Consider the following 115,343-nt stretch of genomic DNA (forward strand, 5'->3'; position numbering starts at 1 on the left):
TCTTCGATCAGAATATGCCCTTCATAACCGGTGATCGTATCATTCGGCACCTGCAAGCCAGCGGATCAATCAACGCTCATACCCCTGTCATCCGCCTCAGCGCCGATACAACGCAAACAAAAGATGCGTCCGCAGGTAGCTCCAGGAATATTCATCTTTCCAAACCCCTTCGGCAAAATGAACTAATCGATACGATCAAATTGCTTTTAACGAACATTTAATTACCGCGAGCGACCGATCTGCAAATCTCCCCTGGGTTGTTTTAGTCACATCATTCAGCAATGTCTGGAAGAATCGCTCAGGGGCTGGACTGTTCGGGGGACTGCCGCTCTATATTCGATCTAAAACAAGCGCCGAACAGCGAAAAATGGTGAGATCAAATGCGGCAAGAGACAAAAGTGGTAGCCAGCGAAGCGACACAAACGGGCCAAACTGGAGAGCCGGAGAGCTCGATCCTCACCCAAGCATTAACAACGCTCGCAGCTTTGGCGGATCATGAAATCCGCTCAGGTCTTGAAACTGTTCTGAGCCTGCTGAAGCGTGAAGTCGGCGCTGATTCCATTTGCCTCTTTTCCGTATCGCCCCGCGAAGAGCTTGAGTTGGTCCAGCATCTGGGCAACGAAGCCCCCCATGGGGCCGCGCTAAAAGACCACCGTTTGACCGCCAAATTATCGTTGCAAAGCAGTCCCGATTCCTGTGACGCGTGCGACGAAACCGCCGCAGTTCAAAGCTTGGCAGCGAAAGATGTGGCGGGAAATGTTTGCGTGGTTCTGACCTTTGATACGGGCGAACGCGTTGCTCGACGCGACGCCATCCGTAACGACGAAATCGTCAAGGTTCTTCTTGCAATCAGCAGTGTCTTGCGGCGCGCCCCGCTGGGTGGAGTTTCTTTGCGAAGCGACCTCGTCGAAGCTGCCGATATGGTTGAAATGGGCATCGCCTTCTTCGATGCGAGCGGGCAGATCAGCTTTCGCAATGGCCCCTTCAGGCGTTTCTTCAAGGAATATGAGGGGTCTTTGAAGACCTTGGATGCCTTAAAGAAGACAATCGAAAAACTCAGGTTGGAACTGGTCTTTCCGGGTGGAGGGGCGCCCGAACCCAGTAACGCTAACGACAAGAGGGTCATGATTTCGGATGGACGCATCCTTGACCTCAAGATCAGATTGCTGCCCAGCGGGACGACACTCATTCAATGCGCAGATATCGGTGGTTGTCCGATCGAAAAGGCGCGCATGCAGGCTGCGATCGACGGCGCGGGGCTTGGCACTTGGGAATGGACAATGTCCACGGGCCAGCACAAGATCAACGCGCGTTGGGCGGAGATGTTGGGCTATACAATTGATGAGCTCGGCTCGATGACTTTCGATCGGTTTCAAAGTCTCGTGCATCCGGATTCTCTCAAAGAACTAAAGAAAATGTCGGAAAAGGTTCTGCTGGGCGAGACCGATTCATTCGAAGCCGAAATACAAATGTTCCACAAAAGCGGCCGTCTGGTGTGGGTGAAATCCCAGGGGCGCGTGGCCGCTTTTGACTCGAACGGAGCCCCTGCGGTCATGTCGGGGGTTCTTCTGGAAATTTCAGACCTCAAGCTGGCCGAAGGTCGTTTGTTGGAACTTCTCGAGGGGGCGCATATCGGGACATGGGACTGGGACCTGATTGCCGACACTCAAACAGGAAACCAGCAATGGGTTCAAATGCTTGGATATTCATCTGACGAAATTGGTCCGATCACATACAATTCCTGGCGCGCTCTTGTGCATCCAGATGATATCGACGCTGTCGAAGAGGAGGCGAAGCGTAGCCTCGAGGGAGAAACGGATTCTCTCCTCGCAGAATACCGGATGCGCCATCTGGATGGGAATTGGGTCTGGTTGCTCGATCGGGCGAGGGTCGTATCACGGGACCGCGACGGGCGCGCGGCGTACATCGCAGGGATCCAGATAGATATCAGCGAACAGAAGGCCCGCGAAGAAGCGCTTCAGGCCGCCAAATCCGAGCTGGAACGCGCCTTCAATGATCGGAACACGGCTGAAAAACGCCTGGCAGATATCGCGGCGGTCAGTGACGATTTGTTTTGGGAACAGGACAGCGAGATGCGCTTTCAATTCCTGTCGCACCGCAAGTTTCGTGAAATGTCAGGCGAGAACAAGACCGAGCTGCTGGGCAGCACCTTGACGGAATGGCTTGCGGATCGTCCAGGCTTGCGTGCAAGCGCAGATTGGGATGGCTTGCTGGCGAAGATGGAAGACCACAAACCATTTCGCGATTTCGTTTCCGGATTCTACTCCGAGGCACATGGAGAACCGCGTTGGCTGCGGTTTAACGGCGCGCCTGTCTTCAATGCTGACGGAGAGTTTCAGGGCTACAGGGGCGTCGGGTCGGATGTAACGCAGCTCTATCGTGCCAAATTGAAGGCCGAAGAAGCCAGCAAATCCAAGACCCTTTTCCTGGCGAATATGAGCCATGAAATCAGGACGCCGTTGAACGGCGTGCTTGGGATGGCCGAGGTTCTGGACAATACGCTGACGGACCCCACCAAGAAAAAGATGATCCGAACCATTCGGAATTCCGGGGAATCTCTGCTCAACATTCTCAACGACATTCTGGACATGTCCAAGATCGAGGCGCGTAAACTTGAGTTGGAGCTCCTCTCGTTCGATCCCACGGAACTTGCGACACGTGTCGAAGAACTGCATCAATTGCGCGCCGACGAAAAAGGCCTCGATTTCGAAGTCAGCATTGCCATGGGAGCGCAGAAACCCCGCATCGGGGATTGCCATCGCATTCGACAGATCATGAACAACCTGATCAGCAATGCGATCAAATTCACCGACAAGGGAGAAGTGAGCGTCAGCCTGAAAGGGAGACCGGGCCGTCCATTTGTCATCGAAGTTTCCGATACCGGCATCGGGATGAACGAGAAACATATCTCCGAGATCCACGACGATTTCACACAGGCGGATCCCTCGATCACGCGCCGCTTTGGCGGCACGGGTCTGGGTATGTCGATTACCAAGAGCTTGGTGGAAATGATGCACGGGACAATCACCGTCCAGTCCGAAGTCGGGGCTGGAACGAAGATCACGGTGGCGCTGCCGCTCCCGGTTGATGATGCCCTGCCCGTACCGCCGAAGCAGGTTGAAACGTCTGATCTGTGTCTCAAGGGGCGCCATATTCTCATCGCGGATGACAACCCGACCAACTGCACCGTTCTGGAGCATCTCGTTCACCAGCTGGGCGCAACCAGTGTCGTGACGGTGAACGGGTTGGAGGCGGTTCAGGCGTGGGAACAGGAGGATTTCGATCTTCTGCTTCTGGATATCGCCATGCCGGTCATGGATGGGAAAACGGCGCTTCAGACGATCCGCGAGGCCGAAGCCAGCAGCGGCCGGCCCTACACGAATGCAATCGCAGTGACGGCGAATGTCATGCCCTACCAGATCAGCGAATATATCGAAGCCGGGTTCGACGTGACCATCGCCAAACCTATTTCAGCAAAACAGGTTTGTCGTGCCGCGGCGGCACTGCTGGATGAGGCCTGAAAGAGCGCCTCAGCTCAGCTTTCGGATTGATCCAGCAGCGCTTCCATCTCGTCGAGCAGATCCTCGACGGCGCCTTCGGCAATGAGCCATGTCTGTGACGCGGCCTGTCCGCTGGAGCGCGCCGACCCGATGAGATCGTCGAGCCGCATCGACAACTTGCCAAGCCGTTGAAGCCCCAAGGTCGCGGCGACACCGGCCATCTTATGGGCCATCTCCCCAATCGCGGAGATCGCGCGCTCTGGCTGTTGAGACGACGCCACCTCTGCCTTGAGGGATTCCAGCATGAGACTGCGCTCTATGAGCCTCGCGATGAAGTCCTTACGGATACGCGCAATCACCAAATCGATGCCGGTGTTTTCGGAGGAATCGTCTGCTTGCGAGATAGCCATCATGTCTCCTCTCCCGTCACAGGCTGCCAATGAGCCGGCGCTTCAGCCGGTCTTTCAACGGCGAATGGGATTCGGCAGGATAGATCTGCATCTTGGCCAATTGCAACAGACGCGTCGGCCGCCCGATGGCCAGCGACGGCATGCGCGCGAGGGTGCCAAATCGGATGACAGGCAGGGACATGTTTGCATCGCTATAGATCGGTTCGAAATCGCTCATGCTGAAATTCGCAGTCGCTGTCATTAATTCCGCGTCATAGCCGTTCTCCCCCCGCAAGACGCAAGCGAATATGCCACCGCCCGTGTAGGATATCATGGCATCTTCGGTCTTCAGGCAGTCCTGAACGATTGTGGCAACATCGCCAATCATGTCCACGAAATTGCCAGGAGTTTTCGTCATAAATATCTGATCGGCGTTTTCGATAGCCACGGCACAGGCGCGCAGGCCATGCATACGCCCCAGGCCCAGCGTCAACAGGTAGTTCTCCAAAGCGGTCGGGCTTAGAAGGCGATCGACATTGGGCAGGGTAATTGGATCGTCGAAGGCAAAGGGCGGAGCGATCGCATAGGACGACAGCGACGCACTCGCGGCGGCAGCGGCCTTTTCCTGCATCCGCAAGCGCGCGACCATTCCAAGGCGCGCCTTGAGTTCGACCCGGTCAAGCGGCTTGGTGATATAATCCAGCGCGCCGGCAGCAAAGGCATCGTCGATAAAGGATTTATCCGACATCGCCGTAACCATGACGATCGGCGTCTCGCGATAAGCTGGAAGGGTTCGAATATGGCGGCACAATGTAACGCCATCCATTTCGGGCATCCGAATATCCAGCATGATCAAATCGTAGCGCGCGCGTGGCGACTTAAGACGTGCAAGCGCCTCACGTCCGGAGCCTGCCGTATTGACGTCACAATAGCCAAGATCTTTTAGTTGCGCACTAAGCAGCCGCAGGAAGAGTGGCTCGTCGTCTACAACCAGGATCTGCATGCCTGAACCTTTCGCTCAGCTTTGACCCGATCAATACAAGGGTGGATCAAAGATGTCCTCTAAAACCTTGAGGTGTTTTTGCTCCACGAATGTGGTCAATTCGTGGCGCATTTGTAGAATTGTGTCGACCAGCGCATAAATCCGGTGGCACAGCCTCATCGCCGTGCTGTGCTTTGCCGAAAATGGCAACACATGCGAAAAAATAGCTCCGCACGCAAGAGTTGCAAGCCTTTTGCCCAATTTCGAACACATTTCGGCCCTACCAAAATCTTGTGGGCAGGGCTGAAAACAAGAATGGCGCAAGTGAAAGTGCCGCGTTCTGCACCGCAGCGAGAGACTAGAGGCAGTGAAGTCGATGGTAGGAGCAGGAAATTGATTTTGGGCTATATTATTGCTGGCGTTGCTGCGGGGCTCATTGCTTTCTTCGTAGCATTGGCGCGTGGATATTCTTTCCTGTCGGCCATTGGCATCTACATGTTGATCGGTTCATCCGCTGTGCTCAGCGCAGCGCTGCTATTCTTCGTGACTGATAGCGTGATGCGCCGATTCGGTCTGGGCAGAAACGCGAAACAGGCGGCGTCGGAAGCCACCGAGATCACCGGGACCGACCCGATGAACGGGCTTGGTACCAATGACGCGATTCGCATTCTGGCCGTCGACGACGACCCCTTCATTCTCGATTTCGTGCCCGTCATCGCAGGCAAGGCTGGCTTTGCGGATATCACCGTAGCTTCGAGCGCCGAAGAGGCGCTTGATCTGATCGCCGCAAGCCCGGCCCCCTTCGACTGCCTGCTGCTCGATATCCGGATGCCGGGCATGGACGGCATCGAACTGTGCGCGCGTGTTCGTAGGAATTCCGCCTATAGCGACGCCCCGATCATCATGCTGACCGGCATGCGCGACATCGAGAGCCTCGGTCGCGCCTACAAAGCGGGCGCAACCGATTTCCTGACCAAACCCTTCGAGATCGCGGCCTTCGAAGACCGGCTCAAATCTGCACATAAACACTGCACTTTGCGTCGCAACGACCAGTTGGCCGCGCAAGCCCACGGCATTTCCCGCCAGGGCAGCAAGGGCAAAGCTGGCCTTTATGACACGCTTGTTCATGGCGCCCTGCCGAACCTTATCGACCACCAGTCCCTGCAAAACCACCTGCGGCAAATGTCGGTCTCGGCCACCACGCAAGCGCGCGTGACGGCCTTCAAGATCGACCAACTCGATCTGATCTATCAGAAATCATCCTCGGCGCAGTTCATGTCGCTTCTCTCCGAAACCGCCGAAGTTTTTGCCTCGAACGGTTTCATCATGGCATATTCCGGCAATGGGACGTTCGTAACGGTCACCAGCCAGACCCGAGACATCGCTTCGCTCGATTTCGAGCAAGAGACCGGCCGCATGCTGAACCACAAGCTCTCAAAGCTCGGGGCGGATCTTGGGATCGCGTTCGATGTTTCGGTGGGTGCGTCGGTTCACCCTCAAGCCCGCGCTATCGATCGTGCCGAGATGGCAATCAAGCAGGCAATTGGCAATGTCGAGGCGCGGTTCGCCTCCAAATGCGCGGACCGGACGCCCCCGGCGCTTCGCTTGCTGGGATAGGCGTGTTCTCCATGTTCGCAACGCCGTTTTCTATCGCGATCTGGAGGGACCTCATGAGGAGTGCGGCGTCACTGGGTGATCCTCCCGTTTTAAACGGGACTTGGTCTTAGAGCTTACCCGGCAGGTTATTTCAAAGCAAAAGCCCGAGAGGGCATCGCACCGCACTTCAAACGCCATTTGTAAAACGACCCAGTACTCATGCCTGTTCGCGGCACAACTCAGCCACCGGCACGGCGCCTTCCGCCTGACGCAGGATCGCAAGGATCTGGGGTTCGTTAAATCTCGTCATCTTCATCAGAATCTCCGCAGGTATCTTGCTGACAAAATTCAGCATCCGCATGCCCTTAGGTTTGGGGAGGATTACTATTTGGCCCTCCGTCCCGCAACCTATGGGCGATTTCCCCACGAGAACAAGATAGTGGCCTAACTGACACAAAACGAGATACGTGAGAAAGCACAAACCTACTTCTAGGCGCAACTGGACCGATCTCTTGGCTGACTGGATCGGCACGGCCTGTCGAAGAACACTTTGGCGGACGAACGCGAAGAAATTATAGGCCAAAAAGGCCTCATGAGCATTGAGAGCGCCATTCAATCTGGCTCGCCATTGAACGCTTCAAGAGCAAGATGAACATCGCTGATGCGGTTTGGCGACGACCCGCACCACCCATCTCCGCCATTCCAGGAAATCCCGCCTCTCAGCGGCAAAAAGCAACCCTTGGTTGTATCTTGCTAGCGTCACCGACGATCTGACGCTATACGATCAGAAATTTCGGACAATGGCCTAGAACTATATTGGAGACGGTTATGCAAATGATTGTTGAGGAGCTTGCGACGAGCCTGAAGGTGTGGGCGGAAGGATGCCAAGCTATCCAAGCGCGTGAGGCTATTCCGATTAGCATGCCGGATCGTAGCAACTCCAACGAGCAGATTGATGATATCTTCTTTGCTCGCGGGCTAGACCTGACCAGCCTTAGTGGCAAAGACACTCTTACAATGGCCGGTTATCAAGAGCTGCAAACAGGCACGCTGAGAAACTCGTTCTACACCTCTATATTTGCGCGCCACACCGATGTGCGCGACGTGCAGTTTCGCATTGTGACTCGGGGTGATTTTGAAGTCACCCTCTTCAGCAGCGCGACAAATTCTGGCGTTAAGAACCTGAAAAAGCTGACGATTAAAAGCAGTGAAGACGGCGAGCCAGTGACAACGACAGCCCGCGTGCGGCTGGAAGGGGAAGCAGGAAAGAACGCGCGTCTGTTCTGGTCGGGTGTGGCGCTGCATGACAACGCCCAAATCCTTGACGCATCGTGGGATGCGATAGCGCCAAGCACGGTTGATGGCAAAATGTTGGTCGTGCTGCGCACCTTTGGGCGCACCTTAGACATTCTCGACTTGCTGGCGAGCTTTGAAGAGCAGTCGCAAGGCAACCCCGCGTATCAGCGCGCGCTGCGCAACATCAAGTTCGTAGTGCTCGACACCTCAGCTGGTCTGACGCCCGAATCATATAGCCTTTGCTCGTCTTTCGAGCATGTTGATAGCTTTGCGTTTGAAGGCCCGAACATGGGCGGTGGCGGCAATATGAGCCAGATTTTGCTGGTGATCGAAGACGCCGTTGAGCGGTCGGGTGTCAGCATCGACGAAATGCTGTTGCTTGATGACGACCTGTCGATTTCGATGGAAACGCTCTACCGTCATTGGGCCAGCGTGCTGTTTCGGACCGACAACACGCTGTTCACCTTGCCAGTGTTCACCAAGTCAGAGCCACGCCGCATGTGGGAAGACGGCGCATTCTGGGGCCGCTTTCTGGACGCGGATTGCCAGCCCGACCGAAAGTCTATCGCGCCGCGCCTGATCCGCCACAACTACCAGTTTGAAGGCTACAAGCACCTTGATGAGCTGGCCGTGCCAAACTACCCGGAATATTGCACGTTCATCTTTTTGAGCCTGCCCTATACGCAGTTCAAAAAGCTCGGCTTCCCGCTCGCGTTTTTCTTGCGCGGTGACGACATCGAATACAGCCTCCGGCACAACCGCTCGGGCGGCAAGATCATGTCAAACCCGAACCTAACTGCTTGGCATGAGCCCGCGCATTCCTACGGGCAAGAGTATATGTCGATCTCGCACGGCATCATCATCAACATGGCCTACGGGCAGGATAAAGCTGATGACTTCGTGTCGTTCTTCCAAAAGCGAGCGCTTGCGCACACAAGCGTCTCCGATGCGCGCGGGATCGAGCTTTACACGGAAGTCCTGCGTGATCTGAACAGCCGCGATGTGTTCCTCGAGCATAACTTCAAAGACCACTACGTGCAAAAGCTTGGCTTCTTCAAAAAGTTTGATGCCGAGTATGAGCACCTGCCTGCGGAAGTGCAGCGCGACGTTATTGCGAAGGCCGAGAAGCGTGGGCAACCAATCGTTCGGAGTGGCTTTCTCTATATGCCCGTCGCAGCCCAGTCCGAAATTGCTCAGGTTATGCTAGAAAATCCGCATACAGAGACAGTGAGACTCTATCGCACGAAAGACAAAGAGAACCTCACCGCCCTCACCAAAGCCCTGAGCGCCTTCTATGCGGCCCTAGCCCAATTTGACGCCGAGTATGACGCGATCAAGGCGCATTACGGTGAGCGGGTCGAACGCTCCACAGGGCGCACATTCTGGCTGGACGAGATGGAGTTGTCGAAAGGCGATCTTCGGATCTTGGCCAGATCTGAGTTCCTCGCAGCTGCGGAATAGGATGCGAGCAGAATGGAAACAGCACGCAAATTATTTCCCAAACGGCACCTTTTGAAGATCAAAGGCGATGATCTATCCAAGCACGAGCCGGTTTTGTTGATAAATGCTCAGTCAGAGCAAGCGATCGATGCAAATTGCAGCGAGCGCACGTTCTCGCTGGTGACGCGTGAGCAGGCCGCAGAAGACTGGCGGACCGGTGTTTACTGGTATCTTGACCCACAGCAAGACGGCTCATGGCGCATCTACAACCAAGGACAGGCCGCACATTTGCTCGGCGGCGCACGCGGGGCCGTTCACCTGTTTGGCGAAACCGCGACCAAGAAAGACAAGGGCGCTAGCTGGGGGCTTTATGAGCACAAAGACAGCGGCACCTATGCGTTGCGCCCGCAAGAGGAAGCCTGGCTTACACTCGTAGACGGCGAACTGTCGCTCGAAACCTTTTCAGCAGAGATCCCCAAGACAAGCCTCTGGAAGATTGAACGCCCCGTAGGCGCCAAGCCTATGGTTGAGAGAGAGACAGCGCCGCCATCACTTCCCGGACGCGTCCGCCGCCTGCTTGGACGGATCAAAAGGAAAGTGATGTAATGCAAATTTCCGATCACATGAAAGATGCCGTTGAGAAAGGCTATGCGCTCGCCGCCTTTAACGCGCCAAGTTTTGACGCGATGTCCGCAATCGCAAAGGCGGCCAAGGTGCAAGACAAACCGGTTATCATCCAGACATCCGCCCGCTTGGTGAAACAGCACACAGCTGATGCTGTCGGGCAATGGTTTCAAACCGCGAAGAAAATCTGGGGCGCACAGTGCTACCTTCATCTTGATCACTGCGTGGACCTCGCCTTGATTTCGGACTGCATTGATGCGGGTTGGGACATGGTTATGTTTGACGGTTCTCACTTTGAGATCGGCAAGAACATTGACCTCAGCCAGCAAGTCAGCGCGATGGCGCACCGCAAGGGCGTTGCCGTTGAGGGTGAGATTGGCTGTATCGGCGGAGAAGAAGACGGGCTGTCAGCTGACGCCAACTACGCCAACCCCGACGAAACCGCACGTTTGGTGGCAGAAGGCGGGCTTGATTGCATCGCTGTTGGGTTTGGGAATGTTCACGGCGACTACGAAACCAAAGCCAACCTGCGCTGGGATATTTACGAAGCAGCCTATGACGTGACGGGTTTGCCCTTGGTGCTGCACGGCGGCTCGGGCCTGACAGACGCGGAGTTCGCCCGCGCTATTCGTGCCAAATCAGCCAAGGTGAATATCTCGACTGATTTGAAGAAAGCATATGTTCAGGCGCTCGAGTCTGCGGAGATGAAGGGAAAAATTCTAAGCGCGCCATCAGCCGTGCATGACGCCATTTTCGAGTCCTGCTTCGACGTCGCTGGAACTTACATCAATAAATTCAATCCTACCGAAGGAACACTCTGATGATTATCGTTTTAAACCTTGGTCTAAAGAGCGTTCGGTCCATTATCTACAACGAACAAGGTATGCGAATTGCGAATGCGGGCCGCAGAGTGAACTCGCGTTTGAACGGGGAACTTGTTGAGCAGGATGCGCACGAATGGCGCACCAAGCTGATGGAAGTTCTGCGTGAATCGATCGACGTTTCGGGCCTTGGCGGGAAGATCAAGTATGTCACCGTTGCATGCTCGGCGAGCTGCCTTGTCCCTGTCGACAGAAGCCTAGTGCCAAAATGCCGGGTTATCATGGTGTCAGACAAGCGCGCACGCGACCAAGCTGCGCGCATCTCGCAATCGGAAAACATGGTGAAACTGGCGCAGAAATACGGCTATAAAGCTTCTGAATACAGCCAGATTTCCCGCATGTTGTGGCTCAAGGAAAACGACCCAGCCGCTTACGAAGGCACTTGGAAGTTCCTAGCGCCAAACGACTACCTGACCGCAGTCTTGACGGGCGGGCAGGCCGTAACGGACCAGCTGAACGCCGAGAAGAACTTCTTTGATACCGAAGCGGGCAGCTACCCGGACGCGCTCTATGACGAGTTTGGCCTCGACACTGGCAAGCTTCCCGAGCGTGTCGACATCGGCACCAATGTTGGCAAGCTCGACAAAACCTTGCTCGCGGAAGCGGGGATCACCAGCGACCCGGACATGATCGTCGGCACCTATGACGCTATCTGCTCTGTCTTTGGCACTGGCGTCAGCGCACCGGGCCAGGTTTGCGACGTGTCGGGCACCGTGACGTCCGTGCGGATGTATTCCGACAAGCCCTTCCACGATGACAAGGGTCGGATCATGTGCCAACATTTTCCACCTAGCAACGGCTACCTTTTTGGCGGGTCTAACAACCTTGGCGGCGGGCTTATCGAGTGGGCAAAGACATGCCTCTACACCGGCGACGAGAACCCCTACGAGAAGATGCAAATTGAAACCGAAGGCGACGGGTCATTTGGTTCCAACCGCACCGGGCTTGTGTTCCTGCCGCATTTGCTCGGCGCACGCGCTCCAAGCTGGAACTCGGATGCCAGAGGGATCTTCTTCGGGCTTGAACGCCATCACACACGCGGCGACTTGATGCGCTCAATCTTTGAAAGCGTCGCATTCTCGATCCGCGATTTTCTGGAAATCTTCCACGAAAGTGAAACATCTCCCGAGATGATCACTGCCAGCGGCGGCCTTGCAACAATCAGGATCGCAAACGAGATCAAAGCTTCGATCACGGGCTTGCCCTATCACTTCATGGCTGAGTTTGAATCCACCAGCCTTGGTGCCGCAATCATTGTGATGTGTTCGCAGGGCCGGTTTGAAAGCTACCAGCAGGCCTGTGAGCAGATCGTTGCGACCAAGCAGATATTCCTGCCGCGCGCCCAAGACAAACAATACTATGACGACATGTATGGCCTCTATACAGAACTCAGCATTCAAGCGGATCCGCTGTTCCAGAAGCGCAAGGTGATCATGGAAAAGCACCGCATCAGTGTCGGTGAGTTTGTGGAGAACCTTTGATGGCCAGTTTTGACATTGCGACACGCACCAAAGCCATTTTTGGCGAAGGCAGGCGCGCCGAACTTGGCGGATTGATTGGCGAGACGGCGGACTCAACAACGCTGGTTGTTGCCTCTGCAAGCGCCCTCAAACGGGACATGACGCAAAGCATCGTGGCAACGCTTCAGGCGCAGGGGCCGGTTGTGATCTGGGACAAGGTGCAGCCGAACCCGCGTGTTTCTGACATCGACGCCTGCTTGGAAGCGCATAAAGACAGCGGTATTTCTCATATTGTCGGCATCGGCGGTGGCAGCGCGCTTGATCAGGCGAAAGCCACCGCGATGGCGCTCGACACGGGGCTGACCATCGCAGAGCTTTTGAAGTTGAAGCCGGGCCTGCCCGTGCGCCGCAACACACTAATCTTGATGCCCACGACCAGCGGCACGGGCGCCGAGCTAAGCTATGGTGCTATTCTCACCGACACCGTGAGCGGAGAAAAGCTGGGCCTGCGCGGGGCCAACCAAGCGGCCGACTACGCGATCGTCGACCCAGAGCTGACATATTCCTTGCCGCGTTCAGAAGCCATGGTCACCGGCTTTGATGTGCTCACGCACGCGCTTGAAACCTTCATTTCAACAGCGGCCACGCCTTACACGACTGATCTCTCCAGAGGCGCGGTTGAACGTGTCTTCAAGCACCTGCCAGTGCTGTTTGACGATGGCAACAACAACGAAGCCCGCGCAGAACTTTCGTATGCCAGCATGATGATGGGCATCAACCTTGCCCTCTCGACGACATGCATGCCGCACCGCCTGCAATACCCGATTGGCGCAGAAACCGACACGGCGCACGCAGCTGGCCTCGCGGCGATTTACCCCGCTTGGTTGAAGCATCTCCTCCCGCATGCGGAAGAGAAGCTTGCGCAATGTGCCGACTGGATCGGCGTCGGCGGCAGAAGCCAAGCTGAAAGCGCGCACAACTTTGCACGGGCCACGGTTGAGCTTTTGGAGCGGATCGAGCTTACGCCGACGTTGCAAGAGCTGGGCGTAACCGAAGAAGCGGTTGGCCGTTTTGCATCGGAAGTAAGTGGCAAACTCGAAACCGACCCCAGCTTTAAAGCACGCGATGATCTCGCCAAAATATATCAAGACGCTTGGTCTGGCGCGGGTCTGTAACCCATTAGGAGAAGTCTATGAAAGCCGTCATTCTTGCCGCGGGAAAAGGCAGCCGTATTGCAGATGTTGCGGTCGAAACACCCAAAAGCTTGCTTCCGCTTGGCGACACGACATTGCTGGGCCAATCCCTTGGCCACTTCAAAGCACATGGTGTCACCGAGCTTGTTATCGTTACAGGCTACAAGCGTGACATGATCGCTGACTATACGCGCCAACACTGGGACGGCGCACTTGAGGTGGTCTATAACCCTCACTTCGACCGCACAAATGTGCTCTATTCTTTCTGGCTGGCGATGCCCTATTTGGGCGACGACGACTTTCTGTTTCTGCACGCAGACACTGTCTTCTCTGACGAAGTCATCGCTCGCGTTGTTGCACATCCAAGCTCCGCTCAGATGGTCTTCGCCGTTGACGATCACCCGTGCGAAGAAGAAGAGATGAAGGTTCTAACCAAGAGTAACTTGGTGACAGATGTGAACAAGCAAATGGAGCCAAGCACCTGCAATGGTGAGTTCCTCGGGCTTGCGCGCGTGTCTGGCGAGCAGACAAAAGGTTTGCGCCGCCATGCAGAGCGCCTGTTTGAAGAAGGCGCAATGCAGTCCTTTTTTGAAATGGCCGTGCAACGCATGATCGACGAAGACGGGCTTCAGGTCGAAGTTTGTGACGTCACAGGGTTGCCTTGGCGCGAGGTCGACTTCCCGGAAGATTACGAAGCCGCCCGCGGTTTCTTCGGATGATCAAACGTCCCTATCATGCACGTTAATTGCACCCCCCTTCCCGAAGCACGAGGTTTGGGAAATACAGCCGATTTTCGCCGCAATCGCATCTGCTTGCGTTGCGTATCGTTATTGTTTTTGCACACAGAACCGCTGCGAGATAGCTTTGACGAGCATGACTTATTATGGTGGCGTTGAAATGGCTTCAGATCCTGAATTTACAGAAGAAGAGCTTGTTCAAAAGGCCCATGACGCCTCGGCGCGCCAAGCGAATGATGAAGTCTTGGCTGTGTGTGAAACGCTACGTTCAGCCTATCCGAAATCTGCACATGGCTATGGGCTTGCCGCAGTGGCCTTGCGCAGACTCGGCCAAGTAGACGCATCCAACGCAATGGTTTGGAAATCGGTCAAAGCCATTGGTCTGCGCCCATGGCACCTTATAACGATGGCCGACACGGCAATGGACTTCAAGGATTGGGACGAGGCCTTACGCCGTTGGAAAGACCTTCGCATGGCCTTTCCCGCACACCAGAAAGGCTATTTCCGCGCAGCCGTTGCACATCGCGAGATGGGGCAGCTCGAGGACTGTGACAGGCTGCTGGAAGAAAAGATGTCGCGGATGAAGCCTGAGGCGCCCGACTTTAACCTATGGGCAGACTCTGCCATCGACCGTGGCGAGTGGGAGCTTGCCGCCGACCGGTTGGAGCAAATGCAAAAGGCGTTCCCGAAAGAGCCCAGCGCCCATGTAGCCGGTGCGCGTGTGATGAGCGCGTTTAAGCACGAAAAGAACGCAGCGCACGACAGCCAATACGCCGAAAAGCCGCGCTCTTTGATGCAAGAATTTGACGCTCTGTACCGCGAAATGCGCGACAAAAGCTTTGGCCTGCAAGACATGATAGACGCTGCTGGCTGGATCGTGCGCTGCCGCGCTGTCTCGCCGCAAACCAGAGGCGCGCAACGCCTCTTCCAGCTTGCGGAAACGGATAAAAACCTCGCCAAGGTTCTTGCGGGCGAAACAATTGCGCCGCCCACCTACAGTGCTGATCGTCCGATCAAGCCATTGTTCTTTTTTCCGATAATCACGCAGACAGACAACCTGACACCGCTGCTGGAGAAAATGGCGCAAGACCCGCGCTTTGAGCCGATCATTTTGTGTTCACGCAACCGGGCCAACGACTACGACGACAGCTACGCGTTTTTCTCAAAGACCTATGCACATAACCCGCGCATCACGGTCATCGATGGCGGCGCGCATGTTAACGAAAACATCAGCCCCTATGAGCTAGGCGCTGACGTTGTATTCTTTCACACGCCGTATTCGCACGGGCCGAGCTATCCGTTCTTTTTGTGGGCCGGATTTGTGGCCCGTCACACCCGCGTTGCCCACGTAAACTATGGCTACTTCCTGCTTACGCTCGAAGGCACGGAAAAGCACATTTATGACAACCCGCAAATTCAAGTCGCTGACATGGTGTTCAGTGAAAGTGATGTGAGCGACAGGGTTTTTCGCGCCAGCTTCGGTGATGAGCGGGTGCACAAAACCGGCTACCCTAAATTCGACAGATTCCGCGCCTGCCTCGAGACCGTGCCGTTTGAAGAGCGCGTAAAAGGCAAAGACAAGCTGGATGTCATTTGGACGCCGCACTGGCAGATGGCGGAAGACCCGACAGGTGGCACGCATACCTCAAACTTCACGCGCTATGTTGACACCATGCTCAAGCTTTCAGAGCGCGATGATGTGGTTTTGCACGTCCGTCCGCACCCGCTTTTGCGGCCGCGGCTCAAAGTTCTCGGCATGTATGACTTCGATGAATTTGACGCGATCATGGATACGTTTGAAAAAAACGGTGCTGTTGTCTATCCGGCCAATGAAGGTGTTTCATATGTTGAAGCGCTCATGTCGGCTGATGTGCTGATTTCTGACTTCAGCTCTCTCGTGCCCGAGTTTTTCATTACAGAACGCCCGATCATTTTCTGCCGGACAGACGATGTCTGGAACAACGGCAAATGGATCGGCTCGTTTGGCAAGACGCTCATCAATGAGGGCTGCTATACTGTCGACTCTGAAAATGAGTTGCTGGCGATGCTCTCAACAATCGTCGCTGAGCGAAAGCACCCGAAAATGCAAAACATGCAGCGGCTCATTTCCGAGAACAACCTGTTCCCGGAAGGCTCATCATGCGAGCGGATCGCGGATGTTGTGGCGCAGCGCATCACTGGCGGCTGACAGCGCGATCAGGCGGCACCCCGCCCGACGTCGTGTACAGCGTCGCGACGGCGTGACCCTGATGCGCTTTTCAGCCCGTCAGGAATAGCCGGTTGAATTCGTGATAGTTCGACACCCGGTAGCTGCAATATGCCTCAAAGTCAGGTTTCAGGCATTCTGCGCCGATCCCTATCGTCATCAACCCCGCCCCATGCGCCGACCTCACGCCCGGAAGCGCATCTTCGACCGCAAAGGTGTCGCGCGATTCAAGCGCTAGCTGTCGCAGCGCGTCTTGATAGGGCAAAGGATCAGGTTTTCCCTTGGCCAGTTCGGCCCCAGACACGACGACCGAAACGCAACGACTCAGCCCTAATTGTTCGAGCGCCTCATGGATATGGCGCCGGGGGGAGGATGAACAAACCGCGACCTGCAAGCCGGCATCTGCAAGGCGCTGCACGGCCTGTGATGCACCGGGCAGAGGCTGACGCATCAGCGGCAAAAGGATGTCTGCCTCGGCGCCGATCTGATGGGCCAACGCGCCAAGGCGAGCCGCACTCAGATCGGGGCCAAGGACATGGTTTAGAAACCCACGCAGGCCGCGCCCCACGAAAGCGTCGTAAACCGATTGCGCTACCTCGATGCCCAAGGACGCAACAACGCGGCGTTTCGCCAATTCCCATGCGGGTTCTGACACCACCAGCGTGCCGTCCAGATCGAAAATCGCGGCGCGAAACTGCAAAAGGCTTCGAGTTGTCATTTCTTGTCCCAAGCCTTGGATGGTAGGGTCTGTTCAGTAAAGCATTCAAAGGGAAATGCCATGCCGTCCCAAGACCTTGAAACCCGCTATATTGCCGCCCGTGCGATCGCCCAGGAGGTCGGGGAAATGGCGCTGGACTACTTTCGCAGTTGGGCAGACCTGACAGTTGAGATCAAGGGACATCAGGATTTCGTATCCGAAGCCGACAGGAACGTCGAACTTGCGGTGCGGGCGAAATTGGCAAGGGCCTTTCCCGATGATGGCATCGTTGGCGAAGAAGGCGCGGCTGTTCTTGGAACGAGCGGCTACACTTGGGTGATTGATCCCGTGGATGGCACCACGAATTTTATCAACGGGATTGCGCAATGGTGCGTCATCCTGGCCTGCGTCTTTCAAGGTCAGGTGGTGATCGGGGTCGTGCATGACCCGGTGCATAACGAACTGCACCACGCGGTTTTGGGGGGTGGCGCCTTTTGCAACGACCGCGCGATCCGATGTTCGCCCAAAACCAGCCTGCAAGAGGGGTCGTTGGGCGTGGGCTTTTCCGGTCGCACGCATGGCGACGGCATTCAGCGGCTTGCGGCACTGTGCGGTGCGGCGGGCACTATGTTTTGGCGCAATGGCTCGGGCGGGCTGTCGCTGGCTTATGTCGCCTCCGGGCGTATTCTTGGCTATGTAGAAGAGCATATGAACGCGTGGGATTTCATGGCCGGGCATCTGCTTGTTTCAGAAGCCGCGGGAATTATAGAGCCGGTCGACATCGAGCATGCGCTTGTACATGGAGGCCGGGTAGTGGTGGCCAGTGCGGGCGTCTATGACGCCACAAAAGCATTGGCCGAGGCGGCTTTTTCTTAATCGTTCGAGATCAGAACCGGGCCTGAAACTGCGAATGAAATGGTGACCTCCTCGCCGACTGAGAAGGGGGTGCCCACATCCTCTGCGGTGGCAAATGCCGTGCCGAAAGCCGCCGTGACCGTATATTCCATCCGAGTCCCGATATAGGTCGCCTTGTCGATCAGCAGGTGCAGCGGGCCGTTGGTACCACGATGGGGATATTCACCGCCAAGGTCTTCTGGTGGCGGCTGAACGTATTGAAGTCGGGCACCACCCCGTCGAGGCCGACCAGCCGTAGCAGGCTCTCGACAAACCCGGTCGTCTGCCAAAGCGCCATGCCGAACAGCATTTTCATCGAAAGACAGGTCTAGATCGCCCCGGCGCTGGAGCGTTTCATTGTAGGTCGGCCAGTTCAGGGTCTTGTAGGTCGGGGGGTGTCGGCCTGTTCATGCGACCCAGCTATCATGCTGGATTCACAAGATGAATCCCCTCACATGATTTGTGCAGCCGAGCCGCTGGGTTGGCATGCATCTGGTGTGCCTTAGCGCAAGATTTCCCGTCTGCGCACGATCCCAGAGGCAAGTGTCAGCGCAATCGATGCCAGCACGCACCAACCCGACATCCAGAGCATCTGCGTCGCAAGCCCGATACCCATATCGATCAGAAGACCGCTTAACCCCGGCCCAATCGCGGTCGAAAGAACCATTGCGGCCACCACGATCGCTCGAATGCCACCCAGATTTGCGACGCCATAAACCTCGGGCCAAAGCGCTCCCAGCAGCGTCGAGGTAAACCCATTGCTGATCCCGAGCAGCAGCATGAAGACATAGACCCCCCAAACAGGCGTCACCAGCGCAACCGCCGCAGCGGCCACGGCCAGCGGTGCCAGAAAGAACGGCAACAGTTTCAGCGCCCCGATACGGTCCACCAGAAACCCGCATAAAATACCCGAGAAGACGGTCATGATCGACGTAATCGGAAACGCTATCGCAAAAACGCTGGGGCTATAGCCACGCAGCTCTATCAGATAGCCTTGCTGGAAAAATATCACGGTCGCGATGTACGCGGGGGCAAGCGTTCCGGCGAGAAGCAGATAGAGGACGGGATCAAAGATCACCTCTTTGCGGGTCCAGTCCCGGGCGGTCCGATGCTGCGCCCTTTGTATGTCATCGGATTGGGGCGTTCGCTCGACCCGCATCAACAGATAGATCATCGGGAAGCCCACGATCAGAACAAGTATGGCGCACGCAAACCAAGGCATCCGCCAATTCCCGGTCGCGGCCGTCATAAAAATCACCAGCGCCGGGAGAAGCGTTGATCCCAATTGCTGCCCCGGGGTAATGAGCGCGATGGCGCGACCGCGATTGGCAGAAAACCAGCGCCCGATTTCCGTAAATGCCGTTTCGGTCATCATGCCCTGCCCGAAAAGGCGCAGCAAAAACAACGCGAAGCCAAGGATAATGACATTCGGAGCGAGCGCCATCAAAAGGCAGGCCAATGCCAAGGCAGGCATGGTGAAGCGTATCACCTTCCAGCCAGGCATCACATCAAGGCTGCGCCCAAGCCACAAAAGGGTGACAGCGCTTGATATGGTCGCGATCATATACAGACCGCCAAAAGCCCCGCCCGACAGGTTGAAGGTCGCGCGGATATCGTTGCCGAAAAGTCCGATGAAGAATGTCTGACCGAAGGACGAATAAAACGTCAGGAGAAACCCGCCCCCCAGCCACCGGGCGTTGTGCATCACAAAGCGGGCAATCTCGCGCAGGGATGAGAGCATGTTCAACGCCTTATTCCATAGTCGTGTTATGCAGAAAGGAACCTTGCAGGATGGCAACCCAACGGCCCACACCATCACCCCGCGCGATCAAACACCATCCAAGGCGCGGCATCAATCCGTGGCAGGGCCAGCGTTCAATCTGAATTGCTAATGCTCTGATATGCTGAGGAGAACGGCCCCAAGCTGAGGCCTCATTGGCAACACCCGGCCACGACACGCGCGGCCGGGTGTTGCGTATCAATGTCCGGTGATGCCGGGGAAGGCGACCAGCAGCCCAACGGCAAACACCTGAATCGCGATGAACGGCAACAGCGAGCGGAAAATCTCGCCAAGGCTGACATCCTTGGGCGCGACCGACTTGAGGTAGAAGGCGGCGGGCCCGAAGGGTGGCGACAGAAAGCTGACCTGCATATTCATCGCAAACAGCACGCCAAACCACACCGGGTCATAGCCCAGATCTTTCACGATCGGCACGAAGATCGGCATCGTCAGCAGTGCGATCCCGACCCAGTCCAAAAACATACCCAGGAAGAACAGGATCGCCATCATCGTCAGGATCACCACGATCGGCACATCCGACACGCCCTTGAGCAGCGCCGAGACGAAATCAATCCCGCCCATCAGGTTGAACACCCCCACCAGCGCAGAGGCCCCGATCCCGATCCACACAATCATCCCGCACGTGCCCAGCGTTTGCAGTGCCGCCCCTTTGAGCATCGCGAACGTCAACTCGCGCCGGATCAGCGTCGAAAGCATCACCCCCGCCACGCCCAGCGCCGAGGCTTCGGTGACGCTGGCGATCCCGCCATAGATCGAGCCCAGAACAAAGCCGATCACCAGAACCGGCAAGACCAGCCCTTTGAGCAGCTTGAGCTTTTCCGACCACGGGCGGTCATCGGGTTCGGGCATCGGCGCAAGCTCGGGGTTAAGTTTGACGCGGACAATCACGAACAGCACATAGAATGCCGCCAGCATGAAGCCCGGAATAAAGGCCGAGCTGAACAGATCGCCAATCGAGACATTCGCGGTCAGCCCGTAGATGATCAGCACGATCGAGGGCGGCACCATCGTGCCCAGCGACCCGCCCGCACAGATCACGCCAATCGCGAGCTTGCGGTCATAGCCCTGCCGGATCATCTGCGGCAGCGCCAGCAGACCCAGCAGCACGATTTCGCCGCCGATAATGCCCGACATCGCCGCGAGGATCACTGAGACGAAAATGGTCTGGATCGCCACCGCGCCCCGCATCCGCCCGCCGACTAGTTTCATCGCCTCGAACAGATCGCGCGCGATGCCGGATCGGTCCAGCAGCGCCGCCATCATCACGAACATCGGCACCGAGACGAAGACAAAGCTTGAGACGAACGAATAGACCCGGCTGGTAATCAGCGGGACCGCCATCGGCCCGAACCAGCCCAGCGCGAAGATCAGCGCGACCAGCAGCGTCACGAACGCCAGCGGGATGCCCGTCAGCAACAGCGCAATCAGCAGCACGAACAGCAACACCGTGCCATAGCCAATCCCAAGCGCCGACAGATCGAAATGTAAAAGATGGTCGATCATTTGGCGGCCCCTTTGCTGGGGGTGCCGCGCAGATAACGCACCGCCATGATCAAGAATTGCACCACCATCAGGCACAAAACGACAAACAAGAAAATCTTGAGCAAAGCCGGGAAGATCGGGTCCCAGGCACTGCCCGAGGTTTCAAAATGAATGCCTCCTCCGGGTCGAATGACTGCCTTGGTGACCATCCCGAAAGCGGCCCAGGCAAAGAAGCCGGCAGCGAACAGGCAGACCAGCGAGATCACCGCATCAAGGATGCGTTTCGCGCGTCCGGTCACCAGATCGTAGATCAGCACGACACGGATATGGCTGTTGCGCACCACGCAATACAAACCGCCATAAACAAAGGCCATCGCGCAGAGAAAAATCGTGGTTTCATGCGCCCAGATCGTCGGGCTGTCGAAACCATAGCGCAGCACCACCTCGTTGAGCAGGATCAGCGCGGAGGCGATGATACCGATCGCAAAGACGATCCCGAACGCGTCAATCGCGCGGCCCAAAAAGCCTGTTTCGGGGATCGCACCGTGTTCGGCGTCAACTTGTGTGGGTTCGGGCGCGTGTGGCGCGCCCTCGTTCGGGTCGGGCTTGGACATGGGGGAACCGCTGATGTCGGGAAAAATGGAGGTGGGCAGGGCCGCCACAGGCAGCCCCGCCCGCGTTCAGATCAAAGCAGGTTGTTCTGCTTGAGATACGCGGTCAGCACGTCATAGACATGCTGGGCCTTGTCCGATTTCTTCGCGACCTTCTCCCACTGGGTGATCGCGATGCGGCGGAATTTGGCGCGCTCTTCGTCCGACCAGTTGTGGATATGGATCTTGCCGCCAGCTTCGGCTGCAGCCACCGCCTTTTTGTCGGCAGCGGCCAGATCGTTCACCTCAGTCGTCGCGAATGTCTTGACCGAATCCTCAAAGGCTTTTTGCAACTCGGGCGACAGGCTGTCCCATTCTTTCTTGTTCATCGCGACGCCCACCAGCGGCATCGAGTGGAACCCCGGATAGACCGGATTGGGCGCGATGTCGTTCAGGCCCTGCGCCTGATTGGTCGAGAACACGGTATAGTCGGCCGCGTCGATCACGCCCTTGTCGAGCGCGGTATAAACCTCAGATCCGGGCAGGTTCACCGGGGCGGCACCCGCGGCTGCAAACACGTCTTGCACCAGACCTTCGGGGGCGCGCATCTTGAGGCCCTTGAGATCGGCCACGCCATCCAGCGGCACCTTCGAGACCAGCGATTCAAGCCCCGTCGTGGTTGAACCGACATAGTGCACCCCATAGGGTTCGAACAGATCATTGGCGAGCTGCTGACCGCCGCCATTGTTCATGAAATCAAGCAATTGATCGGTGCTCGACCATGCGCCAACCGGGTTGCCAAGCAACGAAAATGCCGGGTCCTTGCCTGCGAAATACGAGATGTCGGTGACGATACCGTCGATGATGCCCGCGCCCGTCGCGTCGAGCGTCTCGTTATGCTCGACGACCGAGCCCACCGGCATCATCTCGATCTGGATCTGGTCGTCGGTCAGCTTGGCGAGGTTTTTCGTCCAATTTTGCTGCAAGATGAAGTTCGGATTGCCCGCGGGGTCCGAGCTTTGGAACTTGTATTTGTGCACCTCGGCTTGCGCGGTGCTCGCCAGTGCCAGCGATGCTACGGTGGCCAGCGCGATATTGCGGATGGTGTTCGTCATGGTGTCCTCCCTTAAACGACGAAGTCAACTTTGCGGGGCATTGCCCCATTCGCTTAGTATCTGCGCACACAGCACCTCTGGCGGGTGGGTAATGTCGCAGATCAACGGGGCTTCCTCGGGCCCCGGTGGCTCCAGATCGGCAAGCTGGCTGTCCAGCAGCGCGATCGGCATGTAGTGGTTTTCGCGTGCCGCCATACGCTGAGCGATCAGTGCGCGCGGCCCGGTGAGATGCGCGATATGCATCGTGCCAAGGCCTTTGCGCAGCCGCTCGCGATAGCTGAGTTTGAGCGCCGAGCAGGCGAAAACGACGAGCGACGCCTCGTGTTGCGCGGCTTTGACCACCTCGGTCACCCGGTCTAGCCACCCCCATCGCATCGCATCATTCAGCGGCAACCCTGCCGCCATATGAGCCACGTTTTCGGCGGGGTGATAATCATCGGCATCAAGATAAATGCCCCCGGCAACCTTGGCGATCCGCATAGCCAGCGTCGTCTTACCGGTGCCGCAAACTCCCATCACAAGAATGGGTGGCCGCGTGAGGCTGGGTGCGTTTGTCATCTTGCCATCTTCGGTCTTGCCGTGTTTCCTAAGGCCAGAGAGTTAATGTAAGCGGTTACATTCGTCAATCCAACTTCAAGTTGTCTGGTGCCGCGCATCGAGGGCTGAATGAAAAAATCAATAGAAAACAAATCAGTAAAGATGCGCGACGTCGCCGATCATGTGGGTGTAAGCGTTGCCACAGTTTCGCGCGCCCTGCGCAACCCCGAGGTCGTGTCCGAGGCGTTACGCACTAAAATTGCCGCCGCCATCGAATCACTGGGATATCTGCCCGATCCGGCGGCGCGCGCCTTGGCCTCGACCCGGTCGGACGTGATCGGGGTGATTTTGCCCTCGGTCACCAACAACGTCTTTTCAGCGGTGATGGACGGGATTTATTCGGCGGCGGAAGGTACGCGCTATTCGGTGCAGCTGGGCTATTCGCGCTACGCGCCGCTTTCAGAAGAGAACCTGATCCGGCTGTTTTTGCGTCAGCGCCCGACCGGCTTGATCGTGACCGGAATCGATCAGACCGACGCCGCAAAAGCGCTGTTGCAAGAGGCCGATTGCCCGGTCGTTCAGATCATGGAAACCGGACCCGCGCCGCATGACCGCATGATCGGGTTTTCGCACTATCAGGCCGCGCGAGCCGCCACCGCGCATCTCATCGCGCAGGGCTATTCTCAGCCCGGCTTCCTCGGCGCGCGCATGGACCCGCGCACGCAACGCCGCCTGCAAGGTTTTCGCGACGAATTGCGCGCGCACGGGATTGACGAGGGACGGCGCGTTCACAGCACGACCTACCCCTCATCGGTCACATTGGGCGGGCATCTGCTGGCGCAGCTGATGGATGCGGCTCCCGAAACGGACGCGATTTTCTGCATCAATGATGACCTTGCGCTGGGCGCGATGTTCGAGGCGCAGCGGCGCAATCTGCGTATCCCGCAAGATCTTGGGATCTGCGGCTTCAATGATATGGAAATGATGGGCGCGGCCGAGCCCTCCCTCACCTCGGTGCGCACGTTTCGGCGCGAGATGGGCGCGGGCGCGGTCCAGCTTATTCTCGACGCATTATCGGACGGGGCGCGTTCAGATGGCAATATCGTCGATCTTGGATTCGAGATCATGCCGCGGCATTCAACCCGGCGGAACAGCTAGGACCTATCTGCCCGATCCCTGTCGGCAAACCCTTGCCTGCGCGCCGCACTCGATAGAAGATCAGACACAGGGAGACGGTTTGGGGGGAAGCATGCTATCGCGTTTCGTCATGGTGGTTGGGCTGGGGCTTTTGGCGGCGCCGGTGTTCGCGTGGGACTTGCCCGCGCCGATCACGAATGACGACTACGCCCCGGTCGACCCCGCCGAGGCAGCCCTTGGGCGCGATCTGTTTTACGACCCGATCTTGTCGGGCAATCGCAATATTGCCTGTGCGTCGTGCCACCATCCGCGCTTTGCCACCTCGGACGGGCTGAGCCTTGGTTTGGGCGAGGGCGCGGTCGGGTTGGGCCCGCAGCGCCATATAACCGACACCAATATTCCCGAGCAGCGCGTGCCGCGCAATTCGCCAGCGCTGTTTAATCTGGGCGCGCATGCCTTCACCCGGCTGTTCGATGACGGCCGGATCGAGGCCGATCCAACGCGCCCGTCGGGCCTGCGCACGCCGATGGAAGACGAGATGGTGAGCGGCTTTGCCTCGGTCCTGTCGGCGCAGACGATGTTTCCGGTTCTGTCGCCTGATGAGATGGCAGGGCATTATTCCGAAAACGAGATCTCCAAGGCGGTGCGCTCGGGTCGCATCACCGGGCCGGGTGGGGCGTGGGACAAGATTGCCGCGCGGGTTGCAGGCGTGCCCGATTATGCCACCCGATTTGGGCTGGTCTATCCCGAGATCGCCGCCGGTCGGGCGCTGGATTTCACCGATATTTCCAACGCGATTGCGGCCTTTGTCGCCTATGAATGGCGCTCGGATCAAAGCCCGTTCGATGCCGCCTTGCGCCATGAGACCTCGCTTACAGGGCAGGCCGCCGTGGGCGCGCAGATGTTTTATGGGGATTTAGGCTGTGCGCGTTGTCACTCCGGCCCCTTCCTGAGCGATCAGGCGTTTCACGCGATGGGAGCGCCGCAGATCGGGCCGGGCAAGGCCGAACGCTTTGAAAGCCATTCGCGCGATGAGGGACGGATGCGGGTCACCGGACGCCGCGAAGACCGCTTTGCCTTTCGCACGCCAAGCCTGCGCAACGTTTTGCAGACCGGGCCTTGGGGGCATGCGGGCGCGCATGACGATCTACGCGTCTTTTTGGCCGATCATGCCGCCAGAGGGGCGGCACTTGCGGGGTATCAGCGGGCAGTGATCTTGCCGGTTCTGCCCAACACCAAACCCGACTGGGCGGTGATGGAGGACCCCACGCAGGTGGCGGACATCGCGGCCGCTGCGGGCAAAGGCATCACGCTGACGCCGCCGCAGATTGAGGCACTGATGGCGTTTCTCGCGACCCTCAGCGATCCGGTGGCATTGCAGGGGCGCATGGGCATTCCCGCCACGGTGCCAAGCGGGTTGCCCGTCGATCGCTAATCGGCGCGGCTGATCTGCGTACAGCGATCCGGGGCAATCGACCGCCAGCTATCGACGCGACCATCGGGCCAGATCACGCGCGCCTCGGCTTGGGTCATGGCCCCCAATCCGAAATGCAAGGGCCCCGCCTGGCCACCGGCATGGCCGCCGCCTACGGTCACTTCTTGCGATTGCACCCGGCCATCGCTGCGGATCTCGACCCAAGCGCCGACCGCGTTACGGTTGGGTCCGGGCTGACTTAGCGCAACGCCCGCCCAATGGCCCGTGTCTGCGGTCACGTTGCGCCACAGCTCCATCGGTGCGCGGCGGTTCATCACGACCAGATCAAGCCGCCCATCCGCGTTCAGATCAACCAGTGCCGCGCCACGCGAGCGATCCGTCGTGGCAATGCCCGCGACATCGGCTTTCTCGACGAATGTGCCATCCGCGCGCTGCATCAGCAGGTTGTTGGGGTCGTGGATCGCGTTCGAGGGCATCTGATCGACATTGCCCTTGGCGATGAACAGATCGGCGCGCCCATCATTATCCACATCGCCGAATTCCGCGTGCCAGCCGGTCGAGGGACGGCCGTCATCGCCGAGAAACGGACGCTGCGAATAGGTGCCGATGGCGAATGGCGCGTTTTCAAACCCGGTGCCGCGATTAAATTGCAGCAGTTGATCGCCCATCGAGGTCATCATCACCTCGGGCAGGCCATCGCCGGTGATGTCGCGGCTGGCGATGCCCATCCCCCAAAGCGAAACATGTTTCCAATCGGGGCGCTCGTGCAGAGGGGACAGCTCGAACATCTGCTCATAGCCGCCGTGCACATAATAGTGACGATCGTTCGACAGGCGCAGTTGCGGATCCCCGTTGCGCTGCCAATCCGAGATCAGCGCCGACAGCGTGCAATAGCCCGGATCGATCTGCTCGACCCGGCCATACCCCTCACCGTCCGGGCGGATAAGCTGCGATCGGTCGCAGGCCTCAAACGGACCATCGGGGTTGGCGCGATCCACGTAATTGCCAAAGAACAGGGTGGGGCGGGCTTGGCCTGCCTCCCATGTGGCCGTGAAGGCGGTGGTCCAGGCGTCATTGCTGGGCAGCCCCCAAGTGGCAGTCGCATCCTCAAACTGGCAATTGCCCAAACCGCGCAGCAACTGGTTCGCCCCGACCCGCAGAACGGCCAAATCCATGACCCCGTCGCCGTTGATATCCAGCGGATAGGCACCGGTGGTTTCAAGGATTTCGGGCGCGTGGCCGTCAGCGAATTGCAGCGCCCCGCCGGGCTCAGAGCGGTTGACGAACAGGGCTGCCGGGCCGCTTCCGCCTGCCGCGAAAAGATCGGGCTTGGCATCGCCATTGCAGTCAAACACCGCGACGCCGCCACCGACGAAATGCTCCCATCCACCGGAATAGACATGCGCGAAGGGCAGCCCACCTGCGTCATTTTCAAACGCGGGATCGGCGCATGCGGGGGCCGCGATCATCGCAGACAGAGCGATCAGGCAAAGGGCGCGACGCGGTGTCATTGGGCGGCCATCTCCCGTGCTTGTCCCAGCATCTGCTCAGTCACCTCATGCAGCGCCAGCGCCGCAGCTCCATGCGCCCAAAGCAGATCGCCCCAGGCGTGAATTTCCACCGGCGGCGGCGTGCGCCCGGTATCAAGCATCATCTCGGACATCTCCGACAAGGTGTCGCGCGCATAAAGATAATCATAGCGCATCCGCTCTCCCGACAAGATCAGCAATTGCGGATCAAACAGGTTCACGACATTGGACAGGCCCAGCGCAAGATAGCGCCCGGCACGGCGAAAGATCGCGCGGGCGGCCCCGTTCCCGGCCTTGGCGTGATCGAACAGGCTTTCCAGCATGACCCCGACCGAGCGCGTCTCAAGCGTCGAGATATTGAGCGCCGTGCGGGCCTCGCGCACCAGCGCATAATCGGCCAAATAAGCCTCAAGGCAGCCGCGCTGACCGCAGCGACACAGCGCCCCGTCCAGTTGAACCTTGGTATGGCCAAGCTCCATCCCCATGCCGCGTGCACCGCGATACAGCTGATGATTGATGACATAGCCCATCCCGACACCATGCTCGATTGTGACCACGGCAAAATCGGACAATGCACGCCCTGCCCCGAACCACAGCTCGGCCAGCGTCACAAGATTGGCGTCATTGTCGATATGCGTCGGGATGCCAAGCCGGTCCTGCACGGCGCTGCGCAGCGGGAAGTGCCGTGTATCGAGGATCGGCGACCAGTGCACGATACCGCTTGTCCCGTCGACAAAGCCGGGAACACCCAGACCCAAGGCGCGGAAGTCTGTCACCGCAAGGCCGCTGCGGCTGCACAGCGTCGCGACAAGATCGGCGGCCGCTTCGACAACCGCTTGCGGGTCCAGCGCACCGGGGGCCTGCTCAATCGCGGCAGAGGCCACGACATTGCCCGCGAAATCCACGATGACCCCGGTATGTTCGCGATCCGACAGCTTGATGCCCACGACATGATGCGTGCCTCGGCGCACCCGCAACGACACCGCCGGACGCCCGCGCGCGCTTTCGGTGTCGCGCGGCGCGGTGCTTTCTTCGAGCAGCCCCCCCTCGATCAATTCCGAAGTGATGGTGGTCACGGAGGCCGGGCTGACCCCAAGATCTTTGGCCAATTGCACCCGCGCAATCTCGCCCGAAGCGCGCACGCGTTCAAAGATTTGCTGGCGCAAAGGGCGGGTCGGGTTGGCGAGGGGCAGAATCAGCGGGCCGCAGCCAATGGCGGTATTCTCTGTGCTGCGCTGCGAGATCATCCGCTATTTCCTTTGGTCAGTTAAGTAAATTAGCACCATTCGCGCCCAGTTCGCCCAAGATTGCGCCGCAACGCAGCGAAAACAAGCTCTGGAATAACACCTCTCTAGTGTTTCGCTGAATTTTTATTTTGACAACTAAAATTAATCGCGGCACCTTCTTTCACGTTCCGGTGAGTCCATCGGGAGGCCTTTGGGCCATCTAGGGAGGAAAAAATGCATAAATCCATTCTGGCCGCCGTCGTACTGACGGTCGGTCTTTCGACCTCGGCCTTTGCGGAGATGACGGTCGGGGTATCCTGGTCGAATTTCCAAGAAGAACGCTGGAAAACCGACGAGGCCGCTATCAAAGCCGCGCTCGAAGCGGGCGGCAATAAGTATATTTCTGCCGATGCGCAGAACTCGGCTGCCAAACAGTTGACCGACGTCGAGGCGCTGATTGCGCAGGGAGCCGACGCTTTGATCATTCTGTCAGTCGATAAAGACGCGATCAGTCCGGCGATCGACAAGGCCGCGAATGAGGGGATTTCCGTGGTCGGCTATGACCGCCTGATCGAAGACCCGCGCGCCTTTTACCTGACCTTTGACAACAAGGGCGTGGGCACGATCATCGCGCAAGAAGTCTCGAAGGTGCAGCCCGAGGGCAACTACGCCATCGTCAAGGGCGACAAGGGCGACCCGAATGCGGCGTTCCTTTTGTCGGGTATGATGGAGGTGCTTCAGCCCGCCATCGACAGCGGCAAGATCAAGATCGTTGGCGAGAGCTTTACCGATGGTTGGAAGCCCGACAACGCGCAGAAAAACATGGAGCAGATCCTGACTGCCAACAACAACAATGTTGACGCAGTGCTGGCCGAAAATGACGGCATGGCGGGCGGTGCGATTGCTGCGCTTCAGGCGCAGGGTCTCAATGTTCCGATCGGCGGTCAGGACGGCGATCTTGCCGCGCTGAATCGTGTGGCGCGAGGCACCCAGACCGTTTCGGTGTGGAAGGACTCGCGTCAACTGGGCAAGGCAGCGGCCGATATCGCGGTTGCGCTGGCCGGTGGCACCGCAATGGATGCCGTTGACGGCGTGCAGAAGTGGTCCGGCGGTGAAAAAGGCGTCGAGATGGACGCGATCTTCCTCTCACCGACCCCGATCACCAAAGACAACCTCAATGTCGTGATCGACGCGGGCCATATCTCGAAAGAGCAGGCTTGCGAAGGCGCGATGGCAGGCGTGATGGGCTGCGAATAAGCCCCGGTCTTGGGTCCGGCGCTGCCAATGCGCCGGACCCGTTTCCCTGACAAGGGGCGCCCTGCGGCGCCTGCATCAATTTTCCGGATCAGATCATGACCCAGACCAATTCCGCCCCGCGGCAAGACGGCGCATCGCCGCGCCCGGGCGTGTTTGGCCGCTTTCTGCGCGCCACCGAAATCGACACAAGATTGCTTGGCATGATCGGCGCACTCGCGTTGATCTGGATCGGCTTTCATCTTTATGGCGCGCTGTTCAAAGGCTTTGGCGCCTTCCTGACCCCGCGCAACCTGTGGAACCTCAGCGTTCAGACCGCCTCGATCGGGATCATGGCGACAGGGATGGTGCTGGTGATCATCACCCGTCATATCGACCTGTCGGTGGGCTCGATCCTTGGGGTTTGCGCGGTCGTGATGGGGGTGGTGCAGGTTCATGTGCTTCCCGGTTTGATCGGTTTTGGCAGCCCGCTGATCTGGATCATCGCTGCGATCATCGGCATGGCGACGGGGGCGCTGATTGGCGCGTTCCACGGGGCGATCATCGCCTTTGGCAAGGTGCCCGCCTTTATCGTGACGCTGGGCGGGCTCTTGGTCTGGCGCGGCGCGGCCTATTTGATCACCCGTGGCGAAACGATCTCTCCGCTCGATGAGACCTTCAAGCTGCTCGGCGGCGGGCCTTATGGCGCGATTGGCGAGATGGGCAGCTGGATCGTCGGCATCCTGTTTTGCATCGGTATCGTGTGGCTGTTGTGGCAGGGCCGCCAACGCCGCCGATCCTATGAATTCCCGCTGCGCCCGCTTTGGGCCGAGGGCGTGCTTGGCATGATAGGCTGCGGTGTTGTCATCGGCGCGGTCCTTGTGGTGAATGCCTATCCTTGGCCCAAAGGGATCGTGCGCCAATATGCCAAGGCCAATAATCTTGAGATCCCCGATGGCGGTTTGTTCATCTCGCATGGCTTTGCGATCCCGGTGCTGATCCTAGTGGGCGTGGGCATCGCGATGACGATCTTGCTGAACCGGACGCGCTTTGGCCGCTATGTTCTGGCCATTGGCGGCAACCCGGATGCGGCGGAACTGGCGGGCATCAACACCAAGATGATGACGGTCAAGATATTCGCGTTGATGGGGTTCCTGACGGGTCTGTCGGCGGTCGTCGCCTCGGCCCGGCTTGGCTCTGCGACGAACTCGCTGGGTACGCTGGATGAGTTGTATGTCATCGCCGCTGCCGTGATTGGTGGCACCTCGCTTGCAGGTGGGGTGGGCACGATTTACGGCGCAATTCTGGGCGCTTTTGTGATGCAATCGCTGCAAACCGGCATGGTCTTGATCGGCTTTGATTCAGCGGTGCAGCAGATTGTCGTGGGCTCGGTTCTGGTGCTCGCGGTGTTCATCGACACGATCTATCGGCGCAACATCAAATGAGCGGGGCCAGCATGAGCATGACGCAAACCTCTACACTCGATCGCACCGGCACACCGCTTGTCGAACTGCGCAACATCTCGATTGCCTTTGGCGGGGTCAAGGCGGTCGATCACGTCACGATCGACCTGTTCCCCGGCGAGGTCGTGGGGCTTTTGGGCCATAACGGCGCGGGCAAATCGACGCTGATCAAATGCCTCTCGGGTGCTTACCAGATGGATTCGGGTGAGATTTTCATCAATGGCGAGAAGGCCGAGATCCGCAATCCGCGCGATGCGCGCGACTGCAACATCGAGACGATCTATCAGACCTTGGCGCTGGCAGATAACCTTGATGCGGCGTCGAATCTGTTTCTGGGGCGCGAGATCACCGGCCCCGGCGGCTTTGTCGATGACGACCGGATGGAGGCCGAGACGCGCAAGATCATGGGCCGTCTCAACCCCAATTTCCGTAAGTTCAAAGACCCGGTAAAGGCGCTTTCGGGCGGTCAGCGGCAATCGGTGGCCATCGCGCGTGCGGTCTATTTCAACGCCCGCATCCTGATCATGGATGAACCCACCGCCGCCCTTGGCCCGCACGAGACGCAGATGGTGGCCGAGTTGATCGAAGAGCTAAAAGCGCAGGGGCTTGGGATTTTCCTGATTGAACATGACATCCACAACGTGATGCGCCTGTGTGACCGCGCAAGCGTGATGAAAAACGGCCAACTTGTCGGAACTGTGAATGTCGATGAGGTCACCGATGAGGATATCCTTGGCATGATCATCTTGGGTAAGAAACCGGAGGCATAATGTTTCTTGGATTGGATCTTGGCACATCCGGGCTGAAAGGCATTCTGATGGATGACGCTCAGCATGTGCTGGCCGAAGCCACACATCCGCTGAGCGTTTCACGCCCGCAAGAAGGCTGGTCAGAACAATCTCCCGCCGACTGGCTGCGCGCGACCGAAGCGGTGCTGGGGGCCTTGGCCGCACATGATCTCTCGAAGGTGCGTGGGATCGGGTTGTCGGGGCAGATGCACGGCGCGACCTTGCTGGACGCGTCGGGCGATGTGTTGCGGCCCTGCATCTTATGGAACGACACCCGCGCCCATCGCGAGGCTGCCGAGCTGGATGGCGACCCGCAGTTTCGCCAGATCACCGGGAATATCGTGTTTCCGGGCTTTACCGCGCCGAAACTTGTCTGGATCGCCCGGCATGAGCCCGAGACATTCGCCAAGGTGTCGAAGGTGCTTTTGCCCAAAGACTACCTGCGTTTCTGGCTGACTGGCGAACACGTGGCCGAGATGTCGGACGCCGCGGGCACAAGCTGGTTTGATACCGGCGCGCGCGATTGGTCGGATGCGCTTTTATCCGCCACCGACATGCGCCGCGAGCAGATGCCGCGTCTTGTCGAGGGCTCGGAGGTTTCGGGCGTGGTGCGCTCCGAATTGGCGGCGCGATTTGGCCTTGGGCGCGACGTGGTCGTAGCGGGCGGGGGCGGCGACAATGCCGCCTCGGGGATCGGTGTTGGCGTGGTCAAGGCGGGGCAGGCCTTTGTCTCGCTGGGCACCTCGGGGGTGCTGTTCGCCGCCAATGACGGCTATCAGCCCGACCCAGCCAGTGCCGTGCACAGTTTTTGCCATGCCCTTCCTGATACCTGGCACCAGATGGGCGTGATCTTGGCCGCAACCGACGCGCTGAATTGGTATGGGCGGCTGCTGAATACGGATGTGGCCGATCTGACCGATGCGCTGGGCGATCTGGCGGCTCCGGGCAAAACCCGCTTCCTTCCTTATCTCGGCGGAGAGCGCACGCCGCTCAACGATGCCGCGATCCGTGGCGCGTTCATCGGGTTGGAGCATGCGACCGACCGGGCGGCGGCCACGCGCGCCGTTCTGGAAGGGGTGACCTTTGCGATCCGCGATTGCCGCGATGCGCTGGCCGCGACCGGCACCCGGATCGAAAGCCTTCTGGCGGTCGGTGGCGGGTCGCGCTCGCGCTATTGGTGTCAGGCGATTGCCACCGCGCTGGGCACGCCCGTCTCGCTGCCAGTAGCAGGGGACTTCGGCGGAGCGTTCGGCGCGGCGCGGCTGGGCATGATGGCCGCCACCGGGGCCGGTGCCGAGATCGCCACCCCTCCCACAATCTCGGCCGTGATCGAACCCGTCGCGGCCCTTTCTGACGCATTCGACGCAGGTCACGCGCGCTACCGCGCCGCAGCTTTAGCCATCAAGGGACTGACATGACGGACTTTTTCAACGGCATTACTCCGATCAAATACGAAGGCCTCGACGCCAGCAGCGATCTGGCCTTTCGCCATTACAATCCAGACGAGATCGTCATGGGCAAGCGGATGGCCGATCATCTGCGTTTCGCCGTCGCCTATTGGCACAGTTTCGCATGGCCCGGCGGCGACCCGTTTGGCGGCCAGACCTTTGAGCGCCCTTGGTTTGGCGACACGATAGATTTGGCCAAGCTGAAAGCTGATGTGGCCTTTGAGATGTTCGATATTCTCGGCGCGCCTTTCTTTTGTTTTCACGATGCCGATGTGCGCCCTGAAGGCGCGGATTTCGCCGAAAATACGCGCAATCTCGAAGAGATCGTCGATTACTTCGCACAGAAGATGGAAAGCTCAAAGACGCGCCTTCTTTGGGGCACGGCGAACCTGTTTTCGCATCGCCGCTTTATGTCTGGCGCTGCGACCAACCCCGATCCCGAGGTGTTCGCCTGGTCCGCCGCGACGGTGAAAACTTGCATGGATGCGACCCACAAGCTGGGTGGCGAGAACTACGTGCTTTGGGGCGGGCGAGAGGGTTATGAGACGCTGCTCAACACCGACCTGACCCGCGAGGCCGAGCAGGCCGGGGCGTTCCTGTCGATGGTGGTCGATTACAAGCACAAGATCGGTTTCAAAGGCGCGATCCTGATCGAACCCAAGCCGCAAGAACCCTCCAAGCATCAATATGATTACGATGTCGCCACGGTTTACGGGTTCCTCAAACGCTTTGGGCTTGAGAACGAAGTGAAGGTGAATATCGAGCAGGGCCACGCGATTTTGGCTGGGCACAGCTTTGAACATGAGCTGGCGCTGGCGGCCTCGCTGGGGATTTTCGGCTCGATCGACATGAACCGCAACGACTATCAATCGGGCTGGGATACCGATCAATTCCCAGACAACGTCCCCGAGATGGCGCGCGCCTATTACGAGGTGCTCAAGGCGGGTGGCTTTACCACGGGCGGGACGAATTTCGACGCCAAACTGCGCCGTCAATCGCTGGATCCCGAGGATTTGATCGCAGCCCATGTCGGCGCGATGGATGTTTGCGCGCGCGCGCTCAAGGCGGCTGCGGCGCTGCTGGAAGATGGCGCGTTGGAAGAGGCCCGCAAGGCCCGTTATGCGGGTTGGGACGCGCCCGAGAACCGAGCGATGCTGACCTCTGATCTTGCGACAATCGAGGCGCGGGTGCGCAGTCAAGGGATCAACCCCGCCCCGCGATCTGGCCGACAAGAGCGGCTAGAGAACCTTTGGAACCGCTTTGTCTAAGGACCGGGGCTTGGTGATCGCACAAGATGACCAAGCCCCGCTTTGGCGGGGCTCGTCGCGCCCCAGCGCAAAACCATCTGTGGGGCTTCAACGCCCTTACTCGCCTCCGGACCTTGGTCGAGTTATGGGGCCGTGGCTTGCGATTCCGGGCGCAACGATCTCAATTTCGCTCTGCACGCTTTGATCGCGCAGCCGCGCTGTCAGACGCACGGTGCCCTGATCGCCACTCAGTCGCAGCCAACAGCCCGTTGCGCCCCCCGCCAGCACCGGACAAGCCGGGCCGATCAACCGAGCAGGGCCCTCGACGCTTAGAAACACCGGCTCATTGAGGAAGTGCAGCTTGTTGCCCGCCTGATCGCGCGCGCGGATCATGACGCGAATTTCGTCATCGGGCGCGGCCTCGGCGCGGGTCACGTCTGGGGAAGCCTCAAGCGCCGTAAACAGCGCATCGGCGGGGAAAATCCGCTCGGTGACCGGTTTTCCGTTTACGAACCCGGTGACCTTGCCGCCATGCCAGCTTTCGCCCCACTGACCCAGCTCGGCCTCGGTGAAATGGCGATGATCGATGATGATCGGTGGATGGGGTAGATGCGGGAAGCGGTCGCGGTCGGGACCGACGCGCTTGACGACATCGGCATAAGATAGCTCAACCTCATCGCAGTTGCTCAGCACGATCAGGGGCAGCACGCCGCCGATATTGCGCTCGCCGCGCGCCCAGACGGTGACCGGCTCCATCACGATCTTATCCTCGGGCGGCATCTGACTGGCATAGGCATAGGCAGCGAATTTCGGTTCGCGGAAAATGCTCATCACGCCGTGATGGCAAATCCGGTCGCCTGCGCCGAAATCTTTATGCGTGTTATAGTCAAACATGCACCAACCAATGCAGCCCGCGATCCCGGCATCCGGGTCATGCGCGGCGTTTAGCACCTCAAGATGGCGCAGCACATGTTCGTGCTGGCGATGTTCGGGATCGCCCGCCTTGGTGGGATACATATGGCCGTTATATTCGGTCACCAGATAGGGCACGCGGTTGGGCAGCCCGGTCACCTCTTGCTGATCGCGCAAGCCCATGCGCGGGCGGTTCGTGCCGGGCCTTTCGAACTCGCCCAGAACGAAATCATTCATCGTATAGACGTCTTCGAGCAGATGGCTGTCGGGAATGCAGCGCACGCCGCCAGTGGGGCGGGTTGGGTCAAGGTCATGGGCGAGCGCGTTGGTGCGGTAGTAGAAGTCATCCGCATCGCGGCTTTCATTGATGCGCACGCCCCAGATGATGATCGAGGGGTGGTTCCAGTCGCGCCGGATCATCCGCCCGACATTTTCAACCGATTCATCTTGCCAGCCGGCGCCGCCAATATGTTGCCAGCCGGGGATCTCCTCAAAGACCATCAGGCCGATCTCGTCACAGCGATCCAGAAAATACGGGCTTTGCGGATAATGCGAGGTGCGCACGATATTGCAGCCCAGATCAAAGCGCAAAATCTCGGCGTCGCGTTCTTGGCTGCGCTGGCCCTGTGCATAGCCAGAATAGGGAAAGCTTTGGTGGCGGTTCAACCCGCGCAGCACGACCCGTTCGCCGTTGAGTAAAAACCCGTCGGGGGTGAAAATTGCGTCGCGAAAACCGAAGCGCTGAACGAGACGATCACCGCTATCGGGCAGCGTGGTTTCTAGCGTGTAAAGCGCCGGAGTCTCGGGGGACCAGAGCGTTATTTTCGATAAATCAGAAAATTCAATATTATCAGAAACAACCGTTTCACGTCGCGCAATTTCCACGCCCTCGGGATCGCGCAGCACCAGGTCCACGGCGCCGGGTTGTGACGTTTCGAGCTTCACCACCACGCGCTTCTGGCTTGCCAGCACATCAGGCGTCTCGATCTTGAGGCTTTGGATATGGCGCGCAGGAAGCACTTCCAGCCAGACATCGCGATAAATCCCGGCATAGGTCAGATAGTCGATCCGTCCGCCAAAAGGCGGGATCTCGGGGTTTTCACTGCCGTCGATGCGCACCGTCACGCGGATTATTCCCGACCCAAGCGGATTTTCCAGTGGCACGGTAAACGGCGTGTACCCGTCGCGGTGGCGCGTCACCTCGACCCCGTTCACCCAGACCACGGCATCCACCATCGCCGCGTCAAAGCGCAACTGCACGACTTTGCCCGTCCAATCGGGCTGCCAGTCAATCTCGCGCTGATAGGTGAAGACGCGCTGAAACGCGCGCTCGTCGAAATAGCTCATCTCGAGGTCGACGGCGTTATGAGGCAGCGTCACGCGCGCGCCTTGCATCGCTGCCTGCGTCCAGTCCGGCTCGAACCCTTCAGTAAAGTGCCAGTCGGTGTTCAGTTTGGTGATCTTGCGCATCTTACCACTCCGCAAAGCTGCCATCGGCATGACGCCAGATGGGGTTGCGCCAGCGATGCCCTTCGGCGGCGGCCTGGCGCACCTTGTCCTCGTTGACCTCAATGCCAAGCCCCGGCCCCTGCGGGATCGCGACAAAGCCGTCTTGATAGGCGAACACCTTGGGATCGATCAGGTAATCCAGCAAATCCGAGCCCTGATTGTAGTGAATGCCCAGCGATTGTTCCTGAATGAAGGCGTTGTAGCAGACCGCATCCAGTTGCAGGTTCGCCGCCAGCGCGATCGGCCCCAGAGGGCAGTGCAGCGCCAGCGCAACATCATGGGCCTCGGCCATCGCGGCGATCTTGAAGGTCTCGGTGATGCCGCCGGAATGGCTGGGATCGGGCTGGATGATATCGACGAAGCCGCCTGCCAGAACCTCCTTGAAATCCCAGCGCGAATAGAGCCGCTCGCCCAATGCAATCGGCGTTGCGCAATGATTGGCGATCTCGCGCAGCACCTCGGCATGTTCGCTCAGAACCGGCTCTTCGATGAACATCAAGTTGAATGGTTCCAGCTCTTTGGCAAGCTGTTTGGCCATCGGGCGATGCACCCGACCGTGAAAGTCGATCCCGATCCCGAAATCGGGGCCCATCGCCTCGCGGATCGCCTGCACGCGCGCCAGAACGGCGTCGATTTTGGCGTGGCTGTCGATGAATTGCAGCTCTTCGGTGGCGTTCATCTTAACCGCCGTGAAGCCGCGCTCACCGCATTCGCGCGCCATGTTCGCGGTGTCGCCGGGACGATCGCCGCCGATCCAGCTATAGACCCGAATGCGATCACGCTGCTGGCCACCCAAAAGCGCATGCACCGGCACGCCTAGCGCGCGGCCCTTGATGTCCCACAGTGCCTGATCAATGCCCGCAATGGCCGACATATGAATGCCGCCGCCGCGATAAAATCCGCCGCGATACATCACCGTCCAATGGTCCTGAATATGGCCGGGATCCTTGCCGATCAGATAGTCCGAGAGTTCCTCGACACAGGCTGCAACGGTCGCCGCGCGCCCCTCAAGGACCGGTTCGCCCCAGCCGCTGATCCCCTCATCGGTCGAGATTTTCACAAAGCACCAGCGCGGCGGGACGATGAATGTTTCGATGGCGGTGATTTTCATTTTGACCTCGTGGTGAATGCCAGCCGGGTTTGATGGAAATAGCTTTCGCCGGGTTCCAGGATGGCATTGGGAGAATCGGGGCGATTGGGCGCGTCTGGCCAGGCTTGCGGTTCAAGGCACAGCGCGTGATTCACGGGCACGCCGACTGCGGGGCTATTGACCGTGTATAGCTGCAAGCCCGGCTGGTTCGTCACAATCTGCATGACCCGACCCGAGACAGGGTCATACAGCGTCGCGGCCTCATGCATCTCTTCGCCGACCTCCAGACAAAAGCAATGATCAATGCCCGGATCACCTTGCCGCAAGACCGGGCGCAGCGCGCGATAATCAAACATCGTATCAGCCACTGGCCGGGGCGCGCCCAGCGGGATCAAGGCGGCATCAACGGGCAAATAGCGCTGCGCGTTGATACAAAGCAGATGATCGCGCACCGGCCCTCCCCCGGCGAGGTTGAAATAGCCATGCGAAGTAATCGAAACCGGACAGGCGCGCGAGACGCGGGCGCGATAGGTCAGGGTCAGCGTGCCCGGCTCGGACAGGGCAAACTCGGCCTCGACCTCCAGATCACCGGGAAAGCCCTGATCGCCATCAGGACTGAAAAGCCCCAAAGTCACCCTGTCGGCGCGGTGATCAAGCACCTGCCAATCGCGCCGATCAAACCCATCAATACCGCCATGCAAACAGGTCGGGCCCTCATTCGCGCTTAGATCGCATGTCTCGTCGTTGAGCGTAAAGCGCGCAGAGCCGATGCGATTGGCAAACCGCCCCACCGTTGCGCCATGAAATCCGCGCGCGTGGCGATGATCGCGCGGGTCTTTCGGACCCATCAGCACCTCGCCTAGAACTCCATCCCGATCCGGCACTTGCAGCGAATGCAGCACCGCGCCAAAGGGTAGAATGACGGCCTGCACGCCCGAGGGCAGCGCGATTTTGCACATTGGCTCAGCCATGGGGCACCTCTTGAAACGGTTCAACTTGCTGCGTGCGACCACACAGAAACGCATCCGCGACCAACCGCAGCGGCGTGACATCGACATCCCTTTCGCCCCGCGCAACCAGATCGCGGAACCGGGCATAAAGCGTAGCATATTCTGAACGGTCCGGAGCCGGCTGCACCCGCCCGTCAATCGCGAAGCGCGCCCCGCCCTGATCAAGCGTTGCGCGACCTTCGTCGGTGTCGAACTGGATGCGCCATAGCTCAGCGCCAGTTTCACGCCAGTCGAAATTGGCCCCGATTGGCACCGCGCCCGCGCGCATCTCAAGGCTGGCCGCGATAGGGGTTTCACGCCCCTCTGGCACCGAAAGGTCTGCCGAGATCAAACGCACCGGATCGGCCAGAACCGCAGTCAGAATTGAAAGCGCATTGATACCGGGATCGAACACGCCGAGGCCACCCGCCTGCCAAATCCACTGCTGGCCCGGATGCCATTTGCGCACGTCTTCACGCCAGTCGATCTGCACCGCGCGCAGGCGTTGTCCGGCCAACCACGCACGCGCCAAATCAACCGCCACTGCCGCGCGCGAATGCCAACTTGCAAACAGCGTCAGCCCACGGCGCGCCGCTTCCTCGCGCAGGGCCTCGACTTCGGAGACGGTGGCGCCGGGGGGCTTTTCCAGCATCAGATGACGCCCCGCGCGCAGCACCGACATCGCCTGATCGAAGCGGCCTTGCGGCGGGGTGCAAAGCGAAATCGCACCGATATCAGGCTGAGCTGCGAGCAGCGCGTCGATATCGGGGTAGCAGGGCAGATCGGGCAGCGTCGCGTTGCGGCTGGCCAGAGCGGCCAGATGCACACCGTCAACCTGTTCAAGCGCAGGCAGGTGCTGCGCGCGCGCAATCGCGCCCAAGCCGACAAGACCGATCGCAAGGCTCATGGGCGCACGCGCGCGCCAGTATCGGCGCGAAACACATAGACATCTTCCGGGTCAAAGCGCAGCCCGACTGTGCCGCCGCCTGCGGTCGAAAGCCGCTGATCGGTCTCCACGATCACGCGTTCCCCGCTTGGCGCGCGCAGATGGGCATAGCTGACGCCGCCAAGGTTTTCCGCCATATCGACAGCAAAAGCACCCGCATCCGCGACGATCTTGAGCGCATTTGGCCGCAAACCGACCTCGACTTCGGTGCCCTCGGGCGGCAGGGCCAGCGCCACATTGATCGCGCTTTCCAGTCCCGGAACTTCGATTGCGCCACCTTTGATCCTCCCGGCGAGGAAATTCATCGAGGGCGAGCCGATGAAGCCCGCCACGAAACGATTGTCGGGGTCGTCATACAGGTCCATCGGCGCGCCGACCTGTTCGATATTGCCCGCGCGCAGCACCACGATCTTGTCGGCCATCGTCATCGCTTCGACCTGATCATGGGTGACGTAGATCATCGTTGCGCCGATCTCGCGATGCAGCCGGGCGATCTCGGCGCGCATCTCGACACGCAGTTCCGCATCGAGGTTGGAGAGCGGCTCGTCAAACAAAAATACCTGCGGCCCGCGCGTGATGGCCCGCCCGATGGCGACGCGCTGGCGCTGACCGCCGGACAAGGCGGCGGGCTTGCGATCCAGCAGCGGCTCCAGCTTGAGGATATCGGCCGCCTCGCGCACTTTCGCGGCGATTTCGGCCTTGGGGTGGCCGTTCATCTTGAGGCCAAACCCCATATTTTCGGCTACCGTCATATGCGGATAGAGCGCGTAGGTCTGAAATACCATCGCAATGCCGCGCTCGGCAGGTTCGGCATGGGTGACGTCGTGATCGCCAATTCGGATCGCGCCACCGCTGGTGTTTTCGAGCCCCGCGATCATACGCAGCAATGTCGATTTCCCACAGCCAGACGGGCCAACAAAAACGCAAAACTCCCCCGGCTCGACCATCAGATCGACACCGTGGATTACCTCAGCCTCGCCAAACCGTTTGACGATTTTTTGCAATGCAACTCCGCTCACTGTCCGTCCTCCCTGTTTTGCTCTGGAAAGCGCCATGCAGCGGCGGCTTTTGCGATTTGCTGCGCTGCCTCAAGCAAAAGCGGCGCGTATGATTCCAGCGCGTCATGACCCTCGCGTTGGCCTGCCGTGATCGACAAGGCCCCCAGAACGCGCCCGCTTTGCGACAAGATGGGGGCGGCGATGCAGCGAATGCCGGGTTCGTGCTCCTCGGCATCCCAGGCGAACCCACGAACGCGGATGGCCTCCAATTCTTTGCGCAGCGACTGCGCATCGACCAAAGTATGCTCGGTGAAGCGATGAAAGCTTTGGCGCGCGATGGCGGCCTCTAATGGCTCTGGGGCCAGATGGGCCAGCATCGCCTTGCCCACGCCCGTGCAGTACGCCGGCCCAACCTTGCCCGATTGCGAGAACATCTCGACCGGGCGCGCGGCGTTGCGCTTGTCGACATAGAGCACCATGCCCTGATCAAGCTGCGCCAGATGCAGCGTCTGCCCGGTCTTGGCCGACAGCGCATCCAGATAGGGCGCGGCGACCGGCGCGAGCGAGCTTTGCGCCCAAGCCGCATGTGCAAGACGCACCAAACGCAGCCCCGGCGCGTAGCTTTGGCGTTCGTCATCATAGGCCAGCATGCCCTGATTGGTCAGCGTTTGCAGAAAGCGATACAGCGTGGCCTTGGGCAGCCCCGAGACCGGCAGCAACTCTGCAAACCGGACTGGGCGCGCAAAGCCTGCAACAAGGTCCAGTACGCCAAGCGTTCGCCCGACAGTGCCGTCTTCATGCGCAGGTTGGGGTTCGTGTTTGCTCATAGGCCTCCTCCACAGGACTGTTGACAGGATGCGCGATTCACGGCAGCATTTCAATATGTAAAACAAGGTTTCAACATATGGAACTAAATTAGGAGCCTTGCTTGCAGAAACCGGGAGGAGAACCGATGAAACTTTTGAAAACCGCAGCCATTGCGGCGCTTGTGGCCGGTATGGCCCTGCCTGCATTGGCCCAGCAGCGCACGCTGACACTGAATACCGACGCGTCCGACCCCGCGCCCAAAGCCGCTTTCGATCAACTGATCAAAGGCTTTGAGGCGGAAAATCCAGACGTTCATGTCGTCGTGAACATCTTCGATCACGAGGGTTACAAGACGGCGATTCGTAACTTTTTGACCGCTGACAGCCCGGATCTGGCGAATTGGTATGCGGGCAACCGGATGGCCCCCTTCGTCAAATCGGGGCAGTTCATGGATGTGTCAGATGTCTGGCAAGAGAACGGGCTGAAGGACAGTCTTGCGCCCGCGCTGTCGTCGATGACGATTGATGGCAAGCAATGGGGTGTGCCCTATACCTACTACCAGTGGGGCATTTATTATAACAAAGACGTCTATAAAAAAGTCGGTGCCGAGGTGCCAAAGACTTGGGACGAGTTCATCAGCAATTGCAAAAAATTCAAGGCGGCGGGCATCGATTGCCTGACCACCGGCACCAAGGCGCTTTGGCCCGCAGCGGGGATATTCGACTATCTCGATTTGCGCACCAACGGCTATGATTTCCACATGAAGCTGACCAATGGCGAAATTCCGTGGACGGATGATCGCGTGCGCAAGGTCTTTGCCGAATGGGCCAAGGTACTGCCCTATACGACGCCCAATGTCTCGGCGATCGACTGGCAGGATGCGGTGTCCAACATCGTTCAGGGTAAGGCTGCGAACTATGTGATGGGCAATTTCGCCGTCGCCACCTTCAAGGATGGCGGGATGACGAATGACACGCTGGGATTCATGGACTTCCCAGAGATTACGCCGGGCATTCCGCGCGCCGAAGAAGCCCCGACGGATACGATTCACATCCCCGCCGGGGCTAAGAACGTCGCGGATGCGAAGAAATTCCTCGCCTATGTGGCGCGTGCCGATGTGCAGACCAAGATGAATGAGACGTTGGGCCAGCTTCCCATCAACGTGCAGAGCACGGTGGGCGACGACCCCTATCTGCAGGCGGGCTTCAAAATCCTTTCGACGGCAGATGGCGGTATCGCGCAGTTCTTTGACCGTGATGCGCCCGCCGCGATGGCCAAGGCTGGGATGGAGGGCTTTCAGGAATTCATGGCCTATCCCGACCATCTGGATGCGATCCTTGAGCGGCTCGAGAAGATGCGCAAACGCGTCTACAAGAACTGATCTTCGCGATCTTAGGACGGCGCCCTGTCACGGGGCGTCGTTACGTCTGACCCAATTTGCAGATCGAGGAGCGTGACGATGACCGCCGCACCCGCCATTCCCGGTTCAGCTTCCGGCCTTCCCGGCCCGCGCAAACGCCGCCGCCTGAGTCGCAAACTCGCGCCGTGGCTGTTTTTGGCCCCCGGAATGTTGATGTTCCTGATCTACGTGATCATTCCGATCCTGCAATCGATGTGGATTTCATTCTACCAATGGGACGGGCTTAGCCCGAAGCATTGGATCGGGATGGAAAACTACGTCGAACTGCTTGACGATGACGCCTTTTATACGAGCCTGAAGAACAACGTGATCTGGCTGGTTTTGTATATGCTGGCGATCCCGGCCGGGCTGTTCATCGCCCTGTTCCTGAACCAGAAGCTGCGCGGGATACGGCTTTACAAATCGCTGTTTTTCTTTCCGTTCGTGATCTCTCAGGTCGTGGTCGGACTAATCTTTTCGTGGTTCTACGCGCCGGGCTTTGGTTTGTTCTTTGCGCTGACGAAATGGCTCGACGGGACGGGAATCGCGATTCTCGCCAATCCTCATCTGGTGACTTACGGCATCATCGCAGCCGGGCTTTGGCCCCAGATCGCCTATTGCATGATCCTCTATCTGACGGGGCTGAACTCTGTCGCGCCCGACCAGATCGAGGCCGCCCGCCTTGACGGCGCAAAGGGGCTCAAGATGCTGTGGTATGTCGTGCTGCCACAACTGCGCCCGGCGACGTTTATCGCGCTGGTGGTCACCATCATCGGAGCTTTGCGCAGCTTTGATCTGGTCTCGATCATGACCTCGGGGGGGCCATTCGGCTCATCGCGGGTGCTGTCCTATTACATGTATGAACAAGCTCTGTCGGAATATGGCTATCGCATGGGCTATGGCGCGGCGATCGCGGTGGTGCTGTTTGCAATCATGATGATCTTCATCTCGGGCTTCATCTGGAAGATGTGGCGCGACGAAAGGGGGCTATAAGATGTTTCCGCGTCCGATCCAAACCATGAGCCCCGCTGCGCGCACCGCCTATAAGATCGCGCTACCGGTGATGCTGATCTTGTGGCTGCTGCCGCTGCTGGGAGTTGCGATGACCTCGCTGCGCCCCTCTAGCGATCTTGCGCAGGGCAACTATTTCGGGATGCCCTCCTATCTGGCGTTTTCGAATTATCTCGACGTGTTTCGCAACTCGCCCTTCGCCAGTTACATGCTGAACTCGTTTCGGGTCACGATCCCGACGATGATCGGCGCGGTGGCGCTGTCATGCCTGACGGGCTACGCGCTTGCAGTATACAAGTTCAAAGGCAATCTGCTGATCTTTTTCATCTTCGTGGCGGGCAATTTCGTGCCCTTCCAGATCCTCATGGTGCCGGTGCGCGACCTGACGGTGAAGATGGGGCTTTATGACACGATCACTGGGTTGGCGCTGTTCCACATCGCGTTTCAAACCGGGTTTTGCACCCTGTTCATGCGCAATTTCATCAAGGCCCTGCCGCGCGAGTTGATCGAGGCGGCCCGGGTCGAGGGTGTGGGCGAGTGGCAAATCTTCTGGCATATCGTGCTGCCGCTGGTGCGCCCGGCGATTGCCGCGCTGTCGGTGCTGATCTTTACCTTCATCTGGAACGATTATTTCTGGGCGACGGTGCTGACCACGGGTGCAGATACGCAGCCTATCACCGCCGGGTTGCAATCGCTGAACGGGCAATGGGTGGCAGCGTGGCAACTGGTGTCGGCGGGCTCGATTCTGGCGGCGTTGCCTCCGGTCGCGATGTTCTTCCTGATGCAGAAACACTTTATTGCAGGGTTGACCCTCGGGGCGGTGAAATGATCCGAACTTGGCATCTGAAAGACGCACGCCAAAGCCTTGTTCTGGCCAGCCGCGACGACCGCCTGCCCGCGATCATTTACTGGGGCGCATTCCTGCCCGAGGGCGAGGATCTGGCGCAACTGGCCGCCAGCACCGAGGGCGATGTGACGGGCGGAATGCTCGATCAAAACCCCGATCTGTCGATCTGCCCCGAAGCCTCGCAAGCCTTCCCCGGAGAGCCGGGTTTGATCGCGCACGATGCGCAGGGTCGCGTGCTGCGCCCGGCCTTTCGTTTCGCGTCACAAGAGGTTCGCACGGATCGGCTTGTGCTGGTCTATCGCGATGCGGCGTTGGGTGTGAGCTATCGGGCCGATTTCGCGCTCGACGCCGCCACCGGAATGATCACCGCGCGTGCCACACTGGATAGTGAGACGCCGATCACATTGCATTGGCTCGCAGCCCCGGTCTTTCCCGCGCCACAGCTTTGCGACGAGATGCTCGAATTTTCCGGCCGCTGGTGTGGTGAGTTTCAAATCACCGCCACGCCTTGGGCCCCCGGTCAGCGTGTGCGCGATAATCACACGGGGCGCACCGGGCATGAACATTTTCCTGGCCTCATTTTGCCCACGCGCGGCGCGACCAAAACCAGCGGCGAAACCCGCGCCTTTCATTACGGCTGGTCGGGCGGGCATCGAATGGTGGCCGAGGAACTGCCCGGTGGGCGGCGTCAGGTCCAGTTCGGCCATGCTTCGGGCAGCGAGCTGACACCGGGAACGCAGTTTGAAACCGCGACCCTTTATGCGGCCTATTCCGCGGCGGGCTCGAATGGATGCGCGGTCGCGTTTCAGCGCCATCTGCGCGACCGGATCGTGCAAATCCCAGCCAAAGCTCTGCCGCGCCCGGTGCATTACAATTGCTGGGAGGCGATCTATTTCAAACACGATCTGGCCGAGCTGTGCGAGATCGCGGATCGTGCCGCCGGACTGGGGGCGGAACGCTTCGTGCTGGATGATGGCTGGTTCGGGCGGCGCGATGATGACACGACCAGCCTTGGCGATTGGCAGGTCGACCCGCGCAAATATCCCGACGGATTGGGACCGCTGATTGCGCATGTAAACGCGCTTGGCATGGGGTTTGGTCTGTGGTTCGAGCCCGAGATGGTCAATCGCGACAGCAATCTGGCGCGCGCCCATCCCGATTGGCTGCTTGGGCCCACCGATCAGATCGAGGGCCGCCAGCAACGCGTGCTGGATATCGCGCGCAAGGACGTGCGCGACCACCTGTTCAGCGCAATCAGCGCGCTGCTGTCACAACATCCGATCGAATACGTAAAATGGGATCACAACCGCGTCCTCCCCTATGCGGACGCCGCCCAGACTCGCGGGATCTATGCGCTGCTGGATCGGTTGCGCATAGCCCATCCGCAGGTGGAGTTCGAAAGCTGTGCCTCGGGGGGCGGGCGGATCGACTTCGGCATTCTCGAACGCACGACGCGGGTCTGGCTGTCTGACAGCAATGACGCGATTGAACGGCTGCGCATTCAGCATGACGCGGCGCTGTTCCTGCCGATGGTCGTGACGGGCAGCCATGTCGGGCCACGGCGCTGTCATACTTCGGGGCGGGTAATCGACATGGAAATGCGGGCATGGGTTGCCGCCCAGCGCCATATGGGATTTGAGATGGATCCGCGTGAGCTGACCGAAGACGAGGCCGAGGTCCTGCGCGATGTAACGGCCTGGTGGAAAGCCAATCGCGACTGGCGCGCGCGTGCGGATATCCTCCGTCTTGAGGCTGCGGACCCCGCCGTGATCGCCGAAATGCAACGGGCCGAAGATGGCGCGCGTTTCGTGGTCTTTGTCGGTCAGGGCGAGACCTCGGCGCAGATTCTGCCGCGCCCGCTGCAACTGAGCGGGCTAGACCCGCAGGCGCGCTATCGGCTGGTGTTGCGCAACCGCGCGCAAGCTGCGGGCTTGTCACGCGGCGCGCCAGCGTTGAAAACGGGCGCGCTGGAATTAAGCGGGCAGGCCTTGATGGCTCAGGGCATCACCCTGCCATGCGGATTGGCGCAAACCATGTGGGTGATCGAAGGGGAAAGACTATGAGTGCCGCAGATATCAGCGCCACCCCAGAGTGGATCGCCGCGGATTGGGGCACCACGCATCTGCGTCTTTGGGCGATGCGCGGGCAGAACGTGCTGTCCAAGCGCAGTTGCGATCAAGGAATGGGGCGGCTGAGCCCTGCACAATTCGGCCCCGTGCTTGAGGCAGAGATCGCCCAGTGGGGCGCTGATTGGGCGGGTATTCCCGTTGTCGCCTGCGGCATGGTCGGCTCGCGTCAGGGCTGGAGCGAAGCGCCCTATCACCCGACCCCGACCGATCCGCGCGCGCATCTGATCCGGGTTCCCGATCACGCCCCCCGCCCGGTCTATATCGCCTGCGGCATTCGCCAAGATGACCCGCCCGATGTGATGCGCGGCGAAGAGACCCAGATCGCGGGCCTGCTGGCCCAGACCCCCGAATTTGACGGCGTGGTCTGTCTGCCCGGCACGCATACGAAATGGGTGCGCCTGCGGGCGGGCCGGATCGAGCGGTTTCAAAGCTGCATGACGGGCGAGCTGTTTGAACTGATTTCGCAGCAATCGGTGCTGCGTCACACGCTTGATCTGCAAGGCTCGGATCTATCGGCCTTTGATGCCGCCTGCGCCGAAGCTTTGGGCGATCCTGCGCGCGCCTATGGCGGGCTGTTTGCCCTGCGCGCGGCGGCTTTGCTCAACGGGCTTGATCCGATCAGCGCCGCCTCGCGCCTGTCGGGTTTGCTAATTGGCTGGGAACTGGCGGCAACGCGCGATCTTTGGTCAGGTCAAACAGCCGCCCTGATCGGCACTGCGAAACTGGCCGCACTTTACGCCCGCGCCCTTGGCGCGAATGGCGTGCAGACGCAAGACTACCCAGCCGAACCTACCACCCTCGCCGGGCTGCACGCCGCCTGGAAAACCATCGGAGCCTGCCCATGAGCCGCCCCCTGATCGCCATCCTGCGCGGGATCACCCCGCCCGAGGCGCTGCCTGTCACCCAAGCCCTGATCGACGCCGGGATCACTCGCATCGAGGTGCCGCTCAACTCGCCCGAGCCGCTTGTCAGCATCAAGGCGATGGTTGACCGTTTCGGCGCGCAGGCTGATATCGGCGCGGGCACCGTGCTGAGCACGCAGCAGGTGCACGACGTTGCGGCGACGGGTGCGCGCCTGATCGTATCGCCAAATTGCGACCCTGCGGTGATCGCTGAAACCAAGGCGGCAGGGCTGCAAAGCTATCCCGGCGTGATGACCCCGACCGAAGCGTTTGCCGCGATTGCTGCGGGGGCGGATGCGCTCAAACTGTTTCCCGGCGATCTGATCGGGCCAGTGGGCTTGCGCGCGATGTCTGCCGTTTTGCCGCGTGAGATGCCGCTTTATGCCGTGGGCGGAGTTTCGGTTGAGAATATGGCTGACTGGCAACGCGCCGGGGCGGCGGGTTTTGGCATTGGCAGTGCAATCTATCGCCCCGGCGATGATGCCAAGATCGTATCACAGAATGCGCGCGCGCTCGTCGCCCGCTTTGACGAGGTTTTTACGCAATGAACGCCACGATCTACGACGCCCGCCCTTGTTTCCTCGGCGAAGGGGCATTCTGGCACCCCGAGCGCGGCCAGCTCTTCTGGTTCGACATCCTGCGCGGACGCTTGCTGAGCCGCGCGGGCGATCAGCCGCTGGAATGGCAGATCGGCGAGATGGCCTCGGCGGCGGGTTGGATTGACCGCGACACTTTGCTGATCTCGACCGAGACCGGACTGCGCCGGTTCGACATTTTGACCGGCGGGCATGAACCCATCGCCGCGATCGAGGCCACGCGCGACGACACCCGCTGCAATGATGGGCGGGCCGATCCGATGGGTGGGTTTTGGGCCTCCACCATGGGCAAACCCGCCGCGCCAAAGGCGGGCGCGATTTATCGCTACTATAACGGCACGGTGGAACCGCTGTTGCGCGATCTCACGATCCCGAACGCGATCTGTTTTGCCCCCGACGGGCGGCGCGCCTATTTTGCCGACACGCCAACGGGCAAAATCATGACGCTGGCGCTAGATGCGCAGGGCTGGCCCGAGGGCGCGCCCGAGGTTTTTGTCGATCTCACCTCTGAGGGGCTCAAGCCCGATGGCGCGGTGACGGATGCGCAAGGTGCGGTGTGGAATGCGCAATGGGGTGCGGGGCGCGTGGCGCGCTATTTGCCCGATGGCAGCTTTGATCGCGCGGTTTCGGTGGCTGGGCGCAATAGTACATGTCCGGCCTTTGGCGGCCCTGATTTTCGCCAGCTTTTCGTGACCACCGCGCAAGAGGGCATGACCAACCCCGACGCCGCGCAAGGCTGCGTCTTTGCGCTAGATACCCCCATTGCCGGGCGCGCAGAGCCGCGTGTCGCGCTGTAGCCAAGCCGGTCTCTGACGCACCGTCACGCCACTAATCTTTGCACAGCATCTTAGAAGAGTCTTCCCAAGCGTCGCTAGGACGATCACTCTGGGCGTGGGAACGCAATCGGCTTGCTGCCGAGCGGGAGGATACAATGAATTCAATGATGCATATGCCACTTTTAATCAGTGCGCTGGCCACGCATGCCGAGCGCTATCACGCCGATGCCGAGGTGATCTCGGTCGATATAGCAGGCGAGATCAGGCGCTCGAACTGGGGAACGGTGATGGGCCATGCGCGCCAGTTGGCCTCGGCGCTGGAACGGCGCGGGCTGACGCTGGGGGATCGCTGTGCGACCTTGGCATGGAATAACCGCCGCCATCTGGAGATTTACTTTGGCGTGTCGGGCGCGGGGCTGGTGTGTCACACGCTCAACCCGCGGCTGTCGCCCCAGCAAATGACCTATATCATCAATGATGCCAAGGATCGCGTGCTGTTCGTTGATCGCACCTTCCTGCCCCTCGTCGTGGCGCTGCGCGATCAGCTGACATTGTTGAAGTCCATCGTTCTGATGGGGCCGCATGACGCAGAAGCAGCCAGCCAGATCGACGGCCTGCTATTTTATGACGACCTGATCGCAGAGGGCGATGCCGATTATATCTGGCCCGAGTTCGATGAAACCACGCCTTCGTCGCTGTGCTACACTTCGGGAACGACCGGCAACCCAAAAGGCGTTCTTTATACCCATCGTTCGACCGTGCTGCACAGCTTGGGTGGCAACCAACCCGATACGCTTGGTATCAGCGCCAGTGACACGGTGATGCCCGTGGTGCCGATGTTTCACGTCAACGCATGGGGCGTTCCCTATGTCGCGGCGATGACGGGGTGCAAACTGGTGCTGCCGGGGCCAAAGCTTGATGGCGAGAGCCTCGCGCGCCTGATCGACGCCGAAGAGGTCAGCCTTGCGCTTGGCGTGCCCACGATCTGGATGGGGCTACTGACCGGGCTGGAGGCGACGGGATCAAAGGCCAAAAGCCTTAAGCGCACGGTGGTCGGCGGCGCGGCGCTACCCCCCTCTATGATCAGCGCGTTCCGCGACCTTTACGGGGTCGAACTGATCCACGCTTGGGGCATGACCGAAACCAGCCCGCTTGGGTCAGTCAATCAACTGCTGCGCAAACATAGCCAGCTGGATGAGCACGCGCGCGAGGAAATCCGCTTTGGCCAAGGCCGCCCGCCCTTCGGGGTTGAGTTGCGCCTTGTTGACGAACAAGGCCATGTGCTGCCCAACGATGGCAAAACCCAAGGCGAGCTGCAGATCCGCGGCCATTGGATCGTCGAGCAGTATTTCGGCCAAGATGAAAGCGCGCTGACGGTCGATGGCTGGTTTGACACCGGCGACATCGCCACGCTTGACCCCAATGGCTATGTGGGGATCCGTGATCGCTCCAAAGATATCATCAAATCGGGCGGCGAGTGGATTTCAACGGTCGAGTTAGAGAACATCGCAATCGCCCATCCCGGCGTGGCCAATGCTGCCGCGATCGCTGCGCGTCATGAAAAATGGACCGAGCGCCCAGTGCTGATCGTGCAGCGCGCGATCCGATCTCAGGTATCCGAGGCGGAGATTCTGGCGATCTATGCGGGCAAGATTCCCAGCTGGCAGGTGCCCGACAAGGTGATTTTCATCGAAACCCTGCCCCTTGGCAGCACGGGCAAGGTGCTCAAGACCAAATTGCGCGAAGAATTTGGCGATGTGTTGATGGGGCAGCCTTCGTAAATGCGCGCCCCATTGCGCGTCAGATCACGCCCGCAAGCTGACCTTGCGGGCGTGATCTGACATCATGATGAGCGCGTTCTTGGTAGCCTCGGCGCCGGTGCTAGTGGTGGTTGGGATCGCCACGAATGCCAGCGATCGTCACCCAAGGGACGCCCGTCTTATCAAATCGCGGCAATGGTGGCTTTGACCGCCTTTTGCCAGCGCGCATAACGGGCTTCGCGCACGTGTTCTGGCATTTGCGGGGTGAAGGTGCGCTCAAGGGCCCAGGACTTGGCGAAAGCCTCTTGATCGGGGTAGATCCCGGCTTTGTGGCCCGCAAGCCAAGCCGCCCCAAGCGCGGTGGTTTCCAACACTTCGGGGCGATCTACGGGCGCGCCCAGAATGTCGGCGAGAAACTGCATCGCCCAATCCGACGCCGTCATGCCGCCATCGACGCGCAGCGTCGGTGGCGCGTCATCGGCCCAATCTGCCTGCATAGCGGCCAACAGATCGCGGGTCTGAAACCCGACCGATTCCAGCGCGGCGCGGGCAAATTCGGCAGGCCCGGAATTGCGCGTCAGGCCGAAAACTGCACCACGCGACTCTGCCTCCCAATAGGGTGCGCCAAGGCCGGTGAAGGCGGGCACGATGATCAGTTCTTGATTGGGGTCCGCGCTTTCGGCGAGCGTCTGGGTCTGACTGGCCGCCTCGATGATATGCAAACCATCGCGCAGCCATTGCACCACCGCACCGGCCACAAAAATCGAGCCCTCCAGCGCATAGGTCACCTTGCCGTCCAGCTGATAGGCAATTGTGCTAAGCAAGCGATGCTCAGAGCGCACCATCTGATCGCCCGTATTCAGAAGCGCGAAACACCCCGTGCCATAGGTCGATTTCAACATGCCCGGCTTGAAACACGCCTGACCGACGCAAGCTGCCTGCTGATCGCCCGCCACACCGAGGATCGCAATCTCAGCGCCCAGCAGATCGCTTTGCGCCATCCCGAAATCGGCGGCGCAATCGCGCACTTCGGGCAGCATATCCATGGGCACGTCAAGGCGGTCGCAAATCGTGCGTGACCAACGCCCCTTGGCAATATCATACAGCATCGTACGCGCCGCATTGGTCGCATCGGTCAGATGCGCCTTGCCACCCGTCAGCTTCCAGATCAACCAACTGTCGATCGTGCCAAAAGCCAGCTTGCCCGCCTGCGCACGCGCGCGAGCCCCGTCGACGTTCTCCAAAATCCAGCGCAGTTTCGTGGCCGAGAAATACGGATCTATCAGCAACCCTGTGCGCGAGGTGATCGTTTCTTCAAACCCTGCCTCGCGCAGCTCACGGCAATAGTCAGCGGTGCGCCGGTCCTGCCAAACAATCGCATTGTGCACCGGCTCCCCGGTATCGCGGTCCCATACAACGGTCGTTTCGCGCTGATTGGTGATGCCGATGCCCGCGATATCAGAGGGCGCGATGCCAGCGCGGTCAATCGCTTCACGCGCGGTCGCAAGAACAGAGTCCAAGATTTCATTGGCATCATGTTCGACCCAACCCGAGCGGGGGAAATGCTGCGCAAACTCTTGTTGCGCAGAGGTGACCGGGCGCAGATCACCGTCAAACAGGATCGCGCGCGTCGAAGTGGTTCCCTGATCGATCGCTAAAATATGGGTCATGGTTCGGGGTCCGCAGTTTGGGGAATAGGGATGGGGCGAGTATGGATTGCCAGTGCCACATCGCAAGGCGCAAAAGGGGCCGAGGCACTCCCCGGCCCGCTATCTTATCGGGCGGAATTACGCATCCAGCTTTTGACCAGCGCGTCATGGCTCACCGTCACCGTGACATTCTGCAAGACCATATCCAGCGGATGAATTTGCCTGCGCCCATCAACCGAATTGGACACCGATTTGAGTTCTAGCGTCATAGTTCCTCCCTTTGATCGCGCCCTCTCCTAAGCGGCGACCAATGTGCTGACATGGTGCAGCACGAATTCCTCCAATGTCGCGACCTGCTCTGGGCTCAGACGCAATCCGAGTTTGGTACGCCGCCAGATCACATCCTCAGCCGAACGCGCCCATTCCTTTTCGATCAGCCAGATCACCTCAGCTTCGCTAAGCGTCGCACCGAAATCGCGCCCCAAATCGGCGGCGGATTTCGCCGTCCCCAAAATCTCGCGCGATTCCAGCCCGTAATGGCGCATCATCCGCTGTGCCCAGGCCTCGCCCAGAAACGGATAATCGCGCGCCAGATCGGCGGTGATCTGTGCGGTGTCTTGCGGCTTGAACGCGCCTCCGGGCAGCGATACGCCAGCCGTCCAAGCCCCTTTGAGACCGGGGAAGAAGGGGGCGATCTTTTCCAGCGCATGTTCGGACAACCGCCGATAGGTCGTGATCTTGCCGCCAAACACATTGAGCACCGGCGCACCGCCCGCATCATTGAGCGAGAGCACATAATCACGCGTTGCCGCCGTGGCCGAGCTGGCCCCGTCATCATAAAGCGGACGCACGCCGGAATAGGTCCACACGATATCGTCGCGCGTCACCGGCTTGGCGAAATAGTTCGAGGCGAAGGCACACAGATAGTCTTGCTCTTCGGGCGTGCATTGCGCCTTAGAGGGGGCGCCCTCATGTTCCTTGTCGGTAGTGCCGATCAGGGTGAAATCCTGCTCATAGGGGATCGCGAAGATGATCCGCCCGTCCTCGCCCTGAAAGAAATAGCACTTGTCGTGATCATACAGCTTTCGCGTCACGATATGGCTGCCGCGCACCAACCGGATGCCCTCGGTCGAGTCGATCCCGATCGTGCCGCGCAGCACCTGATCGACCCAAGGCCCACCGGCATTGACCAGCACTTTGGCGTAGTGATCGGCGCGCCCCTTGGGCCCCTCGGTCACGATGTGCCACAGCCCGTCTTCGCGGCTTGCCGAGATCACCTTGGTGCGCACCATGATCTGTGCGCCGCGCGCCTCGGCGTCGCGCGCATTCAAAACGACCAGCCGCGCATCCTGCACCCAGCCATCGGAATATTCATAGGCCTTGTGAAATTTCGGGTTCAGCGGCTTGCCCGCCGGGTCTTGCGTCAAATCCAGCGTCGCAGTGCCGGGCAGCAATTTGCGCTTGCCCAGATGGTCATACATGAACAACCCCAGCCGGATCAGCCATGCCGGGCGGCGGCCTTTCATCCATGGCATCACGAAGGACAAAAGCTTTGAGGTCGGCGTCTCGGTCTCAAAGCGCATGTCGCGGTGATAGGGCAGCACAAAGCGCATCGGCCACGAGATATGGGGCATTGCCGACAGCAGCACCTCGCGTTCCTTCAGCGCCTCACGCACCAGACGGAATTCGAAATACTCCAGATAGCGCAACCCACCGTGAAACAGCTTGGTCGAAGCGGAAGACGTCGCTTGCGCCAGATCGCCCTGCTCGGCCAGCGCGACCGACAGGCCACGCCCAGCTGCATCGCGCGCGATTCCGCACCCGTTTACCCCACCGCCGATCACGAATAGATCTTTCGGCACATGGTGTTGATCGTCTAAAGGCACCGACGCCCCTCCCTCACAAGTTGCGACCAAGGAAGAACATATCATGAGCATAAGTCAACTTTATATTTTCGTTTTTATTCGAAATTGATATAAACGAACAAAAGCGCGCCAAATCCGAAAGCTCCAATATGTGGAGAAAGCTGTTTCGTGACAAGATTCTAGCGCTGTGGCACCTGTAACGGAGGGGGACTTATGGCACTTAATGTTCGACAGAAACAAATTCTAGAGATCGCGCGCAATGCTGGCAGCGTGGCGGTCGAAGACCTTGCCGATCAGTTCACGGTGTCCCTGCAGACGATTCGACGCGACCTGTCGGACCTTGCCGAAGCGGGCCATATGGACCGGGTGCATGGCGGCGCGGTTTTGCGCACAGGGGTCAGCAACTTTGCCTATGACGAGCGGCGGCGAATGAATGAGGGGGCGAAGTCTGCGATCGCCAAAGCCTGCGCGCGCGCAATCCCGGACAATTGCTCGATCATCCTCAATCTTGGGACCACAACCGAAGCCGTGGCGCGCGAATTGCTGGGGCATCGCAACATCACGGTGGTCACGAACAACATCAACGTGGCCAATATCCTGCTGGCCAATGACAGTTGTGACATCATGGTGGCCGGTGGCAGCTTGCGTCGCCTTGATGGTGGTCTGGTGGGCGATCTGACGGCGGATTTCATCAACCAGTTCAAGGTGGATTACGCAGTGATCGGCACATCGGCCTTGGATGAAGATGGTGATCTGCTGGATTACGACCTTGCCGAGGTGCGGGTGAGTCGGATGATCCTGCGCCGTGCACGCAAGGTGTTTCTGGTGACCGATGCATCGAAACTCGCGCGCTCTGCCCCGGTGCGGCTGGCTTCGCTCAGCGATATCGACACGCTTTTTATCGACGCGCCCCTGCCCGAAGCGTTGCGCCAACGCTGCGCCGACTGGGAGACCAACGTCCAAATCGTGTGACGCGGGCGGTCTTGGTGCGACGGCGCGCGGAAAGGGATTGCAGCCACAGGGGGCGTCGCGCTATGGGCAGATTATGCCCAGATACGCGTTTCAAATTGAATATGATGGCGGCCCATTTGCCGGCTGGCAACGTCAGGTCAACCAGTCTTCAGTGCAAGGCTCGGTGGAGGCAGCGTTGGCGCGCCTCGAACCGGGTCCGCATTCGGTTATAGCTGCCGGGCGCACGGATGCGGGCGTTCATGCCAGCGCGCAGGTCGCCCATGTTGATCTTGCAAAAGACTGGGATGCGTTTCGCCTGTCGGAGGCGCTCAACTACCATCTGCGTCCTCACCCGATTTCAATTCTCGCCTGCGAACGCGTCAGCGAGGATTTCCACGCCCGCTTTTCCGCGATTGAGCGGCGCTATGCGTTTCGGCTGGCCTACCGCCGCGCCCCACTGACCTATGAGCGCGGGCAGGTCTGGCGCATTCGCAAGCCGCTTGATCTTGAAGCGATGCGCGCGGGCGCGGCCTATCTGATCGGGTGGCACGACTTTACCACGTTCCGCTCAACTTACTGCCAAGCGAAATCGCCCGAGAAAACCCTCGACGAGATCACTATCGAGGCGCATGAAATCGCCAGAGGGATGGAATATCGCTTTCATCTGCGGGCGCGCTCGTTCTTGCACAATCAGGTGCGCTCGATCGTGGGCACGCTGGAACGCGTTGGGGCGGGATCTTGGGCGCCAGAGCGGGTGAAAGAGGCGCTTGATGCGCGCGACCGGGCAGCCTGCGGACCGGTCTGCCCGCCGCATGGGCTCTATCTGGCAGGTGTTGGCTACCGCGACGATCCCTTCGCCTAGGCCCGCCTTATTCGCCGGGGCGATTGGCCGGGCGGTTCACAGCGCTGCGTTCTTGGACGACGCTCATCTGAAGGCTTTCTGCGGCGTGGCTTTGCGGCATATATTCGGGGATCGCGCGCGCCAGCGTGGCCAGCATCTCGGCGGGGTCATTGCGCTCGATCGCATCGCGCAAATCGCGCAGCATCGCGGCGGTTTGCAACTCTGACAACCGATCCTCGCGCACGCGGATAATCTTGGGATGCGAGGTGCTGCCCGCACCTTTGCGCACCATCAATTCCTCATACAGCTTTTCACCCGGGCGCAGTCCCGTCGTGACGATTTCAATATCGCCATCAGGATTGGCCCGATCACGCACCTGAAAGCCGCGCCCCTCGATCATCCGCCGCGCCAGATCGCGGATCAGCATGGGCTTGCCCATGTCCAACACATAGACCTCGCCACCATCCGCGAAGCTTCCCGCCAGCAAGACCAGTCGCGCCGCCTCTTGGATGGTCATGAAATAACGCGTCACCCGCAGATCGGTCAGCGTCACTGGCCCGCCCCGGAGAATCTGCTCTTCGAACAAGGGCACCACAGAGCCCGAAGACCCCAAGACATTGCCAAAGCGCACGATGGAAAAGATCGTTCCCTCGGGCCGGTCTGCCAGATCCTGCACAACCAGTTCGGAGAGGCGCTTTGAGGCGCCCATCACCGAGCCCGGTCGCACCGCCTTATCCGAAGAGACCAGTACGAAACGCGCCACACCCGCCTCGCGGGCAGCGCGCGCCAGAACCTGCGTTGAGAAGACGTTATTCTGAAGCCCCGCGCGCATATTTTCCTCGACCAAGGGAACATGCTTATAGGCTGCGGCATGCATCACCACATCGACACCATTCTGCGCGAATAGGCTTGCCACCAGAACCGGATCAGCCGCCGAACCAAGCACGGGCACGATCCGCGTACCAAACGGCTCGGCAAGCAGGCGCAATTCTTGATTTGCGGCGTAAAGTGCAAGTTCAGACAGTTCGAGCAAGATCAGTTGCGCCGGACGACAGGCAATGACCTGACGGCACAATTCCAGACCGATCGAGCCACCCGCACCCGACACCAGCACCGTGCTGCCTGCGTAGGCAATGTAGCTAGAACTGAGCGTTTCAAACAGATCATCACGCCCCAGAAGCTGGCCTGATTTAACCGGCTCAAGGCGCGAAGCAAGCGTGCTGTCATCAATCAGCTGTGCAAAGGCGGGCAGCGTTTCCGTTGTGATCCCAAGCGCCTCAAACTGACGTGGCAGTGCCGTCTTGCGATCCGCGGGCAGGTCTGGATCTGCAAGAATGACACGGTTGATATTGTAAAGCACACGCAGTTCTTCCGCCTTGAAAACGGGATAAACCGTCAAGCCGTTCACATGCGAGCCGCGCAGCGCCGGGCTGTCATCAATAAAGCCATAGACCATCACGTCAGGACGATCCATCATCTCGCGAGACAGTTTGATCCCGGAAAATCCCGCACCATAAATGATGACGCGCGTCACAATCCGCGAGCGGCGATACAGCATCGTCAAAAGCTGCAGCATGCCCCGGCGCAGCACGATATAGCTGAGAAAATACAGCATCCCAAATAAGGTCGGCGCTATGGGCCTGAGACGTTGAGACGAAACCACCTCCAACAGCCCCGACACCAGCGTCAGACCGATGGACATGATCAAGGCGCGTGTTATTGCCTCAGCATCGAAATGTTTGAGCTGCACGCGATGCAAACCAAGCATCATCGACAGACCACCTGCTACGATCATTAAGATAGGCAGATATCTGGGACCCAACTCAAAGATCGTGCGGTTATACTCAAGAAGCAAAAGCGCGGACATCAAGCCGACAATTGGCACCAACGCCACATCAACCGCCAAAAGGAAGAGATCCTTTTGTTTGCGCGTGAGACCCATGAACCGTTTAAGCAACATCTATGAAAATTCCCGCCATAGTTGTAACGCGCATCAGCGATGCACGCTATTGGCAAGCTCATAGCTATATCTACATCATTAACAGGTTCTTAATTTTGGAAGTTATGCACTGCGGCAAGTTTCAGCCGAAGACGCTTTTGAAGGTCCGCCAGATGAGCACGAGATCGAAACAAACCGACATATGCTTTTGATAGATCAGGTCCAGCTTGGCCTTGGCGGGAACACACCGTCGCGCATAGGCCGCATCGACCTCAGCTGCACTGGTGCACTGTCCGAGAATCCACGTTTCATGTTCATTAAAACAAAGTGATGCGAGCCCGGTGACCCCTGGCGGCGTCTTGAGTACCTCTGCATAGATATCGGGGAAACGTTCGACATATTCGCGCAAGGGTGGGCGGGGTCCGACAAAGCTGATGTCACCGCGATAGATGTTCCAGAACTGCGGCAATTCATCTGCCCGCAGCTTGCGCATGATCCCGCCCATCCGGGTAATTCGTTGCTGCTTATGCCCGCCAGACACCCCCGAATCACCCGCAACGACCTCCATCGTGCGAAATTTCAGCAGGCGAAAACTTTGAGTCGGGGTCTTCATCCGCTCGGCGGCGTAAAAATAGGGCCGCTTTTCGAATAGGATCACCGTGATCAGCGTGAACAGGAACAATCCCGCGACCAATGGCGTCAGCGCCACTGCCAGCGCCAGATCAAAGAGGCGTTTTGCCAGACGCTGCGTGCGTGTCATGCCATCTCCTGCCGTATGCGTTTCATATCTTCGACCAGATCGGCAGCGTCACCATCTGCGCGCCCCACAAGACCCAAACGCACCGCCTGCGTCACGTCCAGTTCGACGCGCGCTATTGCGGCCTCGGGTGCTGGGATCGGCTGCCATCGCTCCCCGGCCGCAGTCAGCAAATCATCCATCCCAACCACACCGGGGAGCGCTAGATTGAGCCGCTTCGGGAGGCGCGCGCGATCGGCAACGGCCAAGCGAACCAGCCGCGCTACCGCAGCCGCCAGCGCACCGGGCCCGATATAGCTGCGCTGCGGCGCGCGGCCATCGGCAAAAACATGCAGGCGGCGGCCCTCAGCGGGCGCAGCGGCGCCGAGCAGCGCATCCGCCCCCGCCACATTCCCAATGCGCAGCGCACAGCCATGCGCCATCCCGGCCAGCACCGCCTCCATATCGCATTTCGAGCGGCCATAGGCATTGAGAGGCGCGCAAGGCGTGTCTTCGGTCAGTGGCCCGGCCCCGCGCCCATAGACCGCAGCGGACGATGCCGCGATCAACGGCACCCCCGCCATTTGCGCCGCGTCGCGCGCAGCCTTGGCCAATGCAGCATTGACGGCCAAAGCCTCGGGGGGGCCGTTGATCACCCCGGCCAGCAGCAAAACCGCATCGGCCTGAGCGCAGGCGCGCGCCAACGACTCGGGCGCGTCGAGAATGTCAAACACCGGCCCGTCCAGACCTGCCGCGCGTCGCGCCTGCCATATCGGCACAATGCCCGCTGCATCAGGCGTTGCGCGCCAAGCCGCGCGCAGCATCGCTCCCAATCGCCCGGTGCCGCCCAAAATCAGCAACTGCGGCAGATCGGCGCGCGGAGCTTTGGCATCAACGGGCATAGGGAAAATCCATACTGATATTCATTTCAAACCAGTATCATCTTGCTGTTACGTTAAGATCAAGCACTCTCACCGCCCATGCGCCACGCTATTTCACTGACGCAAAGGTGAGCGCATTTTCCCTCTCGTTTGGCACCGATACAATCGCATCTCTGGACAGCGTCGGCGCGGGGTGGTTTTCTCCGCCGACTTCAGGAGGGTCCCATGGCATTCGGCACGAATATTCGCACTTGGTTCGAAGGTAGCTGGCACGAGGGCGATATCCCCGTCATGCGCGCCGCCGATCACGGACTTTGGCAAGGCAGTTCGATCTTTGACGGCGCACGACTGTTTGACGGGCTGGTGCCCGACCTTGATCTGCATTGCGCGCGCGCCAACCGCTCGGCCGAGGCGCTGATGGTCACGCCAACGATTGACCCCACCGAGATGGTCGAGATCGCCCGCGAAGGTCTGCGCAAATACGCCAAGGGGGCCGCCGTTTATGTGCGCCCGATGTACTGGGCGATTGCGGGGTCGGATCTGGGCGTTGCGCCGAAACTGGGGGAAACCCGCTTTGCGCTATGTCTGGAAGAGGTTGCGATGCCTGATCCTGACAAGGCCACGACACTGACCACCACGCAGTTTCGCCGCCCCGTTCTGGCCGATAACGTGTGCAACGCCAAGGCGGGCTGCCTGTATCCGAACAATGCGCGCATGTTGGTTGAGGCGCAGAGCAAAGGGTTTGGCAATGCGCTGGTGCAGGATTCCCACGGCAACGTCGCCGAAAGCGCCACGGCAAACGTCTTTATGGCGCGCGACGGTGAAGTGTTCACACCGATTGCGAATGGCACTTTCCTTGCCGGGATCACCCGCGCGCGCCACATCAAAAACCTGCGCGCTGCGGGATTTAGCGTGCATGAAACGGTGCTGACACTTGAGGATTTCCGCGCAGCAGATGAGGTGTTCTTGTCGGGCAATTTCGCCAAGGTCACGCCTGTCGCGGCCTTTGACGATACCCGCTACGAAATCGGTCCGGTGACCCGCGCCGCGCGCGAAACCTATTGGGATTGGGCGCTTGGCGCGCCGCTGTAAGCGCAGTTGCCAAAGCCGCCCACCCGCGCGATGATCGCCGCGCGATCCGCGAGCCCGGAGGAAAGATGCGTAAATTTCTGGTCGTTCTTGACGATACCCGCGAATGCCTCAACGCGATGCGCTTTGCGGCGATGCGCGCCTCCCATACCGGGGGCGGCGTGCTGATTCTGTCGGTGATCCCGCCCGAGGAATATCAGCATTGGATCGGTGTCGCCGAAATCATGCGCGATGAGGCACAGGAACGCATCGAGGCCCATTTTGAGGTCTTCGCGAAATGGATGCGTGATCGGCAGGGCGTGGACCCTGAATTGCTGATCCGCGAGGGGGATTCCACGACAGCGATCCTTGAAGTGATCCGCGAGCACCCTGAGGTCGGGGTACTTGTGCTGGGGGCCGGTACGGGGAAATCCGGGCCCGGCCCCTTGGTCACGCAGATGACAAAAGAGGCCGGCTCGCTGCCCTGCCCGCTCACCATCGTTCCCGGCGAGATGTCCAAAGAAAAGCTTGAACAGATCACCTGAGTTGACCCGCCGAATTCTTGACTATTTCACTCGGAAGGCGCATATGTGCCCCACGCCAAGGAGGCTCGCCATGTTTATTCAAACCGAAACCACCCCGAACCCCGCAACGCTGAAATTCCTGCCCGGTCAGACCGTGCTTGAGGCTGGAACTGCTGACTTCCCCACGGCCGAGGCGGCTGTGAAGTCTCCGCTGGCGGCGCGCATCTTTGCCGTGCCGGGCGTGACGGGCGTGTTCTTTGGGTCCGATTTCGTGACCGTGACAAAGGCAGAGGCGACGTCGTGGGATCACGCAAAACCCGCGATCCTTGGCGCGATCATGGAACATTTCCAATCTGGCGCCCCGGTGATTGAGGGCGAAGCTGCGCCTTCGGGTCATGCCGAGCATGACGGCGAAGACGGTGCCATCGTCGCCCAGATCAAAGAATTGCTCGACACGCGGGTGCGCCCTGCCGTTGCCCAGGATGGTGGCGACATCACCTTTCACGGGTTCGAACGCGGCGTGGTCTATCTGCATATGCAAGGGGCCTGTGCGGGCTGTCCGTCTTCGACGCTGACCCTGAAAATGGGCATCGAAAACCTGCTGCGCCACTACATCCCCGAAGTCACCGAGGTGCGCCCGGTCAATGCGTGACGCGCTGATCCTTGGCTTTGATACATCGGCCGCGCACTGCGCGGCCGCTTTGCTGAGTGGCGATCAATGCTTGGCCGCACGCCAGGAAGAGATGACCCGCGGACAAGCTGAACGCCTGATGCCGCTGCTCGAAGAACTGCTTGCCGAGGCTGGTGCAAGCTGGCGTGATCTGGCGCGCATTGGCGTGGGTATCGGGCCGGGGAATTTCACCGGCGTACGGATCGCGGTGTCTGCCGCGCGCGGTCTCGCGCTCAGCCTGAAAATCCCCGCTATCGGCGTATCAAGCCTTGAGGCCGCAGCCCATGCCAGCCAAGGCCCGGTTCTTGCCGCCATCACCGCGCCGCGCGCGCGGGGCTACTTTGAGGGCTATCGCATGGCCCGCACCATCGCCCTGCAAACACGCGAGATCGCCGATCTACCCGCCGATTGGGCAGAGCCGGGGCTGACCTGCATTGGCTCTGCCGCCGAAGACGCCGCGATGCAGCTTGGCGCCACCGTCCGCCCCGCCGCCTTCGCACCCGCCGAAGCCATCGCGCGCATCGCCGAAGAACGGGCGCTGGTGGCGGGTCTGCGCCCTGCGCCACTTTATCTTCAGCCCGCCGATGCCGCGCCGCCCTCTGATCCGCCGCCGGTGATTTTGGACTGATGACCCCTGCTGAACTCGCCCAGTTGCACGCGGCCTGCTTTACAACGCCGCGCCCTTGGTCGCAGGGCGAGTTTGACGATCTCCTGAAAACCTCTGGTGTCTTTCTGCTCAGCCAACCGGGAGGATTTCTGCTCGGCCGCGTGATTGCGGATGAGGCCGAATTGCTGACCCTCGCCGTCGCCCCCGAACAGCGCCGCAAAGGCATCGCGCGCGCCCTTGTCGCGGCCTTTCACATCACCGTGAAGTCGCGCGGCGCGCAAACCGCTTTTTTGGAGGTTGCCGCCGAAAATGCGGCTGCGCGCGCGCTCTATTTGGCAGCGGGCTGGACAGAATCGGGGCGGCGCAAAGCCTATTATCATGCACCCGATGGCCACCGAAGCGATGCGATCATCATGGTTTTGTCCGTTGATGGGGCGAACGGCTGACCAATCAATCAAATTTGCAGGCATCCCTTACGTCAGCGCCATTTTGACGCTTGACCCCCTTGGCAAGCTCTGCCCAAATTCAGTAGTCCGCGGGCCCATAAGAGGCGCGCCAACAGGCCTATCCAAAAAGGCCCTAATGACCGGGAGTATTTCATGACCTTTCTTAAACAGTTTCTTGGCGCCGCAGCCACGCTTGCGCTGAGCGCAGGTGCCGCGCTCGCCGAGCCTGCGATCATCTATGACCTTGGTGGCAAATACGACAAAAGCTTTAACGAAGCCGCGTACAATGGCGCAAAGCGTTGGGCGGACGAAACGGGCGGCAAATACAAGGAACTGGAAATGCAGTCCGAAGCCCAGCGCGAACAAGCGCTGCGCAAACTGGCTGAATCGGGAGCCAACCCGATCGTGATGACGGGCTTTGCCTTTGGTGACACGCTCAATCAAGTGGCGCCCGATTATCCCGATACCAAATTTGCGATCATCGACATGGTTGTCGATCAGCCCAATGTCGAATCGATCGTCTTCAAGGAAGAGCAAGGGTCGTACCTTGTCGGCCTGATGGCGGGCATGGCCTCGAAAACCGGCACTGTTGGTTTTGTCGGCGGCATGGACATTCCTTTGATCCGCAAATTCGCCTGTGGTTACGTGCAGGGCGTCAAGGCGGCGAACCCGGACGCCACGGTAATCCAGAACATGACCGGCACGACCCCGGCCGCGTGGAATGACCCGGTGAAGGGCGGCGAGATCGCCAAAGCCCAGATCAGCCAAGGCGCTGACGTGATCTATGCCGCCGCTGGCGGCACCGGGATTGGCGTGTTGCAAGCGGCGGCTGACGGGAAAATCCTGTCGATCGGCGTGGACAGCAACCAGAACTATCTGCACCCGGGTCAGGTTCTGACCTCAATGCTCAAGCGCGTCGACACGGCCGTTTACAACGTGTTCAAAAATGGCGGAGACATCAAACCGGGCATCAAGGTGATGGGCCTTGGCGATGACGGTGTGGGCGTGGCCCTTGATGACAACAACAAGGCGCTGGTGACCCCGGAGATGCTGAAAGCTGTGGATCAGGCCAAGGCCGATATCATCTCGGGCAAAGTTCAGGTCCATGACTACATGTCGGATGACAGCTGCCCGGTTAAGTGATGAGCGCAGCAAATAAACCAAAGGCGGGGCGGCAGGCAACTGCCGCCCTTGGCGCTAATAATGCAGCCACGCCCGCAAAAGTGCCCGCGATCGAGTTGAAAGGCATCTCGAAAGCCTTTGGCACGGTGCAGGCGAATAAAGACATCGCGATCCGGGTCATGCCCGGTACGATCCATGGCATCATCGGCGAAAACGGCGCGGGAAAATCCACGCTGATGTCGATCCTCTATGGGTTTTACAAGGCCGATAAGGGCGAGATCTGGATCAAGGGTCAGCGCACCCAGATCCCCGACAGCCAGGCCGCGATCAGCGCCGGCATCGGCATGGTCTTTCAGCATTTCAAACTGGTGCAGAACTTCACCGTTCTGGAAAACATCATCCTTGGGGCAGAGGAAGGCGCCTTGCTGCGCCCTTCGCTCGCCAAGGCCCGCAAAGAACTCAAACGGCTGGCCGAGGAATACGAGCTGAACGTCGATCCTGACGAGCTGATCGACGAGCTATCCGTTGGCCACCAGCAGCGCGTGGAAATTCTCAAGGCGCTCTATCGCCAAGCCGATATCTTGATCTTGGACGAGCCAACCGGCGTGCTGACCCCCGATGAGGCCGACCACCTGTTCCGTATCCTCGATTTCCTGCGCAAAGAGGGCAAAACGATCATCCTGATCACCCATAAGCTGCGCGAAATCATGGAGATCACCGACACGGTTTCGGTGATGCGGCGCGGCGAAATGACTGCGACCGTCACAACCTCGGAAACCTCGCCCGAGCAACTGGCGGAGCTGATGGTCGGGCGCAAAGTTTTGCTCAACGTGACCAAGACCAAGGCCAATCCCGGCGCCACGGTGCTGGAGGTCGAAGACCTGCGCGTGCGCGATGAGGATAAGGTTGAGCGGCTCAAGGGTATCAGCCTGAACATCCGCGCGGGCGAGATTCTGGGCATTGCGGGCGTGGCTGGAAACGGTCAGTCCGAATTGCTCAAAGTGCTGGGCGGCTTTGCCAATGGCACGGGCACGATCCGCATCAAAGGCGAAGAGATCGACCTGACCGGCAAGCATTCCGATGGTCAATCGCGGCGCGCGCGCGGCATTGCCCACGTTCCCGAGGACCGCCACCATCTGGGGCTGATCCTTGATTTCATGGCGTGGGAGAACATGATTTTCGGCTACCACACCGAGGCGGCCTATCAAAAGAATGCCCTTGTGATGGATAATGCCGGGATCATCGCGCATACCGCCTCGGCGATGGAGCGCTTTGACGTGCGCCCACCGATCCCGACCTTGCCTGCCAAAAGCTTCTCGGGCGGCAATCAGCAAAAGATCGTTCTGGCGCGCGAGATCGAGCGCGATCCGGTCTTGCTACTGGTTGGGCAACCGACGCGCGGCGTCGATATCGGCGCGATCGAGTTCATCCACAAACGCATCGTCGAGCTGCGCGATCAAGGCGCGGCGATCTTGCTGGTCTCGGTCGAGCTGGATGAAATCTTTGCGCTTTCGGACAGGATCGCCGTGATGTTTGACGGCCAGATCATGGGCGAGCGCCTGCCTGAAAACACTGATGAAAAAGAACTGGGACTGATGATGGCAGGGGTGGCGACGTAATGGAAAAGACCCCGAAATGGATTGACGTGGGGCTGATCCCCCTGCTCAACCTGCTGATTGCCTTTGTGATTTCCGGCATCGTCGTGCTGCTAATCGGGGAGAACCCGGTGCAGGCGATCAAAGTGATGGTGGATGGCGCTTTGGGCTCGCCCTATGGCTGGGGCTACACGCTGTTTTACGCCACCAACTTCATCTTCACCGGGCTGGCCGTGGCCGTCGCCTATCACGCCAGCCAGTTCAATATCGGCGGTGAGGGACAGGCGACACTCGGCGGTCTTGGCGTGGCGTTGGTCTGTCTGGCCTTCCCGTGGCCGCATTGGTCGATCGCGCTGCTTGCGGCGATGATCGGCGGCGCGGTGTTTGGCGCGGCTTGGGCGGCAATCCCGGCCTATCTGCAAGCGAAACGCGGCAGCCATATCGTGATCACCACGATCATGTTCAACTTCATCGGCGCGTCGCTGCTCAATTACATGCTGGTCAATGTGCTGCGCCCGCGCGGCTCGATGGACCCGGCAACCGCGCGTTTTGCCAATTCCACGCATTTGCCGACCTTCCATGATATGCCTCTGATCGGGCAGTTCTTTGGCAAATCGGTGCCGGCGAATATCTCGTTCTTCATCGCCGTGCTGGCGTGTTTCCTCGTCTGGGGGCTGATCTGGCGCACGAAGCTGGGCTACGCGATCCGTGCCTTTGGTCGCTCGGAATCCGCCGCGCGCTATGCCGGTATCTCGCCTGTGAAAATCGTGATGGCGGCGATGCTGATTTCGGGAGGGCTAGCGGGTCTGATGGCGATCAACAACGTCATGGGCACGGGTCACCGCCTTGTTTTGAATTCGGTCGAGGGCGCGGGTTTCATCGGCATCGCCGTGGCGCTGATGGGGCGCAATCACCCGTTTGGCGTGTTTCTGGCCGCGTTGCTGTTTGGCTTTCTCTATCAAGGCGGCGGCGAGTTGGCGCTGGAAACCACGATCCCGCGTGAGTTGATCACCGTGATCCAAGCGCTGGTGATCTTGTTCACAGGTGCCTTCGACAACATGCTGCGTGCGCCGATCGAAAGCTTTTTCGTCGCGCGTGCCAAAGCCAACAAGGAGGCGTAAGCGATGGATTTCGCAACCATTATCGAGCTACTCGATAGCGCGGTGCGTCTTGGCACACCGCTGTTGCTGGCCTGCCTTGCGGGGCTGTTTTCCGAGCGCGCGGGGATCTTCGACATCGGCCTTGAGGGCAAGATGCTGATGGCGGCGTTCTTTTCAGGCGCGGTGGCCGCGATGACCGGGTCGGCCTGGCTGGGTCTTTTGGCCGGGATCGGCGGCGCGATGAGCCTTGCGCTGATCCACGGCCTTGCCTCGATCACTTTCCGGGGCAATCAGTTGATCTCAGGTGTGGCTGTAAATTTCCTCGCTTCGGGCTTTACCGTTCTGATCGCGCAAAGCTGGTTTCAGCAGGGCGGGCGCACGCCACAGCTTTCAGGCAATGCCCGGTTTGAGCCGATCACCCTGCCCGGCGCCGATGCCGTCAAGGACGTGCCTGTGATCGGTCAGATCTATAGCAACCTGCTCTCGGGCCACACGATTTTGGTCTATGTCGCCTTTGCGATGGTGCCGCTGACATGGTGGGTGTTGTTTCGCACGCGCTTTGGCCTGCGCCTGCGCGCCGTCGGCGAGAACCCGGAATCTGTGGACACTGCAGGCGTGTCGGTGATCCGGCTGCGCTACACCGCAGTGGCAATCACCGGCGTTTTGTCGGGGCTTGCGGGGACGTATCTGGCGACCGGTCTGGCTGCAGGTTTCGTTAAGGAAATGACCGCCGGGCGGGGCTTTATTGCGCTGGCCGCGCTGATTTTCGCGAAATGGCGCCCGGTGCCCGCCCTTGGTGCTACGATGCTGTTTGGTCTGCTTGAAGCGATCTCGAACCGCTATCCCAACATTGATCTGGGCGTCGTGAACCTGCCGATCCAGTTCATGCAGGCGGTGCCTTATATCCTGACCGTTGTCATTCTTGCCGGCTTCATCGGCAAGGCCATCCCCCCCCGTGCCGGAGGCCAGCCCTATGTCAAAGAGCGTTGAGCTTGCCGATCTGATCCGTGCGCGCGCAGGCGATGCACCCCCGGTGCTGGGTCTGATCCTTGGCTCGGGGCTTGGCCATCTCGCCGAGGAAGTGGACGGCGTGGCCATTCCCTATTCCGACCTGCCGGGTTTCCCCCATGCAGGCGTGTCGGGCCACAATCCGAAACTGGTGATCGGCATGCTTGAGGGCGTGCGGGTCGCGGTGTTCGGGGGCCGCGTGCATTATTATGAGCATGGCAACCCAGCCGAGATGCGCTTGCCGCTCGAAATCCTGCGTGAACTGGGTTGCGAGCAGCTTTTGCTGACCAATGCCGCCGGGTCTTTGCGCGAAGATATCCGCCCCGGCGGGCTGATGATGCTGAGCGATCACATCAATTTCTCGGGCAATAACCCGTTGATCGGCGAACCCACGGATGCGCGTTTCGTACCGCTCACCGCGGCGCATGACCCAGATATTCGCGCGGGGCTGGCGCAAGCGGCCCAAGCCGAAGGAATTGATCTGCCCGAGGGCGTCTATTGCTGGTTCTCCGGCCCCTGTTTCGAAACCCCCGCTGAAATCCGCGCCGCCAAGATTTTCGGCGCGGATGCCGTGGGCATGTCGACTGTGCCCGAAGTGATCCTTGCGCGCTTCCTAGGTCTGCGCGTTGCCGCCGTGTCGGTGATCACGAATATGGGCGCGGGCATGGCGGATGAGCAGATCAGCCACGAACAGACCAAGGCCATCGCCCCGATGGGAGCGGCAAAGCTGGAACGGGTCTTGCGACGATATCTGCAACAGATTTGATCGCGCTCTCGGCCGGGGTTTGACTTGCCTCCCCGCCACGGGCAAACAAGAAGAACCCTCCCCTGCAGGTGCCTTGAATGCAAATCTACCTGCCCATCGCCGAAGTTTCGGTCAACATGTATACCCTGCTGGGCCTTGGCGGGATCGTCGGGCTGTTGTCGGGACTGTTCGGCGTGGGCGGCGGGTTCCTGATTACGCCCCTACTGTTCTTCATCGGCATCCCGCCTGCGGTGGCGGTGGCTACGGGGGCCAATCAGGTCGTGGCCTCTTCGGTTTCTGCGGTACTGGCCCAACTCAAGCGCAAGGCCGTCGATATCCCGATGGGGCTGGTGCTGTTGGTGGGCGGTATTCTTGGGTCGGCGGGCGGCATCTGGGTGTTCAATCTGCTGACCAAGCTGGGCCAAATCGATCTGGCGGTGCAGCTGTGTTACGTCGTCTTTCTCGGCTCGATCGGCTTGTTGATGCTGCAAGAGGCCGTGCGCACCATGCGGCGCCAGAAGAAAGGGGCCGGCGCGCGCAGAAAGCGCAATCAGCACACTTGGGTGCATAACCTACCCTTCAAGTTCAAGTTCCGCGCCTCGGGGCTGTATATTTCCGTAATCCCGCCCCTGATCGTGGGGGTTTTCGTGGGTATCCTTGCCGCCATCATGGGCGTGGGGGGCGGCTTTATCATGGTCCCCGCGATGATCTATCTGCTGAACATGCCCACCAAAGTGGTGATCGGAACCTCGCTGTTCCAGATCCTGTTCGTGTCGGCTTTTACGACGTTCATGCATGCCATCACCAACCAGACGGTCGATGTGATGCTGGCGCTTTTGCTGATCGTGGGGGGCGTGGTAGGGGCGCAGATCGGCTCGCGACTGGGCGCTCGGCTGAAGGCCGAACAACTGCGCATTCTGCTGGCCCTTCTGGTCATCTTGGTCGCTGTCAAATTGGGGACCGATCTGATCATCCGCCCGCATGACCTCTACTCGCTTGCAGTGGGGTCACACTGATGATGCGCGCCCTCACACGCCCCTTGCGCCTCGCGCTGCTGCTTGCACTGGTGCCGGTGTTCGCGCCCGCTCAAGAGGCGACACCGCAACCGGGCCAAGAACCCGCCGAACAAATCGTCGCCGGTCTGAGCCGTGACAATATCGGCATCACCACCTCCTTTGACGGCTCGCAAATTCTGATTTACGGCGCGATCAAACGCGAAGCCCCCGAGCCAGCCAATGACGGTTTGGCCGTGATCGTCACCCTCGAAGGTCCGCTTGGGCCTGTCACGATCCGGCGCAAGTCGCGTGAATTCGGGATCTGGGTGAATACGGCGGCTCTGGGTGTGGCCTCCGCACCCAGCTATTATGCAGTGGCGACTTCGGGTCCGCTCAAAGACATTCTCGACCCCAAGGTTGACGTCCAGCAGCGCATTTCGATTCCGCTGGCAATGCGCGCGTTTTCCGGCCCCGTTCAGGTCAAAGATACCAGACCTTTTACCGAGGCAATGGTGCGCATTCGCGAACGCCAGGGGCTGTATACACTTGAGACAGGCGGCGTGCGCTTGGTGGAAAACACCCTGTTTCGAGCCGATTTCGAACTGCCTGCGAACCTGACCGAAGGCGATTACAAAACCCGTATCTTCCTGCTGCGCAAAGGCAAGCTGGTCGATCAGTATCAATCCGCGATTGACGTGCGCAAAGTCGGTCTAGAGCGCTGGCTCTATGCGCTGGCCCATGAGCATGCCGCGATCTACGGCCTGCTCTCGCTTGCCCTTGCGGTGATCGCAGGCTGGGCGGCGGCAGCGGTGTTCCGCTTCGTGCGCTAACCGCGCCCGACAAAGGGCATCGCGCTGGCCATCACCGTCATGTTCAGCACATTGGCCTCAAGCGGCAGAGACGCCATATGCAACACCGAGCGCGCGACATTGGCCACATCCATCGTTGGCTCCGCCGTTTTCGTGGCGGCCTTGTCGATCCCCGCCAAAAGCCCGGTGCGCGCATTGCCAATATCAATCTGACCACAGGCAATGCGAAAATCCCGCCCATCCAACGCAAGCTGCTTGGTCATCCCGTTCACCGCATGTTTAGAAACCGTATAGGCCAGCGATTTCGCCCGCGGCACCTGGCTCGAAATCGAGCCGTTATTGATGATCCGCCCGCCTTGCGGATCTTGCCCCCGCATCTGCGCAAAAGCGGCGCGCGCACATAAAAACATCCCCGTCAGATTGACGTCGATACAGGCCTGCCAATCGAGCAGCGTCACTTCATCGGGTAAGGCGGCGGGCGGAAACATCCCGGCATTGTTGAACATCACATCAATGCGGCCAAACCGCGCCACGATCTGCGCAAACGCCTCCGAAACCGCACCCTCATCGCTCACATCACAGGCGATTGCCAAACCATCGCCCTTGGCTGCGATGTCGTGCAACACTTCCAACCGCCGCGCCAGACAGGCCACCTGCCAGCCCTGAGCCAAAGCCATTTCGGCGACCGCGCGACCGATCCCGGCGCTCGCCCCTGTCACCACCATCACGCCCATCGCACCCTCCCTTTCATCTAGCCCGAAATACTCTCGCCGAAGGCAGCCCGCATCAATTGCCCTGCGCTTCGACCTGCAACTTAAGCGCACCCCCGCCTTTGGGCAGATCCTCGATCGATAGCGGCCCGGAGGGGCGGGCAAGCCGTGCACGCACCACCCACAGCAGACGGTTTTGCGCCCGCGTGATCGCGACATAGGCCAGTCGCTTCCACAGCGGAATACCCGCCTCGACACGTCCCGCACGATAGGCGGCGTAGATATCGGGGGCAAAGACCTGCACATCTTCCCACTGACTGCCCTGCGCCTTGTGGATCGTCACCGCCGCACCGTGCAAGAACGCCGCCCCCATCCGCGCAGCGTAGGGAATAAAAGGTTCTTCCGCATCGGGCATCTCGATCTTGATAATCGAGGCCGCCGACAATCGCGGTTCCTCCGCTCCCATCACATGCAGCCGCGAAAACCCCGGCTTGGTGCCCGGACCAAGGTAGACCACCTGTGCGCCCTTGATCAGGCCGCGCGCCTCAAGATCAATGCGTTTCTTGCGGTGTTTCACGGGCAGCTCGATCCCGTCACAGACCAGCGGTTCACCGGGCAGCAGCATATCGGCGGGCGCAGAATGGGCGGCGCGAAAGGCATGGATCAAGCGGATGCGCGTGGCATTACGCCAGACCAGCACCGGAGAACGCGCCATCAGATCGCTTTCCACCCGCTCGGCCCAGACCACGCGGTCATCCTTGGCCGCAGCCGCCTCGACCGCGCGCTCAAACGCTTCAAACGTCACGCTTTCATCGCCCAGCATATGCGCCAGATCTAGGATCGGGTTATCCTCGGCCTGCCGGTGAATGCGATGCAGCACGTGCTTTTGTTCATCGGGCAGGCGCTCGAATACCATCTGTCCCGACTGGTTCACCGGTGCCAACTGCGCAGGATCACCAAACAAAACCAACGTGGGAAAAATCTCTTTCAGGTCGTCGAACTGGCGCTCATCCAGCATCGAGGCCTCATCGACAAAGCCAATATCCAGCGGGTCTTCGCGCCGCTTCCAGCCCTTGATGAAATCCGATCCGCGCAGCCCTGCAGACGCCAACGCGCCCGGCACCGATTTCTGCAAATCGTAAAACGCCTTTGCGCGATCCAGCGCCTCTTCGGTCAGGCCGGGGATCTGGAGTTGCGTAATGTCGGGGCGTGATCCCTGCCCCGTCAACCATTCGGCAATACGTTCATATTCCGGGTCGTAGACCGGGGTGTAGAGAATGCGGTGAATGGTGGTGGCAGGCACGCCGCGCGTGCGCAAAACGCTCGCGGCTTTGTTCGTCGGCGCCAAGATCGCCAAGCTGCGCCGCTCGCGCCGCTTTTTGCCCTCGAAATCGCCCGAAACCAGATCAACCCCGGCCGCGTCGAGCGCCTTATACAACTCTGCCAGCAACAAGGTCTTGCCCGACCCCGCCTTGCCAATCACCGAGAGCACGCGATTGCCACCGCCCTCGGGCTGCAAATGGCCCTCTAGAATATCAACGCCCGCAGCCTGCAATGCCTCGGAAACGGCATCCCAGGCTTCGGCCTGATCGTCGGAAAACTGAATTGAACTGCTCATGGCCCGACTTTACGCGCGCCCTTGGGCGGGCGGAAGGGCGAAAGCCTCTGGCTTCGCGCCCAGATTTGATGTGGATGCCTCCGGCGGGGATATTTGGGTCAAGAGGAAGTCCAAAGCATCTTCCTCTTGATCTCAATATCCCACGGGGGTCTGGGGGTGTGAAACCCCCAGCGGTCTCAGGCAGCCGCTTCGGTCGGAGTCGCCAGCGCCACGATATCCATCATGATCCGGTTAAGCTCAAAATCCTTGGGTGTATAAACGCGCGCCACGCCAAAGCCGCGCAATTTAGCAGCATCCTCGTCGGGGATAATGCCGCCAACGACAACCGGGATGTGATCGAGTCCGGCGGCACGCATCCGCTCCATCAGCTCTTCGATCAGCGGCATATGGCTTCCCGACAAGATCGAAAGCCCCACGACATGGGCCTGATCCTCAAGCGCCTTGGCGACGATCTGTTCGGGCGTCAGGCGGATTCCGTCATAGGTGATGTCCATGCCGCAATCGCGGGCGCGGAAGGCGATCTGCTCGGCGCCGTTGGAATGGCCATCAAGGCCGGGCTTGCCGACGAGAAACTTGAGGCGACGGCCCAGTTGCGAGCTGACCGCGTCCACTGCCTCGCGGATCGTGTCGAGGCCTTCGGTTTGGTTCGAGGGGCTGCGCGACACGCCCGTGGGGCCGCGATATTCGCCATGAACCTTGCGCATGATACCGGCCCATTCGCCCGTCGTGGCCCCGGCTTTCGCCGCGGCGATCGAGGCGGGCATGACGTTCTCGCCCGCCTTGGCCGCATCGCGCAGCGCGCCCAGCGCCAGTTGCACCGCACCCTCGTCACGTTCGGCGCGCCAAGCAGTCAGCCGCCCAATCTGATCGGCCTCCATCGCGGGGTCGACCACCATGATCCCGCCATCGCCCGCTGTTAGCGGCGAGGGCTCGCCCTGTTGCCAACGGTTCACGCCGACGACGATGGTTTCCTCGGCCTCAATGCGGTTGATCCGGGCGGCGTTGCTGTCAACCAGACGTGCCTTCATATAATCGATTGCGGCAATCGCGCCGCCCATTGAATCGAGTGTCTCCAGCTCGGCACGCGCGCCGTCCTTGAGCGCCTCGACCTTGGCAGTGACCGCCGGATTGCCCTCAAACAGATCGCCGAATTCCAGCAGGTCCGTCTCATAGGCCATGATCTGTTGCATGCGCAGCGACCATTGCTGATCCCAGGGGCGCGGCAGACCCAGCGCCTCGTTCCAAGCAGGCAGTTGCACGGCGCGGGCGCGGGCATTCTTGCTGAGAGTCACCGCCAGCATCTCGATCAGGATGCGATAGACGTTATTCTCGGGCTGCTGTTCGGTCAGGCCGAGTGAGTTCACCTGCACGCCATAGCGGAAGCGGCGGAACTTGGCGTCTTCGATGCCGTAGCGCTCGCGCGTGATCTCGTCCCACAGCTCGGTAAAGGCGCGCATCTTGCACATCTCGGTGACGAAACGGATACCCGCATTCACGAAGAACGAGATCCGCCCGACCATTTCGGGAAAAGCCTCGGCGGGCACTTTGTTCTTGAGATCATCCAGCACGGCAATCGCGGTGGCCAGCGCGAAGGCCAGCTCTTGTTCGGGCGTCGCGCCCGCCTCTTGCAGGTGATAGGAACACACGTTCATCGGGTTCCATTTCGGCAGATGCTCACGCGTGTAGGCCGCAACATCGGTGATCATCGCAAGGCTGGGCTTGGGCGGGCAGATATAGGTGCCGCGCGACAGGTATTCCTTGACCAGATCGTTTTGCACCGTGCCTTGCAGCGCGCTGACATCGGCGCCCTGTTCCTCGGCCACCGCGATATACAGCGACAGCAACCAAGGCGCGGTCGCGTTGATCGTCATCGAGGTATTCATCTGCTCAAGCGGGATCTGATCGAACAGTGCGCGCATATCGCCCAAGTGACAGACTGGCACGCCGACTTTGCCAACCTCACCCTTGCTGAGGATATGGTCGCTGTCATAGCCGGTCTGGGTCGGCAGATCGAAGGCCACCGACAGCCCGGTCTGCCCCTTGGCAAGGTTTGCGCGATACAGCTCATTCGACTTTTTGGCCGTGGAGTGGCCCGCATAGGTGCGAAACAGCCACGGCTTGTCCTTGGCGGGTTTGGCGTCTTGGGTCATGGCGGGCTCCATCCTCTGGCGAATCTGAGTTGCGCAATATTGTTGCGCCTTGACCCGTCATAGATTGAAGTTTGTGACCCTGTCAATTCGCCGCGCTGCGGCACAACCGGCATTGGCGCTGCAATACCGCGTTTCGCCTGAAACAAGGCACGCGCGCGTGAGGGCGAGTGATCGGCGGGGACATAAAATTACAAAAACCTAACGTCAGGGATTGCAAAGTTGCGCGGGCCTGCGTATCCCTCAGATCGAACCCCGCCCGATTCTGCGGTGCGGCACGACGATACAGGAGAGAGCCATGGCCCTTGATCAACACACCGGGATCGCCCCTTATGACGCCCCTGAAAAGGACCTGTACGAGATCGGTGAAATGCCGCCGCTCGGCTATGTCCCGGCGAAAATGTACGCTTGGGCGATCCGTCAGGACCGTCACGGCGAGCCCGAACAGTCGTTCCAGGTCGAGGTGGTCGACACGTGGCAGATCGACAGCCACGAGGTTCTGGTGCTCGTGATGGCGGCTGGCGTCAACTATAATGGCGTTTGGGCCGGTTTGGGCGTGCCGATTTCGCCCTTTGACGGGCACAAACAGCCCTATCATATCGCGGGCTCGGATGCGTCGGGGATCGTGTGGAAAGTGGGCGACAAGGTCACCCGCTGGAAGGTCGGCGACGAGGTGGTGATCCACTGCAACCAAGACGATGGCGATGACGAGGAATGTAATGGCGGCGATCCGATGTTCTCGCCCAGCCAGCGGATTTGGGGCTATGAGACCAATGACGGCTCATTCTCGCAGTTCACCCGTGTGCAGGCGCAGCAATTGCTGCCCCGCCCCAAGCATCTGACATGGGAGGAAAGCGCGTGCTACACGCTGACGCTGGCCACCGCCTATCGGATGCTGTTTGGCCATGAGCCGCATGATCTCAAGCCCGGCCAGAATGTGCTGGTCTGGGGCGCGTCGGGCGGTCTGGGCAGCTTTGCAATCCAGTTGATCAACGCGGCGGGCGCGAATGCGATTGGCGTGATTTCAGACGAGGACAAACGCGAATTCGTGATGTCACTAGGCGCCAAGGGCGTCATCAACCGCAAGGATTTTACCTGCTGGGGACAACTGCCCAAGGTCAACACGCCCGAATATAACGCCTGGCTCAAAGAGGCGCGCAAATTCGGCAAGGCGATCTGGGAGATCACCGGCAAGGGCGTCAGCGTCGACATGGTGTTCGAACATCCCGGCGAGGCGACCTTCCCGGTCAGTTCGCTGGTGGTGAAAAAGGGTGGCATGGTGGTGATTTGCGCCGGCACCTCGGGGTTCAACTGCACCTTCGACGTGCGCTACATGTGGATGCACCAGAAGCGTCTGCAAGGCAGCCACTTTGCGCATCTCAAGCAAGCAGCTTCGGCCAACCGAATGATGATGGAACGTCGGATCGACCCCTGCATGTCCGAGGTCTTCCCGTGGGCGGATATTCCGCTGGCCCATACCAAGATGCTGCGCAATGAACACAAGCCCGGCAATATGGCAGTGTTGGTGCAAGCGCCCAAGACAGGCCTGCGCACCTTCGAGGATGCGCTCGACGCGGGTCCCAAGCGCTAAACGACTTCTCTTCAGCATGAAACCCGCGCCCCACATGGGCGCGGGTTTTTTGCTGCTTGACCCCATAACCGAAAACGCCCGGGCTTAAGCAGGCCGAAAGCGCAGGGTCACAACAAGACCCGGGTGATTGTCGCCCAAATCCAACTCGGCCTCGTGCAGGCCCGCAACCGCATGAACCAAGGCTAAGCCCAAGCCATTGCCGGGCGTGGTGCGCGAGCGTTCCAGCCGATAAAGCCTGCGCAACACCTGCGCGCGCTCGGGCTCGGGGATGCCGGGGCCATGATCGCGCACACGCAACACGACCGAATTGGCCTCGCGCGCGATCTCGATCGCGATCTGGGGCGCGGGACCGGCGTGGCGGATCGCGTTTTCGATCAGGTTCGAGAGAACCTGCCCCAATAGGCCGCGATCCCCCGTCACGGTGGCGCGCCCCTGCGATGTGTCTTGCAAGACCAGTTTGCCGCCCGCCTCTTCGGCAGGGGCCGCGTAAAGTTCCGCGATGTCACCCGCCAAAGCGCCCAGATCGAGCCGCGTGAAGCGCGCTTTCGGGCTGCCGCCTTCGATCTGCGCGATTTGCAGCAGCGAATGAAACACCGCGACGGCGCGCTCGGATTCATCGCCCGCACGGCAGGCAATCTGATGCGCCTCACTCCCTTCGGGGACCACAGCACGCAACTGCGCCAGCAGCACCGAAATGCGCTGCATCGGGGTCTTGAGGTCATGGGCAATATCCGCCGAGACCTGACGCAGCGCCTCAACCGTCGATTCCTGCGTCTCTGCCATCCGGTTGAGCCGCGTTCCGATGCGCGCCAGATCATCGCCACGCGACAGTTTGATCGCTCTTTGAGGCACCCGCGCGGCCAACCGCCCCTCGGTCAGGTCATCCAGCGTGTCTTCGATCGCGCTGACGCGGCGGCGCGCGCGCATCCCCGCCCAAGTGCCATAGGCGGCTGAAACCAACACCGACGGCACGAAGGAAAAGATCAAAATAGCCAGAAAGGTCGAGGTCAATTCCGCAATCGGCGCACGGCTTTCGCCGATCACCAGAAAGCCTCCGGCAATCGGCATCACCAGCGTAAAATAGCCATGCTGGGACAGCGCCGCATAGTCAGGATCACGCGAAATTAGCCAGTGACCGGAGCTTTGCGACACCTGCACATTGCCAACCTGACGCCCATCCGCCAACACAAACGCAATCGCACGTTCTGCCGGGTCGGCGGCGCGGGCCTCGGCCGAGACGATGACTGACAGGGTTTCGGGGTTGGCAGCGACCTGAAACACCGCAGTTTGCTGCTTGAGATCGGCGCGGATCGCGTCTTCGGTCGAGGAGCGCAGCGCGACATAGGCAAAGCCCAGCGTCACCAGCAAGATCGCAAAGACAAGCCCCATCAACCCAAGCGCCTGACGCAAGGGCGTCGAGGCAAGGATCGCTGCGCGATTGAGCCGCCCCGTCATCCGCCTTCGATCCGGTAGCCAGCGCCGCGCACCGTATGGATCAAGTCGCGCGCGAAGGGCTTGTCGACCTTGTTTCGCAGGCGCGAAATATGGGTCTCAACGACATTGGTCTGGGGATCAAAGTTCAAATCCCACACCCCTTCCAGCAGCATCGTGCGGGTCTGCACCCGCCCCTTGCGGCGCAGCAGAAACTCGAGCAGCGCGAATTCGCGTGGCAACAGGTCGATCTCTTGGCCCGCGCGCGACACCCGGCGCGTTATGAGATCCATTTTCAGATCGCCCGCCTCCAGCACGACCTGTTCGGCCTGCGCTTGAGGGCGACGCGCAAGGGCTGCGAGCCGCGCGGACAGCTCGCCAAAGGCGAAGGGTTTGACAAGATAATCATCGGCGCCCGCATTCAGCCCCTCGATCCGGTCATCCACCCCACCAATCGCAGTCAGAAAGATGATCGGCGTGGCGATCTTGGCTGCGCGCACGGCCCGCACGATCGACAGCCCGTCAAGTTCGGGCAGCATCCGATCAACTATGATCGCATCATATTCGCCCCCAAGCACTTGACTGAGCCCATCACGCCCATTGGCGAGTGCGTCCACCAGATGCCCCTCTTGGCGCAACCCCTGGGCGACATACTCAGCCGTGGTCGCATCGTCTTCGATCAACAATAGCTTCATCGCCCGACCTTCCTTGTATCGCTTGATGTAAATGGCTGCGCCCAAAGCACAAGTCACGCCTTGCTCTCTCAATGGTGAACAGGATTACACCACTGCAATCTTCTTGCAGAGTCCCAGACAGGCTTGGTCCGCTAGAAAGGGTCATCCCTGACACGAAGGAGAGAGAAATGCAGGACATTCGCAAAGCCCCTCTGCTGCGCACCCTGGCCGCGTCGGTCATGATCGGAGCTGGCTCCATTGCGACAACCGGCTTGGTGCTGGCCCCCAATATGGCTGCGGCCGAGGCCTTTACCAACACGGTTGATCTGGTCAAACAAGTCATGCCCGCCGTGGTAACGATCGAGATCAAGAAAAAAGCTGACAATCAGGAGATGGCCCAGATGGGCATGCCTGAAGATTTCCCCTACCAGTTCTTCTCGCGCCGCTTTGGCATTCCGATGCCGAACGGTCAGGGCGATCAAAGTCAGGGCCAAGACCCGATGCCACGGCCAGAGATCACCGGGCTCGGCACTGGGTTCGTCATTGAAAAAGACGGCTATATCGTCACCAACGCACATGTCGTCGACGGGGCCGAAAGCGTGAAGGTCACCTTCCAGGACGGCACGTCTGACGATGCGAAAGTGATCGGCGTGGACAAAGCGACCGACATCGCGCTGATCAAGGTCAACACCAAGAAAGATCTGGCAACGGTCGGTTTTGGCGATTCCGCCAAAGCAGAAGTCGGCGAGCCCGTGGTGGCCATTGGCAACCCCTTCGGCTTGGGCATCTCGGTCTCCGCCGGGATCGTTTCGGCGCTGGGTCGCGATCTGCAATCGGGGCCGTTTGACAACTACATCCAGACCGATGCGGCGATCAACAAAGGCAACTCGGGTGGTCCGCTGTTTGACGCCGAAGGCCAGGTGATCGGGATGAACACGGCCATTCTGTCGCCCACCGGTGGCTCGGTCGGGATCGGGTTCTCGGTGCCCTCGGACACGATCAAAGGCGTGGTTGCTGATCTGCAAAACGTCGGCTCGGTCAAGCGCGGCTTCCTTGGTGTCTCGATCCAACCGGTCAGCGCCGATATCGCGGCGGCTTTGGGTCTCGACAAGCCCGAAGGCGTGTTGGTGGCTGATGTCAGTGACGGCACGCCCGCCCAAAAGGCAGGCCTGAAGCGTGGCGATATTATCGTGGCCGTTGACGGTAAGCCGATGAAAGCGCCGCGCGATCTGACCCGCGCTATCGGGTCTGACAATCCGGGCACGACGGTGCAGCTGTCCTTGCTGCGCGCGAACAAGCCGCTCACTCTCTCCGTCAAACTAGAAGAGCGGCCCTCCGAGAAGTCTGCAGGATAAGCAGAGCCTATCGGTTGCAGCGTCACGCCCGGAGCCTTGCGCTTCGGGCGTGACTATTTTCAGCCTCGGCTATTGCGCCGCGCTGGGTGCTGGGGGCTCTTGAGGTGCCGCGTTCGGAGACGGATTGGCGGGCAGAGCAACCTGATAGATCCGCCAGTCGCGTTGACGGAAATGGCGCTCGGCGATCTGGCCAAGCCCGGACACATCAGGAAGCGCGCCTGGCGCCAACACGATGCCGCCCGGATGCGCGGCCATCCAGCGCCCCAGATCAGCACTATTGCCCAGCACTTGCACCGGCTCCACCAACCGCCCGGCATAGGAAAACTGGCCCGCATAGCCCGTGTCGGTCGTCGCCACCCCATGTTGCGAATGCGCCGCCAGCAGCGCCCCCAGCGGCACCGGGTCATAGATCGGCCACAGGATCGGCCAGACCATTGCCTCGATCGCCACAAGGCTGAGGGGGGCGACCCAAGCCTCGGCGCGCCAGCCCGCATGCGCGCGTAGCACGATCAACGCTGCAAGCGCCAAAATCACCACCCCGACAATCCAGAACAGCCAAGACCCCGTGCCTGTCGGCAAGTCCGGGAAGGCCCCGAACGGCACCGCCGCTGCCGCGATCACCACGCCCAAGCCGGGCAGCAGCCACGCCAGACGCAAGGCGCGCATCCGTGGCTCAGCGGTGGGCACCATCCCCGACAGCAACAGCGCCAGCGCGGGCATTTCCGGCAGCAAGTAATGCGCCTGCTTGCCCGAAATCAGCGAGAACGCAATCAGCGCCGCAATCGCCCAGATGCTGACCATCCGCGTGCCGGGATCGGCCCAAAGGCGGCTTGGTTTCAGCGCCGCCAGCCCGGCCCGACTCCAGCCCCACGGCCAAAGATACAGCGGCAGCAACGCGATAAAGAACCAGACGGGGCGACCATGGGCAAAGCTTTCGACCATCCGGCCCGCGCTTTGCTTCCACAAGATCTGCTCGCGATATTTCGCGCCGCCAAGGATCACCGCAGGGCCGAGCCAGATCAACACAAGCGCCAAGGCAATCACAAAGGCCAAGGCGATGCGGCCATACCAACCGGCAAGCCGAACACGCCCCTCGCGCGCCGCCCATAGCGGCATCAACAGCGCAGCAGGCATCACATGCACCAAAATCACCGGTCCCTTGGCCAGCACCCCAAGCGCCAGTGCAACGCCCATCCCGATCACCGGCCCAAGCCGCAATCCGCCCCGCAACCCCCAGATCGAGAGCATACCGATCAGCGTCGCGGCGCTGAGCATCGTGTCAAACATCGTGGTCGAGCCATAGAGCAGGAACATCCCCGACGTCGCGAGGATCAGCGCCGCCAGACCGCCGCGCTCGGGCGCATCTGGCCAAAGCGCGCGCGCCAGACGGGCGACCAGATAGACCGACAGCAACCCGAAAGCAGGCGCCACCAACCGCGCCGCCCATTCGCTTTGCCCAAAGGCCATCCAGGCAAGGTTCACCAGCCAGAACAGCAGCGGCGGCTTATGCGAATAAATCTCGCCGTTCAGATGGGGGACAAATTTCGAGCCGCCCTGCCACATCTCCCAAGCGACGGTCAGATAACGCGTCTCGTCGATCGCCATCAAAGGGCGCATCATCATCAAGACCGTCGCAAATAGCGCAAATGTCACCAGCGCACCGATTAACGTCACACGCCCGGGATTGGAGGTCATTGGCAAAGCTCCTCTGGCTGGCCTCAATTCTCAGCTCTGCTTGACGCAACTATAGTGCCCGCTGTCAAGCCCGCGACCGCGTGCGGCTCTATGATGCGGGTGCCAGAAATAGTTGGGAACCAAGTAGGTCACTCGACGTTAGTCAAATAATTACGTCCTAACCGGAGAGACACTTCCATGAAGAAAATGCTTCTCATTCTGCCGCTCGTTACCGGCCTTGCTGCCTGCCAAACGACCCCTCAAAATCAATCCGCCGCGACTGGCGCTGCGGCTGGTGCTGTTTTGGGGGCGGCTGTGTCTAAAGATGGCGATCGTATTAAGGGCGCGGCCCTTGGTGCCGCCGCTGGCGGCGTCGCGGGAGCACTCATCGGGCAAGCGAACCAACCCGGTCAGTGCCGATATCGTGATGCTTACGGGCGCGAGTATATCGCCCCCTGCTGATCCTTCCTCGTTTTCGAGACTGGTAACCCTCGAAAACACCGCTCGGGCCCTGCGCCCGGGCGGTTTTTCGTATGTCAGACCCTTGCGCTGTCCTTGCGCCGATTGTCGCAGGGCCATTGCCCCGCCCCCTGCAGCCCGCTATCTGGCGAACCAAGCGCAGGAAACGAAATGACGGAAACCACCCCACAAACGCCAAAGCAGATCCTTTCGCGCGTGGCCGCCCCGCAGGCGCGCCGCCTGAAGGCCGCAGGTTGGTTGTCGGTTTTGGCGGCGCTGATCTGGCCGGTACAGGCGACTTTGGTTGGGCTTGTGCTGGGGGATTTGGTGGCACCGGGCGTCTCACCGCAGCTTTCGCCGCTGATGGGCGCGGCCGGGTTCATCGCCCTTGCGCTTGTGCGCATCGTGCTGGACTGGATGGCGCTGAAGCTGAGCGCAGATGCCGCCGAGGCGATCCTGACCGAGGCCCGCAAGCGCCTGATCGAACATGCCATCTTACAATCCACCGGGGCGGCGGCGCTTTCGCCCTCGCAGACCGCTTCGCTGATGGCGGAAAAGCTGGCAGCCCTTGGCCCTTGGGCGACGCGCTATCAACCCACCTTCATTCGCGCGCGCATTGTGCCGCTTGCGTTCATCCTGATCGCGCTGACGCAAAGCTGGGCCGTGGCTGTGATCTTATTGCTTGCCGGGCCCCTGATCCCGCTGTTCATGGCGCTGGTGGGGATGGCTGCGCAAGAGGCTTCCGAGCGTCAGATGGTCGAGATCGGCGCGCTCAACAAGCTGCTGATCGACCGGATCGCCGCAATCACCGACCTACGACTTTTGGGGGGCGAGGCGCGTTCGCGCGCCGATCTCGAGGTCAAGACCGAAGACCTGCGCACCCGCACAATGGCGGTGCTGCGCGTGGCGTTTTTGTCCTCGACCGTGTTGGAACTGTTCGCTGCGATTGGCGTGGCCATGGTTGCCGTTTATGTCGGCTTTTCCCTGATTGGCTGGATGCATTTTGGCACTTGGGGCACGCAGATGACCCCGGCCACCGGGATTTTCCTGCTCATGATCGCGCCCGAATTCTTTCAGCCATTGCGCGATCTGGCAGCCGCTTGGCATGACCGCGCTGCCGCGTTGGCCGTGGCGGGTGAGTTGGACACCGCCGAAACTGAGATCGCGAAAGCCAGCAAAATGTTGGGTCAAGGTGGCGCAGGGCGGCCCTTGGCAAGCGGCACGCTGCGCTGGTCCGGGCTACAGATCCGCCCTGCCCAAGGCGCCGCGCCAATTGCGATGCCCGATGGCGTGATCGAACCCGGTGAGGCGGTGGCAATCACAGGCGTTTCGGGGGCCGGAAAAACCACGCTTTTGACCACGTTGGCCGGGCTGATCGTGCCCGAGGCGGGTGAAATCACGCTGGGCGGCACGCGGCTAGAGGATGCCAGCGCCGATGATTGGCGCGCCGCTTTGGGGTGGATTCCTCAAACCCCGCGCTTTGCCGATATGACGCTGCGCCAGTTGATCACGCTGGGTCAGGAAGGCGATATCGACGCAGCCCTTGAAGCGGCGGCGGCGGGCGAGATCGTGGCGTCTCTGCCCGAGGGGCTGGAGACGCGGCTTGGCGATATGGGCGGGGGTGTTTCGGGTGGCGAGGCGCGTCGCTTGCTGATCGCGCGCGCGCATTTCGCCCATCGCCCCTTGCTGTTGGCCGATGAGCCCACCGCCGATCTGGACCCAGACACCGCCGCCAAGGTCATCGCCGGACTGATCGGCCTACGCGCACAGGGCATGACTTTGATTATCGCCAGCCACGACCCCGCCATGGTGGGCGCTCTGGACCGCGCCATTGCGCTGGAGGCTGCGACATGAAGGTGCTTTTGACCTTGATCGAGCGCCTTATCGCGCAGCAAAAGACAGCCTTCACGCGCGGTCTCGCCCTGTCCTTTCTGGTGCTTGCGATGGGGGCGGCCCTGTTGGGCCTGTCGGGGTGGTTCGTGACGGCGGCCGCAGTGGCAGGGGTCACCGGGCTGGGGCTTGGGTTTGATTTCTTCCAGCCCTCGGCCGGGGTGCGCGGGCTGGCGCTGGGGCGGGCGGTTGCGCGCTACGGCGAGCGGGTGTTGACCCATGACGCGACCCTGCGTGCCCTGGCCGATCTGCGGCTGGCGTTGATGGATGGTGTCTCACGCCGACCGCATGAGGATCAGGCGAAACTGCGCGGCGCCGAAGCGCTGAACCGGATCACCTCGGACGTTGATGCGCTGGACGGGTTGCTGCTGCGCCTTGCGCTGCCGTTCTTGGCGGGTGGCATGGTGCAACTGTCCGCGCTGTTGATGTTGTGGTGGCTTGAGGGGCTTCCGATTGGCTTGGCGGTCTTCGCGATTTATCTGATCGGCGGCGGTGGTGGGCTGATCTGGGTGGCGCGGGCCGCGCGATCCGATGCGCGCGCGGCGGAAACCGCGCTGCAGGCGATCCGCAGCCATGCGCTGGAATTGATGCGCGGGCGGGCTGATCTGGCGGTAGCGGGTGCGTTGCGCTCGCAAAGCGCGCAGATTTTGGCCCAGATCGACGCCGAAGCGATTGCCCGGCGCAATCTTGAGGCCTTGGATCGCCGCGTCGGCGCGGTGATCAGCGCGACCGCGGCCTTGGCGGGGGCTGCTGCCTTGGCCATCGGTGGTCAGATGGCGGCGGCAGGGCAAATCACGCCTGCGCGCGCCGCAATCGGTCTGTTTGTCGCGCTGGCATTGGCGGAATCGCTGATGCTACTGCGCCGGGGAATGGCCGAGATCGGGCGGATGCAAGAGGCTGGCGCGCGGGTTCTGGACCTCAGCGACACGCCTGCGCGCCCCGATGCCACGACCCAGCCCCTCCCGGTCCCTGATGCGCCGCTCTTGCGTGCGAAAGGGCTCAGCTTCACGCGCCCCGGCGCACAGGCTCCGGTGTTTGAGGGGCTCAATTTCGATCTGCATCCGGGCGAGACGCTGTTTTTAACTGGACCGTCGGGGGCAGGAAAATCGACCGCGCTGGCGGTGCTGGCGGGGCTGCTAGCGCCCAGCGCTGGCACGCTTGAGATGTGCGGCGTCGCGATGGCGCAATGGCCCGAGGCCGATTTGCGCGCGCATCTGACGATGGTGGCCCAACGCAGCCAGTTGATTGGCGGCATGGTGGCCGAAAACCTCGCACTGGCTTTACCGCAAGGGAAATTGCTGCCCGAGGACGAAGCGCGTGCCGCTTTGCACGCGGTTGACCTTGATGAGGTGATCGAGGCGCGCGGCGGGTTTGCAGCACTTTTGGGCGAAGGTGGGGCCGGGCTTTCGGGCGGTCAGGCCAAACGCCTGTCGCTCGCACGCGCCGCTTTGCGCCGCCCGGAAATCTTGCTGCTTGATGAGCCGACAGAGGGGCTGGATGCACCAACAGCCGCCGCGACTTTGGCGGGCCTGCGCCGCCTTTTGCCCGACTCAGGTATCATCATCGTCTCGCATCGCAATCACGATCTCGTCTTCGCAAGCCGTGAAATTGCGCTGAAATGACGCGGATCTGCGACGCTAAGTCGCGGAATAGCTGAGGCAAATTGTCCATCACAACTGTTCACAGGTGCGTGCGACAATGCGTCAATTTGATCTGCCTCAAGGAGAAGCGCAGAGCCGTCCCTAGAAGGTGCATCCAGGAATAACATTTCTGGAAGACTCGGCATTCCCCGAGTCGACGTAAGGACTCGGGTTATGCTCGGGTGCAAGTAGGGAACGGAGAACGAGAATGGATATCGGGATCGTTGACCTGTCACGGCTGCAATTCGCTATGACTGTCATGTATCACTTCCTCTTCGTGCCGCTCACGCTTGGTCTATCGATCATCGTGGCGATCATGGAGACGGTCTATGTAATGACCAACCGCCCCATCTGGCGGCAAATGACAAAATTCTGGGGCACACTGTTTGGCATCAACTTCGTGCTGGGCGTAGCGACCGGGATTACGATGGAATTCCAGTTCGGCATGAACTGGAGCTACTATAGCCACTATGTGGGCGACATCTTTGGCGCACCGCTGGCCATTGAGGGGCTGATGGCCTTCTTTATGGAAGCAACCTTTGTCGGGTTGATGTTCTTTGGTTGGGACAAGTTGAGCCCGGTCAAGCACATGGTCGTGACATGGTTGGTCGCCCTCGGGTCGAACTTTTCGGCGCTGTGGATTTTGATCGCCAATGGCTGGATGCAAAACCCCGTCGGGGCCGCGTTCAACCCGCTGACGATGCGCATGGAAATGACCTCGTTCTTCGACGTTGTGTTCAACCCAGTCGCACAGGCAAAGTTCGTTCATACCGTTTCGGCGGGCTATGTGACGGCGGCCGTGTTCGTGATGGGCGTTTCAAGCTGGTACATGCTGAAAGGTCGCCATTTCGAACTGGCGCGCCGTTCGATCGCAGTCGCGGCGGCCTTTGGTTTGGCCTCGGCTTTGTCGGTTGTCGTTCTGGGCGATGAGTCGGGCTATGAGACCACCCACAACCAGAAAATGAAGCTCGCCGCGATGGAAGCTATGTGGAACACGGAACCCGCACCCGCCTCGTTTACGCTGTTTGGTATCCCCGATCAGCAGGCGCGCGAAACCAAGTATGCAGTGCATATTCCGTGGGCGATGGGCTTGATCGGCACGCGCTCACTGACGGGGCAGATCGAAGGCATCAACCAGTTGGTCAAAGGCTCGGAAGAGCGGATCAAAAGGGGCATTATCGCCTATGACGATCTGCTCAAGATCCGCGAAGCCAAGGGTGATGTCAGCCCCGAGGTCAAAGCGCAGTTCAACGAAAATGTCGGCGATCTGGGCTATGCCTATCTGCTGATGCGCTACGTCGATGACCCGCGCAACGCAACGCCGGCACAGATACAGCAGGCGGCGAATGATACGGTGCCAACCGTTTGGCCGATCTTCTGGTCGTTCCGCATCATGGTGGCACTTGGTTTCTCATTCATCGCGGTGATGGCCTATTTCTTCTTCGTCTCGAACTGGAGAGGCATGCAATACCCGCGTTGGGCATTGCGCGCGGCGGTCTGGATCATTCCCACCCCGTGGATTGCTGCGGAATTGGGCTGGTTCACTGCCGAATTCGGGCGTCAGCCCTGGACGGTGGACGGGGTGCTGCCCACGGCGCTATCGGTGAGTCACCTGTCGGTCGGCGATCTGTTGGTCACGTTGGCAGGCTTCATCGCCCTCTACACAGTGCTCTTCATCATCGAAATGGGCTTGATGGTCAAATTCATCAAAAAGGGCCCCTATCAGGACGTGGAACTGACGCAAGACTGGCAGCAGCGGCATGAAGACCGTCTGTCGGGTCGCAGTTCCCCCGTCACCATGCCAGCGGAGTAAGAAAATGATTCTTTCCGAACTAATCAGCCTTGATGTGCTGCGCGTGATCTGGTGGCTCTTGCTGGGTGTGTTGTTGATCGGCTTCGCGCTGACCGATGGCTTTGACCTGGGTGTGGGCGCGTTGCTCCCTTTCGTTGGGAAAACCGACACTGAACGTCGTGTAGCGATCAATACGGTCGGCCCGGTCTGGGAGGGCAACCAAGTGTGGTTCATTCTCGGCGGCGGTGCGATCTTTGCCGCTTGGCCGCCGCTCTACGCGGTCAGCTTCTCGGGTTTCTATCTGGCGATGTTCGCGATTCTTGCCGCGCTCATCCTGCGGCCCGTGGCGTTCAAATACCGCTCCAAGCGTGACGGCCACGCTTGGCGCAACGGCTGGGACTGGGCGCTGTTCGTCGGTGGAGCGGTGCCTGCTCTGATCTTCGGCGTGGCAGTGGGCAACGTGCTGCAAGGCGTGCCCTTCCAGTTGAACGATATGTTGATGCCGCTCTATCCGGGCAACTTCTTCATCAAGTTCATCTCGCTGCTCAACCCGTTTGCCCTGCTCGCCGGGGTCGTCTCGATTTCGATGCTGATGATGCACGGCGCGGCATGGCTCACGCTGAAAACCGAAGGTCCTGTGCAGTTTCGCGCACGGGCAATCGGATCGGTGGCGGGGATGGTGGCCTTTGTCACCTATATCCTCGCAGGTGTCTGGCTTGCCTTTGGGATCAAGGGCTACACGATCACGTCGGTCGTGCCCGATAACGGCCCGTCCAACCCGCTATTCTCGACCGTTGAACACGGTGGCAGCTGGTTGTCGGCCTATTCGGATCGCCCGTGGATCGCGATTGCACCGATCCTTGGCCTGCTGGGCATCGCGCTGGCCACGATGGGGCTGCGTGCGGGTCGCGAAGGCTCGACACTGCTACTGTCGAAACTGGGTATCTTTGGGGTGATTTCATCGGTCGGATTGACGATGTTCCCGTTCATTCTGCCCAGCTCGATTCAACCCGATGCATCGCTCACTGTCTGGGACGCGTCGTCCTCGCAGCAAACGCTGTTCGTCATGCTCGTCGTTACGGTCATCTTCATGCCGCTCATTCTCGCCTACACTGCCTGGGTCTATAAGGTTCTGTGGGGCAAGGTGACGGCCGAAGAGGTCGAAAGCGACAGCCATTCCTACTGAGAGGAGACCAAGTTATGTGGTATTTCGCATGGATCCTCGGGCTTCCACTGGCCGCGCTGATTGCGGTGGCCAATGCGATGTGGCTCGAGATGCAGAACGATCGCAAATTCGCGGGTGAATCCGAGACCGACTGATCTTGCCTCACGCGTGTGACAAAACGAAGGCCGCTCCCAACCGGGGCGGCCTTTGCGATTCCCCCCTCAAGGCGACGTTACGGCAGGCCATCCGGCGCGATAGCGCAAACAGTCGTCAAGACGTGACGTCCGACGCCCAAAAGTGACGTTTTACCCCTGTCCCTTGGGCGCTTGCTCTTGTAACAAAATTACCGAACGAACCTGTCCGCCCGCAACAGGCGGACCCATGATTAGGGAGACACGCCGATGAAGGTCCTGGTGCCGGTGAAGCGCGTGATCGACTATAACGTGAAAGCCCGTGTGAAAGCGGATGGCAGCGGTGTCGATCTAGCCAATGTCAAAATGTCGATGAACCCCTTTGACGAGATTGCCGTCGAAGAGGCGATCCGTCTGAAAGAAAAAGGGGCTGTCGAAGAGATCGTCGTGGTCTCGATCGGCGTCAAGCAGGCGCAGGAAACGCTGCGCACGGCGCTGGCGATGGGCGCGGATCGCGCGATCCTTGTCGTGGCTGCCGATGATGTGCACCAAGACATCGAGCCGCTGGCCGTGGCGAAAATCCTCGCCAAGATCGTCGAGGAAGAGGCCCCCAAGATGGTCATCCTTGGCAAGCAAGCGATCGACAATGATATGAACGCGACCGGTCAGATGTTGGCGGCGCTGCTGGGCTGGGGTCAGGCGACCTTCGCCAGCGAAGTCGTGGTCGAGGGCGAGGCGGCGAAAGTTACCCGCGAAATCGACGGCGGCTTGCAGACGATCGAGGTGAAACTGCCCGCGATCGTGACCACCGATTTGCGTCTGAACGAGCCGCGCTATGCCTCGCTGCCCAATATCATGAAGGCCAAGAAAAAGCCGCTCGAAGAAAAAACCGCCGCCGATTACGGCGTCGATGTCACCCCGCGCCTGTCGGTGGTGAAGGTCGCAGAGCCTGCGGGCCGGTCGGCTGGCATCAAGGTGGGCTCGGTCGATGAGTTGGTGGCGAAATTGAAAGAAGCGGGGGTCGTGTGATGGCTGTTCTTCTGATTGCGGAAACCCATGGGGCCGATCTGGCCACTGACGCGACCGCCAAGGCGGTGACCGCCGCCAAGGCGATGGGCGACGTGACCGTTCTGGTCGCAGGCTCGGGCATCTCTGGTGCGGCTGATGCGGCGGCGAAACTGGACGGCGTGGCAAAGGTTCTCAAGGCCGATGATGCGGCTTACGCGCATGGTCTGGCAGAACCGCTGGCCGATCTGATCGTTTCGCTCGCGGGCGATTTCAGCCATATCGTGGCGCCGGCCACGGCGAGCGCCAAGAACGTGATGCCGCGCGTCGCGGCTTTGCTGGACGTGATGGTGATCTCGGATATTTCTGCCGTGGTCGATGCCGATACGTTCGAGCGCCCGATCTATGCTGGCAACGCGATGCAGACGGTGAAATCGTCTGACAAAATCAAGGTCGTAACGGTGCGCACCTCGACCTTTGATGCGGCAGGCGATGGTGGCGCGGCCTCGGTCGCGGATGCGGCGGGTGCAGGTGACAAAGGTCTGTCGTCCTGGGTCGAGGATAAGGTTGCCGAGAGCGATCGTCCGGAACTCACCTCGGCCAAGATCGTCGTGTCGGGTGGTCGTGGCGTTGGCTCGGAAGAGGATTTCCGGATCATCGAAGCGCTGGCTGACAAGCTGGGAGCAGCCGTTGGTGCCTCGCGCGCAGCTGTCGATTCGGGCTTTGCGCCCAATGACTGGCAGGTCGGTCAGACCGGCAAAGTCGTGGCACCCGATCTTTATGTTGCAGTCGGTATTTCGGGCGCGATCCAGCACCTGGCCGGCATGAAAGACAGCAAGATCATCGTCGCAATCAACAAAGACGAAGAAGCGCCGATTTTTCAGGTCGCCGATTTCGGATTGGTTGCCGATCTGTTTGACGCAGTGCCGGAACTGACCAGCAAGCTTTGAGGGCGCAGAGGCGCGGCCTCGGCGAACGCATATTTTCAAAAGGGGCTGGGATTTTCCCGGCCCCTTGTTTTTGCGCGGCGTTACAGCAAGCGGCGCACCACCGGGGCCAACGCCTCGGCGATCTCGGAATGCACCATCGGGCCGGGCAACATTTGCGCTGCGGGCTCTTCCATCGCAGCGAAATGCATCCCCGACGTTCCCGCACTGCGTGCCATAATCGAGGGTTCGACCCGCACCACCTCATCCGCGAAAGGACGCAGTTCGTCGACCATGGCGGCCGTCACCAGCAATGGCTCTGCCCCCAGCGGGTCTTGGTGGCCGCGGGGGCGATATTCGCCCAGCCAAAGCAAGACCTTATGCCCCTCGATGCAATCCAAGAGAGCACGCATGCGCAGCCCCCAAGCAATGCGCAACTCGTCTATCAACGCCTCGAACTTGTCAGGCTCGCGTGTCTTGAGCGCCGTCAGCATGTGGCGCGTAAAATTGAACTCGGTGAAATCGACACCGCGAAAGATCGATCGCATCAGGCTTGAAGCACGCAAAAACCGATCATTGCGGCGCGGATGAACCGCATAAAAGCGGTTCGACATATTCTGTGCGCCCATCAGTTGCACCACGTTCAAACGTGCCGCACGCGAGGCTTCCACGATCTGGGGTTCATTGACGAACACATCCGCACCCGCATTCATATAGCCGAAATTCACAACCGGCAGACCAAGCCGTTCTTCCAAAAGCGTGGGCCAGGGATTGGTCACGAATTTCCCGTAGGTTTCCGTGCCCCCAAGTGCGGCAACATAATCCCCCGTAAGCGAGCGGCACGGGCCGCGAAACAACAGTTTGGACTTCCCGTAGCGGCACGGAAAGTAGTCAAGGGCGCCATCGCCCGCATATTCGAAAGCCATTTATCCCACCTTACATCTATTCGACTCACCCAAAGCCAACTTGCCTTGAAACACTTCACAAACGGTTATTGAGAAAATGCGCGCTATCTCGTTGCGCCCCTTGCACGGGGGCGCTGGCCGCGTATGGTCAAGGCGGTTTCTTGAAAGGGCAGAACATGACGATTGAAACGGTCGGCATCGTAGGGGCGGGACAGATGGGCAACGGGATTGCGCATGTCTTCGCACTGGCAGGCTATGAGGTGCTGCTCAACGATATCAATGCGGATGCTTTGGAAAAGGCGCTGGCGGTGATTGGCAAGAATCTTGATCGTCAGGTGTCACGCGAAAAGATCAGCCAAGCCGATCGTGATGCGGCGATGGCGCGGATCAAGACGACAACAAAGCTGATTGAACTTGGCCCGACCGATCTGGTGATCGAGGCCGCGACCGAACGCGAGACCGTGAAGCAGGCGATTTTCGAAGATCTGCTGCCCCATCTCAAGCCCACGACGATTCTGACGTCGAACACCTCGTCGATCTCGATTACGCGGCTGGCATCGCGCACCGATCGGCCAGAGAAATTCATGGGGTTCCACTTTATGAACCCGGTTCCCGTGATGCAGCTTGTCGAGCTGATCCGAGGCATCGCGACCGATAAAGAAACCTATGAGACCTTGTTGGCTGTCGTTGACAAACTGGGCAAAACGGCCGCCTCGGCCGAAGATTTCCCCGCCTTCATCGTCAATCGCATTTTGATGCCGATGATCAATGAGGCGGTGTATGTGCTGTATGAAGGGGTGGGCAATGTCCGCTCGATTGATGAATCGCTGAAGTTGGGCGCGAACCATCCGATGGGGCCGCTGGAACTGGCCGATTTCATCGGGCTCGACACCTGTCTGGCGATCATGAACGTGCTTCATGACGGGTTGGCCGATACGAAATACCGCCCCTGCCCGCTGCTGACAAAATATGTCGAGGCTGGCTGGCTTGGGCGCAAAACCGGGCGCGGATTTTACGACTATCGCGGCGAGGTGCCGGTACCCACGCGCTAAACGACGGGCAGTCTGCGCTGTCGCTTGCAACGGCGCCTTGGCCTAGAGCCGCAACGTCTCTTCTCGCAGATCGGCAAGGAATTTGCGGGGGTTTCCCAGCGCTTCCCCGATCTCTTCGGCGGTTTTCGCCGGGCCAATCACAGGGTGCTGCGGCTTGTAGAGCGCGCGCTTGATCTCATAGAGCAGCAACCCTTGGCGCACCGTCGCGCTCAGCTTGTTGGCGATCTGATAGGCGCGCGAGTTCTTGCCCGGGAAATGGATCGGCACGACCGAGGCCCCCGAGCGCGCCAGCATTTTGGCAGTGAAGGGGTTCCATTCCTGCTCAATCACTGGGCCGAAAAGCGTTTCGGAATGGGCAACCTGACCGGCGGGGAATAACACGACGACACCGCCACGTTTGAGCTGCGCCATGCAAGCCGCGCGCATCTTGAGACTGTCCTCGCGGGCGTTTTGCTCATGCGGGAAGGGCACTGGCAGCATGTATTGCTCAATTTCCGGAATGCCGGTCAAAAGCGAGCGCGTCAGGATCAGATAATCATCGCGCACCTGCCCGATCAAATAGGCAAGCACCATGCCATCCACCAAGCCGTGGGGGTGATTGGCAACCACAACCAGCGGCCCCTCTTTCGGGATATTGGCGATCTGTTCGGGCGGCGTCGTCACCTTGATCCCCATGATATCAAGCGCTTGTGGCCAAAAATCATGCCCGGTTGGGGCGCCGCGTTTTTCAAATTTCCGGATCAGATACAGCAAATACGCCTTGGCGGTCATCCATTCGAGAAACCGGATCGTTCCCACTTTGAACGGATTGGTAAACGTCCCGGCATAAGACAGCCGGCGCTTGTCATAGACCTTGGTTTGCGCTTGATCTGCGGTGAATTTGACCTGCTCATCCACGATATGGACCTCTCGGTTCCGAGCGGGTTACATGCCTTCGCCGAACTTGTCCTCAACCAGCGCCTGCAGCGCATTGGCGAGTTTTTCGGCTTCGGCCCCGCGTGTCGTGACCTCAATACTGGTTCCGCGAGAGGCTGCCAACATCAAAAGTCCCATGATCGAGTCGCCCGAAACGCTTTGGCCATCCTTCATCACCAGTGCCGAGGCGTCATGGGCCTCAACAACTTCAACAAATCGCGCCGAGGCACGGGCATGCAAACCCTTTTCATTCACAATTTCTAAGCGACGGGTCACGGACATTTGGCCCGCGCCTCTCGCAAATTGTAACTATTGATATATTTCCGGCCCGCATCCAGCGCGGCTTCAACTGCGGCATGTACGTTTAAACTGCGCGATTTCGCCAATTTGATAAGAAGGGGCAGATTGGCACCGTAGATGATTTCACGGCCATTCTGTTCGCACGCCAGCAGCGACAAGTTTGACGGTGATCCCCCAAACATATCAGTCACCACGACAACCCCCTCGCCCAAGTCAACGGCATCGGCGGCATCGCGAATTTCTGCCTGTTTTCGGGCGCGATCATGATCGTCCTCAATGGTGATCGCGCGGATGCCATCTTGCGGCCCCACGACATGTTCAACCGCCGCGAGATACTCCCGCGCAAGCCCCCCATGTGCCACGATCACGATCCCGATCACGCACGCTCTCCTGTCTTCGATCCTGCCCCGTCGGGCGCTTTACGTTCCAATTCTCTGTGACGCTTAGACACTTGCCAACCAGCTTCCGCAAGCGCTTTGGCAACGCTTTGCGTCATTGCAACCGAGCGATGTTGCCCGCCTGTGCACCCAAATCCGATAGACAGATGTGCCTTGCCTTCGGCGACAAAGGCCGGAAGGAGAAACAAAAGCAAATCCATCACCTTAGAGTGGAATTCTTGGTAGCGCGGATCACTGGCGACATAGGCGGCGACCGCAGGATCGCGCCCATCAAGGGGGCGCAGCGCGGGCTCCCAATGCGGATTGACGAGAAATCGGCAATCAAACAACAAATCCAGCCCGCGCGGTACACCACGTTTGTAGCTGAAAGAATGCACCGAAACGGCCAGTTTCTCGATCTTGCCAGTATCAAAGAAACGCCCCAACTCGGCGCGCAGATCGTGTGGACTCATCTCTGAGCTGTCGATCAGTACGTCGGCGCGCACCTTGATCGGCGCGAGAATGTCGATTTCTTGCGCAATCCCCGATCCAGGCGGCTCATCGGGGGACAGCGGATGGCGACGGCGGGTCTCGGAATAGCGCCGCTCCAAAACGTCCGGGCGCGCATCAAGATATAATAGCTCAAGCGTCAAATTGGGGTCGCGCGTCAATGTGTCGATCAACTCGATCAGCGCCGAGGCCGAAAAATCCCGTCCGCGCACATCAACACCCAAGGCAACCGGGTGGCCAATGTGACCCGAAAAAAGCCTTGGGATCAGGCTGAGCGGCAGGTTGACGATTGGCTCATAGCCCAAATCCTCGAGCGCGCCGATCGCCGTGGTGCGCCCAGCCCCAGACGGGCCAGTTACCAGTACGACGCGCTGGCCAGCCTGCTGTGTCGCCGGGTCTGATCGGGTCATGCCCATCGGCCGCCTTTCAGCCATTGCAAGATTGCTACGTCAAAATGGCCATGTTGCACGCGCAGCACAAGAGGCAGTTCGACCCCAAGCACCCTGTCTTTTCGATGGTTTGGAAGGCGTTCGGTCTCAATCTCATCCAGATTGACGCATAAAATGATGCGGGCCTGTTCCAATGTCTCGGCACGCAACAGACCCACCGCGCGCGCCTCAATCCGGCCTGCGATCTGAGGCGGTGCGCTGGCGATCAAATGCCCGTCTTCAACGCTCAGATCGACGCGATCATCTGCGACAAGATGCGCCCCAAACGCCATGAGGCGGAGAGCGAGGAGGGATTTACCTGATCCAGAGGGGCCCGTGATCAGAACGCCGCGTTCTGCATCCAGGGCGACTACGCTGGCATGGATGTTGGTACGCGCGATCGACGTGGCACCCTCCACCACATCAGACCGGGAGACCGACGACGAAGCGTGCCCCCAATGGGTCAGACGTCAGGTCGGCATCGGTCGGGCGAATATTTTCGGCCCAGATAACGCCGCCATGCGCCTCTACGATCTGTTTGGAGATCGCCAGACCCAACCCCGAGTGATCGCCAAACTGGCCCACCGGACGTTCCGAGTAAAAGCGCTTGAAGACCTTGGTCAGCGCCTCTTGCGGGATGCCGGGGCCGGTATCCTCGACCACGACCAGAACGCGATTATCGCGCCGACGTGCCCAGACCCGCACCGCATCGCCATCCTCACAGAACGAGGTCGCATTGGTAATCAAATTGACGAACACCTGCGCCAAGCGTGCCTCAAGACCGGAAATCTGGATTGGCTGCGCGGGAAGGTCGATGATGAAATCAACACCTTTCTTGCGCGCCTCTTGGCCCAAATATTCCGCCAGATTGCTGACCATTTTGACGAGGTCGAACGATTCTTCTTCCTCTTTCACCAGCTCGCTATCAAGGCGCGATGCGTTTGAAATATCGCTTACCAGACGATCGAGGCGGCGCACGTCATGCTCAATCACATCAAGCAGCTTGATACGCTGCTCTTCCTTTTTGACCATCCGCAAAGAGGCTACGGCAGAGCGCAGACTGGCGAGCGGATTCTTGATTTCATGACTCACATCGGCGGCGAATTGTTCGTTCGCATCAATCCGGTCATAGAGCGCCGCCACCATGCCGCGCATCGCGCCGGACAGCCGCCCAATCTCATCCGGGCGCCCGGTCAGATCCGGGATGCGCACCCGTGCCGGAGACATCTTGCGCGCATTTTTCTCACGCCCGATTTCGGCAGCGGCAGCAAGATCAGAGATCGGATTGGCAATCGTCGACGCCAGCACAAGGCTGAGCCCGATCGACACGATGATCGCGATCACGAACATCTGGATCACCTGCTCGCGCTCGACGCTGACCAAAGCGTCGATCTGCCCGGCAATCGAAGTCAGCCCGACAACGCCTACGACCCGATCCCCTTGCCGAATGGGCGTTGCGACAGCAAAGATCGTCGCCCCTGCCGCGTTTTTCTGCGAGGAAATTTGCGTGCGTCCATTCAGAGCGGCGGGCACAATCTGGCGCACCATGTCCAACGCCGTATCGCCAGTGTCGGTGCCCGGGCGGCTAATCACATTTGAGATGCCGTTCCAGATCCGGCTTAGAAAATCCGTTAAAAGCGTTGTGCGCCGGTCCATTTGCAGGCCGTCGACATGCTCGACCGGGGCACGATCACCGGTCGTGGTTGTGCCAATCAGCGCCTCGCCGGGATCAAACAGGTAAAGGTCAGCGCCATCGGGAAGCTCGATCCCCGCGATGGTCGCAGCTGGATCGATGCCATCGCCCGCGGCCAGATTGACCGGCGCGCCTTTGGGCAGTTGCGCCTCAAACACATCGGCGGCGAGCTGCGCCTCATTCACCAAGCCGCTTTCACGCTGCATCACCAGCGTGTCGCGGAATGGGTTCAAATACAGCACACCTACGACCAGAACGATCATCGCAAGCAGGTTGAAGGTGATGATCTTGCGCGCCAAAGGCGAGCGGTTCAAAGCGATAAAACCGCGCCGGGCGCGGCCCTTGCGCAGATCTTCGTCAACCACACCTTCCGGGCCAACCCAATCTTCGCCAAGGATCACATCCCCGCCCAAAGACCTAGACTTGGTGCTGCGTGCGCGTCCCAACCCAATTCTCCCCGCGATGCTCATACGCGCCTCACGTCATTCTTCATTATAGCGATAGCCGATGCCATAGAGCGTCTCGATGGCCGAAAACTCACCATCAGCAGAGCGCATTTTCTTGCGCAAACGCTTGATATGGCTGTCAATTGTTCGGTCATCGACATAGACTTGATCGTCATAAGCCACGTCCATCAATTGATCGCGCGACTTCACGAACCCGGGCCGTTGCGCGAGTGCCTGAAGCAACAAGAACTCAGTCACCGTCAAGGTAACATCATTGCCTTTCCAAGTCACAGCATGACGCAACGGATCCATTTCCAACCCGCCACGCACCATGACCTTGGTCTCTTCGGTGGTTGCGACTTCGCCAGTGCTGATCGCATCCTGACGGCGCAGAAGTGAGCGGATCCGTTCGACCAAAAGGCGTTGCGAGAATGGCTTTTTAACGTAGTCATCCGCGCCCATGCGCAGACCCAAAACCTCGTCGATCTCATCATCTTTCGAGGTCAGAAAAATCACCGGCATCGCGGTCTTCTGGCGCAGCTTTTGCAAAAGCTCCATCCCGTCCATCCGCGGCATTTTGATATCCAGTACAGCCATATCCGGTAGGCGTTTGTTAAACGCGTCGAATGCGGCCTGACCGTCATTATAAGTCTCGACCTCGTATCCCTCGGCCTCAAGTGTCATCGACACCGAAGTCAGAATATTGCGATCATCGTCGACCAGAGCGATCCTTGACATGCCCGTTCCCTCATTGCTGCTCTTTTGTTATTGGCCACATCATCTGCATTTGACGGACGCAAATCAACCAAGATGTGCGAATCACACCCGTTTCCCGAATCATCTGAGTCGAAAAAACCGAAGGTTTGACTAATTTACCTCACCTTGAGGCGACATTTTGCGATGGTGGCGCTAAACCTGCAAATGGTTGCGCTAACTGCGCCAATGCTTCCTGTTCCATCATGAAATTGTCATGCTATAGGCGAGCCATCCGGGTAACATTGTTGCTTGGATCGGCACCCCGAGGCCCCGGGATGCCGGGAGGAACCCAATGAACGCCGCACGACGGCATGGGGAGCGAAAAATGGACATCGGACGTGTAAACCCGGCGAAACGCCTTGAAGATCAAGGAATCGAAGGTCTGGGAAATGTCTATTATAACTTGCTGGAACCAGCCCTGATCGAAGAAGCGATCAAGCGCGACGAAGGCACATTGGGCAAAGGCGGGGCGTTTTACTGCACCACCGGCGCTCATACCGGGCGCTCGCCCAAAGACAAATTCGTCGTACGCACGCCCGGCGTGGAAGATACGATCTGGTGGGAAAACAACCAGCCGATGGAGCCCGAGGCGTTTGATCGTCTCCATGCCGACATGCTTGCCCATCTTAAGGGTCGCGACATGTTCGTTGAGGACCTGTATGGCGGGGCCGATCCTGCGCATCGCCTTGATGTGCGCCTTGTCGCCGAACTGGCTTGGCACGGTCTGTTCATGCGCACGATGCTGCGCCGCCCCGAGCGCGCCGAGCTGGACGGGTTCAGCCCCGAGTGGACGATCATCAACTGCCCCAGCTTCAAGGCCGATCCTGCACGTCATGGCTGCCGCTCGGAAACGGTGATTGCGCTCAATTTCGATCAGAAGATCATCTTGATCGGTAACACCGCCTACGCGGGTGAGAACAAAAAGGGCGTCTTCTCGCTGCTCAACTACATCCTACCCGGCAAGGGTGTGATGGCGATGCATTGCTCGGCCAACCACGCAATTGGCGATCCCGACGATGCGGCTGTGTTCTTTGGCCTGTCGGGCACCGGCAAAACCACGCTGTCGGCTGATCCCTCGCGCATCCTGATTGGCGATGACGAACATGGCTGGTCCGAAAAAGGCATCTTCAACTTTGAGGGTGGCTGCTATGCCAAGACGATCAATCTGAGCAAAGAGGCCGAGCCCGAAATCTACGCCACCTGTTCGATGTTTGGCACCGTGGTTGAAAACATGGTCTATGACGCTGAAACGCTGGAGCTGGACTTCGAGGACAACTCGCTGACCGACAACATGCGCTGCGCCTATCCACTGCACTACATTTCGAACGCGTCGCCGACGTCTTTGGGTGGTGAGCCGAAAAACGTCATCATGCTGACCTGTGATGCCTATGGCGTGCTGCCTCCGATCGCGCGGCTGACCCCGGCGCAGGCGATGTATCATTTCCTGTCGGGCTTTACCTCGAAGACGCCAGGCACCGAAGTGGGCGTGACCGAGCCGCTGCCGACCTTCTCGACCTGTTTTGGCGCGCCCTTCATGCCGCGCCGCCCTGAGGTATACGGCAAACTGCTGCAAGAGAAGATCCACAATACGGGTGCGTCGTGCTGGTTGGTTAACACTGGCTGGACCGGTGGTGCGTTTGGCACCGGGTCGCGGATGCCTATCCGGGCAACCCGCGCGCTGCTGACGGCGGCCCTTGATGGTTCGCTGCATGACGTCGAGTTCCGCAAAGACGTGAATTTCGGGTTTGACGTTCCTGTCGCGGTCAACGGTGTGTCTGATGTGCTGCTCGATCCGCGCCGCACTTGGGATGACGGAGCCGCTTATGACGCACAAGCCGCAAAGCTGGTGCAGATGTTTGCCGACAACTTTGCGCAATATGTGCCCTATATCGACGAAGACGTGAAAGCCGCCGCAATCGGCTGACACAAAGGCGGGCGTATAAAAAAGGCCGGGCAAAACGCCTGAGGCATTTTGCACTGTAGGACATAGCCCTATCCAACCTGTCGGCCTTCGGGTCGGCAGGTTTTTGATTTTCGGCCATATTTCCGGCTGATTTTACTGATTTAGAGGATACTCCTGTGGGAAGCTCGACCTTCCCGCGCGAAGGAGCCATTTTGCTCTTTGATGTCCTGTGCAGCCAAAACGGCCAATATCGGGGGCAGTGCAAGACTTTGACCCAGCAGACAAAAGGATCAAACGCGTTGCAGAGCCTCAAAAACCTAACGCTTGCACAATATTGCCCCGCAGTGCCGGGAAAAACATACTTGAACTGCTACGGGGACACTGACTTCGGCGCGATGCGCATGCTGGGTCGGTTCACAATGATTATGCTATGTGGGCTTCTGGCCGGCTTCCCGGTGATCGCGCAACCCCCGCAGACGGTAGAGCTTTCGACGCGAACCTTTTGGCTCGGCGAAGCGCCCAATACGATGAGCGTAGACCCGCCCTTCTTCGCGCCGCGGCGGGTTCAGTGGATCGAAAAGATCATAGAAGCAGACCCAGTGCTCAAGGACACAGTCATCCATGTCGAACTCGCTTTGCTTCCAGCGTCGAAGAATGCGGAGGCAATCAATATGTATTACGCACCCCTCCGCCGCGATAGACTTGACCCGCGCTACGACCTGCCGGGCTACCTTATCTTTGGCTCTCCTGTCTCGGTCGCTGATCCGACAAGACTCCCCAACAGGCTGCACTATATTCCCCAATCGCCCGACGCCGGATTCGACGTTACTTGCAGCGTCGATAACCTGCGCGAAAAGATGAGGCTCTGTATCGTTTACGCGACCTATCCGCCAGACGATGGCATCCGCCTCAAGGCGCGGCTCTATTTTCCGAAAGACCCTGCCACGCGGCCCGGCTATTTCCGCGAGGTGGCCGAGCGGATGCGCGATCTGGTCTACTGCCTAGATGTGACTGATGACCTGGTCGATGTGCAGAAGGCGCGCCCTTCGTTGACTGGATGCCGGCCTGACGTCAATTCGTAAGGATGTCTGGTAATCCGCTGAATGAAGCAGTGGAAGAAGTGGCCCCGGACGGAGATCACAGGGCGCATAGAGGTGGCTGGTGCCGAAGCATGTGATGGCTTCACCGTCAGCTCCCTGCCGCGCAGCGCGACCAATCTGCTCTGCCCGCGGCGCAGCAACTTGGCGTCAAAGTGAAAAAGACGCGACTTTGCTGCGAGCAGATGGCGAGAAAACTCGAGGTCACATTTGGGCTCTGAGCAGGGTTCAGACCCTGACGATGGCAACCGCTAAAATAGCATGGGTGACGATGAAAATCGCCGTCCATGCCCTCAGTGAGGGCTGCCTCACAAAACGCCCCGGCGTTTTCCCATTTCAGATCAGATCCGAGCGCGATCAGTCGACTTTGACGCCGACGCGGCTGGCCTGAAAAATCTTGATTTCAGTGCCGGGCTTCACCGCGGTCGCAAGCACTTGGCGCCCTTCGATTTGACCGCCGCAACGCTGGCTGTTCAGCGCGCCAACACCACCATCGGAATAGACGACCAGCTTTGAGTCCGGCAGGAGCGCTTCGATGTCTTTGAAGCTTGGCGCAGGGCCGTTGCAATCGCCGCCGATATAGCTGGCAAGCACTTTGCTTTCGCCGAGTTTGAGTTTCTCAACATGACCGGCCTGCGCAATCGCAGGCACGCCAAGCAATGACAGGGCACAGACACCCCAAGAGATGGTGCGTTTCATGTTCGCTCCTAAAATATCGTAACTCCCTGCGTGGGCACATGGCGTGACTCGGCGCGTGTGTCCAGTTCATGCTGCTATGCAGAAAAAGCATATCTCTCTCATATCAAATAATTGTAGGGGCACGCGCGGCCATTTGCTGCATCTGCAACGCCACACTTCCCTAACGCCCTGATCCACCTACATTGCACTAATATGGAACGAGACCTGATTCATTTGGTCCTATGGGCCCTATTGGCGGGCGTGATCGTGTTGATCGCGCTGACACTGATCGCTGCGCGGCTGTCACATCGCCGCCCGCGTGGCCCATTTGCGCAGGCGCAGACCCTGATCGCACCCGAAAGTGGCGCGGTAGCGCGGGCGCTACAGCCGCGTCTCGCCAACGCCCCCGCCGAGAAAACGGCGGTGCAGGTGCTGACCGATCCGATTGACGCCCTCGCGGCGCGACTGGAGTTGATCGGTGCCGCCGAGGTCTCGCTCGATCTGCAATATTACCTCTGGCAGAATGATACCGCAGGGGCGCTGATGCTTGGGGCCATGCGCAAGGCAGCCTCGCGGGGGGTGCGGGTGCGGCTGTTGATTGATGACAATGGCACCGCGGGGATGGATCGCATTTTGGCCGCTCTCGATCAGATGCCAAATATCCAAGTGCGGCTGTTCAACCCGTTTCCGTTGCGGCGCGCGCGCGTGCTTGGCTATCTGTCTGATTTCTATCGCCTCAATCGCCGGATGCATAATAAAGCCATGATCGTAGATGGTCGGATTGCGATTTTGGGGGGGCGCAATATCGGCAGTGACTATTTCGATCCACGCTCGGAAACCGGACTCTATATGGATCTGGATGTGGCCGTTTCGGGCCCCATTTTGGCGACAACATGTGATCAATTCGATCTCTATTGGAACGCACATTCCGCGATCCCGGCGCATCTGATGCTTGGGACGTGCCCCGAGGCCGAAGCCAAGGCCCTTTTGCGCGATGAAAAAAACCGCCTGAGCACTCCCGAGGTCTGCGCCTATTGCGACATGCTGAGCGCGCCCGAGCGCGCGCACCGCATCCTTGACCCCGAGGCAGAGGTGATCCTTGCCGAAGCTCAGTTGATCTATGATCACCCTGCCAAGATTCGAGGCATGATGCGCGGGCGCAAATTGCTGTGGCAATATCTGATTCGCGCTTTGGGCCAACCGAAACAGGAATTGGTGCTGATCACCCCCTATCTCGTGCCGACGCGCGCTGGCGTGCGGTTTCTGCGCCGGGTTGCGCGCACGGGCGTGGCGATCAAGGTGCTCACGAATTCCTATTCCGCGACCGACGTGCCGATCGTGCATTCGGGTTACGCGCATCGCCGCCGCGCAATGCTGCGCGCCGGGCTTGAGATTTACGAATACGCGCCTGATGCGCAGGCCGAACACGCGCGTGGGATGCGCCCGGGGCAATTCATGGGCAGCGCGATCAAGGGCACCTCGCCGTTCTCGCGCAACAAGCTGCATGCCAAGGTTTTTGCTGTGGATCGCGCGCGGGTGTTTATCGGCTCGTTCAACCTTGATCCGCGCTCAATGCGGTTGAATACCGAACTGGGCGTGGTGATCGCCGCGCCCGAAATCGCCGCGCGGATTTCCGACAGTTTCGCGCAGTTCATCCCCGAACGGGCGTGGCGGGTGCGGCTGGGCCGGGCGCAGCAACTGCGTTGGTCGCGCCCCGGCCAGCCCGAGTTGAAGCGTGAGCCCGGCGTGCCCTGGACGCATCGCGTGTTTCTGGCGATTGCCCAGCGCCTGCCGATCGAATGGATGCTGTAGCGTTTAGGGTTTGCGCGTGCGCTTGACCTTGAGGGCAATGGCGCGCTTCTTTGATGCCCCGCGCGCAACCTTGCGCGGCGGGCGGGTGCCCGGTCGGCGGCCTTTGCGCTTGCCCGAGGGCATATCTTGCCCGTCGATGTCGAGCAGTTCCAGCATCAGCCCGCCGGTGATCGGCACAGCCTCGGCAAGGCGCACGGTAACGCGCAACCCCGGCGTGATCGTCAGCCCGGTTTCCGAGCCTACCAATTCCTGAGCGTCGCGGTCGTAATGGAAAAACTCGCGTCCGATCTCGCGGATCGGGATCAGCCCGTCGGCCCCTGTCTCATCAAGCCGCACGAAGGCGCCGAATTTCTGCACCCCCGCGATCCGGCCGGTAAATTCGCTGCCCACGCGCTCGCTGAGATAAGCGGCGAGGTAGCGATCGGTGGTATCGCGTTCGGCTGCCATCGAGCGCCGCTCGGTATCGGAAATCATCTTGGCGGTCTCTTCGAGATGCTCGATATCCGACGCGCTCAGCCCGTCTTTGCCCCAGCCATGCCCGGAGATCAGCGCGCGATGCACGATCAGGTCGGAATAGCGCCGGATCGGCGAGGTGAAATGTGCATACGATCGCAACGCGAGCCCGAAATGCCCGTAATTCAGCGGGTGATAATAGGCCTGCGTCATTGAACGCAGCGTGGTCATATTGAGCAGTTCGTCAAATTCGCTGCCCTCGGATTGGCTGAGCAGATTGTTGAGATGCGAGGTCTTGAGCACCTGCCCCTTCGCCAGCGTAAAGCCAGACGCCTGCGCCACCTCGCGCAGAGCTTCGATCTTTTCGAGGCTGGGTTCTTCGTGCACGCGATACAGCAACGGGCGCTTGAGCCGTTCGAGTTCCTCGGCAGCTGCGACATTCGCCAGCACCATAAATTCCTCGATCAACTTATGCGCATCGAGGCGCTCCTTGAATTGGATCGAGGCGACTTTGCCATCTTCACCAATGACGATCTGGCGTTCGGGCAGTTCCAGTTCCAGCGGCTGACGTTGCGCGCGCGCATGCAGCAGGGATTGATAGCAGGCATAGATCGGCGCGATCACGTCCTCGACCAGATCCTCGGTTTTCGCATCCGGCGTGCCGTCTTGCGCGGCCTGCACCTGCGCATATTCCAGCGAGGCCACCGAGCGGATCATGCCACGCGTGAAGCGATGGCTGATCTTGCGCCCGAAGGAGTCGATCTTCATCCGCACGGCCAAAACCGCGCGATCCACGTTTTCGTGCAGCGAGCACAGATTGCCCGACAGGCTATCGGGCAGCATTGGCACCACGCGGTCGGGGAAATAGCTGGAATTGCCGCGCTTGCGCGCCTCGCGATCCAGTTCCGATCCCGGCGTGACGTAATGGGCCACATCGGCAATCGCGACCCACAGTACATGCCCGCCGGCATTCTTGGGATCGTCATCAGGAATCGCCAGACAGGCATCGTCGCGGTCGCGCGCATCCGCCGGATCGATGGTAATGAAGGGCAACTCGGTTAGATCCTCGCGCCCGTCCAGCGTGGCGGGTTTCGCCGCATCGGCCTCGGCCACGACGGCATCGGGGAAATCATCGGGGATGCCGTGCTGATGGATCGCAATCAGCGAAACGGCACGCGGCGCGCCCGGATCACCCAACACTTCAATCACGCGCGCCTTGGGGAGCCCCATGCGTGCGCGCGGGCCGGTTTGTTCGGCCTCGACCAACTCGCCATCCTTGGCACCCAGCGTCGCCGAAGCAGGCACCTGCCATTCATTCGCCAGCCCCTTGTCGATGGGCATGATCCGCCCACCCTCGGTCGATTTGCGAAACACGCCGAGAATGCGATGGGCCGCCTCGCCGATTTTGCGAATGAGGCGCGCTTGATAGCCATAGCTTTCACCCTCAACCGGGGTCAGACGCCCGAGGATGCGATCGCCTTGCGCCAGCGCGGGTTCGCCCTCCTTGGGCACGAACAGGACGGCCGGGGCAGGCCCCTCGCCCGACCATTCGGCAGGCTCGGCCCATTGATCGCCAGACGCGTCCTCGGACAGCATCCGCAAAACGGTGACGGGTGGCAGGCTGTCGGGGTCGCGGACCTTGCGGCTGCGCGTCTCGATCAGCCCCTCGGCCTGCATCTCGCGCAGCATCCGCTTGAGCTCGATCTTGGCCTGTCCCGTCACGCCAAAGGCCCGCGCGATGTCACGCTTGCCACTTTGGCCGGGGTTGTCGTTCAGCCAATCGAGAATCTCTTGGCGCGAGGGTGTGGAGGCGGATTTGTTCATGGCTCTGCCTAGCATGAGGCGCACGGGGCGTCACGCGGGGAAAGTAGGGCTTTTCGCCCGAGCGCAAACAAAGGCCCGCTCAACGAGGTGCGTGATCGAATGACGGCGTTTGCGGGGCGGCGCGGCAAACACGAATCTTCGGCCAATGCCCCCAGCGCCACACTGGCCCCGCCATCCAAGCCAGGGGCACTCCAACAAGATCGATAGGCGTTGGCCCTATGGTCGACAAAGCGCCCTCTCAGGCAACAGCGGCATGTGGATAGGTTAAATCGCGTTTTTGAAACGACAGGATCGTTGGCTTAACGACGGTGCCGGAATCGACATTCACCGCCCGTCGAATGGTCTCGTTTTTCTGCCAAGCGGCGCGCCCGTCAACCATTGTTGGCAAGTGCACGACGAGCGCTGCCGAGATCGAGCGTGACGCACTTTCCCACAGGTAGTTGGGGGTATGATCGACGGCATAATAGTCAGAGGTTTCGACCCGGAACATCGGGCTCTTGAAGGTCGTCGGTTTGGCGAAATAGAACCCCATCCCCTCATCGCAGCTTACATCCACGATCAGGCTGTGGGGTTTGAGGCAGGATTTCTCGGCTTCGGTTATGAAATCCAGCGGGTGATCTGGCTCTTGAAAAGTGCCGTTGACGATGATGTCTGATTGCGAAATCAGCTCGGTCAAGGGCTGCTCACTACCGTCATGTTCGACGATGATCATGCGCGCTTCATCGGCATTGCCCTCTCTGAGGCGGACGTAGTGACAATCCAGCACCTCTTCGCGCACTTCGTGATCGGGGCGTTGAATGCAGATTGTGATGTCTCTGAAACCGTGCGCCTTGAGCGCGTAGATCGCGCCTCGGCTGACCGCCCCAAAGCTGAAGATGATGCATTTGCGCTGATTGCCGTAGTGACCATCAATGCCCTTTAGGCTGAGCGCGTGCAAAATGGCGCAATAGCCTGCCATTTCGTTGTTCTTGTAAAACGTGTGCCGCCCGACTTGTCCGGAGGGGCCCCAGACGAACATATCCTCAAAAGCCACGAGGGTCAGCTTACGATCGATGGCCATCTGGGTGATCGCGCGTTGTTGGGCGCAATGCGGGTAGCCCCAGAGTATGCCGCCTTCGCGAAGTTCTGAAAGATCGCTCAATGTCGGCTTGGCGATAATCACATTGCCAAGCTCTGCCAAAAGCGTGCTGCGTGGGGCGACGCCGCCCGATAGCGCCGCGAGGTCAGAATCTGACACACCAAAAGACGCGCCATAGCCTTCTTCGAAGACAAGCTTCTTGCGATAAGCCTCGCTCAGGCGCGACAGGTGGTCGGGATGAATGGGCACGCGGCGCTCATCTTGTTTGCGCGATGTGGCGATGACGCCAAAGGTTAACTGGTTCACATAGAGTCCACTTCCGGGGGCTTGCCCCTGAATTCATTGTCGGTTTTGCGATGTCGAATTGAGCCACTGACGCAGGAAGCTATCAGTGGGCAGCGCATCGGACCAAATCTGGCTCAGCGTCAAAACAGACGTAGAGCGATACATTCGACTTGGAACATTGGCTGTAGGATGTGGACACTACCTGATTGGGCAAGGATTCACTAGGGTTTGTTGAGATTCATCTCAAAGCCATCAGTGCCGCGAGACGGGTGCAGATTGCGCCATGCATGCGAGACCTTGGAACACGATCCACCCGTGCGTGCCTGTGGCATCCCGCGGAACGCCACCGAGAGGGCGAACCCGCATTTCGATCGCGATTGCCCACTTGCACGATTTAATCTGACAGTTTAAAGAACGCGTCGCATGAACCCAGTGGCATAGCTGGACGTGCGCCTCGTTCTTCGCTCGCGGGTTTGCGCTGAAAAGCGCTTCAAAGCTAACGGGTTCGAGGCATGAGACTAAAAATAGCAGGGCCAAATCGGCCCCGTAAGCCGCTGTAGCTCAGATGGTAGAGCACGTCATTCGTAATGATGGGGTCGGGGGTTCGAGTCCCTTCAGCGGCACCAAAGTCAAAGCACAGAAACCCAGAAAAATTGGTTTCTTCAGGTTTTTTTGTGTCTGGGTGCACGATTTGTCCCACAACTGGTGAAAATAACGTTTTCCAAGCATCCTTGGCGCCCAAACCGTTACAGCTCACCTAGACATTCGATTCGCAGCCCGGAGCGTAAGCGGGCACCGAAGGCTTCACCCGAAATTTAGTAACAAAGCCTTAACCGGTTCAACGCACTCGGCACCGCCGACATCGAGGCCGTTGCATGAAGCCGGAAGGGTGAGGGGAAACTTCATCCTCTATGGGATTAGAGCAACAACGCCTTTCTGGAGCATTCCCCAAATCCTTGTAGGGGACACTTGTGGACGCCGATTTCCCCGTTACGAAGGCAAAATTGCACCCGTTCACACTTTGTGTTGCCAGTATGACTATTGCGGCTTGAGATACTTAGACATTTGGTTGCCGCGCAGATACACCGAGCGATCTCATCACAAAGACGCGGTTGGATTTATCATTGATCCGCGCGCGCGCTTGCACCAGAGTCCTGCCTCAAAAGAGCTACCGCGGCAAGCGGCGGACAAGACGGAGCGCCGGGGGCATGAACGAGCTTTTGCACATGCTGCAAAATCACCTCGCCAAAGAGGCCGTGGGCCTGATCGGCGGTGTCATCTTTTTTGGATCATGGATGTGGCAGGCTTGGCAGTCCCGTCAGGCAGGAACCCCGGTCGTCACGCAAAGCTTTTTTGCGATGCGTGCCACCGCGTCAGCACTGCTGACCGTTGAGGGGATCAGAACCAAGTCGCTTTCGATCACCCTCGTGATGGTCGCAACACTGCTGTTGATGCTGTACAACATCTACCTGATCCGAAAACGCGCACGCCGCGTGCAGACCGATCAGGCGGGATAAGACACAAGGGCTGTGCTGTCAGGCAGTGGCAAGCAGGCCGCCAGACCATCAAGCGTTTGAACGCTCAGACCACGACCCGAGACCGCCGCACGATACCGCGCGCGCTTGAAGTCATCGAACAAGATCCGTCCACCCGGGGCCAGACGCGCCAGCGCCTCGTCAAGACACGCTTCGCGAGCGCGACCATCAATTACGATCAGGTCAAACTGGCCCGGCACATTGCGGATTGCGGCGACATAGTCGTCGAAAAACTGTCCTTCGAAACCGAACTTACCTGAGCTGATATGCCCCTTCGCTTGTGCGTCCACACGGGTCAGCGTCACATGGCCGAACCCTGCGATCCGGGGGGCCACTACATCGGCCCAATCGCCGTCATGCTCGATCGAGATCACCTCGCCCGCGCGCTTGGCCAGCCAAACGGTGCTTGCACCCGATCCCCATTCAAACACCCGCGCACCGGGCTTTCCTGCCAGATACTGATCGACCGTGTCGATGGCATTAAAGGTCCACCAGGGCGTGTCGAGACGCACCAGATCGTCGATATCATAAATCGCAAAAAGCGAGCGGAACCAACGCGCCCCACGCCCCTCGCGGCGTTCGAGCCAGCCAAGAAAACCGATCGAACCAAGCACTTGGCGCGCACCGCGCAGGACGGAGACGTAAGCAGAACGAATGGCTTGTTTCACAGCGAGCCCTCCGAAAGATGCGGTTGATTTTGCGCTACAGTTTCATCGATGACGTATTTGTCGCTCTCTTTAAGACCCGAGGCTTGCAGCAATTCGGCCACCAGACCAACGCCCAGAATCTGGGTGCCCGTCACGGTCAGCAAGATGCCGATGAACAGCAAAGGCCGCGTGCCGATCGGCCCCATGCCCAGCAACCACAGCACCGAAAGATACGCGATAAAGCTGGTTCCCAGCAAAAACAGCGGCAGGCCGATCATCGCGAAGAAATGCAGCGGCCGCGACTGGTAACGGGTCAGCAATTTCACCGTGCCCAGATCAAGCAGCCCTTTGACCATGCGCATCATGCCATATTTCGACTGGCCATGTTCGCGAGCGTGGTGCTGCACGGTGATCTCGGTGCAGCGATAGCCCACGGCATGCAGTAGAGCCGGCGTAAACCGGTGCAGCTCGCCATACAGGTTTAGCCGCTTGGCGGCGCGGCGGGTGTATGCTTTGAAGCCGCAATTTATATCATGCAAGTCGATGTCAAACATTCTCGCGGTCATCCGGTTGAAGATGCGCGATGGCAGCGTCTTGCCGATCGGATCGTTGCGCGTCTGCTTCCAACCTGACACCACGTCGTGACCCTCCGACAGCTTTTCGAGAAAGCGCGGAATTTCGGCCGGATCGTCTTGCAGATCGGCATCCATCGTCACGACGATATCGCCACGGGCCTGCGCGATCCCCGCCGACAGCGCCGAGGCCTTGCCAAAATTGCGGGTAAACCGGATCAGCGTCACATTGCGATTGGCGCGCGCTAATTCGCTTGCGATCACATCACCCCCGTCACGACTGCCATCGTCGACAAAGATCATCTCCCAAGCGCGTCCGGTAGTACCCATCACATCACACACACGCGAGAACAGCGTCTCAAGCGTGGCGCATTCATCCAGAAAAGGCACTACGACCGACACGCTCGTCGCGGTCGATACCGTTGGTTTTTGTCCCTCATCAGCTACAAGTCGCAGGTCAAAATTCATTTACTCACCGTTCGAGTTCAAGCTGGTTTGTGTCTACCTCACTGCGTAATCTCTTTGCGAAACCGGTCAGAATTAAGACGGAAGAAAGGCCAAAAGGACGTCGAGTGAAGATGCAGCCCCCCAGAGAAGCTGGTGGATGGCGCGGGTTTTCGCGCTCATAATCGTGCCGTTGATCGGCGCCTATTCTTTGCTGGAGCCATTTGGCCGCGATCAGGGCATTCATGCAACAATCGCCTATGCGCTCGACAATGGCTTGGTCACCTATCGCGATGTGTTCAACATCAAGCCACCATTGACGACGGCGGTGCATTGGCTGTCACAGGTGCTGTTTGGCCATTCGATGATGGCGATCCGCGAACTGGACCTGATTTTCGCGACGCTGACCGCGCTTGGCTTGGTCGAGATCGGGCGGCTGTTGCGGCGCGGCCTGGCGTTCGGTTTCGCGGCCCTGTGGGGTTTGCGCTGATTTATTACAGCTACGGATTTTGGGCGCATGCCCAGACCGATGGCTGGGCCGCGTTTCTCGTGGTGGCGGCGCTGTGGATGATGTTGCTGGGGTGGCGACGCTCCAAAGGCCGCGTGCGTCTGTGGCTTATGATCGGGTCTGGGGTGGCGCTGGGGTTGGCTTTTGGGCTCAAGTACACCATCGGTGGCGCTGGGGTTTTGATCGTTGCGCCCCTGATTGCCGGGCTGATCGGACAAACGCACACCCGTTTTTTGCTGCGGGATCTGCTCGCCTGCGTTCTGGGAGGGCTTGCGGTTTTGGCCCTGATCGTCGCCGTCATGGTGGCCTTTGGCGCGCTTGATCCATTCCTTGAGATCCAGTCTTTCATCGTCGGCTACGTCGGCTACGTCCCAAAGAACAAACCCGGCCTTCTATATGAATTTCTGCTGATTGGCATGTCATCGCCCTACCTGATTGCGACTGTGGCCGTCGGACTAATTGCAGCCGCGCTTGAATGGGCGGCCACGCGGCGGTCGCTGAGTCTGGTAGTGGCGCTGCTGTGGGTTCTTGCGGGTTGGGTGTCCGGGCATGTACAGGGCAAGGGAGCCAGCTATCACTTCTTGCCGATGTTACCAGCCTATGCGCTGTTGTTTGGGATCGCCATCGAGGCAATTGCGGGCCTACTGCGCAAACCCGCACATAGCCGCGCCTTTGTCATGCTGGCTCTGATCGCGCTGTATTTGCCAAGCCATGCCGCGAAGCTCGACAAGTACGGGCTGATCGCATTTGGGCAACCAGATCCGGCCAAAGTCTTTATCGCGGCCACGCCATCGTCATCGGATTTCGACCTTGCGGCGATTGTCGCGTTCGCAGATGTCGTCAAAGCGCATCGCAAGCCCGGCGACACTCTATTTTTATGGGGATATAGCACGATGCTCTATTTCCTGGCCGATGAACCGCCACGCTATCGCTACCCGTATTCTTGGCCGTTCATGGTGAACTATTACGACGGTCGCTATACGCAAGATCTGCTCAATCGGTTGCGCGCAAACCCGCCTACACAATTCGTGCTCCAATCGAGAGATGCTACGCCGTGGGTCACTCAGAACCCGAAGAGTTCGGATGAAATGCTGGCCGAATATCCCGCGCTTACGGAGTTCTTGGCACAAAACTATCATCTCGTAGCCAAACAAGCGCGCTTTGCGCTTTACGAGCGGAATGACTGATAGCAACTGCGTCTGATCAGCGAACTGCTGCCGCCAAGGGATGCTGATTTTGATGATTGCGTTGGTGATGGTCACCAGTCTGCGTGCGACTGCAATGATGACGAGTTTGTGTGGTTTTTCCCACTCTTGAGACGTTTTGCGACCAGCTTCAGGACCGGGGCATGATAGGCGGCGGCGAGCGCAGCCTGAAACAGCACATGCCCTAGAGACCGACGCCCGCCCGCAATAGCTCTTCGACCTCTCATCGCTCCACTGTCGAGAGGAACCGGTGCCAGGCCCGTCACCGCCGCGGCTTCGCCTGCTGTCATCCGGCCGAGTTCGGGCATCTCGGCGATTAACATTGCCGCAGAGACTGGGCCAATCCCTGGGATTGGTCTGAGAAGTCCTGCCCTTGCGACAAAAATCTCCACCCGCGCGATGACATTTTCGATGCGATGTTCGATGTCATCAATCTGAGTATCGAGCACATCTTTCAGGTTGTTATTCATAGCTTCAACATCCGTAGAAACACCCTGTTTCTGTCGAGCTCCGATCTGTGCAGTGAGCCGCTTTATCCTGTTATGGATGCCCCCGGCTGTCCGCATAGCGATCTCTGATGATCAGCAAAGTTTCACAGCCTCGCTTGAAGGCCTTCCGTTTCCCTTAGCCCATCATCCCCTATGCCGTCTGGGCGTACCATCGGTTTGCCCTGAGCCTGCGCGATGTCGACAATTTGTTGGCCGAACGGGGCGTGATCGTCTTCCACGGGGAGAAAAGGGCATGGATCGTTTCAGATCCCCACGCCAAGCGCAGCGTTTTCTATCCGTCATGACCAGACCGCCACTATCTTTCGCCCAAAACGTCACCGCCTTTCCGCACCATCCTATCGCCACACTCGGGCTGGCGCATTCAGCCTATGGAATAACTATGCAGCTGAAATAGCTGCCTAAACGGGACGCTGAGCCTGATCTCGTCGCAACATAACAACCTGACAAAGCCACCCAGGTTCCTCAGCCGATCGAGAGACCGAAAGTGGAGCCAAGCATCTGTCAGGTGGTGATTTCTCCGAGGCAACGAAAATAAGAATGCCCAAAAAAGAGCTTTCCTTCAGCGGCACCACTCTTTCAAAAACCTAATCTGATAGAGTTCGCCCGCAAGCGGTGTTTCGAAGAATTGTTCCTATGTGGCGGGATGGGGCCTGCGAGATTGCGTCGTGACGCGATCTCGTGGCGGAAATTCCCCCGTGTCTAGTTAGCAAAACTGACTGTCTTCACGCGGCCACAGTCCGGTTTCAGCATCATGCCTTCGATGTGGAAAAATGGACATCGCGCGGGATGCGTTTATAAAAAAATGCGTTCGGTTCGGAAAACGCGCACAGCGTTTCGCCAGATAGATAGACGAGGGATTGGTATGCGGATTGTAGTAATTGGAACCGGTTATGTCGGGCTCGTCTCGGGTGTTTGTTTTTCGGATTTCGGACATGACGTGGTTTGCGTCGACAAGGATGCCCGCAAGATTGACATGCTCAGGAATGGCAAAGTGCCGATCTTTGAGCCCGGCCTTGACCGGCTGATGATCCGCAATGTCGAAGCGGGTCGCTTGCGTTTCACGCTGGATCTGAACGAAGCGATGGAAGGGGCCGAGGCGGTTTTCATCGCGGTTGGCACGCCGACTCGTCGGGGCGACGGTCATGCGGATTTGACCTACGTGATGGCAGCCGCGCAGGAAGTGGCGCAGGTGGCCAAGGACTACATCGTGGTGGTGACGAAATCGACCGTGCCGGTCGGCACGAATCGCAAGGTTCGCGATGTCATGGCGGCAACCGCGCCGGATTTGGATTTTGATGTCGCTTCGAACCCCGAGTTTCTGCGCGAGGGGGCGGCGATTGACGATTTCATGAAGCCGGATCGCGTCGTTGTCGGGGTTGAGACAGAGCGCGCGGCCAAGGTCATGGCGGAAATCTACCGCCCGCTGTATCTGCGCGAATTCCCGATCGTGGTGACCGATTTGGAATCGGCCGAGATGATCAAATATGCCGCTAACGCGTTTCTTGCGACGAAAATCACCTTCATCAACGAGATCGCAGCGCTTTGTGAAAAAGTGGGCGCTGATGTGAAGCAAGTCGCAAGGGGGATGGGGCTCGATAACCGAATCGGCAAGAAATTCTTACATGCCGGGCCGGGCTATGGAGGGTCTTGTTTTCCGAAAGATACCAAGGCTTTGGCCCGAATTGGCCAAGAAAATGCGTCCCCGATGCTGATCACGGAAGCGGTGATCAACATCAATGAGCAAGTGAAGCGCCGGATGGTCGATAAGCTGCTGGATTTGTGTGATGGATCGTTCAACGGCAAGACCATCGCGATCATGGGGGTGACGTTTAAGCCAAATACCGATGACATGCGGGACGCGCCGAGTTTGACGGTTGTGCCTGCGCTACTGGGTGGTGGGGCCAAAGTACGTGTCGTGGACCCGCAGGGGCGTCACGAGGGTGAACATCTTTTGCCCGGCGTCGAATGGCTTGATGACCCTTATGCCGCGAGCGCGAACTGTGATCTTGTCGTGATCTTGACGGAATGGAACGA

Annotated in this window: 101 protein-coding genes, 1 tRNA gene and 4 pseudogenes (2 of these 106 running past the window's edge); 60 read left to right on the top strand and 46 right to left on the bottom strand. The window is 59.7% G+C overall.

From position 1 onward, the window contains the following. Both QZ571_RS00275 and QZ571_RS00280 read left to right on the top strand, forming a co-directional pair. Positions 1-221 carry the 3' portion of a response regulator gene (locus QZ571_RS00275; RefSeq protein ID WP_295529903.1) on the top strand. It extends 175 nt beyond the left edge of the window, so 221 of the gene's 396 nt are visible here — the last part of the coding sequence; its start codon lies beyond the left edge, outside the window; the stop codon is at positions 219-221. 177 nt (positions 222-398) lie between these two features. Continuing rightward, entirely contained in the window at positions 399-3,542 is a 3,144-nt protein-coding gene (locus QZ571_RS00280) for a PAS domain-containing protein (protein ID WP_295529907.1), read from the top strand. Between the two features lie 14 nt (positions 3,543-3,556). On the opposite strand, the gene QZ571_RS00285 is transcribed toward QZ571_RS00280, so the two are convergent. Together QZ571_RS00285 and QZ571_RS00290 are read right to left on the bottom strand one after the other, a co-directional pair. After that, positions 3,557-3,931, bottom strand: coding sequence for an Hpt domain-containing protein (locus tag QZ571_RS00285; RefSeq protein ID WP_295529910.1), 375 nt, complete (start codon positions 3,929-3,931; stop codon positions 3,557-3,559). Positions 3,932-3,947: 16 nt separating this feature from the next. Beyond that, on the bottom strand, positions 3,948-4,913 hold the full coding sequence (locus QZ571_RS00290; RefSeq protein ID WP_295529913.1) for a response regulator: 966 nt from the start codon (positions 4,911-4,913) through the stop codon (positions 3,948-3,950). Positions 4,914-5,291: 378 nt separating this feature from the next. On the opposite strand from QZ571_RS00290, the gene QZ571_RS00295 reads away from it, so the two are divergent. Continuing rightward, on the top strand, positions 5,292-6,509 hold the full coding sequence (locus QZ571_RS00295) for a response regulator (RefSeq protein WP_295529916.1): 1,218 nt from the start codon (positions 5,292-5,294) through the stop codon (positions 6,507-6,509). Positions 6,510-6,655: 146 nt separating this feature from the next. Here QZ571_RS00295 and QZ571_RS00300 read toward each other — a convergent pair. Further along, positions 6,656-6,804 (bottom strand): annotated as a pseudogene (locus tag QZ571_RS00300) (transposase); the annotation flags it as partial. A gap of 512 nt (positions 6,805-7,316) precedes the next feature. Between QZ571_RS00300 and QZ571_RS00305 the strand changes: the two are divergent. The 7 genes from QZ571_RS00305 to QZ571_RS00335 all read left to right on the top strand — a co-directional run bounded on the left by QZ571_RS00305 (position 7,317) and on the right by QZ571_RS00335 (position 16,307). Beyond that, entirely contained in the window at positions 7,317-9,245 is a 1,929-nt protein-coding gene (locus QZ571_RS00305; RefSeq protein ID WP_295529919.1) for a hypothetical protein, read from the top strand. Positions 9,246-9,257: 12 nt separating this feature from the next. Continuing rightward, positions 9,258-9,830 (top strand): hypothetical protein, encoded by a 573-nt coding sequence (locus QZ571_RS00310; RefSeq protein ID WP_295529922.1) that lies wholly within the window; start codon positions 9,258-9,260, stop codon positions 9,828-9,830. Further along, complete coding sequence (locus QZ571_RS00315; RefSeq protein WP_295529926.1) at positions 9,830-10,669, top strand: class II fructose-bisphosphate aldolase; 840 nt, start codon at positions 9,830-9,832, stop codon at positions 10,667-10,669. Before QZ571_RS00310 ends, QZ571_RS00315 begins: the two co-directional genes overlap by 1 nt. After that, positions 10,669-12,210, top strand: coding sequence for an FGGY family carbohydrate kinase (locus QZ571_RS00320; RefSeq protein WP_295529929.1), 1,542 nt, complete (start codon positions 10,669-10,671; stop codon positions 12,208-12,210). The genes QZ571_RS00315 and QZ571_RS00320 overlap by 1 nt, the downstream gene beginning before the upstream one ends. Beyond that, entirely contained in the window at positions 12,210-13,364 is a 1,155-nt protein-coding gene (locus QZ571_RS00325; protein ID WP_295529932.1) for an iron-containing alcohol dehydrogenase, read from the top strand. Before QZ571_RS00320 ends, QZ571_RS00325 begins: the two co-directional genes overlap by 1 nt. Before the next feature lie 17 nt (positions 13,365-13,381). Further along, positions 13,382-14,101: a phosphocholine cytidylyltransferase family protein gene (locus QZ571_RS00330; protein WP_295529935.1), complete on the top strand. Its 720-nt coding sequence runs from the start codon at positions 13,382-13,384 to the stop codon at positions 14,099-14,101. 154 nt (positions 14,102-14,255) lie between these two features. Continuing rightward, the gene (locus QZ571_RS00335) at positions 14,256-16,307 is read left to right on the top strand and encodes a CDP-glycerol glycerophosphotransferase family protein (RefSeq protein ID WP_295529938.1); all 2,052 of its coding nucleotides are present in this window, start codon (positions 14,256-14,258) and stop codon (positions 16,305-16,307) included. Between the two features lie 70 nt (positions 16,308-16,377). On the opposite strand, the gene QZ571_RS00340 is transcribed toward QZ571_RS00335, so the two are convergent. Continuing rightward, positions 16,378-17,043 carry an HAD family phosphatase gene (locus QZ571_RS00340; RefSeq protein ID WP_295529941.1) on the bottom strand — a complete coding sequence of 222 codons (666 nt, stop codon included), beginning with the start codon at positions 17,041-17,043 and terminating at the stop codon, positions 16,378-16,380. A 60-nt stretch (positions 17,044-17,103) separates the two neighbouring features. On the opposite strand from QZ571_RS00340, the gene QZ571_RS00345 reads away from it, so the two are divergent. Continuing rightward, positions 17,104-17,898 carry an inositol monophosphatase gene (locus QZ571_RS00345; protein ID WP_295529944.1) on the top strand — a complete coding sequence of 265 codons (795 nt, stop codon included), beginning with the start codon at positions 17,104-17,106 and terminating at the stop codon, positions 17,896-17,898. On the opposite strand, the gene QZ571_RS00350 is transcribed toward QZ571_RS00345, so the two are convergent. The 7 genes and pseudogenes from QZ571_RS00350 to QZ571_RS00380 form a co-directional block, all read right to left on the bottom strand. Further along, positions 17,895-18,029 (bottom strand): hypothetical protein, encoded by a 135-nt coding sequence (locus QZ571_RS00350; protein WP_295530229.1) that lies wholly within the window; start codon positions 18,027-18,029, stop codon positions 17,895-17,897. The two genes, QZ571_RS00345 and QZ571_RS00350, sit on opposite strands and share 4 nt — an antisense overlap. A 24-nt stretch (positions 18,030-18,053) precedes the next feature. After that, positions 18,054-18,327, bottom strand: a pseudogene (locus QZ571_RS00355) (transposase); the annotation flags it as partial. 91 nt (positions 18,328-18,418) lie between these two features. Beyond that, positions 18,419-19,657, bottom strand: a complete 1,239-nt coding sequence (locus QZ571_RS00360; protein ID WP_295529947.1) for an MFS transporter — start codon at positions 19,655-19,657, stop codon at positions 18,419-18,421. Between the two features lie 237 nt (positions 19,658-19,894). After that, positions 19,895-21,220: a TRAP transporter large permease subunit gene (locus tag QZ571_RS00365; protein WP_295529950.1), complete on the bottom strand. Its 1,326-nt coding sequence runs from the start codon at positions 21,218-21,220 to the stop codon at positions 19,895-19,897. After that, positions 21,217-21,813, bottom strand: coding sequence for a TRAP transporter small permease subunit (locus QZ571_RS00370; RefSeq protein WP_295529953.1), 597 nt, complete (start codon positions 21,811-21,813; stop codon positions 21,217-21,219). The genes QZ571_RS00365 and QZ571_RS00370 overlap by 4 nt, the downstream gene beginning before the upstream one ends. A 71-nt stretch (positions 21,814-21,884) precedes the next feature. After that, on the bottom strand, positions 21,885-22,904 hold the full coding sequence (locus tag QZ571_RS00375; RefSeq protein WP_295529956.1) for a TRAP transporter substrate-binding protein: 1,020 nt from the start codon (positions 22,902-22,904) through the stop codon (positions 21,885-21,887). 24 nt (positions 22,905-22,928) lie between these two features. Then, positions 22,929-23,462 (bottom strand): gluconokinase, encoded by a 534-nt coding sequence (locus tag QZ571_RS00380; RefSeq protein ID WP_295529959.1) that lies wholly within the window; start codon positions 23,460-23,462, stop codon positions 22,929-22,931. Positions 23,463-23,570: 108 nt separating this feature from the next. Here QZ571_RS00380 and QZ571_RS00385 point away from each other — a divergent pair, with 108 nt between their 5' ends. After that, entirely contained in the window at positions 23,571-24,599 is a 1,029-nt protein-coding gene (locus QZ571_RS00385) for a LacI family DNA-binding transcriptional regulator (RefSeq protein ID WP_295529962.1), read from the top strand. 109 nt (positions 24,600-24,708) lie between these two features. Beyond that, positions 24,709-26,013: a cytochrome c peroxidase gene (locus QZ571_RS00390; RefSeq protein ID WP_295530232.1), complete on the top strand. Its 1,305-nt coding sequence runs from the start codon at positions 24,709-24,711 to the stop codon at positions 26,011-26,013. Here the strand turns inward: QZ571_RS00390 and QZ571_RS00395 are convergent. Continuing rightward, complete coding sequence (locus tag QZ571_RS00395) at positions 26,010-27,524, bottom strand: CRTAC1 family protein (protein ID WP_295529965.1); 1,515 nt, start codon at positions 27,522-27,524, stop codon at positions 26,010-26,012. The genes QZ571_RS00390 and QZ571_RS00395 overlap by 4 nt on opposite strands. Beyond that, a complete protein-coding gene (locus tag QZ571_RS00400) occupies positions 27,521-28,789 on the bottom strand; it encodes an ROK family transcriptional regulator (protein ID WP_295529968.1) in 1,269 nt (422 codons plus the stop codon). The genes QZ571_RS00395 and QZ571_RS00400 overlap by 4 nt, the downstream gene beginning before the upstream one ends. Before the next feature lie 213 nt (positions 28,790-29,002). Here QZ571_RS00400 and xylF point away from each other — a divergent pair, with 213 nt between their 5' ends. The 5 genes from xylF to xylA all read left to right on the top strand — a co-directional run bounded on the left by xylF (position 29,003) and on the right by xylA (position 34,968). After that, on the top strand, positions 29,003-30,025 hold the full coding sequence (xylF, locus tag QZ571_RS00405) for a D-xylose ABC transporter substrate-binding protein (RefSeq protein ID WP_295529971.1): 1,023 nt from the start codon (positions 29,003-29,005) through the stop codon (positions 30,023-30,025). Positions 30,026-30,120: 95 nt separating this feature from the next. Beyond that, positions 30,121-31,446, top strand: coding sequence for a sugar ABC transporter permease (locus QZ571_RS00410; RefSeq protein ID WP_295529974.1), 1,326 nt, complete (start codon positions 30,121-30,123; stop codon positions 31,444-31,446). A 17-nt stretch (positions 31,447-31,463) separates the two neighbouring features. After that, the gene (locus QZ571_RS00415) at positions 31,464-32,234 is read left to right on the top strand and encodes an ATP-binding cassette domain-containing protein (RefSeq protein ID WP_295530235.1); all 771 of its coding nucleotides are present in this window, start codon (positions 31,464-31,466) and stop codon (positions 32,232-32,234) included. Then, positions 32,234-33,670, top strand: a complete 1,437-nt coding sequence (gene xylB, locus QZ571_RS00420; RefSeq protein WP_295529977.1) for a xylulokinase — start codon at positions 32,234-32,236, stop codon at positions 33,668-33,670. The genes QZ571_RS00415 and xylB overlap by 1 nt, the downstream gene beginning before the upstream one ends. Further along, entirely contained in the window at positions 33,667-34,968 is a 1,302-nt protein-coding gene (gene xylA, locus QZ571_RS00425) for a xylose isomerase (RefSeq protein WP_295529980.1), read from the top strand. The genes xylB and xylA overlap by 4 nt, the downstream gene beginning before the upstream one ends. A gap of 96 nt (positions 34,969-35,064) precedes the next feature. Here xylA and QZ571_RS00430 read toward each other — a convergent pair whose 3' ends face one another. From QZ571_RS00430 to QZ571_RS00455, 6 genes are read right to left on the bottom strand one after another with little or no spacing between them, the layout of a single operon-like run. Next, positions 35,065-37,329, bottom strand: a complete 2,265-nt coding sequence (locus tag QZ571_RS00430; RefSeq protein WP_295529983.1) for a glycoside hydrolase family 2 TIM barrel-domain containing protein — start codon at positions 37,327-37,329, stop codon at positions 35,065-35,067. A 1-nt stretch (position 37,330) separates the two neighbouring features. After that, positions 37,331-38,479 (bottom strand): galactonate dehydratase, encoded by a 1,149-nt coding sequence (gene dgoD, locus QZ571_RS00435; protein ID WP_295529986.1) that lies wholly within the window; start codon positions 38,477-38,479, stop codon positions 37,331-37,333. After that, entirely contained in the window at positions 38,476-39,429 is a 954-nt protein-coding gene (locus QZ571_RS00440; protein WP_295529989.1) for an aldose epimerase family protein, read from the bottom strand. The genes dgoD and QZ571_RS00440 overlap by 4 nt, the downstream gene beginning before the upstream one ends. Then, on the bottom strand, positions 39,422-40,354 hold the full coding sequence (locus QZ571_RS00445) for a Gfo/Idh/MocA family oxidoreductase (protein WP_295529993.1): 933 nt from the start codon (positions 40,352-40,354) through the stop codon (positions 39,422-39,424). The genes QZ571_RS00440 and QZ571_RS00445 overlap by 8 nt, the downstream gene beginning before the upstream one ends. Further along, positions 40,351-41,412, bottom strand: coding sequence for a sn-glycerol-3-phosphate ABC transporter ATP-binding protein UgpC (ugpC, locus tag QZ571_RS00450; protein ID WP_295529996.1), 1,062 nt, complete (start codon positions 41,410-41,412; stop codon positions 40,351-40,353). Before ugpC ends, QZ571_RS00445 begins: the two co-directional genes overlap by 4 nt. Beyond that, positions 41,409-42,218: an IclR family transcriptional regulator gene (locus tag QZ571_RS00455; protein ID WP_295529999.1), complete on the bottom strand. Its 810-nt coding sequence runs from the start codon at positions 42,216-42,218 to the stop codon at positions 41,409-41,411. The genes ugpC and QZ571_RS00455 overlap by 4 nt, the downstream gene beginning before the upstream one ends. 125 nt (positions 42,219-42,343) lie before the next feature. On the opposite strand from QZ571_RS00455, the gene QZ571_RS00460 reads away from it, so the two are divergent. The 8 genes from QZ571_RS00460 (at position 42,344) to QZ571_RS00495 (ending at position 51,639) form a co-directional block, all read left to right on the top strand. Further along, positions 42,344-43,579, top strand: a complete 1,236-nt coding sequence (locus QZ571_RS00460) for an extracellular solute-binding protein (protein WP_295530002.1) — start codon at positions 42,344-42,346, stop codon at positions 43,577-43,579. Between the two features lie 78 nt (positions 43,580-43,657). Beyond that, positions 43,658-44,590: a carbohydrate ABC transporter permease gene (locus QZ571_RS00465; protein ID WP_295530005.1), complete on the top strand. Its 933-nt coding sequence runs from the start codon at positions 43,658-43,660 to the stop codon at positions 44,588-44,590. 1 nt (position 44,591) lies between these two features. Further along, positions 44,592-45,437: a carbohydrate ABC transporter permease gene (locus tag QZ571_RS00470; RefSeq protein ID WP_295530008.1), complete on the top strand. Its 846-nt coding sequence runs from the start codon at positions 44,592-44,594 to the stop codon at positions 45,435-45,437. After that, positions 45,434-47,518 carry an alpha-galactosidase gene (locus QZ571_RS00475; RefSeq protein ID WP_295530011.1) on the top strand — a complete coding sequence of 695 codons (2,085 nt, stop codon included), beginning with the start codon at positions 45,434-45,436 and terminating at the stop codon, positions 47,516-47,518. The genes QZ571_RS00470 and QZ571_RS00475 overlap by 4 nt, the downstream gene beginning before the upstream one ends. Beyond that, a complete protein-coding gene (locus QZ571_RS00480; RefSeq protein WP_295530013.1) occupies positions 47,515-48,429 on the top strand; it encodes a 2-dehydro-3-deoxygalactonokinase in 915 nt (304 codons plus the stop codon). The genes QZ571_RS00475 and QZ571_RS00480 overlap by 4 nt, the downstream gene beginning before the upstream one ends. Beyond that, on the top strand, positions 48,426-49,034 hold the full coding sequence (locus QZ571_RS00485; RefSeq protein ID WP_295530015.1) for a 2-dehydro-3-deoxy-6-phosphogalactonate aldolase: 609 nt from the start codon (positions 48,426-48,428) through the stop codon (positions 49,032-49,034). The genes QZ571_RS00480 and QZ571_RS00485 overlap by 4 nt, the downstream gene beginning before the upstream one ends. Then, on the top strand, positions 49,031-49,879 hold the full coding sequence (locus QZ571_RS00490) for an SMP-30/gluconolactonase/LRE family protein (RefSeq protein WP_295530018.1): 849 nt from the start codon (positions 49,031-49,033) through the stop codon (positions 49,877-49,879). The genes QZ571_RS00485 and QZ571_RS00490 overlap by 4 nt, the downstream gene beginning before the upstream one ends. Positions 49,880-50,013: 134 nt before the next feature. Next, on the top strand, positions 50,014-51,639 hold the full coding sequence (locus QZ571_RS00495; protein WP_295530022.1) for a long-chain fatty acid--CoA ligase: 1,626 nt from the start codon (positions 50,014-50,016) through the stop codon (positions 51,637-51,639). Between the two features lie 30 nt (positions 51,640-51,669). Here the strand turns inward: QZ571_RS00495 and QZ571_RS00500 are convergent. The 4 genes and pseudogenes from QZ571_RS00500 to glpD form a co-directional block, all read right to left on the bottom strand. After that, positions 51,670-51,771 (bottom strand): annotated as a pseudogene (locus QZ571_RS00500) (iron-containing alcohol dehydrogenase); the annotation flags it as partial. Between the two features lie 29 nt (positions 51,772-51,800). Beyond that, positions 51,801-53,288 (bottom strand): glycerol kinase GlpK, encoded by a 1,488-nt coding sequence (gene glpK, locus QZ571_RS00505; protein WP_295530025.1) that lies wholly within the window; start codon positions 53,286-53,288, stop codon positions 51,801-51,803. Between the two features lie 104 nt (positions 53,289-53,392). After that, entirely contained in the window at positions 53,393-53,536 is a 144-nt protein-coding gene (locus QZ571_RS00510; RefSeq protein ID WP_295530028.1) for a hypothetical protein, read from the bottom strand. 27 nt (positions 53,537-53,563) lie between these two features. Further along, positions 53,564-55,153, bottom strand: coding sequence for a glycerol-3-phosphate dehydrogenase (gene glpD, locus QZ571_RS00515; protein ID WP_295530031.1), 1,590 nt, complete (start codon positions 55,151-55,153; stop codon positions 53,564-53,566). Positions 55,154-55,345: 192 nt separating this feature from the next. Here glpD and QZ571_RS00520 point away from each other — a divergent pair, with 192 nt between their 5' ends. Together QZ571_RS00520 and truA are read left to right on the top strand one after the other, a co-directional pair. Further along, on the top strand, positions 55,346-56,104 hold the full coding sequence (locus QZ571_RS00520; protein ID WP_295530035.1) for a DeoR/GlpR family DNA-binding transcription regulator: 759 nt from the start codon (positions 55,346-55,348) through the stop codon (positions 56,102-56,104). Between the two features lie 73 nt (positions 56,105-56,177). Then, the gene (gene truA / locus QZ571_RS00525; RefSeq protein WP_295530038.1) at positions 56,178-56,945 is read left to right on the top strand and encodes a tRNA pseudouridine(38-40) synthase TruA; all 768 of its coding nucleotides are present in this window, start codon (positions 56,178-56,180) and stop codon (positions 56,943-56,945) included. Between the two features lie 7 nt (positions 56,946-56,952). Here truA and QZ571_RS00530 read toward each other — a convergent pair whose 3' ends face one another. The 3 genes from QZ571_RS00530 to QZ571_RS00540 form a co-directional block, all read right to left on the bottom strand. Further along, positions 56,953-58,884, bottom strand: a complete 1,932-nt coding sequence (locus tag QZ571_RS00530; protein WP_295530041.1) for a nucleoside-diphosphate sugar epimerase/dehydratase — start codon at positions 58,882-58,884, stop codon at positions 56,953-56,955. 121 nt (positions 58,885-59,005) lie between these two features. Beyond that, positions 59,006-59,623 carry a sugar transferase gene (locus QZ571_RS00535; RefSeq protein WP_295530044.1) on the bottom strand — a complete coding sequence of 206 codons (618 nt, stop codon included), beginning with the start codon at positions 59,621-59,623 and terminating at the stop codon, positions 59,006-59,008. Continuing rightward, on the bottom strand, positions 59,620-60,501 hold the full coding sequence (locus tag QZ571_RS00540; protein ID WP_295530047.1) for an NAD(P)-dependent oxidoreductase: 882 nt from the start codon (positions 60,499-60,501) through the stop codon (positions 59,620-59,622). The genes QZ571_RS00535 and QZ571_RS00540 overlap by 4 nt, the downstream gene beginning before the upstream one ends. A gap of 204 nt (positions 60,502-60,705) precedes the next feature. Between QZ571_RS00540 and QZ571_RS00545 the strand changes: the two genes are divergently transcribed. The 12 genes from QZ571_RS00545 (at position 60,706) to QZ571_RS00600 (ending at position 71,190) form a co-directional block, all read left to right on the top strand. Further along, positions 60,706-61,572: a branched-chain amino acid aminotransferase gene (locus QZ571_RS00545; protein WP_295530050.1), complete on the top strand. Its 867-nt coding sequence runs from the start codon at positions 60,706-60,708 to the stop codon at positions 61,570-61,572. Between the two features lie 65 nt (positions 61,573-61,637). Further along, on the top strand, positions 61,638-62,093 hold the full coding sequence (locus tag QZ571_RS00550) for a universal stress protein (RefSeq protein ID WP_295530054.1): 456 nt from the start codon (positions 61,638-61,640) through the stop codon (positions 62,091-62,093). A gap of 70 nt (positions 62,094-62,163) precedes the next feature. After that, a complete protein-coding gene (locus tag QZ571_RS00555; protein ID WP_295530058.1) occupies positions 62,164-62,724 on the top strand; it encodes a NifU family protein in 561 nt (186 codons plus the stop codon). After that, on the top strand, positions 62,717-63,370 hold the full coding sequence (tsaB, locus tag QZ571_RS00560; protein ID WP_295530061.1) for a tRNA (adenosine(37)-N6)-threonylcarbamoyltransferase complex dimerization subunit type 1 TsaB: 654 nt from the start codon (positions 62,717-62,719) through the stop codon (positions 63,368-63,370). The genes QZ571_RS00555 and tsaB overlap by 8 nt, the downstream gene beginning before the upstream one ends. After that, positions 63,370-63,795: a ribosomal protein S18-alanine N-acetyltransferase gene (gene rimI / locus QZ571_RS00565; protein WP_295530064.1), complete on the top strand. Its 426-nt coding sequence runs from the start codon at positions 63,370-63,372 to the stop codon at positions 63,793-63,795. Before tsaB ends, rimI begins: the two co-directional genes overlap by 1 nt. Before the next feature lie 153 nt (positions 63,796-63,948). Then, entirely contained in the window at positions 63,949-64,938 is a 990-nt protein-coding gene (locus QZ571_RS00570) for a BMP family ABC transporter substrate-binding protein (protein ID WP_295530068.1), read from the top strand. After that, positions 64,938-66,536, top strand: coding sequence for an ABC transporter ATP-binding protein (locus QZ571_RS00575; protein ID WP_295530071.1), 1,599 nt, complete (start codon positions 64,938-64,940; stop codon positions 66,534-66,536). Before QZ571_RS00570 ends, QZ571_RS00575 begins: the two co-directional genes overlap by 1 nt. Beyond that, positions 66,536-67,633 (top strand): ABC transporter permease, encoded by a 1,098-nt coding sequence (locus tag QZ571_RS00580; RefSeq protein ID WP_295530074.1) that lies wholly within the window; start codon positions 66,536-66,538, stop codon positions 67,631-67,633. Before QZ571_RS00575 ends, QZ571_RS00580 begins: the two co-directional genes overlap by 1 nt. Positions 67,634-67,636: 3 nt before the next feature. Then, the gene (locus QZ571_RS00585) at positions 67,637-68,602 is read left to right on the top strand and encodes an ABC transporter permease (RefSeq protein ID WP_295530077.1); all 966 of its coding nucleotides are present in this window, start codon (positions 67,637-67,639) and stop codon (positions 68,600-68,602) included. Next, positions 68,586-69,386, top strand: a complete 801-nt coding sequence (locus QZ571_RS00590) for a purine-nucleoside phosphorylase (RefSeq protein ID WP_295530079.1) — start codon at positions 68,586-68,588, stop codon at positions 69,384-69,386. Before QZ571_RS00585 ends, QZ571_RS00590 begins: the two co-directional genes overlap by 17 nt. Before the next feature lie 77 nt (positions 69,387-69,463). Next, positions 69,464-70,381 carry a sulfite exporter TauE/SafE family protein gene (locus tag QZ571_RS00595; protein WP_295530081.1) on the top strand — a complete coding sequence of 306 codons (918 nt, stop codon included), beginning with the start codon at positions 69,464-69,466 and terminating at the stop codon, positions 70,379-70,381. Continuing rightward, positions 70,381-71,190, top strand: a complete 810-nt coding sequence (locus QZ571_RS00600) for a TIGR02186 family protein (protein ID WP_366929930.1) — start codon at positions 70,381-70,383, stop codon at positions 71,188-71,190. The genes QZ571_RS00595 and QZ571_RS00600 overlap by 1 nt, the downstream gene beginning before the upstream one ends. On the opposite strand, the gene QZ571_RS00605 is transcribed toward QZ571_RS00600, so the two are convergent. From QZ571_RS00605 to QZ571_RS00615, 3 genes are all read right to left on the bottom strand, one after another. Beyond that, complete coding sequence (locus QZ571_RS00605; protein WP_295530083.1) at positions 71,187-71,903, bottom strand: SDR family oxidoreductase; 717 nt, start codon at positions 71,901-71,903, stop codon at positions 71,187-71,189. The genes QZ571_RS00600 and QZ571_RS00605 overlap by 4 nt on opposite strands. 52 nt (positions 71,904-71,955) lie before the next feature. After that, on the bottom strand, positions 71,956-73,497 hold the full coding sequence (locus QZ571_RS00610; protein WP_295530086.1) for an AAA family ATPase: 1,542 nt from the start codon (positions 73,495-73,497) through the stop codon (positions 71,956-71,958). Positions 73,498-73,673: 176 nt separating this feature from the next. After that, on the bottom strand, positions 73,674-75,647 hold the full coding sequence (locus QZ571_RS00615) for a protein meaA (protein WP_295530089.1): 1,974 nt from the start codon (positions 75,645-75,647) through the stop codon (positions 73,674-73,676). 295 nt (positions 75,648-75,942) lie between these two features. On the opposite strand from QZ571_RS00615, the gene ccrA reads away from it, so the two are divergent. Beyond that, on the top strand, positions 75,943-77,235 hold the full coding sequence (gene ccrA / locus QZ571_RS00620) for a crotonyl-CoA carboxylase/reductase (RefSeq protein WP_295530093.1): 1,293 nt from the start codon (positions 75,943-75,945) through the stop codon (positions 77,233-77,235). Between the two features lie 84 nt (positions 77,236-77,319). On the opposite strand, the gene QZ571_RS00625 is transcribed toward ccrA, so the two are convergent. Both QZ571_RS00625 and QZ571_RS00630 read right to left on the bottom strand, forming a co-directional pair. Next, a complete protein-coding gene (locus QZ571_RS00625; RefSeq protein WP_295530096.1) occupies positions 77,320-78,690 on the bottom strand; it encodes a HAMP domain-containing sensor histidine kinase in 1,371 nt (456 codons plus the stop codon). Next, positions 78,687-79,361: a response regulator transcription factor gene (locus QZ571_RS00630; protein ID WP_295530099.1), complete on the bottom strand. Its 675-nt coding sequence runs from the start codon at positions 79,359-79,361 to the stop codon at positions 78,687-78,689. Before QZ571_RS00630 ends, QZ571_RS00625 begins: the two co-directional genes overlap by 4 nt. Before the next feature lie 167 nt (positions 79,362-79,528). On the opposite strand from QZ571_RS00630, the gene QZ571_RS00635 reads away from it, so the two are divergent. Continuing rightward, positions 79,529-80,695, top strand: a complete 1,167-nt coding sequence (locus QZ571_RS00635) for a Do family serine endopeptidase (RefSeq protein WP_295530102.1) — start codon at positions 79,529-79,531, stop codon at positions 80,693-80,695. Positions 80,696-80,764: 69 nt separating this feature from the next. Here QZ571_RS00635 and QZ571_RS00640 read toward each other — a convergent pair whose 3' ends face one another. After that, entirely contained in the window at positions 80,765-82,390 is a 1,626-nt protein-coding gene (locus QZ571_RS00640; protein ID WP_295530106.1) for a glycosyltransferase family 39 protein, read from the bottom strand. Between the two features lie 186 nt (positions 82,391-82,576). Between QZ571_RS00640 and QZ571_RS00645 the strand changes: the two genes are divergently transcribed. The 8 genes from QZ571_RS00645 (at position 82,577) to QZ571_RS00680 (ending at position 91,401) form a co-directional block, all read left to right on the top strand. After that, positions 82,577-82,831, top strand: coding sequence for a YMGG-like glycine zipper-containing protein (locus QZ571_RS00645; RefSeq protein WP_295530241.1), 255 nt, complete (start codon positions 82,577-82,579; stop codon positions 82,829-82,831). 168 nt (positions 82,832-82,999) lie between these two features. Next, positions 83,000-84,682 (top strand): ATP-binding cassette domain-containing protein, encoded by a 1,683-nt coding sequence (locus QZ571_RS00650; RefSeq protein ID WP_295530109.1) that lies wholly within the window; start codon positions 83,000-83,002, stop codon positions 84,680-84,682. After that, positions 84,679-86,340, top strand: a complete 1,662-nt coding sequence (locus QZ571_RS00655; RefSeq protein WP_295530112.1) for an ATP-binding cassette domain-containing protein — start codon at positions 84,679-84,681, stop codon at positions 86,338-86,340. Before QZ571_RS00650 ends, QZ571_RS00655 begins: the two co-directional genes overlap by 4 nt. 226 nt (positions 86,341-86,566) lie before the next feature. Next, on the top strand, positions 86,567-88,171 hold the full coding sequence (locus QZ571_RS00660; protein WP_295530115.1) for a cytochrome ubiquinol oxidase subunit I: 1,605 nt from the start codon (positions 86,567-86,569) through the stop codon (positions 88,169-88,171). Between the two features lie 4 nt (positions 88,172-88,175). Further along, positions 88,176-89,336, top strand: coding sequence for a cytochrome d ubiquinol oxidase subunit II (gene cydB, locus QZ571_RS00665; RefSeq protein ID WP_295530118.1), 1,161 nt, complete (start codon positions 88,176-88,178; stop codon positions 89,334-89,336). Between the two features lie 14 nt (positions 89,337-89,350). Beyond that, the gene (gene cydX, locus QZ571_RS00670; protein ID WP_295530121.1) at positions 89,351-89,470 is read left to right on the top strand and encodes a cytochrome bd-I oxidase subunit CydX; all 120 of its coding nucleotides are present in this window, start codon (positions 89,351-89,353) and stop codon (positions 89,468-89,470) included. Positions 89,471-89,716: 246 nt separating this feature from the next. Continuing rightward, positions 89,717-90,475: an electron transfer flavoprotein subunit beta/FixA family protein gene (locus QZ571_RS00675; RefSeq protein ID WP_295530124.1), complete on the top strand. Its 759-nt coding sequence runs from the start codon at positions 89,717-89,719 to the stop codon at positions 90,473-90,475. Continuing rightward, positions 90,475-91,401 (top strand): FAD-binding protein, encoded by a 927-nt coding sequence (locus QZ571_RS00680; RefSeq protein WP_295530128.1) that lies wholly within the window; start codon positions 90,475-90,477, stop codon positions 91,399-91,401. Before QZ571_RS00675 ends, QZ571_RS00680 begins: the two co-directional genes overlap by 1 nt. Before the next feature lie 80 nt (positions 91,402-91,481). On the opposite strand, the gene QZ571_RS00685 is transcribed toward QZ571_RS00680, so the two are convergent. After that, entirely contained in the window at positions 91,482-92,303 is an 822-nt protein-coding gene (locus QZ571_RS00685; RefSeq protein WP_295530131.1) for a DUF6473 family protein, read from the bottom strand. 155 nt (positions 92,304-92,458) lie between these two features. On the opposite strand from QZ571_RS00685, the gene QZ571_RS00690 reads away from it, so the two are divergent. Beyond that, positions 92,459-93,334: a 3-hydroxybutyryl-CoA dehydrogenase gene (locus QZ571_RS00690; RefSeq protein WP_295530134.1), complete on the top strand. Its 876-nt coding sequence runs from the start codon at positions 92,459-92,461 to the stop codon at positions 93,332-93,334. Between the two features lie 42 nt (positions 93,335-93,376). Here the strand turns inward: QZ571_RS00690 and QZ571_RS00695 are convergent, their stop codons facing one another. From QZ571_RS00695 to QZ571_RS00725, 7 genes are read right to left on the bottom strand one after another with little or no spacing between them, the layout of a single operon-like run. Further along, a complete protein-coding gene (locus tag QZ571_RS00695) occupies positions 93,377-94,231 on the bottom strand; it encodes a lysophospholipid acyltransferase family protein (protein ID WP_295530137.1) in 855 nt (284 codons plus the stop codon). A 27-nt stretch (positions 94,232-94,258) separates the two neighbouring features. Further along, positions 94,259-94,531, bottom strand: a complete 273-nt coding sequence (locus QZ571_RS00700) for an HPr family phosphocarrier protein (protein WP_295530139.1) — start codon at positions 94,529-94,531, stop codon at positions 94,259-94,261. Continuing rightward, complete coding sequence (locus tag QZ571_RS00705) at positions 94,522-94,929, bottom strand: PTS fructose transporter subunit IIA (RefSeq protein WP_295530142.1); 408 nt, start codon at positions 94,927-94,929, stop codon at positions 94,522-94,524. Before QZ571_RS00705 ends, QZ571_RS00700 begins: the two co-directional genes overlap by 10 nt. Then, the gene (rapZ, locus tag QZ571_RS00710) at positions 94,926-95,846 is read right to left on the bottom strand and encodes an RNase adapter RapZ (RefSeq protein ID WP_295530145.1); all 921 of its coding nucleotides are present in this window, start codon (positions 95,844-95,846) and stop codon (positions 94,926-94,928) included. Before rapZ ends, QZ571_RS00705 begins: the two co-directional genes overlap by 4 nt. Continuing rightward, the gene (locus QZ571_RS00715) at positions 95,843-96,283 is read right to left on the bottom strand and encodes a serine kinase (RefSeq protein ID WP_295530148.1); all 441 of its coding nucleotides are present in this window, start codon (positions 96,281-96,283) and stop codon (positions 95,843-95,845) included. The genes rapZ and QZ571_RS00715 overlap by 4 nt, the downstream gene beginning before the upstream one ends. A 4-nt stretch (positions 96,284-96,287) precedes the next feature. Continuing rightward, positions 96,288-98,027 carry a sensor histidine kinase gene (locus QZ571_RS00720; protein WP_295530151.1) on the bottom strand — a complete coding sequence of 580 codons (1,740 nt, stop codon included), beginning with the start codon at positions 98,025-98,027 and terminating at the stop codon, positions 96,288-96,290. Positions 98,028-98,039: 12 nt separating this feature from the next. Continuing rightward, positions 98,040-98,741, bottom strand: coding sequence for a response regulator transcription factor (locus QZ571_RS00725; RefSeq protein ID WP_295530154.1), 702 nt, complete (start codon positions 98,739-98,741; stop codon positions 98,040-98,042). A gap of 343 nt (positions 98,742-99,084) precedes the next feature. Between QZ571_RS00725 and QZ571_RS00730 the strand changes: the two genes are divergently transcribed. Both QZ571_RS00730 and QZ571_RS00735 read left to right on the top strand, forming a co-directional pair. After that, the gene (locus tag QZ571_RS00730) at positions 99,085-100,683 is read left to right on the top strand and encodes a phosphoenolpyruvate carboxykinase (RefSeq protein WP_295530157.1); all 1,599 of its coding nucleotides are present in this window, start codon (positions 99,085-99,087) and stop codon (positions 100,681-100,683) included. A gap of 155 nt (positions 100,684-100,838) precedes the next feature. After that, the gene (locus tag QZ571_RS00735) at positions 100,839-101,744 is read left to right on the top strand and encodes a hypothetical protein (RefSeq protein WP_295530161.1); all 906 of its coding nucleotides are present in this window, start codon (positions 100,839-100,841) and stop codon (positions 101,742-101,744) included. A 372-nt stretch (positions 101,745-102,116) separates the two neighbouring features. On the opposite strand, the gene QZ571_RS00740 is transcribed toward QZ571_RS00735, so the two are convergent. Then, the gene (locus QZ571_RS00740; protein ID WP_295530164.1) at positions 102,117-102,458 is read right to left on the bottom strand and encodes a hypothetical protein; all 342 of its coding nucleotides are present in this window, start codon (positions 102,456-102,458) and stop codon (positions 102,117-102,119) included. Between the two features lie 213 nt (positions 102,459-102,671). On the opposite strand from QZ571_RS00740, the gene QZ571_RS00745 reads away from it, so the two are divergent. Beyond that, on the top strand, positions 102,672-104,249 hold the full coding sequence (locus QZ571_RS00745) for a phosphatidylserine/phosphatidylglycerophosphate/cardiolipin synthase family protein (RefSeq protein WP_295530167.1): 1,578 nt from the start codon (positions 102,672-102,674) through the stop codon (positions 104,247-104,249). Between the two features lie 3 nt (positions 104,250-104,252). Here the strand turns inward: QZ571_RS00745 and rnr are convergent, their stop codons facing one another. Both rnr and QZ571_RS00755 read right to left on the bottom strand, forming a co-directional pair. Beyond that, a complete protein-coding gene (gene rnr / locus QZ571_RS00750; protein WP_295530170.1) occupies positions 104,253-106,526 on the bottom strand; it encodes a ribonuclease R in 2,274 nt (757 codons plus the stop codon). Between the two features lie 238 nt (positions 106,527-106,764). Then, the gene (locus tag QZ571_RS00755) at positions 106,765-107,910 is read right to left on the bottom strand and encodes a N(5)-(carboxyethyl)ornithine synthase (RefSeq protein ID WP_295530172.1); all 1,146 of its coding nucleotides are present in this window, start codon (positions 107,908-107,910) and stop codon (positions 106,765-106,767) included. Between the two features lie 529 nt (positions 107,911-108,439). Here QZ571_RS00755 and QZ571_RS00760 point away from each other — a divergent pair. Further along, positions 108,440-108,515: transfer RNA gene (locus QZ571_RS00760), tRNA-Thr, on the top strand. Positions 108,516-109,097: 582 nt separating this feature from the next. After that, on the top strand, positions 109,098-109,406 hold the full coding sequence (locus tag QZ571_RS00765) for a lipid-A-disaccharide synthase N-terminal domain-containing protein (RefSeq protein WP_295530175.1): 309 nt from the start codon (positions 109,098-109,100) through the stop codon (positions 109,404-109,406). Here the strand turns inward: QZ571_RS00765 and QZ571_RS00770 are convergent. After that, positions 109,394-110,092, bottom strand: a complete 699-nt coding sequence (locus tag QZ571_RS00770; protein WP_295530178.1) for a class I SAM-dependent methyltransferase — start codon at positions 110,090-110,092, stop codon at positions 109,394-109,396. The two genes, QZ571_RS00765 and QZ571_RS00770, sit on opposite strands and share 13 nt — an antisense overlap. Continuing rightward, positions 110,089-111,111 carry a glycosyltransferase family 2 protein gene (locus QZ571_RS00775; protein ID WP_295530182.1) on the bottom strand — a complete coding sequence of 341 codons (1,023 nt, stop codon included), beginning with the start codon at positions 111,109-111,111 and terminating at the stop codon, positions 110,089-110,091. The genes QZ571_RS00770 and QZ571_RS00775 overlap by 4 nt, the downstream gene beginning before the upstream one ends. A gap of 136 nt (positions 111,112-111,247) precedes the next feature. Between QZ571_RS00775 and QZ571_RS00780 the strand changes: the two genes are divergently transcribed. Together QZ571_RS00780 and QZ571_RS00785 are read left to right on the top strand one after the other, a co-directional pair. Beyond that, positions 111,248-111,577 carry a hypothetical protein gene (locus QZ571_RS00780; protein ID WP_295530185.1) on the top strand — a complete coding sequence of 110 codons (330 nt, stop codon included), beginning with the start codon at positions 111,248-111,250 and terminating at the stop codon, positions 111,575-111,577. After that, entirely contained in the window at positions 111,562-112,782 is a 1,221-nt protein-coding gene (locus QZ571_RS00785) for a hypothetical protein (protein ID WP_295530188.1), read from the top strand. Before QZ571_RS00780 ends, QZ571_RS00785 begins: the two co-directional genes overlap by 16 nt. A 71-nt stretch (positions 112,783-112,853) precedes the next feature. Here the strand turns inward: QZ571_RS00785 and QZ571_RS00790 are convergent, their stop codons facing one another. Beyond that, positions 112,854-113,270, bottom strand: coding sequence for a transposase (locus QZ571_RS00790; RefSeq protein WP_295530191.1), 417 nt, complete (start codon positions 113,268-113,270; stop codon positions 112,854-112,856). 161 nt (positions 113,271-113,431) lie between these two features. On the opposite strand from QZ571_RS00790, the pseudogene QZ571_RS00795 reads away from it, so the two are divergent. Together QZ571_RS00795 and QZ571_RS00800 are read left to right on the top strand one after the other, a co-directional pair. Beyond that, positions 113,432-113,711, top strand: a pseudogene (locus QZ571_RS00795) (hypothetical protein). A 460-nt stretch (positions 113,712-114,171) separates the two neighbouring features. After that, positions 114,172-115,343: the 5' portion of a UDP-glucose/GDP-mannose dehydrogenase family protein gene (locus QZ571_RS00800; protein ID WP_295530194.1), read on the top strand. 148 nt of this gene lie beyond the right edge of the window; 1,172 of the gene's 1,320 nt are visible here — the first part of the coding sequence; the start codon lies at positions 114,172-114,174; its stop codon lies off the right edge, out of view.

It is taken from the genome of uncultured Thioclava sp. (assembly GCF_913064665.1).
Lineage (GTDB): Bacteria > Pseudomonadota > Alphaproteobacteria > Rhodobacterales > Rhodobacteraceae > Thioclava > Thioclava arctica.

Bases quoted from the DNA above. Each gene is read 5' to 3' on its own strand.
- QZ571_RS00345 (WP_295529944.1), top strand. From the start codon at position 17,104: ATGCCGTCCCAAGACCTTGAAACCCGCTATATTGCCGCCCGTGCGATC.
- QZ571_RS00740 (WP_295530164.1), bottom strand. From the start codon at position 102,458: ATGAAACGCACCATCTCTTGGGGTGTCTGTGCCCTGTCATTGCTTGGC.
- cydB (WP_295530118.1), top strand. From the start codon at position 88,176: ATGATTCTTTCCGAACTAATCAGCCTTGATGTGCTGCGCGTGATCTGG.
- QZ571_RS00660 (WP_295530115.1), top strand. From the start codon at position 86,567: ATGGATATCGGGATCGTTGACCTGTCACGGCTGCAATTCGCTATGACT.
- QZ571_RS00520 (WP_295530035.1), top strand. From the start codon at position 55,346: ATGGCACTTAATGTTCGACAGAAACAAATTCTAGAGATCGCGCGCAAT.
- QZ571_RS00375 (WP_295529956.1), bottom strand. From the start codon at position 22,904: ATGACGAACACCATCCGCAATATCGCGCTGGCCACCGTAGCATCGCTG.
- cydX (WP_295530121.1), top strand. From the start codon at position 89,351: ATGTGGTATTTCGCATGGATCCTCGGGCTTCCACTGGCCGCGCTGATT.
- QZ571_RS00285 (WP_295529910.1), bottom strand. From the start codon at position 3,931: ATGGCTATCTCGCAAGCAGACGATTCCTCCGAAAACACCGGCATCGAT.
- QZ571_RS00350 (WP_295530229.1), bottom strand. From the start codon at position 18,029: ATGGAATATACGGTCACGGCGGCTTTCGGCACGGCATTTGCCACCGCA.
- QZ571_RS00540 (WP_295530047.1), bottom strand. From the start codon at position 60,501: ATGCCCGTTGATGCCAAAGCTCCGCGCGCCGATCTGCCGCAGTTGCTG.
- QZ571_RS00650 (WP_295530109.1), top strand. From the start codon at position 83,000: ATGACGGAAACCACCCCACAAACGCCAAAGCAGATCCTTTCGCGCGTG.
- QZ571_RS00380 (WP_295529959.1), bottom strand. From the start codon at position 23,462: ATGACAAACGCACCCAGCCTCACGCGGCCACCCATTCTTGTGATGGGA.
- QZ571_RS00320 (WP_295529929.1), top strand. From the start codon at position 10,669: ATGATTATCGTTTTAAACCTTGGTCTAAAGAGCGTTCGGTCCATTATC.
- QZ571_RS00690 (WP_295530134.1), top strand. From the start codon at position 92,459: ATGACGATTGAAACGGTCGGCATCGTAGGGGCGGGACAGATGGGCAAC.
- QZ571_RS00455 (WP_295529999.1), bottom strand. From the start codon at position 42,218: ATGAGCAAACACGAACCCCAACCTGCGCATGAAGACGGCACTGTCGGG.
- QZ571_RS00360 (WP_295529947.1), bottom strand. From the start codon at position 19,657: ATGCTCTCATCCCTGCGCGAGATTGCCCGCTTTGTGATGCACAACGCC.
- rimI (WP_295530064.1), top strand. From the start codon at position 63,370: ATGACCCCTGCTGAACTCGCCCAGTTGCACGCGGCCTGCTTTACAACG.
- QZ571_RS00720 (WP_295530151.1), bottom strand. From the start codon at position 98,027: ATGAGCATCGCGGGGAGAATTGGGTTGGGACGCGCACGCAGCACCAAG.
- QZ571_RS00385 (WP_295529962.1), top strand. From the start codon at position 23,571: ATGAAAAAATCAATAGAAAACAAATCAGTAAAGATGCGCGACGTCGCC.
- QZ571_RS00535 (WP_295530044.1), bottom strand. From the start codon at position 59,623: ATGACACGCACGCAGCGTCTGGCAAAACGCCTCTTTGATCTGGCGCTG.
- QZ571_RS00330 (WP_295529935.1), top strand. From the start codon at position 13,382: ATGAAAGCCGTCATTCTTGCCGCGGGAAAAGGCAGCCGTATTGCAGAT.
- QZ571_RS00555 (WP_295530058.1), top strand. From the start codon at position 62,164: ATGTTTATTCAAACCGAAACCACCCCGAACCCCGCAACGCTGAAATTC.
- QZ571_RS00485 (WP_295530015.1), top strand. From the start codon at position 48,426: ATGAGCCGCCCCCTGATCGCCATCCTGCGCGGGATCACCCCGCCCGAG.
- ccrA (WP_295530093.1), top strand. From the start codon at position 75,943: ATGGCCCTTGATCAACACACCGGGATCGCCCCTTATGACGCCCCTGAA.
- truA (WP_295530038.1), top strand. From the start codon at position 56,178: ATGCCCAGATACGCGTTTCAAATTGAATATGATGGCGGCCCATTTGCC.
- QZ571_RS00600 (WP_366929930.1), top strand. From the start codon at position 70,381: ATGATGCGCGCCCTCACACGCCCCTTGCGCCTCGCGCTGCTGCTTGCA.
- QZ571_RS00415 (WP_295530235.1), top strand. From the start codon at position 31,464: ATGACGCAAACCTCTACACTCGATCGCACCGGCACACCGCTTGTCGAA.
- QZ571_RS00460 (WP_295530002.1), top strand. From the start codon at position 42,344: ATGAAACTTTTGAAAACCGCAGCCATTGCGGCGCTTGTGGCCGGTATG.
- QZ571_RS00390 (WP_295530232.1), top strand. From the start codon at position 24,709: ATGGTGGTTGGGCTGGGGCTTTTGGCGGCGCCGGTGTTCGCGTGGGAC.
- QZ571_RS00765 (WP_295530175.1), top strand. From the start codon at position 109,098: ATGAACGAGCTTTTGCACATGCTGCAAAATCACCTCGCCAAAGAGGCC.
- QZ571_RS00465 (WP_295530005.1), top strand. From the start codon at position 43,658: ATGACCGCCGCACCCGCCATTCCCGGTTCAGCTTCCGGCCTTCCCGGC.
- xylB (WP_295529977.1), top strand. From the start codon at position 32,234: ATGTTTCTTGGATTGGATCTTGGCACATCCGGGCTGAAAGGCATTCTG.
- QZ571_RS00495 (WP_295530022.1), top strand. From the start codon at position 50,014: ATGAATTCAATGATGCATATGCCACTTTTAATCAGTGCGCTGGCCACG.
- QZ571_RS00550 (WP_295530054.1), top strand. From the start codon at position 61,638: ATGCGTAAATTTCTGGTCGTTCTTGACGATACCCGCGAATGCCTCAAC.
- xylF (WP_295529971.1), top strand. From the start codon at position 29,003: ATGCATAAATCCATTCTGGCCGCCGTCGTACTGACGGTCGGTCTTTCG.
- QZ571_RS00725 (WP_295530154.1), bottom strand. From the start codon at position 98,741: ATGTCAAGGATCGCTCTGGTCGACGATGATCGCAATATTCTGACTTCG.
- rapZ (WP_295530145.1), bottom strand. From the start codon at position 95,846: ATGACCCGATCAGACCCGGCGACACAGCAGGCTGGCCAGCGCGTCGTA.
- QZ571_RS00585 (WP_295530077.1), top strand. From the start codon at position 67,637: ATGGATTTCGCAACCATTATCGAGCTACTCGATAGCGCGGTGCGTCTT.
- QZ571_RS00635 (WP_295530102.1), top strand. From the start codon at position 79,529: ATGCAGGACATTCGCAAAGCCCCTCTGCTGCGCACCCTGGCCGCGTCG.
- QZ571_RS00780 (WP_295530185.1), top strand. From the start codon at position 111,248: ATGGCGCGGGTTTTCGCGCTCATAATCGTGCCGTTGATCGGCGCCTAT.
- QZ571_RS00400 (WP_295529968.1), bottom strand. From the start codon at position 28,789: ATGATCTCGCAGCGCAGCACAGAGAATACCGCCATTGGCTGCGGCCCG.
- QZ571_RS00700 (WP_295530139.1), bottom strand. From the start codon at position 94,531: ATGTCCGTGACCCGTCGCTTAGAAATTGTGAATGAAAAGGGTTTGCAT.
- dgoD (WP_295529986.1), bottom strand. From the start codon at position 38,479: ATGAAAATCACCGCCATCGAAACATTCATCGTCCCGCCGCGCTGGTGC.
- QZ571_RS00640 (WP_295530106.1), bottom strand. From the start codon at position 82,390: ATGACCTCCAATCCCGGGCGTGTGACGTTAATCGGTGCGCTGGTGACA.
- QZ571_RS00595 (WP_295530081.1), top strand. From the start codon at position 69,464: ATGCAAATCTACCTGCCCATCGCCGAAGTTTCGGTCAACATGTATACC.
- xylA (WP_295529980.1), top strand. From the start codon at position 33,667: ATGACGGACTTTTTCAACGGCATTACTCCGATCAAATACGAAGGCCTC.
- QZ571_RS00510 (WP_295530028.1), bottom strand. From the start codon at position 53,536: ATGACGCTAGAACTCAAATCGGTGTCCAATTCGGTTGATGGGCGCAGG.
- QZ571_RS00575 (WP_295530071.1), top strand. From the start codon at position 64,938: ATGAGCGCAGCAAATAAACCAAAGGCGGGGCGGCAGGCAACTGCCGCC.
- QZ571_RS00610 (WP_295530086.1), bottom strand. From the start codon at position 73,497: ATGAGCAGTTCAATTCAGTTTTCCGACGATCAGGCCGAAGCCTGGGAT.
- QZ571_RS00605 (WP_295530083.1), bottom strand. From the start codon at position 71,903: ATGGGCGTGATGGTGGTGACAGGGGCGAGCGCCGGGATCGGTCGCGCG.
- QZ571_RS00545 (WP_295530050.1), top strand. From the start codon at position 60,706: ATGGCATTCGGCACGAATATTCGCACTTGGTTCGAAGGTAGCTGGCAC.
- QZ571_RS00290 (WP_295529913.1), bottom strand. From the start codon at position 4,913: ATGCAGATCCTGGTTGTAGACGACGAGCCACTCTTCCTGCGGCTGCTT.
- QZ571_RS00790 (WP_295530191.1), bottom strand. From the start codon at position 113,270: ATGAATAACAACCTGAAAGATGTGCTCGATACTCAGATTGATGACATC.
- QZ571_RS00625 (WP_295530096.1), bottom strand. From the start codon at position 78,690: ATGACGGGGCGGCTCAATCGCGCAGCGATCCTTGCCTCGACGCCCTTG.
- rnr (WP_295530170.1), bottom strand. From the start codon at position 106,526: ATGAACAAATCCGCCTCCACACCCTCGCGCCAAGAGATTCTCGATTGG.
- QZ571_RS00370 (WP_295529953.1), bottom strand. From the start codon at position 21,813: ATGTCCAAGCCCGACCCGAACGAGGGCGCGCCACACGCGCCCGAACCC.
- QZ571_RS00325 (WP_295529932.1), top strand. From the start codon at position 12,210: ATGGCCAGTTTTGACATTGCGACACGCACCAAAGCCATTTTTGGCGAA.
- QZ571_RS00530 (WP_295530041.1), bottom strand. From the start codon at position 58,884: ATGTTGCTTAAACGGTTCATGGGTCTCACGCGCAAACAAAAGGATCTC.
- QZ571_RS00445 (WP_295529993.1), bottom strand. From the start codon at position 40,354: ATGAGCCTTGCGATCGGTCTTGTCGGCTTGGGCGCGATTGCGCGCGCG.
- QZ571_RS00675 (WP_295530124.1), top strand. From the start codon at position 89,717: ATGAAGGTCCTGGTGCCGGTGAAGCGCGTGATCGACTATAACGTGAAA.
- QZ571_RS00440 (WP_295529989.1), bottom strand. From the start codon at position 39,429: ATGGCTGAGCCAATGTGCAAAATCGCGCTGCCCTCGGGCGTGCAGGCC.
- QZ571_RS00430 (WP_295529983.1), bottom strand. From the start codon at position 37,329: ATGCGCAAGATCACCAAACTGAACACCGACTGGCACTTTACTGAAGGG.
- QZ571_RS00645 (WP_295530241.1), top strand. From the start codon at position 82,577: ATGCTTCTCATTCTGCCGCTCGTTACCGGCCTTGCTGCCTGCCAAACG.
- QZ571_RS00305 (WP_295529919.1), top strand. From the start codon at position 7,317: ATGCAAATGATTGTTGAGGAGCTTGCGACGAGCCTGAAGGTGTGGGCG.
- QZ571_RS00475 (WP_295530011.1), top strand. From the start codon at position 45,434: ATGATCCGAACTTGGCATCTGAAAGACGCACGCCAAAGCCTTGTTCTG.
- QZ571_RS00580 (WP_295530074.1), top strand. From the start codon at position 66,536: ATGGAAAAGACCCCGAAATGGATTGACGTGGGGCTGATCCCCCTGCTC.
- QZ571_RS00490 (WP_295530018.1), top strand. From the start codon at position 49,031: ATGAACGCCACGATCTACGACGCCCGCCCTTGTTTCCTCGGCGAAGGG.
- QZ571_RS00615 (WP_295530089.1), bottom strand. From the start codon at position 75,647: ATGACCCAAGACGCCAAACCCGCCAAGGACAAGCCGTGGCTGTTTCGC.
- QZ571_RS00315 (WP_295529926.1), top strand. From the start codon at position 9,830: ATGCAAATTTCCGATCACATGAAAGATGCCGTTGAGAAAGGCTATGCG.
- QZ571_RS00730 (WP_295530157.1), top strand. From the start codon at position 99,085: ATGGACATCGGACGTGTAAACCCGGCGAAACGCCTTGAAGATCAAGGA.
- QZ571_RS00310 (WP_295529922.1), top strand. From the start codon at position 9,258: ATGGAAACAGCACGCAAATTATTTCCCAAACGGCACCTTTTGAAGATC.
- QZ571_RS00470 (WP_295530008.1), top strand. From the start codon at position 44,592: ATGTTTCCGCGTCCGATCCAAACCATGAGCCCCGCTGCGCGCACCGCC.
- QZ571_RS00590 (WP_295530079.1), top strand. From the start codon at position 68,586: ATGTCAAAGAGCGTTGAGCTTGCCGATCTGATCCGTGCGCGCGCAGGC.
- QZ571_RS00340 (WP_295529941.1), bottom strand. From the start codon at position 17,043: ATGACAACTCGAAGCCTTTTGCAGTTTCGCGCCGCGATTTTCGATCTG.
- QZ571_RS00775 (WP_295530182.1), bottom strand. From the start codon at position 111,111: ATGAATTTTGACCTGCGACTTGTAGCTGATGAGGGACAAAAACCAACG.
- QZ571_RS00395 (WP_295529965.1), bottom strand. From the start codon at position 27,524: ATGACACCGCGTCGCGCCCTTTGCCTGATCGCTCTGTCTGCGATGATC.
- tsaB (WP_295530061.1), top strand. From the start codon at position 62,717: ATGCGTGACGCGCTGATCCTTGGCTTTGATACATCGGCCGCGCACTGC.
- QZ571_RS00410 (WP_295529974.1), top strand. From the start codon at position 30,121: ATGACCCAGACCAATTCCGCCCCGCGGCAAGACGGCGCATCGCCGCGC.
- QZ571_RS00630 (WP_295530099.1), bottom strand. From the start codon at position 79,361: ATGAAGCTATTGTTGATCGAAGACGATGCGACCACGGCTGAGTATGTC.
- QZ571_RS00655 (WP_295530112.1), top strand. From the start codon at position 84,679: ATGAAGGTGCTTTTGACCTTGATCGAGCGCCTTATCGCGCAGCAAAAG.
- glpK (WP_295530025.1), bottom strand. From the start codon at position 53,288: ATGACCCATATTTTAGCGATCGATCAGGGAACCACTTCGACGCGCGCG.
- QZ571_RS00570 (WP_295530068.1), top strand. From the start codon at position 63,949: ATGACCTTTCTTAAACAGTTTCTTGGCGCCGCAGCCACGCTTGCGCTG.
- QZ571_RS00335 (WP_295529938.1), top strand. From the start codon at position 14,256: ATGACTTATTATGGTGGCGTTGAAATGGCTTCAGATCCTGAATTTACA.
- QZ571_RS00365 (WP_295529950.1), bottom strand. From the start codon at position 21,220: ATGATCGACCATCTTTTACATTTCGATCTGTCGGCGCTTGGGATTGGC.
- QZ571_RS00480 (WP_295530013.1), top strand. From the start codon at position 47,515: ATGAGTGCCGCAGATATCAGCGCCACCCCAGAGTGGATCGCCGCGGAT.
- QZ571_RS00680 (WP_295530128.1), top strand. From the start codon at position 90,475: ATGGCTGTTCTTCTGATTGCGGAAACCCATGGGGCCGATCTGGCCACT.
- QZ571_RS00685 (WP_295530131.1), bottom strand. From the start codon at position 92,303: ATGGCTTTCGAATATGCGGGCGATGGCGCCCTTGACTACTTTCCGTGC.